This window comes from Psychrobacter proteolyticus (assembly GCF_038155145.1).
In the GTDB taxonomy this organism is placed as follows: Bacteria; Pseudomonadota; Gammaproteobacteria; order Pseudomonadales; family Moraxellaceae; genus Psychrobacter; species Psychrobacter proteolyticus_B.
Map to the genome: position 1 here is coordinate 57,672 of NZ_JBAKAY010000003.1, position 115,343 is coordinate 173,014.

General features: G+C 43.6%; 93 protein-coding genes and 2 riboswitches (2 of these 95 cut by a window edge). Of the genes, 49 read left to right on the forward strand and 44 right to left on the reverse strand.

Features of this window, described 5'->3' with window-relative positions; translation table 11 throughout:
- A protein-coding gene (locus tag V6252_RS04605) for an LD-carboxypeptidase (RefSeq protein WP_341609497.1) crosses the window boundary here: on the reverse strand, positions 1-1,266 show its 5' portion. It extends 12 nt beyond the left edge of the window; 1,266 of the gene's 1,278 nt are visible here — the first part of the coding sequence; its start codon is at positions 1,264-1,266; its stop codon lies off the left edge, out of view.
- Between the two features lie 203 nt (positions 1,267-1,469).
- Between V6252_RS04605 and V6252_RS04610 the strand changes: the two genes are divergently transcribed.
- Positions 1,470-1,949, forward strand: a complete 480-nt coding sequence (locus V6252_RS04610) for a YkvA family protein (RefSeq protein ID WP_341609498.1) — start codon at positions 1,470-1,472, stop codon at positions 1,947-1,949.
- 109 nt (positions 1,950-2,058) lie between these two features.
- Here the strand turns inward: V6252_RS04610 and V6252_RS04615 are convergent, their stop codons facing one another.
- Positions 2,059-2,364 (reverse strand): hypothetical protein, encoded by a 306-nt coding sequence (locus V6252_RS04615; RefSeq protein WP_341609500.1) that lies wholly within the window; start codon positions 2,362-2,364, stop codon positions 2,059-2,061.
- Between the two features lie 116 nt (positions 2,365-2,480).
- Positions 2,481-3,026, reverse strand: coding sequence for a hypothetical protein (locus tag V6252_RS04620; protein ID WP_341609502.1), 546 nt, complete (start codon positions 3,024-3,026; stop codon positions 2,481-2,483).
- Positions 3,027-3,376: 350 nt separating this feature from the next.
- Here V6252_RS04620 and dnaQ point away from each other — a divergent pair, with 350 nt between their 5' ends.
- The 8 genes from dnaQ to V6252_RS04660 all read left to right on the forward strand — a co-directional run bounded on the left by dnaQ (position 3,377) and on the right by V6252_RS04660 (position 12,613).
- The gene (dnaQ, locus tag V6252_RS04625) at positions 3,377-5,011 is read left to right on the forward strand and encodes a DNA polymerase III subunit epsilon (protein WP_341609504.1); all 1,635 of its coding nucleotides are present in this window, start codon (positions 3,377-3,379) and stop codon (positions 5,009-5,011) included.
- 147 nt (positions 5,012-5,158) lie between these two features.
- On the forward strand, positions 5,159-6,841 hold the full coding sequence (locus V6252_RS04630; RefSeq protein WP_341609506.1) for a hypothetical protein: 1,683 nt from the start codon (positions 5,159-5,161) through the stop codon (positions 6,839-6,841).
- 259 nt (positions 6,842-7,100) lie between these two features.
- Positions 7,101-8,045, forward strand: coding sequence for an NAD(+) diphosphatase (gene nudC, locus V6252_RS04635; protein WP_341609508.1), 945 nt, complete (start codon positions 7,101-7,103; stop codon positions 8,043-8,045).
- A 257-nt stretch (positions 8,046-8,302) separates the two neighbouring features.
- Complete coding sequence (locus V6252_RS04640) at positions 8,303-9,160, forward strand: RnfABCDGE type electron transport complex subunit B (RefSeq protein WP_341609510.1); 858 nt, start codon at positions 8,303-8,305, stop codon at positions 9,158-9,160.
- 79 nt (positions 9,161-9,239) lie between these two features.
- Positions 9,240-9,935 carry an endonuclease III gene (nth, locus tag V6252_RS04645; RefSeq protein WP_057760685.1) on the forward strand — a complete coding sequence of 232 codons (696 nt, stop codon included), beginning with the start codon at positions 9,240-9,242 and terminating at the stop codon, positions 9,933-9,935.
- 489 nt (positions 9,936-10,424) lie between these two features.
- Positions 10,425-11,591, forward strand: coding sequence for a methionine adenosyltransferase (gene metK, locus V6252_RS04650; RefSeq protein WP_057760687.1), 1,167 nt, complete (start codon positions 10,425-10,427; stop codon positions 11,589-11,591).
- A 76-nt stretch (positions 11,592-11,667) separates the two neighbouring features.
- Positions 11,668-12,024: a DUF3144 domain-containing protein gene (locus tag V6252_RS04655; RefSeq protein WP_102078350.1), complete on the forward strand. Its 357-nt coding sequence runs from the start codon at positions 11,668-11,670 to the stop codon at positions 12,022-12,024.
- 340 nt (positions 12,025-12,364) lie between these two features.
- Positions 12,365-12,613 (forward strand): hypothetical protein, encoded by a 249-nt coding sequence (locus V6252_RS04660; RefSeq protein ID WP_341609511.1) that lies wholly within the window; start codon positions 12,365-12,367, stop codon positions 12,611-12,613.
- A 143-nt stretch (positions 12,614-12,756) separates the two neighbouring features.
- Here the strand turns inward: V6252_RS04660 and V6252_RS04665 are convergent, their stop codons facing one another.
- The 13 genes from V6252_RS04665 to V6252_RS04725 all read right to left on the reverse strand — a co-directional run bounded on the left by V6252_RS04665 (position 12,757) and on the right by V6252_RS04725 (position 30,689).
- A complete protein-coding gene (locus V6252_RS04665; RefSeq protein ID WP_057760694.1) occupies positions 12,757-14,409 on the reverse strand; it encodes a BCCT family transporter in 1,653 nt (550 codons plus the stop codon).
- Between the two features lie 243 nt (positions 14,410-14,652).
- A complete protein-coding gene (locus V6252_RS04670; RefSeq protein WP_191113838.1) occupies positions 14,653-16,305 on the reverse strand; it encodes a BCCT family transporter in 1,653 nt (550 codons plus the stop codon).
- Positions 16,306-16,548: 243 nt separating this feature from the next.
- Positions 16,549-18,192: a BCCT family transporter gene (locus V6252_RS04675; protein WP_191113839.1), complete on the reverse strand. Its 1,644-nt coding sequence runs from the start codon at positions 18,190-18,192 to the stop codon at positions 16,549-16,551.
- Positions 18,193-18,403: 211 nt separating this feature from the next.
- Entirely contained in the window at positions 18,404-19,681 is a 1,278-nt protein-coding gene (locus V6252_RS04680) for a PQQ-dependent sugar dehydrogenase (RefSeq protein ID WP_341609513.1), read from the reverse strand.
- 207 nt (positions 19,682-19,888) lie between these two features.
- Entirely contained in the window at positions 19,889-22,486 is a 2,598-nt protein-coding gene (gene clpB / locus V6252_RS04685; protein WP_341609514.1) for an ATP-dependent chaperone ClpB, read from the reverse strand.
- 309 nt (positions 22,487-22,795) lie between these two features.
- Positions 22,796-23,377 carry a L,D-transpeptidase family protein gene (locus V6252_RS04690; RefSeq protein ID WP_341609515.1) on the reverse strand — a complete coding sequence of 194 codons (582 nt, stop codon included), beginning with the start codon at positions 23,375-23,377 and terminating at the stop codon, positions 22,796-22,798.
- Positions 23,378-23,488: 111 nt separating this feature from the next.
- Positions 23,489-24,280 (reverse strand): SDR family NAD(P)-dependent oxidoreductase, encoded by a 792-nt coding sequence (locus V6252_RS04695; protein ID WP_341609517.1) that lies wholly within the window; start codon positions 24,278-24,280, stop codon positions 23,489-23,491.
- Between the two features lie 72 nt (positions 24,281-24,352).
- Entirely contained in the window at positions 24,353-26,068 is a 1,716-nt protein-coding gene (locus V6252_RS04700) for an AMP-binding protein (protein ID WP_341609518.1), read from the reverse strand.
- Positions 26,069-26,376: 308 nt separating this feature from the next.
- A complete protein-coding gene (locus tag V6252_RS04705) occupies positions 26,377-27,507 on the reverse strand; it encodes a DNA topoisomerase IB (RefSeq protein WP_341609519.1) in 1,131 nt (376 codons plus the stop codon).
- Positions 27,508-27,717: 210 nt separating this feature from the next.
- Entirely contained in the window at positions 27,718-28,002 is a 285-nt protein-coding gene (locus tag V6252_RS04710; RefSeq protein WP_341609520.1) for a pyrimidine/purine nucleoside phosphorylase, read from the reverse strand.
- A 61-nt stretch (positions 28,003-28,063) separates the two neighbouring features.
- Positions 28,064-29,159 (reverse strand): peptide chain release factor 2 gene (gene prfB / locus V6252_RS04715; protein WP_102078362.1). Its coding sequence is split into 2 segments (ribosomal slippage): positions 28,064-29,086 and positions 29,088-29,159, totalling 1,095 coding nucleotides; the frame shifts between segments, so codons are not numbered across the junction.
- A gap of 124 nt (positions 29,160-29,283) precedes the next feature.
- A complete protein-coding gene (locus V6252_RS04720; protein WP_341609521.1) occupies positions 29,284-29,994 on the reverse strand; it encodes an HAD family hydrolase in 711 nt (236 codons plus the stop codon).
- Between the two features lie 158 nt (positions 29,995-30,152).
- The gene (locus V6252_RS04725) at positions 30,153-30,689 is read right to left on the reverse strand and encodes a gamma carbonic anhydrase family protein (protein WP_102091164.1); all 537 of its coding nucleotides are present in this window, start codon (positions 30,687-30,689) and stop codon (positions 30,153-30,155) included.
- A 502-nt stretch (positions 30,690-31,191) separates the two neighbouring features.
- Here V6252_RS04725 and carA point away from each other — a divergent pair.
- The 8 genes from carA (at position 31,192) to V6252_RS04765 (ending at position 42,657) form a co-directional block, all read left to right on the forward strand.
- Complete coding sequence (gene carA / locus V6252_RS04730) at positions 31,192-32,433, forward strand: glutamine-hydrolyzing carbamoyl-phosphate synthase small subunit (protein WP_341609523.1); 1,242 nt, start codon at positions 31,192-31,194, stop codon at positions 32,431-32,433.
- A 153-nt stretch (positions 32,434-32,586) separates the two neighbouring features.
- On the forward strand, positions 32,587-35,850 hold the full coding sequence (gene carB / locus V6252_RS04735; RefSeq protein WP_102091162.1) for a carbamoyl-phosphate synthase large subunit: 3,264 nt from the start codon (positions 32,587-32,589) through the stop codon (positions 35,848-35,850).
- Positions 35,851-36,180: 330 nt separating this feature from the next.
- The gene (gene greA / locus V6252_RS04740) at positions 36,181-36,657 is read left to right on the forward strand and encodes a transcription elongation factor GreA (protein WP_057760725.1); all 477 of its coding nucleotides are present in this window, start codon (positions 36,181-36,183) and stop codon (positions 36,655-36,657) included.
- Between the two features lie 471 nt (positions 36,658-37,128).
- Entirely contained in the window at positions 37,129-38,022 is an 894-nt protein-coding gene (locus V6252_RS04745; RefSeq protein ID WP_341609527.1) for a hypothetical protein, read from the forward strand.
- 210 nt (positions 38,023-38,232) lie between these two features.
- On the forward strand, positions 38,233-38,808 hold the full coding sequence (locus V6252_RS04750; RefSeq protein ID WP_341609528.1) for a hypothetical protein: 576 nt from the start codon (positions 38,233-38,235) through the stop codon (positions 38,806-38,808).
- 141 nt (positions 38,809-38,949) lie between these two features.
- Entirely contained in the window at positions 38,950-40,218 is a 1,269-nt protein-coding gene (locus V6252_RS04755; protein WP_341609529.1) for a putative DNA modification/repair radical SAM protein, read from the forward strand.
- Positions 40,219-40,293: 75 nt separating this feature from the next.
- A complete protein-coding gene (locus V6252_RS04760) occupies positions 40,294-41,166 on the forward strand; it encodes a TIGR03915 family putative DNA repair protein (RefSeq protein ID WP_341609531.1) in 873 nt (290 codons plus the stop codon).
- Between the two features lie 150 nt (positions 41,167-41,316).
- Positions 41,317-42,657, forward strand: a complete 1,341-nt coding sequence (locus V6252_RS04765) for a glycosyltransferase family 4 protein (RefSeq protein ID WP_341609532.1) — start codon at positions 41,317-41,319, stop codon at positions 42,655-42,657.
- Positions 42,658-42,779: 122 nt separating this feature from the next.
- On the opposite strand, the gene V6252_RS04770 is transcribed toward V6252_RS04765, so the two are convergent.
- Together V6252_RS04770 and V6252_RS04775 are read right to left on the reverse strand one after the other, a co-directional pair.
- On the reverse strand, positions 42,780-43,532 hold the full coding sequence (locus V6252_RS04770; RefSeq protein ID WP_341609534.1) for a cupin domain-containing protein: 753 nt from the start codon (positions 43,530-43,532) through the stop codon (positions 42,780-42,782).
- Positions 43,507-44,247: a gamma-glutamyl-gamma-aminobutyrate hydrolase family protein gene (locus V6252_RS04775; RefSeq protein ID WP_341609535.1), complete on the reverse strand. Its 741-nt coding sequence runs from the start codon at positions 44,245-44,247 to the stop codon at positions 43,507-43,509. Before V6252_RS04775 ends, V6252_RS04770 begins: the two co-directional genes overlap by 26 nt.
- Positions 44,248-44,713: 466 nt before the next feature.
- Between V6252_RS04775 and V6252_RS04780 the strand changes: the two genes are divergently transcribed.
- From V6252_RS04780 to V6252_RS04805, 6 genes are all read left to right on the forward strand, one after another.
- On the forward strand, positions 44,714-46,057 hold the full coding sequence (locus tag V6252_RS04780; protein WP_341609537.1) for a glutamine synthetase family protein: 1,344 nt from the start codon (positions 44,714-44,716) through the stop codon (positions 46,055-46,057).
- A 1-nt stretch (position 46,058) separates the two neighbouring features.
- Complete coding sequence (locus V6252_RS04785; RefSeq protein ID WP_341609538.1) at positions 46,059-47,423, forward strand: FAD-binding oxidoreductase; 1,365 nt, start codon at positions 46,059-46,061, stop codon at positions 47,421-47,423.
- A 198-nt stretch (positions 47,424-47,621) separates the two neighbouring features.
- Positions 47,622-49,115 (forward strand): Na+/H+ antiporter NhaC family protein, encoded by a 1,494-nt coding sequence (locus V6252_RS04790; RefSeq protein WP_341609539.1) that lies wholly within the window; start codon positions 47,622-47,624, stop codon positions 49,113-49,115.
- 135 nt (positions 49,116-49,250) lie between these two features.
- Positions 49,251-50,120 carry an N-carbamoylputrescine amidase gene (aguB, locus tag V6252_RS04795; RefSeq protein WP_425355852.1) on the forward strand — a complete coding sequence of 290 codons (870 nt, stop codon included), beginning with the start codon at positions 49,251-49,253 and terminating at the stop codon, positions 50,118-50,120.
- Positions 50,121-50,188: 68 nt separating this feature from the next.
- Positions 50,189-51,304 carry an agmatine deiminase gene (gene aguA / locus V6252_RS04800; protein ID WP_341609541.1) on the forward strand — a complete coding sequence of 372 codons (1,116 nt, stop codon included), beginning with the start codon at positions 50,189-50,191 and terminating at the stop codon, positions 51,302-51,304.
- 97 nt (positions 51,305-51,401) lie between these two features.
- On the forward strand, positions 51,402-52,775 hold the full coding sequence (locus V6252_RS04805; protein ID WP_341609542.1) for an NAD-dependent succinate-semialdehyde dehydrogenase: 1,374 nt from the start codon (positions 51,402-51,404) through the stop codon (positions 52,773-52,775).
- A gap of 79 nt (positions 52,776-52,854) precedes the next feature.
- On the opposite strand, the gene V6252_RS04810 is transcribed toward V6252_RS04805, so the two are convergent.
- From V6252_RS04810 to V6252_RS04825, 4 genes are all read right to left on the reverse strand, one after another.
- The gene (locus tag V6252_RS04810) at positions 52,855-54,297 is read right to left on the reverse strand and encodes an APC family permease (RefSeq protein ID WP_101205684.1); all 1,443 of its coding nucleotides are present in this window, start codon (positions 54,295-54,297) and stop codon (positions 52,855-52,857) included.
- Positions 54,298-54,357: 60 nt separating this feature from the next.
- Complete coding sequence (locus V6252_RS04815) at positions 54,358-54,507, reverse strand: hypothetical protein (RefSeq protein ID WP_166739214.1); 150 nt, start codon at positions 54,505-54,507, stop codon at positions 54,358-54,360.
- A gap of 114 nt (positions 54,508-54,621) precedes the next feature.
- Positions 54,622-55,881, reverse strand: coding sequence for a 4-aminobutyrate--2-oxoglutarate transaminase (gene gabT, locus V6252_RS04820; protein ID WP_341609545.1), 1,260 nt, complete (start codon positions 55,879-55,881; stop codon positions 54,622-54,624).
- A gap of 201 nt (positions 55,882-56,082) precedes the next feature.
- On the reverse strand, positions 56,083-57,546 hold the full coding sequence (locus tag V6252_RS04825; protein ID WP_156410706.1) for an NAD-dependent succinate-semialdehyde dehydrogenase: 1,464 nt from the start codon (positions 57,544-57,546) through the stop codon (positions 56,083-56,085).
- Positions 57,547-57,765: 219 nt separating this feature from the next.
- On the opposite strand from V6252_RS04825, the gene V6252_RS04830 reads away from it, so the two are divergent.
- Positions 57,766-58,530: an IclR family transcriptional regulator gene (locus tag V6252_RS04830; protein ID WP_341609547.1), complete on the forward strand. Its 765-nt coding sequence runs from the start codon at positions 57,766-57,768 to the stop codon at positions 58,528-58,530.
- Between the two features lie 85 nt (positions 58,531-58,615).
- On the opposite strand, the gene V6252_RS04835 is transcribed toward V6252_RS04830, so the two are convergent.
- The 3 genes from V6252_RS04835 to V6252_RS04845 all read right to left on the reverse strand — a co-directional run bounded on the left by V6252_RS04835 (position 58,616) and on the right by V6252_RS04845 (position 62,414).
- Positions 58,616-59,686 carry a histone deacetylase family protein gene (locus tag V6252_RS04835; protein ID WP_341609548.1) on the reverse strand — a complete coding sequence of 357 codons (1,071 nt, stop codon included), beginning with the start codon at positions 59,684-59,686 and terminating at the stop codon, positions 58,616-58,618.
- A gap of 147 nt (positions 59,687-59,833) precedes the next feature.
- Positions 59,834-61,033, reverse strand: coding sequence for a CaiB/BaiF CoA transferase family protein (locus V6252_RS04840; RefSeq protein ID WP_425355853.1), 1,200 nt, complete (start codon positions 61,031-61,033; stop codon positions 59,834-59,836).
- A 196-nt stretch (positions 61,034-61,229) separates the two neighbouring features.
- Positions 61,230-62,414: an acyl-CoA dehydrogenase gene (locus V6252_RS04845; protein ID WP_191113865.1), complete on the reverse strand. Its 1,185-nt coding sequence runs from the start codon at positions 62,412-62,414 to the stop codon at positions 61,230-61,232.
- 176 nt (positions 62,415-62,590) lie between these two features.
- On the opposite strand from V6252_RS04845, the gene V6252_RS04850 reads away from it, so the two are divergent.
- A complete protein-coding gene (locus V6252_RS04850; RefSeq protein WP_341609551.1) occupies positions 62,591-63,418 on the forward strand; it encodes an IclR family transcriptional regulator in 828 nt (275 codons plus the stop codon).
- A gap of 73 nt (positions 63,419-63,491) precedes the next feature.
- Here V6252_RS04850 and rtcR read toward each other — a convergent pair whose 3' ends face one another.
- Positions 63,492-65,174, reverse strand: a complete 1,683-nt coding sequence (gene rtcR, locus V6252_RS04855) for an RNA repair transcriptional activator RtcR (RefSeq protein WP_341609552.1) — start codon at positions 65,172-65,174, stop codon at positions 63,492-63,494.
- A gap of 254 nt (positions 65,175-65,428) precedes the next feature.
- On the opposite strand from rtcR, the gene V6252_RS04860 reads away from it, so the two are divergent.
- The 7 genes from V6252_RS04860 to V6252_RS04890 all read left to right on the forward strand — a co-directional run bounded on the left by V6252_RS04860 (position 65,429) and on the right by V6252_RS04890 (position 72,979).
- Complete coding sequence (locus V6252_RS04860) at positions 65,429-66,661, forward strand: RtcB family protein (RefSeq protein ID WP_341609554.1); 1,233 nt, start codon at positions 65,429-65,431, stop codon at positions 66,659-66,661.
- A gap of 64 nt (positions 66,662-66,725) precedes the next feature.
- Positions 66,726-67,967, forward strand: a complete 1,242-nt coding sequence (locus V6252_RS04865; RefSeq protein ID WP_341609555.1) for a hypothetical protein — start codon at positions 66,726-66,728, stop codon at positions 67,965-67,967.
- 218 nt (positions 67,968-68,185) lie between these two features.
- Positions 68,186-68,365, forward strand: coding sequence for a hypothetical protein (locus V6252_RS04870; RefSeq protein WP_425355854.1), 180 nt, complete (start codon positions 68,186-68,188; stop codon positions 68,363-68,365).
- 168 nt (positions 68,366-68,533) lie between these two features.
- The gene (locus V6252_RS04875; RefSeq protein WP_341609556.1) at positions 68,534-68,758 is read left to right on the forward strand and encodes a hypothetical protein; all 225 of its coding nucleotides are present in this window, start codon (positions 68,534-68,536) and stop codon (positions 68,756-68,758) included.
- 186 nt (positions 68,759-68,944) lie between these two features.
- Complete coding sequence (gene rtcA / locus V6252_RS04880) at positions 68,945-70,069, forward strand: RNA 3'-terminal phosphate cyclase (protein ID WP_341609558.1); 1,125 nt, start codon at positions 68,945-68,947, stop codon at positions 70,067-70,069.
- A gap of 177 nt (positions 70,070-70,246) precedes the next feature.
- Complete coding sequence (locus tag V6252_RS04885) at positions 70,247-72,061, forward strand: FMN-binding glutamate synthase family protein (RefSeq protein ID WP_341609560.1); 1,815 nt, start codon at positions 70,247-70,249, stop codon at positions 72,059-72,061.
- Between the two features lie 105 nt (positions 72,062-72,166).
- Complete coding sequence (locus V6252_RS04890; protein WP_341609561.1) at positions 72,167-72,979, forward strand: phosphodiester glycosidase family protein; 813 nt, start codon at positions 72,167-72,169, stop codon at positions 72,977-72,979.
- Between the two features lie 216 nt (positions 72,980-73,195).
- Here V6252_RS04890 and V6252_RS04895 read toward each other — a convergent pair whose 3' ends face one another.
- From V6252_RS04895 to V6252_RS04915, 5 genes are all read right to left on the reverse strand, one after another.
- Complete coding sequence (locus tag V6252_RS04895) at positions 73,196-74,413, reverse strand: globin domain-containing protein (protein ID WP_341609562.1); 1,218 nt, start codon at positions 74,411-74,413, stop codon at positions 73,196-73,198.
- Positions 74,414-74,724: 311 nt separating this feature from the next.
- On the reverse strand, positions 74,725-75,948 hold the full coding sequence (locus V6252_RS04900; protein ID WP_341609564.1) for a vWA domain-containing protein: 1,224 nt from the start codon (positions 75,946-75,948) through the stop codon (positions 74,725-74,727).
- 153 nt (positions 75,949-76,101) lie between these two features.
- Positions 76,102-76,965 (reverse strand): AAA family ATPase, encoded by an 864-nt coding sequence (locus V6252_RS04905; RefSeq protein ID WP_101205695.1) that lies wholly within the window; start codon positions 76,963-76,965, stop codon positions 76,102-76,104.
- A gap of 299 nt (positions 76,966-77,264) precedes the next feature.
- Positions 77,265-77,861 (reverse strand): hypothetical protein, encoded by a 597-nt coding sequence (locus tag V6252_RS04910; protein ID WP_201570019.1) that lies wholly within the window; start codon positions 77,859-77,861, stop codon positions 77,265-77,267.
- 261 nt (positions 77,862-78,122) lie between these two features.
- Positions 78,123-78,443, reverse strand: a complete 321-nt coding sequence (locus V6252_RS04915) for a YcgL domain-containing protein (RefSeq protein ID WP_057760762.1) — start codon at positions 78,441-78,443, stop codon at positions 78,123-78,125.
- A gap of 249 nt (positions 78,444-78,692) precedes the next feature.
- A riboswitch (glycine riboswitch) is annotated at positions 78,693-78,832 on the forward strand.
- Positions 78,833-78,901: 69 nt separating this feature from the next.
- Positions 78,902-79,050, forward strand: a riboswitch (glycine riboswitch).
- 168 nt (positions 79,051-79,218) lie between these two features.
- Here V6252_RS04915 and gcvT point away from each other — a divergent pair.
- From gcvT to V6252_RS04940, 5 genes are all read left to right on the forward strand, one after another.
- The gene (gene gcvT, locus V6252_RS04920) at positions 79,219-80,400 is read left to right on the forward strand and encodes a glycine cleavage system aminomethyltransferase GcvT (protein ID WP_341609568.1); all 1,182 of its coding nucleotides are present in this window, start codon (positions 79,219-79,221) and stop codon (positions 80,398-80,400) included.
- A gap of 117 nt (positions 80,401-80,517) precedes the next feature.
- The gene (gene gcvH, locus V6252_RS04925; protein ID WP_057760766.1) at positions 80,518-80,898 is read left to right on the forward strand and encodes a glycine cleavage system protein GcvH; all 381 of its coding nucleotides are present in this window, start codon (positions 80,518-80,520) and stop codon (positions 80,896-80,898) included.
- Between the two features lie 352 nt (positions 80,899-81,250).
- Positions 81,251-82,009: a nitroreductase family protein gene (locus tag V6252_RS04930; RefSeq protein ID WP_341609569.1), complete on the forward strand. Its 759-nt coding sequence runs from the start codon at positions 81,251-81,253 to the stop codon at positions 82,007-82,009.
- Between the two features lie 167 nt (positions 82,010-82,176).
- Positions 82,177-85,074 (forward strand): aminomethyl-transferring glycine dehydrogenase, encoded by a 2,898-nt coding sequence (gcvP, locus tag V6252_RS04935; RefSeq protein ID WP_341609571.1) that lies wholly within the window; start codon positions 82,177-82,179, stop codon positions 85,072-85,074.
- Between the two features lie 209 nt (positions 85,075-85,283).
- A complete protein-coding gene (locus V6252_RS04940; protein ID WP_341609572.1) occupies positions 85,284-85,973 on the forward strand; it encodes an esterase/lipase family protein in 690 nt (229 codons plus the stop codon).
- A 95-nt stretch (positions 85,974-86,068) separates the two neighbouring features.
- Here V6252_RS04940 and V6252_RS04945 read toward each other — a convergent pair whose 3' ends face one another.
- From V6252_RS04945 to V6252_RS04960, 4 genes are all read right to left on the reverse strand, one after another.
- A complete protein-coding gene (locus V6252_RS04945) occupies positions 86,069-87,409 on the reverse strand; it encodes a ribonuclease D (protein ID WP_341609573.1) in 1,341 nt (446 codons plus the stop codon).
- Positions 87,410-87,544: 135 nt separating this feature from the next.
- A complete protein-coding gene (gene recR, locus V6252_RS04950) occupies positions 87,545-88,138 on the reverse strand; it encodes a recombination mediator RecR (RefSeq protein ID WP_057760773.1) in 594 nt (197 codons plus the stop codon).
- A gap of 117 nt (positions 88,139-88,255) precedes the next feature.
- Entirely contained in the window at positions 88,256-88,585 is a 330-nt protein-coding gene (locus V6252_RS04955; RefSeq protein ID WP_045445429.1) for a YbaB/EbfC family nucleoid-associated protein, read from the reverse strand.
- 111 nt (positions 88,586-88,696) lie between these two features.
- The gene (locus V6252_RS04960) at positions 88,697-89,971 is read right to left on the reverse strand and encodes an O-succinylhomoserine sulfhydrylase (protein ID WP_296211627.1); all 1,275 of its coding nucleotides are present in this window, start codon (positions 89,969-89,971) and stop codon (positions 88,697-88,699) included.
- Positions 89,972-90,417: 446 nt separating this feature from the next.
- Between V6252_RS04960 and V6252_RS04965 the strand changes: the two genes are divergently transcribed.
- From V6252_RS04965 to dusA, 3 genes are all read left to right on the forward strand, one after another.
- Positions 90,418-92,052: a phospholipase D family protein gene (locus V6252_RS04965; protein WP_341609576.1), complete on the forward strand. Its 1,635-nt coding sequence runs from the start codon at positions 90,418-90,420 to the stop codon at positions 92,050-92,052.
- Between the two features lie 222 nt (positions 92,053-92,274).
- Positions 92,275-93,579, forward strand: coding sequence for an MFS transporter (locus V6252_RS04970; RefSeq protein WP_341609578.1), 1,305 nt, complete (start codon positions 92,275-92,277; stop codon positions 93,577-93,579).
- 131 nt (positions 93,580-93,710) lie between these two features.
- On the forward strand, positions 93,711-94,694 hold the full coding sequence (gene dusA, locus V6252_RS04975) for a tRNA dihydrouridine(20/20a) synthase DusA (protein ID WP_341609579.1): 984 nt from the start codon (positions 93,711-93,713) through the stop codon (positions 94,692-94,694).
- Positions 94,695-94,775: 81 nt separating this feature from the next.
- Here the strand turns inward: dusA and V6252_RS04980 are convergent, their stop codons facing one another.
- The 4 genes from V6252_RS04980 to V6252_RS04995 all read right to left on the reverse strand — a co-directional run bounded on the left by V6252_RS04980 (position 94,776) and on the right by V6252_RS04995 (position 101,036).
- Positions 94,776-95,564: a CPBP family intramembrane glutamic endopeptidase gene (locus V6252_RS04980; RefSeq protein ID WP_341609580.1), complete on the reverse strand. Its 789-nt coding sequence runs from the start codon at positions 95,562-95,564 to the stop codon at positions 94,776-94,778.
- A gap of 68 nt (positions 95,565-95,632) precedes the next feature.
- Positions 95,633-96,523 (reverse strand): alpha/beta hydrolase, encoded by an 891-nt coding sequence (locus V6252_RS04985; RefSeq protein WP_341609582.1) that lies wholly within the window; start codon positions 96,521-96,523, stop codon positions 95,633-95,635.
- A 280-nt stretch (positions 96,524-96,803) separates the two neighbouring features.
- A complete protein-coding gene (gene sppA, locus V6252_RS04990) occupies positions 96,804-97,856 on the reverse strand; it encodes a signal peptide peptidase SppA (RefSeq protein ID WP_201547820.1) in 1,053 nt (350 codons plus the stop codon).
- A 222-nt stretch (positions 97,857-98,078) separates the two neighbouring features.
- Complete coding sequence (locus tag V6252_RS04995) at positions 98,079-101,036, reverse strand: ComEC/Rec2 family competence protein (RefSeq protein WP_341609584.1); 2,958 nt, start codon at positions 101,034-101,036, stop codon at positions 98,079-98,081.
- Positions 101,037-101,281: 245 nt separating this feature from the next.
- Here V6252_RS04995 and V6252_RS05000 point away from each other — a divergent pair, with 245 nt between their 5' ends.
- Positions 101,282-101,857 carry a DUF2062 domain-containing protein gene (locus tag V6252_RS05000; protein ID WP_227526559.1) on the forward strand — a complete coding sequence of 192 codons (576 nt, stop codon included), beginning with the start codon at positions 101,282-101,284 and terminating at the stop codon, positions 101,855-101,857.
- Positions 101,858-101,920: 63 nt separating this feature from the next.
- Here the strand turns inward: V6252_RS05000 and V6252_RS05005 are convergent, their stop codons facing one another.
- From V6252_RS05005 to V6252_RS05015, 3 genes are all read right to left on the reverse strand, one after another.
- Complete coding sequence (locus tag V6252_RS05005; RefSeq protein WP_341609585.1) at positions 101,921-102,226, reverse strand: hypothetical protein; 306 nt, start codon at positions 102,224-102,226, stop codon at positions 101,921-101,923.
- A 177-nt stretch (positions 102,227-102,403) separates the two neighbouring features.
- Entirely contained in the window at positions 102,404-103,084 is a 681-nt protein-coding gene (gene lolD / locus V6252_RS05010; protein ID WP_341609587.1) for a lipoprotein-releasing ABC transporter ATP-binding protein LolD, read from the reverse strand.
- A 57-nt stretch (positions 103,085-103,141) separates the two neighbouring features.
- On the reverse strand, positions 103,142-104,377 hold the full coding sequence (locus V6252_RS05015; protein ID WP_191113884.1) for a lipoprotein-releasing ABC transporter permease subunit: 1,236 nt from the start codon (positions 104,375-104,377) through the stop codon (positions 103,142-103,144).
- 444 nt (positions 104,378-104,821) lie between these two features.
- Between V6252_RS05015 and V6252_RS05020 the strand changes: the two genes are divergently transcribed.
- Entirely contained in the window at positions 104,822-105,796 is a 975-nt protein-coding gene (locus V6252_RS05020; protein WP_191113885.1) for a hypothetical protein, read from the forward strand.
- Positions 105,797-105,941: 145 nt separating this feature from the next.
- Here V6252_RS05020 and V6252_RS05025 read toward each other — a convergent pair whose 3' ends face one another.
- On the reverse strand, positions 105,942-106,331 hold the full coding sequence (locus V6252_RS05025; RefSeq protein ID WP_057760797.1) for an SCP2 sterol-binding domain-containing protein: 390 nt from the start codon (positions 106,329-106,331) through the stop codon (positions 105,942-105,944).
- Between the two features lie 866 nt (positions 106,332-107,197).
- Here V6252_RS05025 and ccoN point away from each other — a divergent pair.
- From ccoN to V6252_RS05055, 6 genes are all read left to right on the forward strand, one after another.
- A complete protein-coding gene (gene ccoN, locus V6252_RS05030) occupies positions 107,198-108,679 on the forward strand; it encodes a cytochrome-c oxidase, cbb3-type subunit I (RefSeq protein ID WP_201567458.1) in 1,482 nt (493 codons plus the stop codon).
- Between the two features lie 9 nt (positions 108,680-108,688).
- Positions 108,689-109,327, forward strand: coding sequence for a cytochrome-c oxidase, cbb3-type subunit II (gene ccoO, locus V6252_RS05035; RefSeq protein ID WP_057760802.1), 639 nt, complete (start codon positions 108,689-108,691; stop codon positions 109,325-109,327).
- Positions 109,327-109,506 carry a CcoQ/FixQ family Cbb3-type cytochrome c oxidase assembly chaperone gene (locus tag V6252_RS05040; protein WP_057760804.1) on the forward strand — a complete coding sequence of 60 codons (180 nt, stop codon included), beginning with the start codon at positions 109,327-109,329 and terminating at the stop codon, positions 109,504-109,506. The genes ccoO and V6252_RS05040 overlap by 1 nt, the downstream gene beginning before the upstream one ends.
- Entirely contained in the window at positions 109,506-110,651 is a 1,146-nt protein-coding gene (locus tag V6252_RS05045; protein ID WP_341609593.1) for a c-type cytochrome, read from the forward strand. The genes V6252_RS05040 and V6252_RS05045 overlap by 1 nt, the downstream gene beginning before the upstream one ends.
- Before the next feature lie 517 nt (positions 110,652-111,168).
- Positions 111,169-112,578, forward strand: coding sequence for a cytochrome c oxidase accessory protein CcoG (gene ccoG, locus V6252_RS05050; RefSeq protein ID WP_341609595.1), 1,410 nt, complete (start codon positions 111,169-111,171; stop codon positions 112,576-112,578).
- A gap of 214 nt (positions 112,579-112,792) precedes the next feature.
- On the forward strand, positions 112,793-113,374 hold the full coding sequence (locus tag V6252_RS05055; RefSeq protein WP_057760810.1) for a FixH family protein: 582 nt from the start codon (positions 112,793-112,795) through the stop codon (positions 113,372-113,374).
- Positions 113,375-113,500: 126 nt separating this feature from the next.
- Here V6252_RS05055 and ttcA read toward each other — a convergent pair whose 3' ends face one another.
- Positions 113,501-114,523 carry a tRNA 2-thiocytidine(32) synthetase TtcA gene (ttcA, locus tag V6252_RS05060; protein ID WP_341609732.1) on the reverse strand — a complete coding sequence of 341 codons (1,023 nt, stop codon included), beginning with the start codon at positions 114,521-114,523 and terminating at the stop codon, positions 113,501-113,503.
- A 434-nt stretch (positions 114,524-114,957) separates the two neighbouring features.
- Between ttcA and queC the strand changes: the two genes are divergently transcribed.
- A protein-coding gene (gene queC / locus V6252_RS05065) for a 7-cyano-7-deazaguanine synthase QueC (protein ID WP_101205716.1) crosses the window boundary here: on the forward strand, positions 114,958-115,343 show its 5' end (the start). Its footprint extends 391 nt past the window's final position; 386 of the gene's 777 nt are visible here — the first part of the coding sequence; the start codon lies at positions 114,958-114,960; its stop codon lies beyond the right edge, outside the window.

Genomic DNA, 115,343 nt, shown 5'->3' on the forward strand with positions numbered 1-115,343 from the left:
CCACAAGCCTTCTACTTGGATAGCATCAGCCTTGATGGTTGGGTAATCGTTAAATAATAACTGATAGCCACCATCAGTATTAGGTATAAGCTGGCAAGTCGCTCCCAGCGGAAAGCTGTATTTTTTGCCGATATGACCAAAAGGCATACCACTATATATCGGCAATCCTGTTAGTTCATGTAGTTGGCGAATGACTGTGGCGACATCATAACGCTTGTCATAGCTGTCCTCACCTGCACCAGACAATGCCCCAAATACAATCGCTTGCTGCCCTCTGAACACACCTGCGAGATATAAGTCATATAACATGCGCTCAATACGATACGCCTGCTCGCCGACATCTTCTAAAAACACAATACCACCATCGATACGTGGTAAATACTCACTACCTGCCATCGCTGATACGACACTTAAGTTACCACCCCAAATCGTACCAGTTAACAGTTTTGGCTCACCCTTTGTCAGTATGGCAGGTAGCTGCTGACTGGTTAATGAAGCATTTTGTATGCTGATAGTTAGATTGGGATTGGTTAACACTTCAACAAACTGCTGACAGCTGACTTTATCAGGTGCGGTTTTACCAAACTCACTATAGAGCATTGGTGCGGCAAGCGAGCTCATTGACCCTTTTGCCAATAGCGCACACTGAATAGCCGTCACATCACTAAAGCCTGCGAGTATCGTGCCGCGCTCCTTCATAACCCGTCCTAGCGTCGCCCAGTCCACCATAGGCAATATACGCATGGCACCGTAACCACCGCGCACACCTAGCAGCAGCTTTGGCAAGGCTATTGCCCCAGTGGCAAGGTTTTGAAAATCGCTAGCACGCTGTGAGTCCGTTCCCGCAAAGCGTAAATACTGACGATTGGTAATAGCAGGATTTTCTATTTTAAACCCAGCACAAGCCACCCGATCTAATGCCAACTGATTACGCTCATCACTACCACCCACATTGGAGCTAGCAAAAAGTCGCGTCTCAATCGTAGGCGTGGTACAACCTGTCTGCGTCAGTGACTCCTGTGACGTTTGTGATGATGAGCTATCATTCAACAGCGAAGTTGGCAGATCATCTTTAGTCAGCTGCGTACTATGACCAGACTCGATAGGACTGGCTGCAAGCACTTGAGAAATACTTTGGCTCGCTAGTACTGCTGTGCCTGCACTCACACCGATTCGACGTAGAAACTGCCGACGGTTTAGCCCAGTTGTTGTTTCAGTTGCACGACTATTTTTATTATCTGTCCATGCCTGACGCTTAATCCCCATACCTTACTGTTACCTTATCGCTTTTATTTTTATGACTTGTGTTTTTAGACCTTGTGGCAGCATATTGTAGACGCTTTTCTGACACTGATGGTTGCCTAATCTTTACCGATATTTACTTTTTCGCTACTGAGACACACAATATAGGTCGACTAGATTTGTTACTGTAAATACAAATTCATCGCAAAAAACAAAAGGTAATAATTATGTTTAATAAAAAAACCGATAAGAACAAGTCACTTGACTCTAATTTAGAATACTTGCTAGGCAAAGAAGACAAGCTAAAAGAAAAGTTAGAGGACAGCGGCTATCTTGAGCCGTTTAGTGATGATTTAATGCTATTTATGAGTCTCGTCAAAGATTATTACAAAGGTGACTACCGTAAGATCCCTTTCAAAACAATTTCAGCTGGCGTTATTGGTGCGCTCTATGTGCTAAATCCAATTGACCTCATTCCTGATTCTATTCCGTTTATCGGCCATATCGATGATGCGCTAGTACTTAAATTCTGTTTAAAGCAGGCCAGAAAAGATCTGCAAAAATATAAAGAATGGAGGCAAGAACAATCAGCTACTAAGGATAAGTTAGAAGCTAAGAGCGACACGGATAAGACTAGTAACGACAAGACTAGTAGTGATGAGAAAGATAGCGACGAGACTGGTACTAATCTGAAGAAAGCCTCATAAATATTAACACTTTCAACTATTAAAAAACTGCACTATCGAAAAAGCCACGACCGCGAATTAATACTTCGGTCGTGGCTTTTGTTATTTACAATTCATTCAATACTATATTTTAATCAGGTACTTCATAATTAGCTTTTTCTGGATTAAGACCAAACGAGTAGACGAATGTTGCAACGAGGCTATTGACAATAATGAAAGGTAAATCAATCGCAGTATGACCAAGCGCATAGCGACCAAGCAGCCACGAGACGATCAACATGATAATAAAAAATGCACCCAAATATGCCAAAATCGTAGGGTGTTTTAAATTATAAGGCTGCTCAGGCGTCGGTTGTTTGTCTAATACATACGTCCTTACCGCCCAACCAGCTGCATAAGAGAACCCGCCTAACACCACGTAACTAAAAAAATTCATATCGCTTAACTCTAATGGTATGACTGTTTATAACAAAATACTGTCTATGCAAATATCATCGACCAACAATGATATTTATAGTCGATACTTATCTAAATACTATCATCAATGCTTATTTAAATACCGTCATCAACATTATCGATAATAAGATTGGCATGTGGATTGGCTAAAATATCGGTATTCACCTCATCGCACTCCACGCGGTAGATCGTATTGGCACCTCGGTAAATATACGACAAATACTCACTGTCTAAGAGCGGATCAATATTTGCGTAAGCTGGTTTGACATGAGCCAGTACAAGCACTCGATCAGGACGACCAATGACCGCATCGACATTGTCTGGATCAATAGAGAAAAACTGCGGTATGTCACTATTGTCTATTATTTCTAACGGCTCTGGAGTATCCCAGACGCGCTTAGCAGTGACGGGTTCTTTCATCTGCATTACCCAAGTGTTATTTTGCTGGCTGACCTTTATCTGTGCAGGCTCATCTTGACTCACCGTATAGCAACCTTCAAAGACAGACATATCTGCTGCAACTTCGGTATCTGCTTGAGGGCTAGTATCATTACAAGCGCTCAGAAAAATCGCGCTGCTGGCAGTTACACTGAGCATCAGATACGTCAGTCTCTTATTAAATAAATTCGAGCGTAAGGACATAATGGGGTTATCCTGCAATCATGCATTAAAAACTTTAATTAAGTGTACTATTGTCAAAAAACCATCAAATAGCAGATACAAAAAATGTGCTTGGGCATCTTTGTAGCAAAGACAGCTCTGTCATTAAAAAATCAGTGGCTTTCAGCGAGCTTCGCTATTTTAACAGAAAACCAAGACGTTACTATTATGTTATAAGTTACCGTAAGGGTTTTCTGACTTTGTGCGTCACGACTGCCCATATTTATGATAGATTTGCTATACTCACAACGTCATCATCATCGTTCGAATAACGTAAACGAGATGCTCTAGTACTACCCTATGCTTACCACTTATCAGGTCCATACTCTTTTATGTCAGACAACCGTAATTCAATGCCAAACACTCATAAAGACAACGCGATTGATCCATTGGCTGCTAAAACCAATACCACTGTGGCCTATACTGATGGTGCTTGCAAAGGCAATCCTGGCGCTGGCGGCTGGGGCGCACATCTTATATTTAGTGATGGCAGCACGCAAGATTTGTACGGTGGCGACAAAGAAACCACCAATAACCGTATGGAGCTAATGGGCGCGATACAAGCCCTGACCCATAGCCCGAATGAGCATACTCTTGAGATTTGGACTGACTCCAGTTATGTCCAAAAAGGCATCACTGAATGGATCGAGGGTTGGAAGAAAAAGGGCTGGAAAACTGCCAGTAAAAAGCCAGTCGCTAATCAAGACCTATGGCAACAATTGGATAAGCTCTGCCAACAGCGTGATGTCAGCTGGCATTGGGTCAAGGGTCACGCTGGACATGCTGGTAATGAAAAAGCAGACGAGCTGGCAAACTTAGGTGTCACATCCAACAGCGGGCATTCAGCTATAGTCAGTGAAGCAGATACGACTAAAAAAAAAGACCAAATAGTGACTGACATTAATACTGATACTGATACCTTGCAAAACACGTCTAGCGCTGATTGGCTAAGTTTTGACCCATTGGGTCTAGATATGATGGACGATGAGTTTTATGAAGAGCTCTTAGAAACTGAACCGCTAATAGAAGATAGTCAGAGTACTGCTGACAACCTTCAAACAAATGAAGACATTGCTGTAGAATCTAACAGCCATCAAGACAATACATACAACCCGACGAGTACCAAAGCTATGCCAGATATTCAAACGCACCTAGATGATACCGTCGACAATGATATGTTGCCAAGTGTAGAATCTGATGCCCCTAAGTTCGATGGGGATACTAGCCGTGCCAACCCACATTTTAAGCCGCTACTACCAAAGCCGATACACCGCCATGAAGCAGATCGTCAGCTTATCATGGATACAGAAACCACAGGGCTTGATGCTCTAAAAGGCGACCGTATTATCGAGGTCGGTATTGTGGAGCTGGTCGGACGTAAGTTTACTGGTGAAAAGCTGCACGTTTATATCAATCCGCAGCGTGGTATGGATGATGAAGTCATTCGTATTCATGGTATCTCTGAAGCATTTTTGACTGACAAGCCGACCTTTGACCAAGTGGCTCAGTCTTTGTATGACTTTATGGACGGCGCTGAGATTATCGCTCACAACGCTACTTTTGATATGAACTTCTTAAATATGGAGTTTGCAAAAGTTGGTCTGAATGACTTTGCTAATCGAGTGCAAGTAACCGATTCACTGGCGATGGCCAAGCAACAATACCCTGGGCAAAAAAACACGCTAGATGCCCTCGTGCGTCGCCTAGATGTTGGTAAGCAAGACCGTACTTTTCACGGGGCATTACTTGACTCAGAGATTTTAGCCGAAGTTTATCTGGCGATGACTGGTGGACAGGTCACGCTAGCCATTGAAGAGGATACAGATACCGATGGCGGACAAACCGCTCATGCAAGTTTCGCCAATTTAGCAAATTTATTACTGGCTTCAACGTCGGATGAAACTGCTGACCAAAGCTGGTATGCCGCTTTGGCAGAAGATTATCCTGCACTAAAAGCTAGCATATAATTATCGTTCGAATTTTTATTGAACCGACATTTGTATAATTTAGTCTTGATTATTATGATAGAAAGCGTTAAAACATCACTAGCTAATACTTTCTGAATCAAATTTACACTATTGCTATTCTCATCAGTACATTATGGAAAAATACTTATGGACCAGTCTGCGCAAATGAAGCTAACCGCCCCAACACTTAGTGTTACTGATTTTAACCTACCATCACTCCATTTACTGCATGATGAGGTTATAGCAACGCTTAAAGATACTGAAATTCATCTAGGTGAGTTCAATGATGATAGTAGTCAGGCGCCTTTGTTGTCAGATTCTATCGAAGTATTAAAGCAGCTGTCTTGTATTTTTAAACTGATTTCTTTGGTCGGTGCAGAAGCATTGAATGATGCTATTGTTGGTGGTCTACAGAGACTTTATGACAATGGTGATAATAACGATACTGATTTGATCATGGATCTATCAGAAGCCATCATGACCTTGGATCGTTATGTTGAGTTTGTCCTCTTGACTGAATCGGTAGAGCCTACTCTACTGATACCTGTCATCAACAAGCTTAATGCACATAGTCAAGAAGCTCCTATTACAGCAGACTATTTTGCAGCATTTGGTAGCAGTAGTGTCATCATCGCCAACCCTGAACAAAACTTTGAATCTCTAAGCACGCTTAATCTAGACACAGAGCTGCTGACCAACGCGTATCGTAGTGGCCTTGCGGTTGCATTACTCAATCAAGATGGCAACATTGACTCCGCGGATCAACAAAAACTTGATGCTATGAGTGCAGCCTGTGCTTTAATCGCTGCAAATACTGATAGTTTGTTTTGGCAAGCGGCGACTGCCGCCGTGACTGATATCGCAGCAATATTACCATTAAACCTAAGTCAAAAGCACACACTTATCTATTTAGAGCAGCAATTTCAAAGCTATTTACCAGTCATGGATACCCGCTTTGCAGATTTAGTGAGCTTTGCCTGTCAACGTGATAACGAGCAAGCGCAGCAATTACGTGAACAATATGCAAATAACCATTTAGAAGGTGCTCAGCTAGAACAGATGAAACGCTTTTTATTCGGTCCTAACCGCGAACTTACCGATACGTTAAACACAATTATTCAAAATCAGATCAATAACATTAAAGAACACGTCGATAGTTATGCACGTGGCGATTCAATCAATCCTATTGATATGCAGACAGCGCAGATTATTAAAGAGCTGACCGAACTGAGTTCGGCATTACGTCTGTTAGGTCTGTCCAACGCAGCCAATAGTCTTAGCGAAGCAGCAGAAGCTGTGAGCCATTGGCAAGCGCCTGCTCCTGAAGATTTCGATCATTTGCTACTAGCGTTAATGCATGCAGAGAACGCCACCATTGCTATGGCAGAGATGCATACACCAGGGGCAATCTATCTGCCACTGAATAACCCGCATATCTCATTGCATCAGCTTAATACGGCCAATGATACCTTGATACAAGAAAGCCGAACTGCGATTGCTAGTGCTGAGCAAGCCATCAATGATTATTTGGCGGAGCCTGAGCGCGACATGCTCAATATCCAAAATATCCCTGGGATGATGCGTCAAGTAGCAGGCGCAGTACGTTTCTTACAGTTGGCCACACCTGCCAGCATGCTGAGTCAGCTAGCCAACTATATCGAACAACGTATCGAAGGCGGACGACGTATCGAAGACAGTACGTTAGCCTGCATCGCTGATGTTATCATGGCGGTCGATCATCACTTAGATGGTTTTGAGAATAATCGCCCTGTCAGCAAGCAAGCGCTTGATGTTGGTCAACAGAGCTTAAGCCATCTACTTGCTGCTTAACTTTTCTTATTATCATGTCATGGTCATCATCTCTTAGCCATGACATCTCATTTACGTATAGATAATTCAAGATAATGTAGGTACAAGTCAGGCATGTGAAAGCGCTACAGTCATTAGGTTGAACTAGCCTGGTCATTAGGCTGAACCAGCCTGACAACATATCTGGATATCTGGTTTACATAGAATTGATGATACTTTACTCTAAAACAGTCTGTGTCTACCTCGATGCGGACTTACTTTATAATGTTTGGAATTTTATATGGCTCATGCTTTTGTATTAAGTGATGACAGTATCTTATGCCGTCAAATGCCAGATGGTTGGTGGCCTTTGCAAGTTCAGCTATCGCCCGAGAGTAATGACTTAAGCGAGCAAGCTTATCAGGTTGGTCATGTAACGCTGCACGAGAGCCTAGCACCAAATCATTGGTTATCAGATGACAACAATAGCGCTGGCAACTGTGCAGATGATACGGTTGATGCCAGTATGGCTCATAGCTTTACCGCTCAAGCTACGAGTGCCATGACTTATGACTATGCAGTTACTCATAACGTAACGCTACCAATTATCGCTGAAAGTAGTGGTAACACTTTTGTTCCTTATCGAAAACTGATGACTCATTTGCCAGTCGCTTTGTCAGATCAGATTAGCCAAGCAATACAACTATTAAGCTGGCAAGCAGATACACAGTTTTGTAGTCGCTGTGCTAGCCCTACCGTACATGCTGACCAAGGCGAACGTGCCATGGTTTGTCCAGTATGTCGATTGCGCCAATACCCTCGCGTACAACCGTGCGTCATTACTGCTATTACTCGTCCAAATCCAGTAACAGGTGAGATGCAAATCTTACTGGCTCACCATCATCGTCATGGACAGCAAAATCTGCCGCCAATGTATGGTTTGATCGCAGGGTTTGTAGAAGTTGGAGAGAGTTTGGAGCATGCCGTAGTACGTGAAGTCGCAGAAGAGGTCAATATCAGCGTATCAGATATCCGCTATGTCAGTAGTCAGCCATGGCCATTCCCCTCTAACTTGATGCTCGGTTTTCGAGCCTCGTATGCCAGTGGCGATATTATCTTGCAAGAAGATGAGTTAGCACATGCTGATTTCTTTGATCTCTCAAACCTACCCAGAATTCCGCCGAAGGGTAGTATCGCTCGTGATTTGATTGATCAAGTGGCTAAAGAACAAAATATAGATTTATAATCAGTACTTATCTATAAATACCACATTACGCTACAGTATTGTATTTTCAATCTCATCTCTTTAAAATCGCTGCTCCTGTGACAAGCGTTTTACTTCGAACTTCATTTTTAGTAAGTAACATGCCAAAATGAGCAGTAACACGCTAACATGAGCAGATGCTCTTATAGATACTGTTTTACAAAGACCGCTTTCTCAACCTTTTATCTCTATTTATACTAATACCAATTCTAACGACTGGTATTAAGGTCCTTAATTAAATGCAAAGTAGCACCAATATACGCTTAGTTAATCTACCTATCTTATTCGATGCATTACACATTGATACCTTGCCCGCTGACATACAGGCGAAAATTGCACGTGTGGATGCTTGTTTGCCACAGACGCAATGCGGGCTATGTGAGCATCCAGATGGTTGCCTGCCATATGCCGCTGCAATTGTATTAAATGGCGAGCCGTATAATAAATGTGTGCCCGGTGGTCAGCCAGTCACCAATGCGATTGCTCAGACTCTCGATATAGACACTTCTGACACTACGCTGACGGCAGTACCTTCACAGTGGCCAATAGATGCCACCTCTAAACGTCCGACCGAGGTTCGTGCGGTGATCCGTGAAGATGACTGTATCGGCTGCACCAAATGCATTCCTGCTTGCCCAGTCGATGCTATCGTTGGTACTGGCAAGCATATGCATACGATTTTTACAGATTTGTGCACGGGCTGTGAGCTATGCATTGCGCCCTGCCCTGTTGATTGCATTGACTTAGTTACGATTGAGCGAGAAATATCTGAGCCTGAGCGAATAGCAGAGCAAGAAGATTTGAGACAACGCTACCACACCCATTTGAAACGTGTCACAGAACAGCTTGCCGATACGAGCAATAGTAGACCTGTCGTTAGCATGGTTGAGGCTAAGCTCAATAATGCAGCAAGTCAGTCTCTAAACATCAGTGAGTCGCAAGCGAAAAACACCATTGCGGCTGCCAAGCTCCGTACCAAAATCAAAAAACTGGAAAAGCAGCTGAGTGTGCGTGCAAACGATAAGAAACAAGCAGAGCTCGAATCCTTACAAGCCGAGCTTGAGTCATTACAAGTAGAGCTTGCGTTAATAAATTGATACTTTAATCATTAACATGAATGCTAACGCTAGCATATAATTTGGCACCACCATTCACTAAAATAATAGTCAAAATGCCATGAGTAAAACGGTCAAACATAAAACAGCTGACACACCGCCCTCTAGACGAATGCCCAATCGTGACGTGCGTCCGTTCTTTGAAAAGCTGGCAGCGACTATTGATGAGCCTGTCACCGAACTTAATTATGACAGTAATTTTGAGTTACTTATCGCGGTAATTCTGTCCGCACAAGCGACTGATGTCAGTGTCAATATTGCTACCAAGCAGTTGTACCCTGTGGCCAATACACCTGAGGCAATACTGGCACTAGGCGAAGACGGTCTCAAATCCTATATCAAAAACATTGGTCTCTATAATGCCAAAGCAAAAAACGTCATCAAAACCTGTCGTGATTTGATTGAGAAATTTGATAGCACTGTTCCTGATAACCGCAAAGACTTAGAATCACTGGCAGGTGTCGGCCGCAAAACTGCCAACGTTGTATTAAATACGGCCTTTGGCCAGCCTACCATGGCCGTTGACACGCATATCTTTCGTGTGGGCAATCGTACTGGGCTTGCTACTGGCAAAACCGTACTCATCGTCGAAAAAAAGCTGGTCGAGCGTATTCCAGAAGACTTCATCGTAGACGCCCATCATTATCTTATCTTACACGGCCGCTATACTTGCCAGGCACGTACACCCAAATGCGGCGCTTGCCCTGTCTATGAAGAATGTATGTTCAAAGATAAAGCTGCATTTTTAGAGTTGTAACGTATTGTTCATTTTAAGCAGATGCTACTGCTAGCTAATCACTCAGCTAGATAAACCGCTATCCAGTAACCACCTTTGATTGCAGTGAACTGCTTGTTGAGCATTTCTTATAGTAGAGCAAGTGTTGCTCACTAGAGTTTTATAACGTTTCAAGGTAGAATAACCCTATTTTGCGTTAAGAGATTTTGGCCATTACCCTGCTTCTGATAAGGCAATCTGCACATTAGCGTTGTCTATTAGGGCAAGTACTGACTCAAATCATTACCGCCAAGACCATATCAGAGCGAGGCAGTATCATTTTATATATTGATTGAATGATAGTCCGCTCACCCTTTGGTCAAATTTATTAGCAAAGATTTTAGTCAAAACCGATTTTAAATTGAGAAATACCGATTATCTGCCGCGTAAATGCGTGGTCAAAATTAATTAGAGCAGCACCCAGATGTGCTGCTTTTCCTACCCTTATTGATTCAATTAAGCGATCCCATTATGCGTGAATACAACTTATTTACCTCAGAATCTGTGAGCGAAGGCCATCCTGACAAAATGGCTGACCAAATATCAGACGCTATCCTTGACGCTATCTTACGTGAAGATCTGCACGCACGTGTGGCATGCGAAACCTTAGTAAAAACAGGCGCAGTCATACTTGCAGGTGAAATCACTACAACGGCAAATATCGATTTAGAGCGTCTGGTCCGTGACACCGTAAATGGCATTGGCTATCACCATTCAGACCTAGGCTTTGATGGCGAGACTTGTGCAGTCATCAACATGCTAGGCAAACAATCTCCTGAAATTGCGCAAGGCGTCGATCGTAGCGACCCTGAAGAGCAAGGTGCAGGCGATCAAGGCTTAATGTTTGGTTATGCTAGCAATGAGACCGAAGTATTGATGCCAGCGCCTATCGAGTATGCCCATCGTTTGATGGAGCGTCAGTCGGAGCTGCGCCGCGCAGGTGAGTTGCCATGGTTGCGTCCAGATGCCAAAGCGCAGGTAACTTTGAAGTATGATGGCAATCGCCCTGTCGCCATCGATGCTGTTGTATTATCAACACAGCATGATCCAAGCATCTCGCAGTCAGATCTACAAGAAGCCGTGATGGAATCTATCATCAAGCAAGTGCTACCAGCTGACTTATTGCACGCTGGCACACGCTATCATATCAACCCAACTGGTAAGTTTGTGATCGGTGGTCCTGTTGGTGATGCTGGTTTGACTGGTCGTAAAATTATCGTTGATACTTACGGCGGCATGGCACGTCATGGTGGCGGTGCATTCAGTGGTAAAGATCCTTCAAAAGTGGATCGCAGTGCTGCTTATGCGGTACGTTATGTTGCCAAAAACATCGTAGCAGCAGGTCTTGCTGAGCGCTGTGAAGTACAGGTCAGCTACGCGATTGGTGTCGCTGAGCCTACTTCTATCTCTGTTAATACCTTTGGTACTAGCAAAATCAGTAACGATGAGATCATTCGCTTGATTCGTACGCACTTTGACCTACGTCCTTACGGCATTACCCGTATGTTGAACTTACTACAACCAATGTATCAGCAGACTGCTACCTTTGGACACTTTGGTCGTCCAGGTTCAGAGACTGCCTTTACGTGGGAAAAAACAGACAAAGCTGATATCTTAAAAGCAGACGCTGGTTTATAAGAGTCACTACTTTAAAACGTTTACCAACCATTTTTATATACTAAAAACTACTGACACTTATTATTAGGAGTTGCTTATGTCTCAAGACAATATTCAAGATCAAAACGCTGATGCTAACATCGAAATCACCCCTGAAATGCAGGCATTCTATCAACGTGCTGATGCTATCATTGGTATCGCCAACAGCCAGCTAGGCCCTGAAGCGCACTCAGGTCAAGTAGGTGCTTCTTTATTGTATGCTGCAGCACGTTATAGCGCATCAGTTGCCTCTATCGGCTTCGTCAAAGGTGATGATTTCGCCAAAGAAAAAGACGATATCGTCGAGTTTTATGTCAAACAGTATCGCCAGATGCTAAGCGATAACTTAACTGATTATGCTCAAAACTTTGACAAGTACGTGCAGCTAAATCAAGACGACAAACCAGCTGAATAAGCGAATGTCGTCAGTCTAGATGTCTTTGATTTAGACATGCTGTTGTAAAATCAGTATTTGATGGCAGAAAACAAAACCCCAAACTCAATTGAGCTTGGGGTTTTTGTATGGTGTTTAAGTAGATAGCTACTGACAAATGAGCTACCATAAATGCTTAAGCGTTTAGCCTCAGTAGGTAAATCCATCATCGATAACAGGACGCTATCGAATATTATGAATAAGGACATTTCTTATGAAACAAACTATATCTACTCGTCGATTTTCCACAATTTATCAATCTCCGTTCAAACCATCATCACTTATATTGATATTAGTTCTAGCTTTAACTGGCTGTAGTTCTATGTCTGATGTAGGCACGTCTGGTCAAACACCTACCCCATCCAGTCCTGATATCAGTCAGCAATTTGAAGGGGCTCTTACTCAATGTCCACTCGCTAACCCTGCCAATAATATCTGTACGGCACAATATGAACCCGTCTGTGTAAAAACGAAAGTTGGATCAGTGATCAGCTACCGAACGGCTAGTAATGCCTGCTCAGCCTGTAATATTCCTGAAGCCGTTGGTTATACAAAAGGCGAATGTAGCTAATCCATAAAGTGGTTGTATCGAGATCTGCTGTATTGGAAGCTGCTGTATTGGAAGCTTTTTTATTAAAAATATTGAACATCCATAAAAATACCCAGCTTATGACAAGCTGGGTATTTTTGTAGCTAAGAAATAAACTCTAAAGCTTAAGCATCTTTCTCAAGTGCTGGTGGGCCTTTTAGTAACTCTTCATCACGGAATTCATTGGCCGAGTTGTGCTCTGCTGACTCTTCTGTGGTAAACCATTGCTGATTACGATAGAGTATCAAACGATCTCGACTGAGACCACGCAATAGAGAATACATCATCACGACGATCACAATAGCAAAAGGAAATCCTGAGACAATCGATGCCGCTTGTAGTGCACTTAAGCCACCTGCTGCCAATAATACAGCTGCGATAACACCTTCAGAACCTGCCCAAAATAAGCGCTGAATCTTTGGCGGATTGGTATCACCACCTGAAGTCAGCATATCAATGACAAAACTGGCTGAATCTGACGAGGTAACAAACCATAATACAATCATCACCACAATGAGCAAGTTAACCGCACCCGTTAATGGATAAGATTCCATCAACTTAAAGATAGCGCTACCTGTATCGGCTTTGACCGCTTCGATCAGACCTGGACTAACTATGTTAGGGTCTGCTGCTGCCACCAGCTCCATATTTACCGCAGAACCACCAAAAGCGGTAAACCACAGGAACAATATCGTGATGGGAATTAATAATACGCCTAATATAAACTCACGGATGGTACGACCACGAGAGATACGTGCAACGAATACCCCAACGAATGGTGACCAACTAATCCACCATGCCCAATAGAAAATCGTCCAAGAGGCTTGCCAATTTTCTTCGCCTCTATAAGACTCTGTCCACAAACCTAATGGCACGATTTGATGCAAATAGTTGCCGATGTTTTCTACGAAGCTGTTAAAGATAAACTGCGTAGGCCCAAAGATAATCACAAAACTTAGCAATATCACAGTGAACAATATATTGGTATCACTTAGACGCTTGATGCCTTTATCCAATCCCATAAACAGAGATAACCCTGCTAGCATGGTGATAAGGCCAATCAAAATAATCTGCACCGTAATATTATTGGGTATACCAAATAACGTCTCAAGGCCTGAGTTAATCTGCAAGACGCCAAGACCTAACGTGGTCACTACCCCAAACATCGTACCAAATACGGCGAGCGTATCTACCGTATGTCCCCAACCGCCGTAGATCTTTTTACCCAATATTGGATAAAGTGTCGAACGGATAGCCAGTGGTAAACCTACTCGATAATGAAAATAAGCAAGCGATAGCGCAACCATGCCATATAGCGCCCATACATGTAGACCATAATGTAGGAACGAGATATTCATCGCTTGTTTGGCAGCGGCAACTGTCTCCGCTTCGCCTAATGGTGGTGCCATGAAGTGATACAGCGGCTCAGCGGTACCCCAGTAAAGCAGCCCAATACCGATACCTGCTGAAAACAACATGCCAATCCAAGAAACCATATTGTACTCTGGTCTCTCATTCTGATGACCGAGTCTGATATCGCCGTAGCGGCTAAATATCATATAAATACTCATGACCAATGTTAAATTGACCACGACAATAAAGAACCAGCCAAAGCGTAAAGAGACAAATGCTTTTGCTTGGTTAAATACTACTTCTGCTTGTTCATTGAATAAAGCGCCAAAAATAATGAACGCCAGTATCAAGATTGCTGAAGTCAAAAATACAGGTTTGCTTACCCGCGGAAAAGGGCCTAATCGGCCAACTTTTACATGATCCATAGGTATATCCCCAAAAAAGTGCGTAACCATACCAAGGTATGAACGAATTATCAAATATAACACCTTGTAAATACTGCCGAATGTATAGAAATGGTAGTAACATTTCGGTAATAATTTTCAGCAATCCGAATTTGTCCTGAATAAATATAAGTATCTTCACCCAATAAAAAAGCCCCAATTTAAAAATAAATCAGGGCTTCTTCTATCAAAATCTTAAATAGCTGTCTTGATGCTATCTACTTCTTAGTCACCTTTAACAATCTTAGGTGGCCCTTTTAATAGATGCTCGTCAGCAAATTCATCTGCCGAGTTATGATCTGCTGACTCTTCAGTAATATAATGCTGCTGCGCTCTATATAGTATCAGTCGATCGCGGCTCAAACCACGCAGTAGCGCATACATCATGGCAAATATAACCAAGGCAAATGGCAATCCTGCTACGATAGCGGCTGCTTGTAACGCGCTCAATCCACCAGCAGCTAACAAAACAGCAGCAATAACGCCTTCAGTGCTTGCCCAAAATAAACGTTGAATCTTTGGCGGATTGGTATCACCACCTGCGGTCAGCATATCAATGACAAAACTTGCTGAATCTGATGAGGTCACAAACCACAATACAATCATAATCACAATCATAAATGTGATGGGTTGCGCCAATGGATAGTACTCAACCAACTTAAAGATGGCACTACCAAAATCTGTTTGTACCGCCTCGACCAGTCCAGGACTAACCAATGCTGGATCAATAGCAGCGAGCAGCTCCATATGAATAGCAACACCGCCGAAAGTTGAAAACCAAAAGAACAATATGGTCATAGGGATAAGCAATACCCCAAGTACGAACTCTCTAATCGTACGACCACGGCTGATACGAGCAATAAACACGCCGACAAATGGTGCCCAACTTACCCACCATGCCCAATAAAATATCGTCCATGCTGACTGCCAGTTTGCCTCACCTTCATAAGACTCCCCCCACAGACCTAATGGCACAACCACTGAAAGATAGTTGCCGATATTTTCTAGGAAGCTATCAAAAATGAAAAGCGTCGGCCCTAAGACGACCATAAAACCAAGCAGAATAGCCGTTAGACCAATGTTCACATCGCTTAGACGCTTGATACCCTTATCCAAGCCCATCATGACAGAACAGGCGGCTAAAGCAGTAACGAAAGCAATTAGAGCGATTTGTATTGTGAGATTATTAGGAATACCAAATAATTTCTCAAGCCCTGAGTTAATTTGCATCACTCCAAGACCGAGTGACGTCACCACACCAAACATCGTACCGAATACGGCTAAGATATCAACGGCATGACCCCACGAGCCATATATTTTTTTACCCAATATAGGATAAAGGGTTGAGCGAATCGATAGTGGTAAGCCACGGCGAAAATGGAAATAGGCTAAAGATAGCGCTACAATCGCGTACAATGCCCAAGCATGTAAGCCCCAATGTAAGAAGGTAATATTCATCGCCTGCTTGGCGGCTTCTATTGTTTCCTTTTCACCAAGTGGCGGTGCCATAAAGTGATATAAGGGCTCTGCTGTACCCCAGTAGACAAGTCCAATACCGATACCAGCAGAGAACAGCATACCGATCCACGAAAATAGACTGTACTGTGGTGTCTCAGTTTGAGCACCAAGGCGAATATCGCCATAACGGCTCATAGATAAATAAACACAAAGTCCTAAAGCCACATTAACGAGAATAATGAAAAACCAACCAAATTTATCGGTAATAAAGCCTTGTAAAAAACTGAACAACGTACCGGCAGATTCAGTAAAAAAAACGCCAAGAATAATAAATGTAATAATAAGTAATGCTGAAGTCAAAAAAACAGGTTTACTTACCCGCGGGAAAGGGCCTAACCTGCCAACTTTTACATGATCCATAGGTATATCCCCAAAAAAGAGCGTAATCATACTAAGGTATGAACGAATCACTAAATATAACACCATGTAAATACTGCCGAATGTATAGAAATCGTAGTAACATTGCAGCAATAATATTTCAACAATCTGAATTTTTCCTGAATAAATTTAAATATCTTTACCCAATAAAAAGCCCCAATTTAAAAATAAATTGGGGCTTCTTCTATTAAAAGCTTAAGTAGCTGTCTTAATGCTATCTACTTCTTAGTCACCTTTAACAATCTTAGGCGGCCCTTTTAGTAGATGCTCATCGACGAACTCATTCGCTGAGTTATGGTCTGCTGATTCATCCGTAATAAAGCCTTGCTGCGCTCTGTATAGAATCAGACGATCACGACTCAAACCACGCAGTAGCGCATACATCATGACAAAGACTACTAAGGCAAACGGTAGTCCTGCTACGATAGCTGCCGCCTGCAGAGCAGACAGTCCACCAGCCGCTAGCAAGATAGCAGCGATAACACCTTCTGTCGTTGCCCAAAATAAGCGCTGGATTTTCGGTGGGTTGGTATCGCCACCAGCAGTCAACATATCGATGACAAAGCTAGCAGAATCTGACGAGGTCACAAACCATAGCATAATCATGACGACAATCAGTAGCGTAATCGGTTTTGCCAATGGGTAGTACTCAACCAACTTAAAGATCGCACTACCAGAATCCGCTTGTACTGCTTCAACCAATCCTGGGCTAACACCTGACACAGCAGAAGCAAGTTCCATATGAACAGCAACGCCGCCAAAGGTGGTAAACCAGAAGAACAAAATCAGCATTGGAATCAGTAGTACACCAAGCGTAAACTCACGAATAGTACGGCCACGAGAGATACGAGCGATAAAGATACCAACGAATGGTGCCCAGCTAACCCACCATGCCCAATAAAATATCGTCCAGCTACTTTGCCAATCTGTACCGCTATAAGACTCACCCCATGTACCTAAAGGTACAATCACAGTCAGATAGTTGCCGATGTTTTCGATAAAACTATCAAAGATAAATAGCGTTGGTCCTAAGATGACCATAAACGCTAATAAGACGATAGTGAAACCAATATTGATATCACTTAAACGCTTAATACCTTTATCCAAACCCATCAAGACTGAAGCTGCCGCTAGCGCTGTAATGAAAGCGATCAAGCCAAACTGTACGGTAAGACTGTTAGGCGTACCAAACAGCTTTTCGAGTCCAGAGTTGATCTGCATAACCCCAAGCCCGAGTGAGGTAACCACACCAAACATCGTACCAAACACAGCTAAGATATCGACCGTGTGTCCCCAACGACCATAGATCTTTTTACCAAGTAAAGGATACAAAGTAGATCGAATCGATAGTGGTAGGCCGCGACGGAAATGGAAATACGCTAAAGATAGCGCTACAATCGTATAAATCGCCCAAGCATGTAGACCCCAATGCATAAATGAGATATTCATTGCTTGCTTGGCGGCTTCTACTGTCTCGGCATCGCCCATTGGTGGTGCCATAAAGTGATACAGCGGCTCGGCTGTACCCCAATAAACCAGACCAATACCAATACCTGCAGAGAATAGCATGCCAATCCAAGAGAACAGATTGTACTGCGGTCGCTCTGTTTGGTTACCTAGTCGAATGTCACCATAGCGACTCATTGCCAAGTAAATACAAAGCGCGAGCGCGGTATTAACTAGAATAATGAATAGCCAACCAAACTTATCGGTAATAAAATTTTGTAAAAAACTAAAAACAGCCCCTGCTGTTTCGGTGAAAAACGCACCGAAAATAATAAAGCCAACAATCAGCAGTGATGATGTAATAAACACAGGTTTACTTACCCGCGGAAAAGGTCCTAATCTGCCTACTTTTACTTCTTCCATGTGCAAGTCTCAAATTTCAAGGAACGTTACCTTAACAAAATAGGTCTTAACTATCAATCTATTACAAAATAAAACTTGATAAAACTATTAATTTATTCTAAAAGATTTGAATAGTTTTATTAAAATAATTAAATATACAGGCAGGTAAATACGTCCTTAATTCGATGTTAATTCGAAGTTGTTTCAATGTTCTTTCAATATTGTTTCGATGTTATTTGGGCAATAATCTGAGTAATTGTGCATCATTACCGTCTTCAAGTGTCCACACTTGCCCGTCTACTGCTAGCACACTGCGTACACGCTCTCCCATGTCATAACGGTAACGCTCAGCCGCGGTATTGCCTTCACTTATGCCCACTACGATAAGCGCTTTAGACGATAAGCCACTGATAAGTGCATTGCCCTGCCAGCTAGGAAAGTCATTATGAGTACCAGCCGCATAGATGCTCATAGCAGATGGTGATATGACAGGTGTCCAAGTAATTTTGGGTGCCGCAAAATCTGGCTTTGTATCATGATCAGGAATATCTAAACCTGAATAATTGCGTCCATTAGATACCACTGGCCAGCCATAATTATTACCCTTCTCAATAATATTAAATTCATCCCCGCCCTTTGGTCCCATCTCGTGCGCCCAAAGCTGTCCGCTATCGTCAAATGCCATACCAAGCACATTGCGATGTCCGATGGTCCAAAACTGTTTGGCCAACTCATTATCAGTAAACGGATTGTCTGTCGGGGTATTACCATCAGGACTTAACCGTATTATCTTACCCAAATTACCACTCATGTCTTGTGCTGGGTCTTTGTCTTGACGCTCGCCTGAGCTGATATATAAATAGCGTCCATCGGGTGAAAACAGCAGGCGATGACTATAATGTCCCTGCCCTGTGACTTTCGGAGACTGTTGCCAGATAGGCGTGATATCTTGCAACGTAGGTGTGGCTGTCTCTAATCCTGAGAGTGTCGCCTTGATCACTTTGGCACCAAATTTATTGCTATCAGCTCCTGCCCCTGCTTCCGCGTAGCTAAGATAGACGGTATTGGACGTCGCAAAATCTGGAGCCACAATAATATCTCCTAAGCCACCTTGACCACCGTAAGCGACTGTAGGAACGCCTTCGATTTTGGACTTATTACCCGTCGCGGTATCTACGATAAATAGCTCACCTGTTTTTTGTGTCACCAGTAATTTTGGTGCTTCGTTATCTGCAATGGGTAACGCTGCCATAGCCCAAGGCTCATCAAAGGTAGCGATTGCTTTGGTGGTAAAGTCAGGCTTGCTAGTCTCTTTTTGTATGGTGGTTTGTGTGGCGGTTTGAGCATTGCTATCTGAAGTGGAAACCTCTTTAGACTCTGTTGCAGTGCTTTTGTTATTGCTAGGACTTACTGCTGAAGGGTTGGAGCACGCAGCGGTGCTAAACAGCAATGCTGCAATGATTAGTGGCGAGGTTAAAGGTATATTTATACGTTCAATATGGGCTGTCATCGTTCTGTTTCTCCGTTCAGTTGATATTGATACTATTAGTCTTTGATTTAGTTATAGCATAGTCCTGAGACTTCAGAGATATTAAAATGGTAAAAAAACAGTAACGTAAAATGCTCCTTATAAATAAAAACCCCTTACCTACAATTGTAGATAAGGGGTTTATTTTAAACATACAGTTGGGTTATAAAGACGTCAAAGCCAATACGATTAGCTCATTCTAAGCTTATCAAAAGTTAGCTTGTCGTCGGCACCTACATCGACTTTGATAATATCACCAGCGACAAAGTCACCTGCTAATAGCTTCAATGATAATGGGTTTTCAATCTCTTGTTGAATGGCACGCTTCAAAGGACGAGCGCCATAAACAGGGTCATAACCTACGGCAACCAATTTATTCATCGCGTCGGCTGACAGCTCAATATCCATCTCACGCTCTTGGATACGCTGACGTAATCGATCCAGTTGAATATCCGCAATACCTGCCATCTGCGACATACCAAGCGGATGGAAAACTACGATTTCGTCAATACGGTTGACGAACTCTGGACGGAAATGCTGCCCAACAGAATCCATTACTTCTGCTTTGATATCCTCGTAGCTTTCGCCAACCATTTCTTGAATCTTATGCGAACCCAAGTTACTGGTCATGATGATCACGGTATTTTTGAAATCTACCACCCGACCTTGCGAATCGGTTAAGCGACCATCATCCAATACTTGCAATAAGATATTGAACACATCAGGATGCGCCTTCTCTACTTCATCGAACAATATGACACTATATGGCTTATGGCGTACCGCTTCTGTCAATGTACCGCCTTCTTCATAACCGACATAGCCTGGAGGCGCGCCAACTAGGCGGCTGACACTATGTTTTTCCATATACTCACTCATGTCGATACGTACAATCGCATCTTCAGAGTCAAACAAGAAGTTTGCTAGTGATTTGGTCAGCTCGGTCTTACCAACACCAGTAGGTCCCAGAAATAAGAACGAACCAGAAGGACGATTGGGATCAGACAAGCCTGCACGGCTACGACGTACCGCATTGGCCACCGATTCGACTGCTTCGTTTTGACCAATGACACGCTCATGGAGCTTTTCTTCCATTGCGATCATCTTGTCACGCTCGCCTTGCATCATTTTGCTGACTGGAATACCAGTCGCGGCTGCCACCACTTCGGCGATTTCATTGTCGGTGACTTTATTACGTAGCAATTTGACACCGCTACCTTCACCTGTCTGCTCTTTTTGCTCAGCCAAATCAGACTCATGAATACGACGTTCTAACTGTGGAATGGTTTCGTATTGCAGCTTACTCATTGTCTCATAATCGCCTTCGCGGCTGGCTTTGTCATAGGCGATACGGGCTTTATCTAGCTCGTCTTTTAGCTGTTGACTGCCTTTGACCAGTGCCTTCTCTGCCTGCCAAACCTCATTGAGATCAGCATACTCTTTTTCCAATTCTGCTATTTGGGCATCGAGCACTTTACGCTCGGCTTGCGCGCCAGCATCTTCTTCATTTTTGAGTACTTCACGCTGCATTTTCAGCTGAATCAAACGGCTATCAAGCTTACCTAATGATTCAGGCTTACTGTCCATCTCCATCCGCAGACGACTGGCCGCTTCATCAATTAAATCAATTGCCTTATCTGGTAGCTTACGATCGGTGATATAGCGGTGACTCATGCGCGCAGCAGCGATAATGGCACTGTCTTGAATATCGACGCCGTGATGCAGCTCGTAACGCTCTTTTAGACCCCGTAATATCGCAATGGTATCTTCGACCGTTGGCTCATCGACCAGCACTTTTTGGAAACGACGCTCAAGTGCGGCATCTTTTTCGATGTACTTGCGGTATTCATCAAGCGTCGTCGCTCCGACACAATGCAGTTCACCGCGTGCCAATGCAGGTTTTAGCATATTACCCGCATCCATTGCACCTTCAGATTTACCCGCACCAACCATTGTATGCAGCTCATCGATGAATAGGATGACATTGCCTTCTTGCTTGGCCAAGTCGCTCAATACGCTTTTGAGGCGCTCTTCGAACTCACCGCGAAATTTCGCTCCCGCAATAAGCGCACCTAAATCCAATGACAACACTTCTTTACGGCGTAGCCCTTCTGGTACGTCACCATTGATAATTTTTTGTGCCAAACCTTCGACGATAGCCGTTTTACCAACGCCCGGCTCACCGATGAGTACAGGATTATTTTTAGTACGGCGTGATAGCACCTGAATAGTACGGCGGATCTCTTCGTCACGGCCAATCACTGGGTCTAGCTTGCCAAGTTCTGCTTGTTCAGTCAGGTTGATCGTGTACTTATTGAGCGCATCACGCTGATCTTCTGCGTTTTGGTTATTCACCGTATCATCACCGCGCAATTGCTCAATCACCACTTTTAACTTGCTTGCCGTTACGCCAGCACTTTCAAATATCTTTTTGGTTTCGCCTTGCTCAGCGAGTGCCAACATCACCCACTCTGTTGCGATAAAATCATCGCCTTCTTTTTGAGCCTGACGATCTGCCAAATTCAAGATTTTGACCGAGTTTGGGTTTAGGTTAACGTCACCTGTCGGCTCCGAAATGGTCGCCTGGTTATCTAGAGCTTTAGCAACGCCATTTTTTAGCGCTGGAATAGAAGCACCTGCTTGTTGGCATATCGATAAATTAGACTCATCTTGTAACAACACGGCAAGCAAATGCACAGGATCGATACCTGTATGATCGCGACCTAACGCTAGGCTTTGTGCTTCTTGAATGGCGGACTGCAATTTTTGAGTAAACTTCTCAAATCTCATGTCTATATCCTTTTATAATTGGTATTTTCAGTAGCACCTCTAAGGATTATCTTAGTCTAGTGCCTACTGTTATCTGTCACTTATATAAGGTATATATACATCTATTTCAAGACGATTGCTAAATAAAACCTTACTTAAAACAATGATATTGATTATTAATAATATTTAAATTAGCTATTAATATCAGTTAAATGTAGTTAGTAGATAAGTTATGCCATTTTATCAATGAAAATTAAAAATAAATTTCCATTGAATAAGGTAATAAATAATGCACCTACTTAGTATAAATTAGATAACAATCCGACTATTCTACTCCACGATTTCGATAGGAATACCAAGTGTCACCGCTGCCATAATTTCATCCATCTCGTCATTGGTAACCGCGATACAACCGTCTGTCCAATCACGTCGTTGATTAAACAATGCCAAATATCCAAAGCCATTCATTTGCCCATGAATCATGATATTACCACCCGGATTAACCCCTAATGACTGCGCTCGCGCCTTGTCCTCATCATTGGGGTAGCTAATATGGATAGAGCGATGGGCAATAGAGTTCTCGTTTTTATAATCTAAGGTATAAACCCCAACTGGCGTACGCTGGTCGCCTTCTTGTTGCTTATGACCTGTTGGATTGCCCCCTAGCGCAATACGATACGACCTAATAACTTTACTATTGCTCATCAGTTTTAAGATACGGTCTGATTTGTCGACAAAGACTTTATCAATGACTGTAGAAGGAGGAATGGGATTCTTAGGTTTTGAGGTGCTTTTGACATAAGCAATAGCGCTGGTGCTGACAATGGCAGCAAGACTAAGACCAAGGATGATAGGCAGCCAAGGCGTACGCTGCTCATTTGATGAATAATGTTTTTTATAAAAAAATGGCATAGACTTTGATTCCCATAATTAATTTTTTGTCATTAATCATATGTATCAAAGCACTATGCCAGATTCTGTAGATACGTTTTGTGCAAAAGTGATGAATCACTCACTAGACTGCTACACCATACGAATAGCACCATCTAAGCGAATAACTTCACCATTTAGATAAGCATTATCGATGATGTGAGTGACCAATTTGGCAAATTCATTGGGAGCGCCTAAACGTTTAGGATATGGCACACCTGCTTCTAGCTGCTCGCGTGCCTTTTCAGGAATACTGTCCATCATCGGCGTAGCAAAGACACCTGGTGCGATGGTCATAACACGAATACCATGACGTGCCAGCTCGCGAGCAAGTGGCAAGGTTAGACCAACCACGCCTGCCTTGGACGAAGAATAGCTGGCTTGACCTACTTGTCCGTCAAAGGCGGCGATAGAGGCTGTATTAATAATAATACCTTGATCTATGTTCTTCTCTACATGGTCGCCTGCATTGCTATCATTCGCTATACGTTTAGCAATGCTAGCAGCGACCAAACGGGCGACGTTAAATGAACCGACCAGATTGATATTGACTCCGCGGCTAAATGCCTCAAGGTCTGCCGGATTATTATCACGATCTAGCAGTTTTTGTACCACTACAACACCCGCACAATTGATTGAACCTTGTAGGCCACCGAAAGCTGACTCTGCCATCTCAACCGCTGATTGTACTTCATCACCGTTAGTGATATCACAGCGTACAAAGCGCGCACTATCACCTAACTCAGCGACCAATGCTTGCCCAGCAGATTCATTCAGATCAGCGATGACGACGTTGCCACCTTGACCTACAATCGCCCGAGCCACTGACTCACCTAATCCTGATGCCCCGCCTGTGACTAAAAAGCTGTTTTCTTTAACTTGCATGATTATTCCTTTAAATTTTTGCTTCTTATTAGATATTTTTCTATTAAATTTATAGACGCTTTACCAACTCATTTATGCAGCAGACAGACTACGCAGCAAAAAACGTTGAATCTTGCCACTTGGCGTTTTCGGCAGTTCTGTCACAAACTCGACCTCACGTGGATAAGCATGAGTGGATAGACGTTTACGTACCAGCTCTTGGATTTCTTTGGCGATTTGCTCACTGCCTTCGATGCCATCTTTTAGCACCACATAAGACTTGATGGTATGACCGCGCACTTCATCTGGCACGCCTACCGCCGCAGATTCTGCTACTGCTTCATGCTCTAATACAGTGTTTTCGACATCAGTAGGCCCTACACGGTAACCTGCGGTAATAATGATGTCATCATCACGGCCTGAGAACCAGTAACTACCATCACTATGACGCTCGACTACGTCGCCTGTCAGATAGTAATCATCTACAAAGGCTTGTTTTTCATTCCAGCTATAACCACGGAAATAGAACGCAGGTGACTGACTGACGACGACTGCCAGTTGCCCTTGCTCACCATCGGGCAGTACATTCATATCATCATCTAATACGACTAGCGTATGACCTGGGAGCGCCATACCCATCGAACCAACAGGACAATCATGTGCCAGTGCATGATGTGCACAGCAAGTCATGCCAGTCTCTGTTTGCCCATATTGGTCTTTGACTTGGCACGCCAGATAGGTTTCAACCCAGTTGACCACTTCGGTATTCAGCGTCTCTCCTGCCGAGTTGGCACAGCGTAAAGACAGCTTAGCATTAGTATCGTTATGAGCGCCTTCATTAACACTATCAAACACGCCACTAGATTTCATCATTCGAAATGCAGTTGGTGAAGAGGCTAAATTGGTAATCTTATGACGTACCATAAAGTCACGGGTATTGGTCGCGTCGAATCCTGCTTCATTAAAATAAGTGGTGATGCCCAGTAGCAAAGGCCCTGTGATGGCATAGTACAAGCCATATGCCCAGCCAGGATCGGCCATGTTCCAATACTGATCATCTTCGCGTAGATCGATGGCATAACGCATATATAGGTAAAAAGCAGGTAATGCAGCCAATGGAACGCTGACCCCTTTTGATTTACCAACCGTACCAGAGGTAAACATTTGCAAAAATGGTGCATCCGTATCGAGCAATACTGGTTCCATCGTTTGCGATTGGGCTGCCATAGACTGGCCATAGTGATCGTCACCCCATGTCTGGGCATCTTCCATACTGCCGACCAATACCATTTTGGTTTGCTCAGCCAAATCTTCAAACTTGCTGCGATTTTCTAAGTTAGTAAAAACGACTTTGGTGTCGGCTTTATCCATCCGATACTTGATTGAATCATAGCCAAAAGCAGTAAATAGCGGCTGATATACGGCTCCGATACGCCATGTTGCCAATACAACAGTAAGTAGCTCAGGCGTGCGCGGTAGCATGGTCGCTACCTTATCTCCCGCTTTTACCCCATACGACTGTAGCAAGTTAGCGATTTGAGCACTCGCTTTATCAAGCTCACCAAAACTCATGCGTGTTATGTTGCCTGCCGTGTCTTCGTGTACTAGCGCAGCATTGTCAGCGCGGCCATCGCGTACATGGCGACCACAGCAAGCCATATAAGCATTTAAACGATCATCTATGTGCTCGCCAAATATTTCTGACAGCAGTGTATCCATATCAAAATTATTATAGTAATCGGTATAGTTTTTTGGCGTGATGGTAGTATCTGTATCTATATTCGTCGGAGTTTGAGAGGCAGTGTTCATAAGCTAATCCTTTAGCAATAGCAGGTAACTGGTAAAATGGCATTTATGATTGAAAAACGGCCACATCCTATAGACCGTTTCATAGGTTTGTATTTATCATGCTCTATTAGTAACGCATTTTTACGTTTATTTCAATACATAACGTATCATTTTTATTTTATAGAAATAGAGGTAATCTATAACTAATTATCATTAATTCGCTATAAGTCCGCGAAGACACCTACAATCAATAGCCAAAGTACTGCCACATATTTTCAATTTCCTATTAAAGAATTAACACCTCAATATTATTATCTACAACCTCACACTTAAACATCAGCTCTTAAAAACCCTAACAATGCTTTTTCTTCACAACTTTGGTATTTTTTGGTTCGACCACGGCGTGCTTGTTTGTAAATCTCAAAGAACTGCCCTGCCAAAAAACGCTCAATGACAATGGGATGAATATAAGAGGCACGGCAGACGGTTGGTGTGTTGCCTAGCTCTGCTGCCACACTTTTTACCATATCAGTAACTAATTGCTGTCGCTCAGCACTTTCTGGCGCACTGGCTAGTATGTTAGCGCCTGCAGTCGTTTGTAGTTCGTCATATAGGTAGCTTGCTGCGAGCACACTTGCCATCCATGTACGAAAATCTTTTGCGCTGTACAGCTTGCTTTCGCAGTCCATGCCGCACGTATGCATCCGTAAGTAATCATTGATATCGCTACTGTCGACGACTTGCTTATGTCCGTCGTCATCTAGATATTTGAATATCTGATAGCCTGGCAGCTCAGAACAGGCTTGCACGATATCTATTAAACGTTCATCTTGCAGCTCGATATGATGCTCTTTTGCACTTTTTCCGACGAAATCAAATGCCAGTCCATTGTCGGTTTCACTGACATGCTTGCTGCGTAGCGTACTCAGACCATAGCTTTTATTTTGCTTGGCGTAGCGGCTATTACCAATACGAATCAATGTTGTTTCTAGCAATTTAACAACGGCAGCAAGCACATTGGTGCGTGACAATGACTCTGCTTCCAAATCTATCTCCACCTGCGCGCGTAGATTGGGCAGCGCCTCTGCAAATCCTATCATCGCATCAAACTTTGCTTGGTCACGGATGTTGTTCCATGAGGGATGATACAGATACTGTTTGCGCGATTTTTCGTCTCGGCCTGTTGATTGCAGATGGCCTCTTTCATCTTGACATATCCAGACCTCTGACCACATGGGCGGTATCACCAATGCATCAAAACGCTGACGCAATGCTTTGTCTTTGACGGTGTTGCCCGTTGCATCACGATAAGTAAAGCCGCGACCCCAACGTCTACGCTCGTAGCCTGGTTCGTCGTCACTCACATAACGCAAATTAGCGCGGCGTGCGAGATGCTCGTAATCATGACGCACGTCTTTGGTCATTGTCTGCTGGCTAGTCTGTAATTTTGCCTTTGTCATAAACCTATATACCTTTAAGAATTCATGGTTTTAGCATAATTAATGACGGTAGTTTTTGCTGTTTATTTGGCACAGACAAAGTGTAATCCTGTGTAAAACATAGTTTTCAGGATAATAGCTTACAATTCATTTGAAATATGACGCACAAAAAACGCCAAGCATAAAATACTTGGCGTTTTTCGTTTTGATACTGCTATAACTTAGAAGTCGTTATTTGCCGTATATACATAAATAAGCCGTTTCGACATCAACTTTTACTTGAAATTTTTGATTGGCCTCAACGGTAAACTGCTCACCAGCGTTAAACGTTTGCCACTCATCACTCTCTGGCAGCTTAACAGTCAATGCACCGCTCACCACACTCATGGTTTCGAATTCACTGGTACCAAACTCATATTCACCAATTTCCATGACGCCGACAGTCGCAGGCTTGGTCGCCGTCTGAAAGGCGATAGAAGTCACTTTGTCATCAAAATAATTATTAACGCTTGGCATAATTTTCCTTAATTAAATATTGGTTACTATTTTAAAACGGCTGCTTATTTAAAACGGCCTTTTACAATCCTGCTTTTAGACTCGCTTCAATAAACTGATCGAGGTCACCATCTAGCACCGCACCGGTGTTAAAGGTTTCAACACCCGTACGCAAATCCTTGATACGAGAGTCATCAAGCACGTATGAGCGAATTTGACTGCCCCAGCCAACATCAGACTTACCGTCTTCGACCGCTTGCTGTGATTCCATACGTTTTTGCATCTCTAGCTCATAAAGCTTAGCACGTAGCATCTTCATCGCCGTGGCTTTGTTACCATGTTGACTACGCTCATTCTGACAGGTCACCACTACGCCCGATGGCTCATGGGTAATACGTACCGCAGAATCTGTCGTGTTTACGTGCTGACCACCCGCCCCAGATGAACGATAGGTATCGATACGCAAATCCGCTGGATTGATATCAATCTCGACGTTGTCGTCAATCTCAGGCGAGACAAACACCGCAGCAAACGACGTATGACGACCATTATTACTATCAAATGGTGACTTACGTACCAAACGGTGAACGCCAATTTCGGTACGTAACCAACCAAACGCATAATCGCCTTTAATCTCGATGGTTGCCGACTTAATACCAGCTACGCTACCAGATGACACTTCAATCACATCTACTTTGAAGCCATGAGCTTCTGCCCAGCGCGTGTACATGCGTAGTAGCATCTCTGCCCAATCTTGCGCTTCAGTACCGCCACTGCCTGACTGAATATCCAAGTAGCAGTTATTTGGATCCATCTCACCGCTAAACATTCGGCGGAATTCTAAATCAGCAACACGTTTCTCAGCACTATCTAGCTCGCTCTGCACGTCAGCTAGCAATGACTCATCTTCTGCTTCGACTGCCAACTCTAGCATGGCAGACGCGTCTTCTAGTGTGGTTTCAAGAGAGACCACCACATCAATGACACCGTCAAGGTGACTTTTTTCTTTATTAATTTTGGTCGCGCGCTCTGGATCGTTCCATAGCTCAGGGTTTTCTAACTCTAAATTGACTTCTTCTAAGCGTTCTTGCTTACCATCGAAGTCAAAGATACCTCCGCAAATCCTGCCCACGCTCTGATAAGTCTTTGATTTGCTCTTGATACGGATTGATTTCCATAAATATTCCTGTTTTTCTAATAAAATAAATAACGCATGTGGCGCTATTTTAAATGAGATTGATACTAAATGGTTCGCTAATTATCACTATTGATAATGTTGCTACTATTACTAGATTAAATAATCTAGATCGACCAATCTTCTACTGCCCAGCGATGTGCCAAAGCATGCGCATGTAACGCATCATCAGGTGATACGCAAACAGCTACGTCAGCCCATTCAAGTAACGGAATATCATTTTTGGAATCTGAATACGCGTATGTTTTTTCAAACGTGATGCCAGAGGCTTGCTGTTTATTCAGCCATTTATCCAAATGGTATATTTTGCCCGCTTGGAAGTTTGGTCTGTCAATTAGCTTACCTGTATAGCGATTGTCTTTGATCTCTAGCGGCGTCGCCAATACATTGGCAGCTTCAATACCAAATCGCTTGGCAATGGCGGATACCACAAAATCATTGGTCGCGGAAATAATCACCACATCGTGCCCTTGCTCAATGTGCTGGCACAATGCTTCCATTGCTTTTGGGCGAATATGTGGCTCGATTTCGCTTTTGATATAGTCTTCTCTTAGCTCATCCAGTCTATCAAGCGGCAGACTGCTTAAAAACTGCGCGACGAATTCATTGTACTCTGTCGCGTCTAGCGTGCCTTCGATATAGTCATTATAGAATTTCTGATTGGCAGTGCGGTACTGCGCTTCATCGACAAGGTCATGCTTTACGATATACTCGCCCCAGAGATAATCGCTATCGACATCAAGTAATGTATGATCTAAATCAAATAATGCCAGTTGTTTTTGTTGTTTTTGTTGTTTTTGTGCTTGATTTGCCTGCATGGTGAGACCTTATCGTTGGTTGCGAAAAAATATGAATCGTTTAGTAAAATTGGGTACGGTTATCTACTAAGGATGATCACGTCACATAAATAGTATGTAAATGAAATAAGCTTATACCTTGTTATCTATCCCTTTAGAATTGCTTAGACTATTTGCTTTTAGTCAGGCATTGCTATTTCTGTTAAGCCTGTTTTAAATTTCTGGCAACGCTCAGCATAATGTAGCGCTGACATTTTTAGCATCGCTGCTTGCTCATCTGTCAGCGTCTTGACTACTTTTGCAGGCGCGCCCATCACTAGCGAGTTATCAGGAATAACCTGACCTTCAGTAATCAAGGCTTTCGCCCCTATCAGACAGTTTTTACCGATTTTGACATTGTTAAGTACCACAGCGCCAATACCTATTAGGCTGTTATCACCGACTTCACAGCCATGTAGCATAGCCAGATGACCGATAGTCACGTAATTACCGATTTTCACCTCAATACCTGCATCAGTATGAATCACACTGTTTTCTTGCACATTACTATAGTCACCGATATGGATACGATCGTTGTCACCGCGAATCACTGCACCGAACCAAATATTGGCTTGATGGCCTAAATATACATCGCCCATCACTTGCGCTGAATCTGCTACCCAACCGTTAAATGGTGCGGCAAACTCTGGGGTTTTGTCTAAATACTGATAAATCATAACGACTCCTTGTCATCTTCATTATTGTTATAACAAACGATCATAAAAATTTGGTCTAGCGCTTCGCTGTCCATTGTGGCAAAGCCAACTGCGAAAATCCAGCGCTATTAATACACGCTAGATGTTGATTTTGATAAAAGAGAAAGGAGTCAGTGTCTGCTTAGGCTATTTTATAAAGTCAATATCTTTATAAAGTCCTTATTATTAGCTATGAAATGACTATTAATCCAGTAAATCGGCTAGCTATAACCGTCTATTTTGTATATAATACGCAAAATCTGTGCCTAAGCGAGCGGACATGATGCAAGTTACCTATTCACTATCTAGTGGGTTTTGTAGTTTTCATCAATAATGTCTTCTCGCTTTTTTGTGGAAAATTTTTGTGTATCGCCCTTTTTTTACTTTTATATGACAACAGTCAAATGCCGTAAATAAAAGGATACGGAGCAGTTTTAGACCAACAAAACATGATGGCACTCACCAATAACAGCGGAGGCAATCCTTGAATTCATCGGCAGAAATACAAGCAATTTTGGCACTAGCAGACGGTACAATCTTTCGCGGTGTCAGTATCGGCAGCCTAGGTCATCGTATTGGTGAAGTGGTATTTAACACAGCCATGACAGGGTATCAAGAAATCCTAACCGATCCAAGTTATGCCCGCCAGCTGGTGACTTTGACTTACCCTCACATCGGTAATACAGGCACCAATAGCGAGGACACAGAATCTGGCAATGGCCACAAAGTATGGGCAGACGGTCTTATCATCCGTGATGCCACCATGGCAACTTCTAACTTCCGCAACTCAGAGTCACTTAGCGACTATTTACAGCGTAACGAAACCGTAGCTATCGCTGAAATTGATACGCGTCAGCTAACACGTCTATTACGTGATAAAGGTGCACAGAACGGCTGTATCATGACTGCCTCAAACGGCGAGACGATCAGTAGCGACGATGAGCAAAAAGCGATTGAGTTAGCAAAAGGCTTTGCAGGTCTAAAAGGCATGGACTTGGCAAAAGAATGCTGCACTAAAGAGAACTTCGAGTGGACAGCAGGTACCTGGGATTTATCAGACACCCTACTCAACCGTGATATCCCTGGCAGTCATGATAGCGGTACTGGCGGCTTCTTTAAGCAACTCGGCACTCACATCAATTCTAAATACAACGTCGTCGCTTATGACTTCGGTAGCAAAACCAACATCTTACGCATGCTCGTCGACCGCGGTTGTCACGTGACGGTTGTACCAGCACAGACCCCTATCGCTGATGTGCTAGCGATGAATCCAGATGGAATTTTCTTATCAAACGGCCCTGGTGACCCTGCAGCTTGTGATTACGCTATCGATGCGGTACGCCACATCATTGAGCAAACTGACGTGCCAACGTTTGGCATCTGCTTAGGCCATCAGCTGATTGGTCTGGCTAGCGGTGCAAATACTATCAAGATGAAAACTGGCCATCATGGTGCCAACCATCCAGTACAAGACTTAGCGACCGGTACGGTTATGATTACCAGTCAGAACCATGGCTTTGCGGTTGATGAAGACACGCTACCTGACAACGTTAAGTCTACCCATCGTTCATTATTCGATGGTACCAACCAAGGTATCGAGCTGACCGATAAGCCAGTCTTTAGCTTCCAAGGTCACCCAGAAGCCAGCCCTGGTCCACATGACTGCGCGCCATTGTTTGATAAGTTTGCAGATATGATGGAAGCGTCTAAAACTGCCCAAGCGTAAACGGTTGATTATAACTACATAATAAGTAAACGCTTGAATTGTCCATAGCAGTTCAAGCGGCACTAAATAAAGCACTGCAAGCATAAAACGCCTTGAGCGTTATCAAAAATAAAGATTACTCAAATTATCACCCAAACGAAGGTAGCTCTAACTATGCCAAAACGTACCGACATAAAAAGCATTCTTATCATTGGCGCAGGCCCTATCGTCATCGGCCAAGCATGTGAGTTTGACTATTCAGGCGCACAGGCGTGTAAAGCACTAAAAGAAGAAGGCTACCGCGTCATCTTGGTCAACTCAAACCCTGCGACCATCATGACTGACCCTGTCATGGCTGACGCGACCTATATCGAGCCGATTACTTGGCAAACCGTTGAGCAAATCATTGCCAAAGAACGTCCAGATGCAATCTTGCCAACGATGGGCGGACAGACAGCTCTAAACTGTGCGCTAGAGCTGGACAAGCACGGTGTATTGACCAAGTATAACTGTGAATTGATTGGCGCGACCAAAGACTCAATCGAGATGGCAGAAGACCGCAACTTGTTTGATAAAGCCATGAAGCGTATTGGCCTTGAGTGCCCTCGCGCTGAAACGGCTGAAACCATGGAAGAGGCCTTTGCGACTCAAGAAAAAATGGGCTATCCATGTATCATTCGTCCATCATTCACGATGGGTGGTTCAGGCGGCGGTATCGCTTATAACCGCGATGAGTTCATTGAAATCTGCGAGCGCGGTTTTGACTTGTCTCCAAACCATCAACTGCTTATCGATGAGTCATTGATTGGTTGGAAAGAATACGAGATGGAAGTTGTTCGTGACAAAAACGACAACTGCATCATCATCTGTGCCATCGAAAACTTTGACCCAATGGGTGTGCATACAGGCGACTCAATCACCGTCGCGCCAGCACAAACCTTGACCGACAAAGAATACCAAATCATGCGTAATGCATCATTAGCAGTACTGCGTGAGATCGGTGTTGAAACAGGCGGCTCAAACGTCCAGTTCGGTATCAACCCTGATACTGGTCGTATGGTCGTCATCGAGATGAACCCACGCGTATCACGCTCGTCTGCCCTAGCCTCAAAAGCCACTGGCTTCCCGATTGCCAAAATCGCAGCAAAACTGGCCATTGGTTACACGCTAGACGAATTACAAAATGACATCACTGGTGGCAAAACGCCAGCCAGCTTTGAGCCTGCGCTTGATTATGTCGTGACTAAGATACCTCGTTTTAACTTTGAAAAATTCCCACAAGCAGACAACATCCTATCGACTCAGATGAAATCGGTCGGTGAAGTGATGGCGATTGGTCGTAACTTCCAAGAGTCTATGCAAAAAGCACTGCGCGGTATGGAAACAGGTGCGGATGGTTTTGATGAGCAAATTGACTTATCAAAAGTAAGCGCCGAAAAAGCACGTAGCGAGATCATCAACCGCCTAACCATTCCAACACCTGAGCGTATTTACTACGTTGCTGATGCATTCCGCGTCGGTATGAGTGTCGATGAAGTGTTTAACTTTACCAAGATTGACCCATGGTTTTTGGTACAGATAGAAGACATCGTTAAAACAGAAGCTACCGTAAAATCACTTGGTTTTGGCGGATTGAACGAGAAAAATCTACGTAGCTTTAAACGTAAAGGTTTGTCAGATTTGCGTTTGGCTAAACTGCTTGGTATTTCACAAAAGCAACTTCGCAAAAAGCGTTGGGATCTAAACGTCTATCCAGTCTATAAGCGTGTCGATACCTGTGCAGCAGAGTTTGCTACTAGCACGGCCTATATGTACTCGACATACGATAGCGAATGTGAAGCGAACCCAACAGACAAAAAGAAAATCATGGTTATCGGCGGTGGTCCTAACCGTATCGGCCAAGGTATTGAGTTTGATTACTGCTGTGTGCATGCAGCGCTTGCCATGCGTGAAGATGGTTACGAAACCATCATGGTCAACTGTAACCCTGAAACGGTTTCCACCGATTATGACACTTCTGACCGTCTATACTTTGAGCCAATCACGTTAGAAGACGTGCTAGAGATTGTTCGTATCGAAAACCCTGATGGCGTGATCGTCCAGTTCGGTGGACAAACACCATTGAAACTTGCTCGTGCACTAGAGTCAGCAGGCGTTAAAATCATCGGTACTAGCCCAGATGCAATTGACCGTGCCGAAGATCGTGAACGCTTCCAGCACATGATTCAGCAGCTAAACCTAGTACAGCCATCAAACGCACTAGCAACCAGCTTAGAAGACGGCTTGGTTAAAGCAAAAGACGTAGGCTATCCATTGGTTGTACGTCCATCTTATGTATTAGGTGGCCGCGCGATGGAAATCGTCTACAACGAAGACGAGCTAAGACATTACCTACGTACTGCGGTACAAGCATCGAACGAGGCACCTGTCCTGCTAGATCGCTTCTTAGATGATGCTATCGAAGTTGACGTAGACTGTGTCTGTGATGGTACTGATGTCGTCATCGGCGGTATCATGCAACATATTGAACAGGCTGGCGTCCACTCAGGTGACTCAGCATGCTCACTGCCGCCATACTCACTGTCTAAAGAGCTATGTGACGTGATGCGAGCACAGACGGTCGCTATGGCAAAAGAGCTAGGCGTTATTGGTCTGATGAACGTACAGTTCGCAGTAAAAGGCGAAACCGTATATATCCTAGAAGTGAACCCACGTGCTGCACGTACAGTACCATTTGTTTCTAAGTGTATCGGTACTTCGTTAGCACAGGTTGCTGCTCGCTGTATGGCTGGTACTTCGCTTAAAGACCAAGGCTTTACCACTGAAATTGTCCCTGCATTCTATGCGGTCAAAGAAGCGGTCTTCCCATTCGCTAAGTTCCCAGGTGTTGACCCAATCTTGAGTCCTGAGATGAAATCAACGGGCGAAGTTATGGGCGTGGGCAAAACCTTTGGCGAAGCATTCTACAAGGCCATTATCGGTAGTAACGAGCGTCTGCCAGGTCTACCGACTGAAGGCGAGACAAAAACGGTCTTTATCTCAGTTCGTGACAGTGATAAAGCCCAAATTGCTCCGATTGCTCGTCAGCTTGCAGACTTTGGCTTTAAGATTGTCTCGACCACTGGCACGCAAAAAGTACTGAGCGACGCTGGTATCGAAAGTCAACAAATCAACAAGGTCACTGAAGGTCGCCCGCATATCGTTGATGCCTTGAAAAACGGCAAAATCGACCTTATCATCAATACCACTGAAGGTAAGCAAGCTCAAGAGGATTCGTTCTCTATTCGCCGCAGTGCGCTACAGGGCAAAGTATTCTACGTCACCACGTTAGGTGCCGCTGATGCCGTCTGCAAATCTTACGCGATTGACTTACCGTTTGATGTCTATAAGTTACAAGATTTGCATGAGCAAGCAAAGTCTATTGACGTGGCTGAATAATTTCAGTAGATTAAGCATAACCGTTAGGCTTGCCTAAAAGCTCACTCAAGTATCGTTGTTTGCTTTAAATATAGCCAACCATGCTTGAGGAACGATACCTTTACCGTGATAGACCTAAAAAGCATAGTGGCTAAATTGCGACTATGCTTTTTATTACGTAAGCTTAAGTGCGCCTATGCTTGAATTGAGGTGAGATACACTCATAAATGATAGCCAACTTATTCATTACATCGTCTTAATTATCACTCTTTTATATTTTATATCCATTGCAACAACACTGACACCATCTCATTATGAGGTGGTGTGGTGTTATTGGTTTAAGGAAAAAACATGCAACGTTACCCAATGACTCCGCAAGGACACGCGGCTTTAGAAGCCGAATTAAAACAGCTAAAAAGTGTCGACCGTCCACGTATCACAGCATCGATTGCTGAAGCACGCGAACACGGCGATTTGAAAGAAAATGCTGAATACCATGCTGCCCGTGAGCAACAAGGTTTTTGTGAAGCACGTATTCGTGATATCGAAGCCAAACTTGGCGGCGCTCAAGTCATCGATCCTTCGACACTGCCAAAAGAAGGCCGTATCGTATTTGGCGTCAGCGTCGTGATTGAAAACATGGACACCGAAGAAGAGAAACAGTACAAAATCGTTGGCGACGATGAAGCTGACTTTAAAGCTGGTAAAATCTCAGTCAACTCACCAATCGCTCGTGGTTTGATTGGTAAATTCGAAGGCGACGAAGTGCGCATCGAAACGCCAAAGGGCGTCGTTGAATATGAAGTCATGAAAGTTATATATGACTAATAGCTACACTGCATTCTAATTTATAAATTTGATGTTCTCAATTGTAGACAGTTTGAGAAATGACTTTTAGATAGCAGCTTCGATGACAATGATTGTGACTAGCGACTTAGTTATGCCATTCCATAGATGAAAGCCTTACTACACATAAATAGCATTTATACCATTTCGGTTACACAATGCTGCTTTTATCCATGATTTGTTTTGGCGCATAATTATTTGAGTTTGAGTGCACAACAGCTTTAGTATTAAGTCTATTCAGTAAGAAACAGTTAAGATTGAATAACTTCTATGCAAGTTAACACTGCTGCGCGCTTACTAAAAATAATGATGGTCTGATCGCATACATAGGCTAATATCAGCACTACTACCCTCGTTATTTGGCATATTTTTCGGTGTCATTTAGCGGGGGTTTTGTTTATCTAAGCATTATCTATTGTTGTATTACTTACTATTATTTTTGAGGAGTCTTTTATGATTATGAACAATGATTTTCAAGCATCAACTGCTAAAACGACTATGGCAAAAAATTCAGCTATGTCTGCAATGCTAGCAGGTATCCTGTTGGCCGCATCATCGGCCAATGCTGCCCCTGAGATTGCCATTAGCTCCTCTGCGAACGGTAGCACCACGGTGGTCGAGCAATACTCTGATGGTAAAACTGCTACGATTACGGCTACGCCAAACGGTATCACTATGCAAGATGGTATGCCATACGCGGTAACTCAGGTGACCACTTTGCCACGCTATGTCGTGCGTCAGTCTCCTGTTGTCCAAGGTACGACGACCATTACTAGCGTACCAGTGACTAACTCTATTACCAATAAAGTCACTAAAGTAGATGTGATTACCACGCCTGCCAGCAGCGTGACGCAAGTACTTCCTGTCGCAACCAACGTCACCCCGCCAGTGATTATGCAGCAGCCAGTGACCAATCAAATAACGACCACGACGACAACTTTGGATACGTTGCAACTGACTCCTACCTTTAGTACGCCTGGCGTGGTCAATGCCAACACCAAAGTCATGAAAATTCTAAAAAATGCTGATGGACGTGAAGTTGCCGTTCCTGCCAACCATATTGCCCCTGGCGATGTGATCGAGTATCACACCACGTATACCAACACCACAGCACAGCCGGTCAATGACATCAACGCCATGATCTCACTACCAAGCGGCGTCCAGTTAGTCTCGTTGAATAGTCCTCTGCCGACGCTTGCCACTACTGGCGGAGACAGCTATCAAACCATTCAGCAAGTTGGCAATACGGTGGTTGTCCAAGAAAACTACTCTGGTCTGAAATGGAACTTGGTGAACTTTGATGCTAATGCAGCCAAAACCGTGGTCATACGTGCCAAGGTTCAATAAACATTAAACTGTCGCGCATTATTATTTGACAGCTATTCTCCAAAAAAAGGTCTTGTGAACTAGCTATCTAGTCAGCAAGACCTTTTTTTTGGAAAATAGCCAACTTATTATGATATAAATAAACGTTTGTTAATCCGAAAAACGAGCCTTATAGTTGTATCGGCTATACCACTTTATTATGTATGTCTATATCACTAAGGAAGATGAATAATGAGCATCCTGTCCATTAGAATACTTCTATTCATCCTTATTCTTATCGGCATATTTATTGTCTTTAAAGCGATAAAACTGTTTAGCAATGCATTCAATGTCGTCATATTATTGACGCTACCATATAACGATAATGCAGGTAGTTTCACTGTCTCAAAACCAGGCGTTTATGCAATCTGGCACAAAGGCCCTCTTTTCGAAAAAACGCCGCTGACCTATTTTAAACCACACATTCTCAATACCGCTACTAACAAAGAAATTAAGCTTAATCGCTCGATACTCTCTCCGCGCTCAAATAGTCTCAATACTGGAAGAATGGAGCTTTTTACTTTTAAGGCGGAAGCGGGTCATTACGAATTAAAGCTAGTACCAGGTTCAAGTACCTCAAGATTTCAAGCAATGATAGGAAGCGCTATACCGTTAGCAGATATTGATTTAAACCACTACTCTATTGAGATTCAAAAAAGCCAAGCACAGGTATTCACGATATTAGCCATTCCTCTCCTACTACTCGGTATTGCAGGTATTATTGGCGGATTGGTCATTGGATTATTAGCTGAAAAAATCTTTATATAAATTCAAATCATAGCCAAAAATTCATATTTTTGTGACGACAACCGTTGTCGCATATCATTCTAACTTCACCTATAAATACAATGACTTAGCGATAATTTTGGTAAAATAGTCTTTCATCAATTAATTGGTAAAACGCGACTTATGGCAAACATCAATTATGAAAGATTACAGGGAAAACTCAATATTTTGGCTGATGCTGCCAAGTATGATGTCTCTTGCTCATCCTCCGCTGGTACTCGCAAAAACCAAGGCGGTGGTCTAGGCGATGCCTCAGCAACGGGTATTTGTCACAGCTATACCGAAGATGGTCGCTGCGTCAGCCTATTAAAGATTCTTTTGACCAATCACTGCATTTACGACTGTGCTTATTGCACCTCGCGTAAGAGCAATGACACGCCGCGTGCTGCGTTTAGTGTCGAAGAAGTTGTCGACTTGACCATGCAGTTTTACCGCCGTAATTATATCGAAGGGCTATTTCTTAGCTCTGGTATCTTTAAAAGTGGCGACTATACGATGGAGCGACTGGTCGAAGTCGCTAAGCTTTTACGTACGCGTGAGTGCTTTAATGGTTACATTCACCTAAAGACCATTCCAGGTGCGTCAAAAGAACTGCTGCTAGAAGCAGGATTATATGCGGATCGTTTGAGCGTCAATATCGAGATTCCGACCAAATCAGGATTGGCTTTGCTTGCGCCAGAGAAATCACATGACCAATTAAAAGCACCGATGGAAACGGTAAAAGAAGAAATCATTACTATTCGTGAAAGCCGTAAGACTCATAAAAAAGCGCCTAAGTTCACGCCAGCAGGTCAGACCAGCCAAATGATCGTTGGTGCGAGTAACGAAACTGACTTGCAGGTGATTCAACTATCGAGTCACTTCTACAAAACGTATGATCTCAAGCGGGTCTATTACTCAGGTTATGTACCTATGCTCTCTGACAATCGTTTGCCTGCGATTGGAACGCCTGTGCCGATGGTGCGGGAGAATCGTCTGTATCAAGCAGATTGGTTAATGCGTTTTTATGGTTTTGGCGCGCATGAGATTGTGGAGCCAGAGTCACCGTTTTTAGATTTAGACTGCGATCCAAAGCTTGCTTGGGCGATACGCCATCGCGAGCATTTCCCAGTCAATATCCAGACAGCGACTTATGAGATGATTGTGCGTATCCCAGGTATCGGTACAAAGACTGCTAAAAAAATCGTCAAAGCACGTAAGTTCAATCAATTGACGCTATACCATTTAAAAAAGATGGGCGCTGCGGTCAACCGTGCTAAATACTTCATCGCGACCACTGGCAAAAACGAACACCTTGCTCACTTAACGCGCGATAATTTCCGTCAGTATGTATTGGCTCAAACGCAGACCAAGTTTAATGATCAGCGTACTGGGCAGTTGGCTTTATTTTAGAACGGCTCTAGATAGCATGTGTTAAAAAACCTGCTATCACACTACTGTATTTATGATAGAAATGTAGGATAAAACATGTCAGCACTTATGCAAAACGACTCTTACGCTGTCGGTCAATTGACGCCTAGCATTGTACTGTATGAGCCTAGCTTTGAAGGTTGGCTGAGTGCTGTGTTTTATGTCTATGCCAATCGTCTACAAAACGATATATCACTAAAGCTAACTGCTCAAGATTGCTATGTGCCATCACTCATCGCTCAGGCGACTAGCGTGGCAACTGATGAGGATAGAGCCGAGCGTGTGTTGGTCAAATTAAATACCTTATTAGGTCGATCAGGTATGCGAAATATCTTATGGGGTTTTTTATCAGAAAAGGATGATATCGGCACGACATTGTTTCGCGTGGTCAAATACGCCATCGACTACCCTAGCCGTCAGATCATGCAGGATTTGGGTAATTTGGACGTGCTTGAACTAGTGCAGACTGTCAAATCAGTTGGGCGCGAAAAACACCGTATGGAGGCATTTGTACGTTTTGAGCATACAACTGATGATATTTATTTTGCACGTGTAGAGCCTGATTTTAATGTACTGCCACTCATCGGAGAGCACTTTCGTCAGCGCTATCAGGATCAGCACTGGGCGATCTATGATCTAACTCGAGGCTATGGCATCTATTACGATAAAAGTAATAGCACACCATCACGTCCGGCAAAGCTGCAAACCATCACTGATCTCGATGATGCGGTATTACGCAATTCTGCCAGCATCCATAGTCCTGATGAGCAGCGCTATCAGAAATTTTGGCAAGGTTACTTTACCAACGTCAATATCAAAGAGCGTAAAAACCCTAAGCTGCATAAGCAATATCTCCCGCAGCGTTACTGGAAATACTTGAGTGAAAAACAAGTACTGCCCAATGCTGAGCATCTACAAAAACGACGCTAATAGCTTTTGGTATTTATTAATCCACATCTTACGCTCATATAGTCTAAAAACTACCTATCTGAACTTATCTTTTTATCTTGATGGTTGAGTTTTAATCGCTTTTAACTGACAATAGCAAATTGATATTACTAACTGGTGACCAACGCTATTATGAAAGTTATGCGCTTACTGTCGTCTCTAAAGCATGATGAATCCGAGCGCGGCATTTTTCATCTTGGGCGGGCATTGGTCAAAAATGAGCATACCTCTATCATTGTCTCTAGTGCCGATGAAGACAATGACTTGGTTAGACGTCTCAAACGTGATGGCAATATATACCATCAGCTACACGTGAATAAAAAGTCCTGGCTATCGCTATTGCAAGTCTCTGCACTGCGGCATTTGATAGAAAAGTACGAACCCGATGTCATTCATGTACATTCGCGTACCCCTGCATGGATATTGCATTTGGCATTGCGCCGCGCACGCGTCAGGCGTTTTCCCAAACTGGTCTCGACCATGTATGGGTTTTATCCTATTAATAAGTACTCTCAGGCTCTACTCAATGTTGATACGATAATCACCGTATCTGATAGTGTCACGCAATACTTAAAAAAAGGACTGCGCATCGAAGACGTAGATCCTAAAGTCATCACGCGTATCTATCGTGGTATCGATACTCGGCGCTACCCTTATCGTCATAACCCTTCGGTTTATTGGTTACGTCATACCTTTGCCGAGTACCCTGAGCTTGAGCACAAAAAATGGCTCGTATTCCCAACCGTCATCGGTAACGAGTATGGGCAAGAATGGCTGATAGATATCTTAGGTAACCTGCAAGAGCAGTTCCCAAATCTTCACGTCATTATTATGGATGAAGACTATAAAGACGGCGATGTCGCTCATGAAGATTTTCGCCAACGTACCAATAGCTTGGGACTGGCTGAGCGCATTACCTATGTGGGTAGCAAGCGTAATGATATGCGGGAATGGCTATCGGCGGCCAATATTGTCATGGCACTTGCTAATGAACCCGAGTCAATCGGTATCAATGCCCTACAAGCCATACATCTAGGTACGCCAGTCATTGGTTGGGATCAAGCTGCCTTTAGCGAGATTTTACAACCGCTCTACCCGCAAGGCTTGGTTAAAAAATACAATGCCAATGCGCTTTGCAAAGCGGTTAGAAACCAGCTAGAAAGTGTCACGCGTCCTGAAATGACCAACAAATTCACCATGCGTGAGATGATTGAAAAGACGCTTGAAGTCTATCAAAGCTTACATGATGCGGCGCTTGCCGAAGAACAAGCCGAAGCAGATGCTATCGCAGTTCGACGCATCAAACGCAGTCTGAAAAAAGCATCTAAACCTGCCCTAAATGTCGCTGTAAAAAATATCGAACCTGTTGCTAAAAATCCAAAAATAAAGCTAACCAAAGAAAAATCGAAGGCAACGGATAATGTCGATACGGTAGATACGACAGAAACAGCAGAAAACAATCAACAGCTATAAGCTAAGCGTTTCATTCGTTACGTAATTTTATAATCAAAAAAAGGCTACTTCTAAAATGGAAGTAGCCTTTTTTGTTCAATCATCACTGGGCAATATCAAACCTAACGAAATTTAGCTTAGGTTTAATAAGTCGTCGGTGTATGGGCACTTATAATACGGGTGATGCTATCGGTAGGATTAATAAAAGTATGCGGCTGAATGGTATCAATCACATAGCTATCGCCTTGATTTAGTAAATAGGTACTGTCTTCGATACGGATAATAATCTTACCCTCGATGACCGTACCAATCTCTTCACCTTCGTGAGCGATTTTTTCCTCTGTTGAACTATTTGGCTGATAGGTCTCGATTAAGAACCCCAAGTTTCTTGTCCTGCTACAGTTATAGACCTGCTTTAGCGACACTTTACTATTGGGTTCATTAAGCTCTAATAGATCTTTTGGCGTTACGATTACTCTAGCCTTTGGCTCTTTCCACTCGTCACTAAAGAAAGTGGTCAGATCAGAACCCAACACTGTCAAAATCGCCTTTAACGTATTGACCGCTGGACTGACCTTATTGCGCTCAATCGAGCTGATAGACGTGTTTGTCAACCCTGACAGTTTTGCCAATTTACGTTGCGAGTAACCTTTTGCTAGACGCAGCTGGTTAATCTTTTTACCAATGTCTTCTTTCAACGACTCATCTGCTTCAGAAGTCGACGCTGCTTCAGAATCATTCAGTTCATCATCGTCGATATCATCTATTTCAATATTAATATCAGCTACATCTTTGTCATCGACACTATCAACATCGTTTTCAATGTTATCACTATCAGTGACAGCAGTTTCTGCCTTACTTTTAGTCGTGCTACTCGGTTTGTGGTTCTCTGGCATGGTGAATAAATTCCGTGAATAGAAATTTGGACAAGCTATCTTGCGCATAATTTAACTCAGGATGCCATTGTACACCAATCATAAATGGATGTTGTAACAAGCTGATAGCCTCTACCAGACCATCAGGCGCTAACGCTTCGACGAATAAACGCTCGCCTACTTTATTGATGGCTTGCTTGTGCAATGAGTTGACGTGCCACTTTTCACCAAATGCTGCCAGCCTTCCTTGAGGTTGAATGATGACGTCATGTATGGGCTGATACTGCACCTCAAGCGGCTGGGTATTGTCTTCTAAATGCTGCTCATAAAACTCACCAATATCACGCCAATCAGGATATAGCGTGCCCCCAAAATGAACATTCATCTCTTGCAAACCTCGGCAAACTGCAAACAGCGGAATGTTTTTTTCGTCTGCATAAGCCAATAATTTGAAGCTCAGCTCATCACGGCCTAGATCTTGTTTGGCTTCGGTATGTGTCGCGCCATAACGAGTTGGGGCGACATTGCTATAACTACCAGTCAATAAGATTCCATCTGCTATTTCGAGCAGCGCATCGAAGTTTTCGCTGTCAGCAGCTGTGTTTGGCAGCAGTATAGGATTCCCACCATAAAAACTTACTGCATCGATATATTTTTGATATACCGCCTGTGCTGGCTGTCCGTCAACCATCTTATGACAAGACACAATAGCAATAATAGGTCTGGAATTTTTCATCTCATTTTCCCTCGTTATAACAACTAGACCTAGGCTGTCTATGTTGTCTAATCCCTTATTTAGCTAAAATTTAACACAACGCCTCGTAAAATGTAAACTATAAACTTCATTAATATCGATATTTATACTAAAAACCCGAATTCGAGTTATTTTAAGATAATTTTAAATAAAAATTGACAATTATAGTTTTCATCCATATATTAAAAGTCAGCAGCAATGATAACCAACATAGTTTAACTTTTAGACTGAATAAAAACGCCTAAGAGCACAGCCTATAAGTCACTAATATCATTGATAAAAAATTTAGCAGTAGTACAAACACCTCATATTCAACCCGTCATTTATCAAATACTCATTTATTAAGTGTTCGTTATAAATGCCACTAGCAGAGAATTTAGACACCACAGCCAAAACGTAGTAGCAGTAACAAACCCAGTAATTCTACAAATTCATAGGAAGAACAGACATGATGACAACCAATGGAATGGTCAAATCTGCAAACAGCACAGAGTACGTCTATGTTGCCGCAGGAGATATCAATGGCTTACTTCGTGGTAAGCGCATCCCTTTTGATCAAATGGAAAAAGCAGAAAACGGTGCAATCCGATTACCTCTGTCAATCTTAGGTGTCGATATATGGGGCGCTGATGTCATCGAGTCTTCGCAGTGCAATGGTGATATCGATGCCATTGCCCGTCCAACTGGTCGTGCTGCTTATCCGCTTCTCAATACCAGTGCCCCTTCATCGCTACTACCTATTTGGTTATATACCGAAGACAATGAACCTTACTACGGTGATGCCCGCCACGTTTTGGACTACATTAGCAAAAAGTTCAAAGCACTGGGACTGACGCCAGTGATGGCAACCGAACTAGAGTTTTATTTAGTTGACTATACCGAGGGAGAGACACCCAAGCCACCTATCCGCCCCAAGAGCGGTCTAAGACTAAATAAAACATCCATCTTAAGTATCAATGACCTATTACAATTCGATGAATTTTTAGACGAAGTGTACGCGCAGTGTGAAAAGCTCGATATCCCTGTGGATGCGGCACTGGCTGAAAATGGTTGTGGTCAGTTTGAGATCAACTTATTACACGTCGATGACCCATTAAAAGCCGCTGACGACGCGATTTTGTTTAAACAAGTGGTCAAAGCCGTGGCAGCTCGTCGCAAGCTTACCGCCACCTTTATGGCAAAACCTTTTGGCCTACAGTCTGGTAATGGCTTTCATGTGCATTGCAGCTTATTAGATAAAGATGGCAACAACGTATTCGATGATGGATCAGATGAAGGCTCAGATATGTTGCGTCATGCCGTTGCTGGCCTGCTTAAGACCATGTCAGATTGCACCTTATTGTTTGCACCGCATGTCAACTCTTATCGCCGCTTTACCCCTGGTACATTGGCGCCAAACAACGTGTCATGGGGTTATGAAAACCGCACCGCAGCTGTACGTATCCCTGGCGGTGACACCAAAGCACGCCGTATCGAACACCGTGTATCTGGCGCAGATGCCAATCCTTATCTCGTTTGTAGCGCAGTATTGGCCGGTATGCTGTATGGTATCGAAAACAAGCTTGAAGCACCTGAGCCGATTAATAGCATTACTTATGATGCAGCAGAACTAAAAACCTTACCGTTGGACTGGCTCTCAGCCATTCGTCAATTTGAGAGCAGCGATGTGGTTGACTCACTATTTCCAAGCGAGATGATTGAGCTATTGATTGCGGTCAAAAAGCAAGAGGCCAAACGTTTTGCTCAGCAAGTGACCAACCTTGAATACCTCACCTATTTACAGGATGTTTGATATGTCAAATGGCAACCAAAGTAGCAATATGGCAACGAACCAAAACCCACCTTCTAACAACACGCGCAATATCCCGCATTACTCAGATAAGGGTCAATACCCTGATAGCTATTATGCAGCCAGCCGCAACCCTAAGCCTGACAGACCAACGCTTAAAAACGATATTCAAGTAGAAATCTGCGTGGTCGGTGGTGGTTATAGCGGCTTATCAACTGCCCTACATCTTGTCGAAACAGATCATGAAGTCGTTGTGCTTGAAGGCGCACAGATTGGTTGGGGCGCATCAGGTCGTAACGGCGGTCAAATCGTCAATGGACTAAATGCCAGCCTGCAAAAAATCAAAAAATCTTACGGGCAACAAAGCGCAGATTTCGTCGGTCAATTAGTGACTCGCGGTGGCAAAATCATTCGCCGGTTTGTCAGTGACTACGATATCAGCTGCGATCTGAAAGAAAAAAATATCTTTGCAGCATTGAATAACGGACAGCTGAAAGACTTACAAGAGACGCATGCACTGTGGGAAAGCCACGGTATGCACGACCGAGAAATGCTAGACAAAAATGGCATTCAAGAGCATATCAAGTCAGATGCTTATGTGGGCGGTGTTATTGACCACTCTGGTGGACATTTCCACCCATTGAACCTTGCATTGGGTGAAGCGGCGGCTATCGAAAAAAATGGCGGTACGATTTATGAAAACACCTTAGTGGTAGATATTGAATACGCTGACGATTCTATCAAAGTCATTACTGAGTTTGGCACGGTGACCTGTAAGCAAGCCGTTCTATGCGGTAACGCTTATCTCAATAAAGTCATTCCTAAGCTGACTGATCGCGTGATGCCAGTGTCGACGCAGATTATCGCGACCGAACCATTGGGTGATTTGGCCGACCAACTGCTCCCTACTGATGTCTGTGTCGAAGATGTGCGCTACATTCTTGACTACTATCGCCTTTCAGCAGACAAACGCATGTTGTTTGGCGGCGGTACGGTGTATGGCGGTCAAGATCCTGCTGATATCACCGCCAAAATCAGACCCAATATGAATAAGATTTTCCCAGAGTTGCGCGATGTGAAAATCGACTACGCGTGGAGTGGTAATTTTGCCCTGTCTTTCTCTCGTGTACCGCAAATGGGCAAACTGCATGAGCGCGTATATTTCGCCCACGGCTATAGTGGACACGGTGTAACAGGCTCTCATCTGTTCGGACAAATCTTGGCTGATGCCATCAATGGCAAAACCAAAGAGTTTGACACCTTTGCACATATACCTTGGATTCCATTCCCAGGTGGCAGGGCTCTACGCGTGCCTTACTCTGTCATGGGCTCATGGTGGTATGCACTAAAAGACACCACCGGCATGTAAATACATGACCAACCGTGCATAAAAGCGGTCGACATAGACAACGCTTTTATCATAAAAACTACTGTTGCCTTGACCTATCACAGTAATGGATTGCTGTGATAGGAAGCTCGATAGAAAGTTGATTCGCTACTGGCTATCGAGCATCAACCACCGAATAGAGTTTGTTTTAAAAAATGAGGTTCTACAGGGAGCGTAAGTATGAACATGAAACTCAATGATGCTGTCGAAGGGCACTATCATAACAAGCGAGTCTTTCTCACCGTAATAGTAGCCGTCGTCATCTATCTGGCCTTTGCTTGGCTATCCATGAGCCGTGGACCAGATGAATCTTGGGGTGCTTTATCTTTATTACCCACATTATTAGTATTAGTCACCGCCATTGTCTCTAGGCGACCGTTTGAATCTATGATTGCAGGCTGCGTCGCTGGCCTTGTGATGCTCAACCCCTTTGATTTGGTTTCCCCCTTTGCAGACAATATGTCGATGGTCTTGGGCAACGAGACCATCATTTGGATTGTCCTCGTCTGTGGTCTGATGGGCGGGTTAATTCAGCTCCTTGAAATCAGTGGCTGCCTAGATGGTTTTAGTGAATGGCTACAGAAAATCATCAAGTCGCGTCGTCAGTCATTGTTGGCCACTTTTGCTTTGGGCGTTGTGGTCTTTATCGATGATTATTTAAACTGTCTTGCCGTATCAACTTCCGTTAAAAAACTCACTGACGTCTATAACGTCTCTCGTGAAAAGCTCGCCTATATCGTCGATTCGACCGCTGCCCCTATGTGTATCATCGTGCCTATCTCTACGTGGGCCGTTTACTTTGCAGGTCTACTAGAAGAAAACGGCGTAGCAGCAGACGGCGAAGGCATTGGACTTTATATCAGCGCTATCCCTTATATGGTCTATGCTTGGTTTGCCTTACTTATTGTATTCTTGGTTGCTTATGGCATATTGGGCGATTGGGGTCCGATGAAAAAAGCAGAGAAACGCGCCAAGGCTGGTAACCCTGTTCCTGAAGCGTTTGTCGAAGAACAACTAATTTCAAACGTCAAAGCCAAACGCAAGCTGTCATTCAAAGCCAACATCGCTAACTTTGCTTTTCCGATGATTCTATTGATTGTCTCAACCGTTTACTTTGAAATCGACCTGTTACGCGGGGCCCTATTGACCTGTTTTGTGACTGTCGTTGTCTACTGGATGCAAGGTATCCTAAGCTTTGAGACACAAGTTGAAGCTATCTTTAAAGGCTTTAAAGTCATGCTCTATCCACTCTCAACCGTTATTGGTGGCTTTTTCTTAAAAGCAATCAACGATGAGCTTGGTATGACTATGTATGTGATTGAAGCTATCACGCCTTATATGACCATTATTATCTTCCCTGCGGTTATCTTTGCGGTCATGGCCTTCTTGACCTTTGCCACTTCATCAAGCTGGGGTCTATACGTGTTGGCGATGCCTATCGTGTTCCCAATATCGCTCGCCCTTGGCGTGAGCACACCACTTATGATTGGCGCCTTGTTATCAGCCTCATCATTCGGTAGTCATGCGTGTTTCTTTAGTGATTCATCATTACTTGCCGCGCAAGGTGCTGGCTGCTCACCCATGCAGCATGCCTTTACCCAGTTCCCGTATGCGATGTTAGGTGCAGGACTGTCCGTCGTGACCTTCTTAGGATTGGGCTATATGATGGCTTAAGCCGATAAAACTTAACCAATATGAGCTTAACTATTGTCGCTATACACTAACGAATGATAAGAAATTGTTCGTTAGCAAATACGAGTCATCATTTACCTATAGTATTACTTATCTATCAATAAAAGGATTGAGATCATGCGAAACGTTACTGTGGCGACCACGCAAATGACATGCGGCTGGGACATCCAGCAAAACATCGCGACCGCGACTGACTTGGTCAGAAAAGCGGCCAACGATGGTGCCAATATTATCTTGCTACAAGAATTGTTTGAGACGCCCTACTTCTGCCAAGTTCATGACTTCGATTATTTTAAACTGGCAACTTCAGTCGAAGATAATGCAGCTATCAATCACTTCAAACAACTAGCGAAAGAGTTAGAAGTGGTACTACCGATTAGTTTTTATGAGAAATCAGGCAATACATTCTTTAATAGCATCACTGTGATTGATGCCGATGGCGAGATACTGGGTACTTATCGCAAAACGCACATACCAGATGGTATTCCTTATGCCGAGAAGTTCTACTTTACCCCTGGTGATACAGGATTTAAGGTTTGGCAAACCAAGTACGCTAAGATTGGTGTCGGTATCTGCTGGGATCAATGGTTCCCTGAATGCGCTCGTAGCATGGCATTGATGGGTGCCGAGTTGCTGTTTTACCCGACTGCCATTGGTGATGAGCCAACACTCGGTATCGACTCAAAAGGCCATTGGCAGCGCTGTATGCAAGGCCATTCCGCCGCCAACCTGATGCCAGTTATTGCAGCCAATCGCATTGGCACAGAAACCATCAGCCAAAATGGCAATGACAGCACGATGCAGTTTTATGGTAGCTCATTCATTACCGACGGCCGCGGCGACATCATAAAAGAAGCCTCAACAGATACTAGCGAAGTGATTAGCACTACCTTTGACTTAGATCAACTGGCTATCGATCGCCAGCAATGGGGTGTGTTCCGTGACCGTCGTCCCTCGATGTATGGCACGCTGCTGACTCACGGTTAATTTGATTTCCGTTTCTTTAGTTTACTCTCACTATTTTTATGGTCGCTCGTGTACGATAAGGTGATTTTATGTCTATATTACTGACAGACTCAACCCCGCAGCAAGATGGCTTTTATATGCCAGCAGAGTTTGAGCCAATACAAAAGGTATGGATGGTCTGGCCATACCGTGCTGATAACTGGCGACAACAAGCGGTCCCTGCCAAGAAAGCTTATGCTGATGTTGCATTGGCAATTAACGAGTTTTGTGAAGTTGGCGTACTGGTCAATCCTGACGATTATCAACAGTGCCGCGATAGCTTACCTGATGATATCGATGTTACCTCTATGCCTAGCAACGATGCATGGGCGCGTGATACCGTGCCGACATTTTTAATCAATGACGCAGGCGAGCTACGCGCTTGTGATTGGACATTCAATGCGTGGGGCGGAGACTATGATGGCCTCTATTCGCCATGGGATGACGATGATAAACTTGCAGAACGCTTGTGTGAGCAGCTAGATATTCCGCGTTATCGAACGGATGACTTTGTCATGGAAGGCGGCGCGTTTCATGTCGATGGTGAAGGCACGGTTCTGACCACGCGTATGTGCCTGCTAAGCCCGGGGCGCAATCCTCATCTGAGCGAGCAGCAAATCGAGGACAAGCTAAAAGCCTATCTCAATGTCCAAAAAGTGCTTTGGATTGATGATGGTATCGATCCTGATGAGACTACAGGTCATATCGATGATATCGCTTGCTTTGCGCGCCCTGGTGAAGTGGTTTGCTTATTCACTGATGATCCTGAAAATCCATTCTATGAAGCAACGCAAAAAGCCTATAAGCAGCTCTCAAATATGATTGACGCAAAAGGCAGACGTCTAACAGTCCATAAGCTGTGCTGTACCCAGCAGCCAGTGACCTTGCCTGATGATTATGACATTGTACAGTCTGATGACGCCAAACCCCGCGTAACGGGTGATGTCTGTATCGCCTCATATGCTAATTTTTTGATTTGTAATGACGCGGTCATCGTACCGCAATATGATGATATAAATGATGTACTCGCCATCGAGCAGCTTGAAAAAGTCTTTCCTCAGCATCAGGTAGTGGGAGTACAAACAAGAGAGATTGTTTTTGGTGGCGGTAATATTCACTGTATTACGCAGCAACAACCAAAACCATCGATCAAAGGCAATAACTAAAAGCATTAATCAAAAGCTTTAATTAAAAGCACCCGAATAAAAATATAGACCCAAATGGATTTTGAATCCAATAATATTTTAAAATAAAGGACATAATATGAGCGATTATCAAGTTAATAACCCAGCCACTGGTGAAGTAGAAGCCACTTACCCTACCGCCACTGAACAAGATATCCAACAAGTCATTGAGCAAGCCGACACTGCTTATCAAGATTGGCGTAAAGTGCCATTAAATGAGCGCAGTGCACTACTGCATAAAATCGCTGATATCTATCTTGAGCGTCAAGACGAGCTATCACGCATCGTCGCCAACGAGATGGGCAAACCTGTTGCCCAAGCAAAAGGCGAAATTGGTCTGGTGGCTGATATCTATCGCTACTATGCAGACAACGCTGAGCAGCTACTAGCGCCAAGCACCATTGATGTAGACTCAGGGTCAGCGTCGGTAGAAAAACACCCTGTAGGCGCGCTACTAGGTATCATGCCGTGGAACTATCCACATTACCAAGTAGCCCGTTTTGTCGCGCCAAACTTTATGGCAGGTAACACAATTATTCTAAAACACGCACCGCAGTGTCCAAACACCGCAGAAGTTATCGTCGATATTTTTAAAGATGCAGGCGTACCTGAGGGCGTTTATAACAATATCTTTGCAACCAATGAGCAATCAGCGACCATCATCAATGACACACGCGTACAAGGTATCTCGCTAACAGGTTCTGAACGCGCGGGACAAGCGGTAGCAAAAGAAGCTGGCGGTGCACTCAAAAAGGTCGTTTTAGAATTAGGCGGTTCAGATGCCTTTATCGTCGCAGCCGATGCCGATATCGAGCAAGCGATACAAGGCGCTATCTCTGGTCGTTTTGGTAATACTGGACAAGCCTGTAACGCAGCCAAGCGTTTGATCGTCATCGAATCAGTCTATGACAAATTCGTCGAAGGCTTTACCAATGCGGTCAGTAACATGACTTTGGCCGACCCGCTTAAAGAAGATACGTTCATTGGTCCAATGTCATCAAAAGCTGCTGCGGTCAACTTGCAAGCGCAGTTAGACAGTGCTATCCAAGCAGGGGCGACAGTATTGGTAGAAGGCGGCATGGACAAAGACAAGCCTGGTGCTTGGTTTAAGCCTGCGGTACTGACAGATGTGACTGAATCCATGGATGTGTATCGTGAGGAGCTGTTTGGCCCTGTGGCGGTCGTCTACAAAGCAAATGACATCGACCATGCTATCAAGATTGCCAACGACGTGCCTTTCGGTCTGGGTGCATCTATTCAAACGCAAGATGCGGCACTGGCTGCTGAAATCGCTGACAAATTAGAAGTGGGTATGGTCACTATCAATGCGCCTTCTGGTTCTGAGGCCAATACGCCATTTGGCGGTGTTAAACGTTCAGGCTTTGGCCGTGAGCTTGGCACTCTTGGCATCACCGAGTTCTTAAATTATAAACTTATCCGTGATAAGTCTTAATAGATTAAAACCTTAGTTAAATAAAAAAAGCCTAACGTTTGACGTTAGGCTTTTTTATGCAAAGGTAATTTAAGTAAGTCTACTTTTTATATGGATTTTCTTTTAACCATTGCTGGTTAGCCGTTTTTAGCTCACGCAGCTCATGATCCATAATATCTTTACTCTTACCAGGATTCTTCATCGTAGCATAACCGTACAATACCCCACCAAGTACGATCCAGCCAAGGAAAATCCACCACTCAATAGCGACAAGTGCTGATGGCATACCTGGTAGATATAGTGCTAACATACCAAGACTGAGGATAATAGTGATAATACCAACCAATTTACCTGCTGGTACTCTAAACGGACGTACCATATCAGGCTCACGGTAACGCAGCACTAAGAATGAAAGAGCCACACAAGTATAAGCAATAACAATACCGAACCCGCCAGCATCTACAATCCATACCAGCATTTTGCGACCAAATAATGGCGCAAGTGTCGCGAGACCACCGATTAATAAAATCGCATTGACGGGCGTATTATATTTCGGATGCAGTTTGCACAAAAACTGCGGCAACATGTGCGTTTTGCCCATAGCATATAGCAGACGACTACCACCGATAAGAAACGCATTCCAGCTTGATAAAATACCTAGCACACCGCCAATAACCAGTAACGTACCAGCCCATTTACCATTCCAAGCATTAGTCATCGCATCAGCCGTTGCCAATGTTGAGTCTTGCGCTTGTAATAGCGGTAAAGTCTTGCCCACACTCCAAGCGACTGCTACATACCAAAGCACCGCAATAATAATAGAGACAATCAAAAACTTACCAATGTTCGGACGAGATAGATTGATTTCTTCTGCAGCTTGGGGAATGACATCGAAGCCAACGAACAAGAACGGTACCATTACCATCACCGTCATGATGCCACCCATACCACCAATAAAGTTAGGCGCTTGTACGGTATTAGAGGTTTCAGGACTGAACAGTAACGCCCCCACGAATAGTAATATACCAACTAGAAAGATACCGACGACTGCTGTTTTTTGGAACCACGCACTGACTTCCATACCGCGTATGTTCAGCCAAGTAACAATCACTGAACCGAGCATCCCGACGCCTACCCAAGTGGCGTAAACATCCCAGCCAGCAACATTCCAAAGATACCCTTGGCTATAATTGGGAATAATATATTCGACGACGGTGGGCAGCGCCACGGCCTCGAACGCGACGACTGAGAAGTAACCGAACAAAATACTCCATGAGCAAATAAATGAGACATTGACCCCTAGTGCTCGGTGGGTATAGGTATGCTCACCGCCAGTAATTGGCATAGAAGCCGCAAGTTCAGCATACGTCACACCAATCAATACAACTACCAGACCACCTATCAAAAAGGCGCTAATTGCGCCCCATATACCTGCCGAGATGATCCAACTACCTGCCAGTACAACCCAGCCCCAACCGACCATTGCACCGAATGCCAGTGCAATGATATCGAACACCCCTAGCGACTTTTTTAATTCAGACATAACCTACTCCTTGTCTGTGTTTCATCCGTGTGAGCCTGTTACAGCTACACTATTTTTGTTTCATGGGATCATACCCATCATGTTTGTTGTGTCTGTCGCGTCGCCGAAAAACTTGTATTTGCCGTCGGTATAGTATTCAAACAGCAAAAACAAAAACGGCGTCTTGACTTGCAAGGCGCCGTTAAAAAACTCACTCAAAGCGAGCGTCATAAGGGCAACCTTGCCGTTATCTTTCATACAATCTTCTAACCAATATCGGTACTTAAACTAGCTGTACTTGGTTAAAAGCGATCCATCGCTAAAGTAAATGACACTCAGTATTGCTTATGCCGTTAGAATACCTTTGATGATATCAAGGCCTTCTTGTAGCACTTCATCTTCAACCGTCAATGGCACCATCACACGAATGGCATTGCCATACATACCACAAGACGCTAGTAGCAAGCCTTGCTCAAATGATTTTGCTTTTAGATTGGCGGCGGCGGGGGCATCAGGTTTGCCTTCGCTATCAATCAGTTCAAACGCTAGCATCGCGCCTTTATAACGGATATGACCGATACTGCTTAGGTTCAAGCCTTTTAAGAACGCGGCGATGGTATCACCAATCACAACACTACGCTCAAGTAAGTTCTCTTCTTCGATCACTTCCATGACTGCAAGCGCCGCCACACAAGCAAGTGGGTTACCAGAGTAAGTACCGCCCAAGCCACCGACTTGCGGCGCATCCATAATGTCAGCACGGCCAATGACCGCAGAGATAGGATAACCACCCGCCAAACTCTTTGCAGCAGTCATTAGATCAGGCTCAACGCCTAGCTGTTCAGTGGCGAACAACGTACCGGTTCTCGCAAAACCACACTGTACTTCGTCAAAAATAAGCACGATGCCATGCTCATCACAAATCTCACGCAACGCTTTAGCAAATGAAGGCGTTACTTGATGGAAACCACCCTCGCCTTGGACTGGCTCAACGATCATTGCTGCCACTTCACTAGGATCGATGTCTGCTTGGAAGATCATATCAAGGCTGTGTAGCGCTTGCGCTTCTGTAACGTTCAACTCTTCTGCAGGGAACAACGCATGGAACACAGGTCCTGGCATCGGGCCAAAGTTCTTTTTGTATGGTAGTACTTTGCCTGTCAGGCTCATACACATCATGGTACGACCATGCCAGCCACCAACAAAAGAAATTACGCCTGGACGACGGGTCTTAGCACGAGCAATCTTGATGCAGTTTTCAACGGCTTCTGCGCCAGTGGTCAAAAAGAACGCTTTAGTATCGCCGCTGATAGGCGCTTTTTCGCATAGCTTTTCAGCCAGATCCACATAGCATTCGTAGTTAATCATTTGCGCCGCAGTGTGCGTAAATTTGTCTAGCTGCTCATGGACACGTTGGGTGATTTTTGGATGGCTATGACCCGTGTTCAATACTGAGATACCACCGACAAAGTCGATATAACGCTTGCCTTCGATGTCCCAGATTTCTGAATTCTTTGCTTTTTCTGCAAAGATAGGAAAGGCAACCCCAAGTCCTGTTGGTAAAACAGCTTTGCGGCGCTCAAGTAATGATTGATTGGTAGTCATGGGAATGTCCTTTTCTTTGTTCGTAACATAAGTGCCATCTAGTGAATGGCGGTTTATTTGATGTTTGTCTTTGTACTTAGTAGATATCACATGGTGCTTGGTTGACCCAAAACACCATAGATATCTAAAAATTTACGCTAGTTTTTTCTTTTTTAATTGTTACTGTGCTAACCATTAATCCAACTCATTAGGTTATAGCTCTTAGGTGATATCAGAGCACCAGTATTTGGTCGTGATATAGTCTTCGATACCGTATTTTGAACCTTCACGGCCAAAGCCAGACTGCTTCACACCACCAAATGGGGCAACTTCTGTAGAAATTAGACCAGTGTTATGACCGATGATGCCGTACTCAAGACCTTCGGTAACGCGCCATGAACGTGCATAGTCACTACTATAGAAGTAAGCGGCCAAGCCATAGATAGTATCGTTAGCAGCACGGATAACTTCTGCTTCGTCTTTGAAGGTAAAGATGGTCGCAATTGGTCCAAAGATTTCTTCAGAAGCGATGTCCATATCACTACTAATATCTGTGATAACCGTTGGGTTATAAGTCAGTTCTGAAGCATCATTGACACTACCACCAGTGACCAGTTTTGCGCCTTTATCTAGCGCATCTTTTAGCAAGGCTTGCACTTTATCTAACGCTTTTTTGTTGATAAGAGGACCAATATCGACGCCCTCTTCTAGGCCGTTACCTACTTTTAATTCAGCGACTTTTTTGACAAATACGTCTAAGAATTTATCTTTGATGCTGTCTTGCACGTATACGCGGTTGGCACAGACACAAGTCTGACCAGCATTACGATATTTAGAAGCGATTAAACCGGCAGCGGCTTTTTCTAGATCGGCATCATCAAAGACGATAAATGGCGCATTGCCACCCAACTCTAACGATAGCTTCTTGATAGTCGGCGCGCATTGTGCCATCAGCGTACGGCCTACTTCTGTAGAGCCTGTGAATGACAGCTTATGAATGCGTGCATCACCTGTTAGGATGTCGCCGATGACAGAAGACTTACCAGTGACGACCTGAATAACGCCAGCTGGAATACCCGCTTGTTCTGCCAATACACCCAGTGCCAATGCCGAATACGGTGTCTCGGTGGCTGGTTTGACAATAATCGTACAGCCTGCTGCGAGCGCAGGAGCAACTTTGCGCGTGATCATCGCAGCTGGAAAGTTCCAAGGCGTAATAGCGGCACAAACACCAACCGGCTGCTTAAGAACGACATGACGTAGCTGTGTGCTATTGGCAGGAATCACATCACCATAGACGCGTTTGCCTTCTTCGGCGAACCAACGGATAAAGCTGTTGGCATAACCTACCTCACCACGTGATTCAGTCAGCGGCTTACCTTGCTCAGCGGTCATGATAATAGCCAAGTCTTCTTTATTGGCATCGATCAAATCAGCCCATTTTTGCAATAACTCTGCACGCTCTTTAGCTGTTTTTGCTGCCCAGTCTGCTTGGACGTCATGAGCATAAGCAACGGCTTCGTTGACATCTTCTGTGGTCAGACTTGGTACAGTACCAATGAGCTCGCCATTAAAAGGATTGTTGACATCAAGCACAGCTTCATCACTAGCGGCATGCCAGCCGTCTTTAATGAAGCAAGATTGTTTGAGTAAATCTGGATTTGATAACTGCAGCGCATGTGACATGTTGACGCTCCTTGTCATATAGGTGTATTTATAAGAATGGATATAATAGTAAGTCGTAAATAATTATTGATAATTTATTTTTTGTTCAATATACTGAACAGGTATTCTATATACGAGACATCATTATAAGAACGATATGATGGGATTTGCAACCCTTAATCTCATTATTTTAAAAATTATCTTGTACTTCTTTCTTTTATTTCACTTTATAGGTTATTTATGAGCTCGACTGCCGTGCCTGCGCTAGACAAAACGTTTCAGATTTTGGACTTGATTACTGATAGCTCACAGCCTTTAACAGCGGCTCATATCGCTAAGGAACTGGGGCTACCTCGTAGCTCTACTCACAACATATTGCAAAGTCTATTGACCAAACATGTCATTTATAAAGACCCTGAAAGTCGCTTTTATTTGGGTTCATATTTGATGTATTGGGCTGGGAAATATGAGCAACAACAAGGCGTCACCCAGTTGTTTAAAGATTTGATTGTGCAGTATCCGGTGCTCCTTCAGCACACGGTTACCTTGTCAAAACTTGATTTGGGCGAAGTGGTGTTTTTGGCTTGTCATGAGTCGCCTGCGCCGCTTGGCTTTACTTTTCGTGCAGGCGTTCGCGTACCTGCCGTATTTTCGGCGACAGGCAAAGCCATGCTATCGACGTTGTCAATGGACAGTATAAAATCATTATACAAAGACACGTTTCCAACGCCGATGACCCAGCATGGGGTCAAGAATTTTACCGATTTGGCAACTGAGCTTGCAGCGATACAAGAAAGCCGAGTATCTCTCGATGATGGACAGTTGCGCGATGGGATGTACTGCTTGGGGACTTATATTCGTAACGCATCAGGAAATGCGGTCGCTGGTATGGCGGTGAGTTTTTTGCAAGGAGAGTATGAGTCTAAACGGGCTGAGGTCAGTGCGGTATTGGTTGAATTGGCCGAGCAAATTGAGCAGCATTTAGGTTTTACTGAGAATTCATAATTGATAACTGACATGAATCTATAAAACATAGTTCGCAAAGTGTAGTGGTAAACTCTGCGACCTATTTTATTACTTTTAATTTGGTTTAAATACTACTGCCGTTATTGCTGTTCTCGTCCATCAGTCCTAATAGGAATGCTTGTAGATTATCATTGAGCTTTTGAATGTAATAACCACCTTCCAATAAGACGATCAATGGCTTGTTTAGCGCTTTCATTTTTTGTGCCAATATTTTAAACCCTTCTGTACTAACAGCACATCTTGCTTCTGGATCGTTTTCGTAGACATCAAAGCCCAGTACGTGAACTATCACATCAGGATCAAATAACGCCACCGCCTCAATAGATTTATCAATATATTCAAAGAAACCTGCTTCATCAGTACCATGTGGCATCGGGAAATTGATGTTGTAGCCCTCACCTTCGCCTATGCCTTTTTCAAACGCATGCCCTGTCACTGCTGGATAAAAATTAACGGGGTCACCATGTACTGAAGTATAAAGCACGTCTTTGCGGGCGTAGAATATTTCTTGGATACCCTGTCCGTGATGCATGTCCGTATCTATAATGGCGATTTTTGCGTATTTCTGCCGTAGATGTTCGGCGATGATGGCAGCATTATTAAGATAGCAAAACCCACCCGCAGCGCTCTTACGCGCGTGATGACCAGGCGGCCGTGAAAAGCAAAGCTGTATATGACTGTCAGCACGCTCAGCGTCTGTTACTTTATCATTTAGCAATGCTTCGGCTGCGTTAAGTGCTGTTTGCGCTGACCAATAGATAGATGTCCAAGAATGCTCACTAATGGGCGCACTGTCATCTGCTTGATACTTAGCTGCTTTTGCCATGATGCCAATACCAGGATTATCATACGGTACAAAAATCCCTGTCTGCACCTGCGCACCCAAGTCTTCCCCTACTGCCATCCATTCATCATAGCCATGCTTAAGAAACTCAACATAACCAAAATCATGTACCGCTAATATAGGCCCGGTGCCAACATCGATAGCATTCGTCACCTCTAAGCCCAATGCAGCTGGCGCTTTCAAAAACTCGACCATACGTTCTGGTATCTCTAACGGCTCATGTATCTTTCCATAAGAAAAATATGGCAGCGGTCTATGCAGGCTTAAATTTTCATGGCTGTATATTTTCATGCTCAACATTCCTTGTTTGACACTACTTGGTTTTGCATTATTTGTTGTGATACTGCTGTATTTAACACTGCTTTATTTAAGAAGTTCCATTTTCTAGCTGTTATTTTGAGCATCTATTCCTGCAAGTATACTACTGCAAACGACGCACTAAACAATACCATCAGCTTTTAGCTTAGCGATCATCTCACTGTCATAACCCAAATCAGCAAGTGTACTATCAGTATGTTCGCTTAACTGCGGTGGCGGCGTACGATAGCTGACTGGTGATGCGGATAATTTGATAGGATTGCCAAGTGCACGTACTGGACTGCCTTGCTCGGTGAAATTAACGATCATCTCACGTGCTTGCGCTTGCGGCATGGCCAAGGCTTCAGCCACGTTATGAATCGCGCCGCATGGAATACCTGCCTGATCTAGCACTTCTAGCCAATAGGCGCGTGGCTGCTTGGCAAAATACTTAGTCAGCTCCCCGCACAGCAGTTCGCGATTGGCAACGCGTTGTGGATTGGTCGCAAAGCGCTCTTTGGTATGCCAATCAACTGCGAGCACCTCACACAGTTTGGCAAACTGACTGTCGTTACCACAGGCTAAAATAAAGTGCTGCTCGCCCTCGCCCGCAAATACTTGATACGGCACGATATTAGGATGCTGATTACCCAACCTTGGCGGTATCTTATCGGATGCCAAATGATTCATGCCGACATTGGCCAGCATAGCCAGTGCACTGTCGAGCAATGCCACATCGACATGTTGACCAACACCCGTATTTTGACGCGCCAATAGTGCCGCCTGAATACCAATCGTCAACTGCAAACCTGCAAACAAATCGACGACTGCCACGCCAACTTTGTGCGGCTCGCCATCGCTTGGACCCGTGATACTCATCAGCCCTGATAATCCTTGGATAATATAATCATAGCCGGGGCGTTTGGCATCGGGACCTGTCTGCCCAAAGCCTGTCAATGACGCATAAATCAGCCGCGGATTAGACTGTTTTAGACTGTCATAATCCAAGCCGTATTTTTTCAGACCACCAACTTTAAAGTTCTCAACCAAAATATCACTCTCAGCGATTAGCTGCTTAATGATTGTTTGCCCTGTCGGCGTAGTGATATCTACCGTCAGTGATTTTTTATTGCGGTTAATCGTAGCGTAATAAGCAGAGGTGTTATCGCTGAATGTTGGCGGTGCCCAATGACGCGTCTCATCACCGATATGCGGACGCTCAACCTTGATAACTTCGGCACCAAGGTCAGCAAGTACTTGTGTACAAGAAGGGCCCGCTAGCACTCTCGATAAATCAAGCACCTTGATACCATGCAATGCGCCCTCTGTCATATCAGTCATGAGATTCCCTTACTCTGTCGCGTGTTTTTTGACTTTTTAATCATAAAATTGTTCTTCAGGATGTAATTGCTAAGTAGTTACATCCTGAATAACAACTGAAAAACGTACGCTACTGCTTATATATGCTTCGTAAAAAGCCAAACAATAACGTACGTCAGGGCATGTTCCAAATCTGAACATTTAACTTAAATTCAGTTTAGAAGAATGCTTGAATACCTGTCTGTGCACGGCCTAGGATAAGCGCATGAATATCATGTGTACCCTCGTAAGTATTGACGGCTTCCAAGTTCATCACGTGACGGATGATATGGAATTCATCAGAGATACCGTTACCGCCATGCATATCACGAGCGATACGAGCGATATCAAGTGCCTTGCCGCAGTTATTACGTTTAATGAGTGAAATCATTTCAGGTGCTGCATTGTCTTCATCCATCAGACGACCCACGCGTAGCGCTGCTTGTAGACCTAAGGTGATTTCTGTCTGCATATTGGCAAGCTTCAACTGTACCAACTGTGTTGCCGCTAGCGGACGACCAAACTGCTTACGATCGAGCGTATACTGACGGGCGGCTTTCCAGCAGAATTCAGCCGCACCCATCGAACCCCAAGCGATACCATAACGGGCTTTATTCAAGCAGCCAAATGGCCCTTTTAGACCACGGATATCTGGGAAAGCATTGGCTTCAGGGACGAATACTTTGTCCATGACAATCTCACCCGTGACTGATGCACGTAGTGAGAATTTGCCTTCGATTTTCGGCGCAGATAAGCCTTTCATGCCTTTGTCTAAAACAAAACCGCGAATCTCACCCGCATCATCTTTTGCCCACACGACAAATACGTCAGCGATAGGACTGTTGGTGATCCACATTTTATTACCCGTCAACTCATAGCCACCGTCCACTGCGCGCGCACGAGTAGACATTGATGAAGGATCTGACCCTGAGTCTGGCTCAGTCAAACCAAAGCAGCCAACGTACTCACCCGAAGCAAGTTTAGGCAAATAACGCTCTCTCTGCTCTTCAGTACCGTACGCCCAAATAGGATGCATAACCAAGCTTGACTGTACGCTCATCGCTGAACGGTAGCCCGAATCAACCGCTTCCACTTCCTTGGCAATCAGACCATAGGCGACACTCGATAAGCCAGCACAGCCATAACCTTCAATCGTGACACCAAGCAGACCCATTTCACCCATTTGACGCATGATATTACGGTCAAAATTCTCGTTGCGATTGGCCTCGATAATGCCAGGCATCAGCTCTTTTTGAAAAAACTGACGCGCGCTGTCGGTGACCATACGCTCTTCTTCAGTGAGCTGGTCACGTAGTAAAAAAGGATCTTCCCAATCAAAGCGTGGGCTAGTAGATGTTGCCATGTGGATCTCCTTGGTATCAGTCATCCTGACTGACGAATAGTGATTGATACAACATTTGGCCTAACAAGTCATTGACTTCGTTATTCCGCTGTGCGAAACTTAGTTTCATAATTTAAAACCATTTAACCAAACTTTCGCTGCGCTGTAAACCTTTATCAAAAAAATATGAGTATAAAATGACGAAACCCTTATCAACAGCTACTCCGCTACTCGAACGCATGCATGCAACAATGAGTCAAAATAAGGAAGAGAATGACCGACAGTTTGTAACTGCATTGGGACGGGGACTGATCATACTGGCGGCTTTTGAGCATAATGAGCGGCTCACCCATCAACAGCTATGTCAAATGACCGAACTACCGAAAGCAACCATTACTCGCCTTATCCATACTTTGACTACGCTTGGTTTTTTACGCGTAACTGAGCATGGACAGTATCAATTGGGCAGTAGTGCGGTACGCCTAAGCGCGACCGCATGGAGTCGTCATGATATGGTTGCAGCAGCTGAACCACTATTACGACAGTTCGCTAGTGAAAATGAAGTATCGGTGAATTTGGCAACCGAAGTCGAAGGAGAAATGCGCTATCACGCCTGCTGCCGTAGTCCTGCACGCCTATCGGTCAACTTGCAAGTTGGCTCAGCGGTACCGGTCGCACGTACTGCCATTGGCCGGGCTTTTTATGCGGTAAGCTCGCAAGCAAGACAGGCTGTCATCATTAGTAATCTACAAGAGCATTTATCTACCGAGGATTATAACCACGCGCAAACTGCCCTAGCCAGCGCGGCAGAGCATTATGAAAAGTATGGCTATACTGTGTCTGATGGAGAGTTTTCTACTGACATATTAGCAGTCGCAGTTGGCGTATATGATGTCGCAACAGGACAATACGCGTATTCGCTGAATGCCAGTGTGCCAAGTGCCAACTGGAAAGCAGGCGACTATGCGGCAATGATAGTGCCGAAATTGCAGGCGTTGGCGGAGCGGATTGGTTCGGGCGTTTAAAAGAGAATAAACCATAAAGCTATAGTATAAGTATCTTGACTTAGTTGATGGGTTTTATCTTATGAAAGATGCTTCATTTTAACCCATCAAATCTCAGCCCAAATTTCATTAGATACTTACGCAATCTATCACTATCGTTCGGGCTTTTTAGCTTATCGCGTGAGTTGGCATACAGATAGCGCCCAGCCGCCGCTTGATTTTTATGGTTAATACAAATCTCAATCACATACGCCAATTGCACCGCATCAAACGGATCAATAGTCGCAAGAGTTTCCTCATCTAGATATTTTATTAAAATATTATGGCTACCCTGCTCGATGGTTTCGCTATCTAAAGTAGCACTTTTCTTACTTAAACTATTCGAACCATTTAAACGATCAGGCAGCTCCCAAAGATGCGTTAAGCGCTCAATCTCCGCTTGCACATCATCATTACGAATCACTTTACTCTCAGCCAGCGTGGTCAGGCGTATCATACTGGCGGTCAAATCACGGAAGTTCCCTTGCCATGTCGCATCCTGACTCATTGCAAAGCTTTCATACAGCTGCCTTGATTCTGGGGTGAATCGATATTGCTGCTGCTGCTCGCTACCGAGGCGTGCTAGCTCATAGTCGATATTGGCAGGTAAGTCCTCTAGCCTATCTTTCAGCGATGGCAAAAAGAACGTCCATGTATTAAGACGCGCAAATAAATCTGCCCGAAACTCGCCATTAGCGACCGCTTGCCGCAAGTTTTTATTGGTGCCTGCCATTAGCTGAAACGACACGCTAATCGGCGTATCACTACCGAGCGGATAAAAGCGCTGCTCCTCCAGTGCGGTTAATAGCATCGCTTGCTCATCAAGCCCTAACTCACCGATTTCATCTAAGAATAACAAACCACCATCAGCTGATTTTAGCAGTCCATCACGGCTCGACGCAGCTCCCGTGAAGGCACCTTTGACATGACCGAATAACACACTCATGGCGGTGTCACCACGCAGCGTGGCGCAGTTGATCTCGACGAATTGTTCAAGCGTGTTTTTGCCTTGCGTGCTGTTAACTTTGGCTTTTTTGAGCGCGTAAATTTGGCCTGCCAGTTGCGACTTGCCCGCTCCTGTTGCGCCCATCAATAATATGGGTGCGGTTGAGCGGGTCGCGACCTTTTCGATATCAGAGATGAGTTTTTGATAAGCGGCGTTTTGGGTGACTAGATCGGCTTGCAAGGTTTGCCAATGTTGGGCTTTTTCTGCTTCAAAGCGTTCACGTAATCCATCATATCGTGAGACATCCAAATCAATCACTTGATAGCGCCCTTGCGGATCGGCTTGCTCAGGTCTTGGGCAAGGAGAGGTCTGAATCAAATCAGCGGGAATAAAGCCCGCCTCTACCAATAAGAACCAGCAAATCTGCGCCACATGCGTACCTGTGGTCAGATGCAGCAAGTAATCGGTACTGTCCTGAAAATCGAACCCTGCGGCAAAATCATACAACTCAGCATAAACGTCGGCAAAATCCCACGGACTAATCAATGCCACATGATGGCCAATCACTTGTGTCTGCGGACTAACCTGCGCCACGTCATCGACAATTATTTTAAACAGGCGCTTATCGCGCTTGCTATATAAGATATGCAGCTCATCGACCAGTAGCTCGTCATGCAGACCTAGACTCACTGTTGGACGCCAACGTTGCCAACGCTTATCATTAAAGCCATTATCTAAGGTAGTACCGAGGAAGCCGATGACGGCGGTTTTGTTGTTCGAAACACTATTCATAATATTACTTATCACTGATTATCATTAGTAAATAATATATTATTTTCTATTTAGTTAGATTTATTTCTATATATTTTTAGACCATGGTTAAGTAAATTTATCTATTTGAAAAACATGTAATAATTAAACCATTTACTATCAATCACTTACAAATAAATTGCAAATATCATAAAAACTTGGCACGCCCTTAGCATTATATAAAGTAAGAATTACCTTTAATAATAAACAAACTTTGCACTGCTAAGGAATACAACATGCAACCAACCACTCATAACATCATTCAAGACGGTGGAACGCCTATCAGACTTTGGACTAAGGGCGTCCCTGTCGATCCAAAAGCACACGATCAATTGATCAAAGCATCAAAAATGCCATTTGTATATAAATGGCTTGCGGTAATGCCCGATGTACATGTCGGTATCGGCGCGACTATCGGTACGGTATTGCCAACCAAAGAAGCGATTATTCCAGCGGCAGTTGGCGTCGATATCGGCTGCGGAATGATGGCCGTACAAACCACCCTAACCGCAAACGATTTGCCAGATAGCTTGCTTGGTCTGCGTACCGAACTAGAAAAAGCCATTCCACATGGTCGTAGTAAAACGCGTGGTCGCGGGTCACGCCGCGATGTCGGCGCATGGGCAAACCCTGATGATACCGTAATGAACGGTTGGGGAACGCTGGTTGATGACTTTAACTATATAACCCAAAAGCACCCTCGCCTAAAAAATACCAATAACCTTAATCATTTGGGTACGTTGGGTACGGGGAACCATTTCGTCGAGGTGTGCCTTGATGAGACCAACCAAGTTTGGATCATGCTGCACTCAGGCTCACGCGGTGTGGGTAATGCCATCGGTCGTTATTTTATTGAGCTGGCACGTGAGGACATGCGCAAGTGGTTTATCAACTTGCCTGATAAAGATTTGGCCTACTTTGCCGAGGGTACAGAGCATTTCGATGACTATTGGTTTGCGGTGGGTTGGGCGCAGCGTTTTGCCTTTAAAAACCGTGAAATCATGATGGGAAAAGCCATCAAAGCGCTACACCACATCATACCTAAACCATTTGATGCAGCCGTAAAAGCAGTGAACTGTCATCATAACTATGTAGAAAAAGAACAGCATTATGGCGAGGAAGTATTTGTGACCCGCAAAGGCGCTGTCCGTGCACGCGTTGGTGAATATGGAATTATTCCGGGGTCAATGGGTGCCAAATCATTCATCGTACGCGGTAAAGGGAACGAAGAATCGTTTTGCTCTTGCTCGCATGGCGCAGGTCGTATCATGTCACGTACCGAAGCGAAAAAGGTATTTACGGTCGCCGATCAAATTGCACAGACCGAGGGCGTAGAATGCCGAAAGGACGCGGATGTGATTGATGAGATTCCAGCGGCTTATAAAAATATTGATGACGTGATGCAAGCACAAAGTGATTTGGTAGAAGTAATACATACACTGCGTCAGGTGGTTTGTGTTAAGGGGTGATTCCACCTTATCCAATTTATTATAGTAAAAATAATCTTAAATAAAATTTAAAAGGGCTAGTATCATGATTGTAAGATCTTATTTCAAATGTCTAACGTGTGATCAAATTAATGTTTTCAGAGTTCAAATTGGTCACTCAAATATTCAAAAGCACGAAATAGCTTGTATTGAATGCTATGAAAACTTAGCTTTTAATCTACACCTAAATCAAAGTTTAGGTGATATTGAAGGATTTGAAACTATTGAAAACTGTGAGTTGATAAAACGTAAAAATGTCAACAACTATGATGAGCTGCCTGTCAGATACTTATCTGATGAGATATTAGCATCTAAATCTGAAATCAGTAGTGAGTTGTCTTTCCCTTCAGGAAGAGTGGTACATAATATTATGGAAATGATAAAGTCAGGAAATTTATCAAACTTTGAAATTCAATCACAACCTCATGTGAGTATTGTCGATGATTGGGAAATCTTACGTAAAGCTTGGAACTTAGAAAACAACAATAAAAAAGACTTATCTATAGAAAAGTTGGCTTCCTTAAGTTTTAAGGATGGACTCTTAGACTTGGACGTTGAAAGTGCTTTGTATGAGTTTATATATAAGTTTTTATCTGTAAGTGATAACTCATTATCTTTATTTGAAAATGCACTTAATTTTACACAGACTATTGCTAGGACAGAGTTAAACGAACTTAAAGAGCATTATAAAAGTGTAAAATCTGATCGTATGAGAAGAGCTTTGGATATTTTCCTTCAATTTTTTAATAATTTTAGTCAATTTTCACAAGTAAAATTTTCCGAGTACCTTCCGGAAGATTTGGTTGTAACATCAAAATCCTTTGAAAAAGTAAAGATGTTTTATGGTAATTGCTTTGAACATATAACTAGTAATATTGAAACTCTTGCTTGCTTAAATAATATTGTTGAGGGTAGAAATTTTGATCAGTTTGAATCTATGAATTTAAAAAAATACAACAAAATAGATAAATCAAATAAAGCTAACCCCTTAAAGAACAACTCTAACTATTACAACCTCTTCAAAGATATTGATAGTCAGTTAAGAAATGCATCTCACCACGGACATATTTTCTGTGAAGAAGATACGGTCAAATATAGATTGAACAATGGTCAAGATTATAAAGAAATATCTTATACAGACTATCTAAAGAAATGTACATCAATCTTTCACTCATTCTGTATTTTGACTGCCATAGAAATTTATTTGGATAAAATTGCTTTTATTGAAACTAAGAAAGCTAATGGATTAAATCCTTTAGCGCAGGCAATAAAGCAAGCCAATCTTTAGAAGAAGATTCGCTTTAAGATTTTATAGGTTGTTGATTACTAAAAATTCTAATATATAAGTTTATAAAGAGCCTACCATTGTATCAGTCGCCAATGCCCTTCTCGGCTGAAAATGATAGTTATCAAATTGATACGGGTTGGACTCCTGTCATGCCCAACATATATGAAGTGTTTAAAGTAAATAAGGTTAAGCATTTTAACCTCTTAAGGAAAACCAAAATGAAACTCGCAGAAGCCCTACTTATCCGTAGCGATATGCAAAAAAAGCTGGCTCAACTGAAGGGTCGTATCAACGCCAACATTAAAGTCCAAGAAGGCGATACGCCATCTGAGGACCCAAACGCATTGATGATTGATGCCAGCCAAATCATCGCTGAGCTGTGTAACAGTTTTGGCTAAAACCCATCTTCCCGACGCATAATCATTATCTAAAAAGGGCGACTTTAATACCCCCAAACGAATATAGATGCGGTAAACTAAAGTGTGTGTGGTATGTGACCACAGCGCAGATTTATAATGATTTTCACATTGAAAATTTGATAATGACTTTTATATGAGGAAATACCCATGATGAACATGAACGATATGTTAGGCGCTGTAACTGGTGGTGATAACGATAACAATGGCCTATCAGGCTTGATCGACAGCGCAAAAAACATCAGTAGCGAAGACATACAAAGATACCAAAGCATGTCAAAAGCTGAGCTATTAGATGAAATCAAAAACTCTGAGCACAGCGCAGCTGTCGTGACATTTATCAAAGAGTTATTAGCGAAAAAATTCAACAGCTAATCGTTGATATCTAAAGCTAAACGTTGATAGATTGATAGATGAACAGGGCCTAAAAAATATGCGTTATAACGTATTTTTTAGGCTCTTTTATTTGATAGTAATTGATAGTGAATTAAGCACGCACGATAAAACAATCACATCCCGCTTTACGAAAAATTAAACTTTGAGAGTGTACCAATGAGCTTTATGTCCAACCAAAGCGCCAATAATGCCAGTGCCCATACTGCGAGCACCAAGAGCGTGACCCTAAAAATAGATGGCAGCACTGGCGAAGGTGGCGGACAAATCATTCGTACCGCTCTCTCATTATCGATGCTGACAGGCATACCCATTGAAATGTTTAATATCCGCGCTGGGCGAGCCAAACCTGGGTTGATGCGTCAACACCTGATGTGCGTACAAGCCTCGCAGCAAATATCGAACGCTAGCGTATCAGGTGCAACGTTGGGCAGCACATCGTTTCGCTTTGCGCCGAATGCTATCAAATCAGGTGATTACCATTTTGATATTGGCTCGGCTGGCAGTACCAGTTTGGTGCTACAAACGCTACTTCCTGCTCTGCTTTTTGCTAATACAGATCCAAACATCAACTCAACAGTGAGTATAAAAGGCGGTACGCACAACCCTCTAGCGCCAACCACGGACTTTTTGCAGCAGGCATTTGTCCCTGCATTAGCGAAATTAGGCATGCACGTTGATATTGAATGCGTACAAGCAGGCTTTGCGCCCATCGGTGGCGGTGTGATAAAAGCAACCATTACACCTTTTATGCGCCGTGCTGATTCCAAGCCATTGACGCTAACCAAACGTGGAGCGCTGACAAATATCACATTAGTAGCCAGTGTCCTAAATTTAGAATATGACATTGGCAAACGTGAACTTGCCAGCGCTAAATCCGTACTGCTTGAAAGCGGAGTAGATGACTCACTTATTACTACCAAAGCCAATAAGCTAGACGGTATCGGTGAAGGCAATACTTGCTATGCACAGGTTACTCATGAATGTGGCGATCATCTGCATCACGAAATATTTACGCTACTGGGTGAAAAGCGTACGTCGGCGGAAAAGATGGGCAATCGCTTAGCAGGTTTAGTCAAACGCTATCTATTCAAAACCGATGCGCTGGCCGATGAATATCTAACCGATCAATTGTTGTTACCATTAGCTTTATCTGGTGGTGGCCAATTCACTGCACGAGTTATCAGCGAACACACTAAAACCCAATCATGGCTAATTGAGCAGTTTTTGCCGGTTAAGATTGCTTTTGACACTATTAATGATAGTCAAACTTTAGTACAAATTGTTTGTTAAAGTTTATGAAAGGGCATCCTCATTTCATAAATAGTGATTAATAGGACTAGGAACACACCCTAGTAGTATTACTACCCTGTTACCCATTGATACCGACGTAACGACGTCATGCGTGTATGATGTACGCGACAAATGTAAGCATCTTATTTATATCAATCATTACTATTGAGCCTCGCTATGCCTGAATCTCGTACCAATCTAAACCCTGAACCAAAAACCAGCTCGCCATATTTTATCGGATTATTACTTCGCTATAGCACGTTTGGCGCGGCGATTTTAATTCTGTTAGCGGGTTTATTGTTGGTAAGTTGGTGGCTGATTGTTATCGGTGGTTTGGCTGTGGCACTTGGTATCTATGACTTGATTCAGTCCAAGCACGCGATATTGAGCAACTACCCTGTCGCTGGACATATTCGCTATGTATTAGAGGATTTTCGCCCTGAGATTCGCCAGTACTTGCTTGAGGACGATAAAGAACAAGTGCCGTTTTCACGCCAGCAGCGCGCACTAGTCTATCAACGTGCTAAGAACGTTAGTGATACTAATGCCTTTGGTACATTGGACAATCTATATACCCATGGTAAAGAGTGGTTTTTGCAATCCACCATCAGTGCACCACTAGAGAACAAAGACTTTCGTATCATGGTCGGCGGTGAGCGTTGTCAGCAGCCGCATGACATGTCGGTATTCAATATCTCAGCAATGAGCTTTGGCAGTCTGTCAGCGAACGCTATCATGGCACTCAATCAAGGCGCAAAACTCGGCGGATTTACTCATGACACGGGCGAAGGCGCGATCAGCCCTTATCATCGCAAGTTCGGTGGTGATTTGATTTGGGAATTGGGTACAGGCTACTTTGGTTGCCGTGATGACGCGGGTAACTTTGATCCACAGTCTTTCGCTGAAAAAGCCGTCGATCCACAAGTTAAAATGATTGAAATCAAGCTTTCACAAGGTGCCAAGCCTGGTAAAGGTGGTGTCCTACCCTCTAGTAAAATCACCCAAGAGATTGCCGACACGCGCCAAGTGCCTACGGGTCAAGACTGTATCTCGCCCTCTTCGCATACCGCATTTAGCACCCCGCGCGAGCTGGTTGCCTTTTGGCAGCAGCTACGTGATTTATCAGGCGGCAAGCCAGTTGGATTTAAGCTATGTATTGGTCAGCCATGGCAGTTTATGGCGATTGTCAAAGCGATGATAGAGACGGATAACTATCCTGATTTTATCGTTATCGATGGTGCAGAAGGCGGCACAGGTGCAGCGCCCGTCGAGTTTATGGACAATGTCGGCATGCCAATGGTTGAAGGGTTTTTGCTCGTACATAATACCTTAGTTGGTGCAGGCATCCGTGACAAAATTAAGCTTGGCGTCAGTGGCAAGATCGTATCAGGCTTTGATATCGCGCGCATGATTGCGCTAGGTGCCGATTGGTGTAACTCGGCACGTGGCTTTATGTTTGCAGTCGGCTGCATTCAGTCGCGCTCTTGTCATACCAACACTTGCCCGACGGGTGTGGCAACTCAAGATCCATATCGTCAAAAGGCGCTCGACGTCCCTAGTAAGGCTGAGCGTGTTGCAAGTTTCCACAAAAACACGCTAAAATCGCTTGCCAGTATCGTAGGCGCGGTCGGTTTACAGCATCCTAGCCAATTGCAGCCGTACCATATCGCACGCCGCTTAGACGATGGGCAGATTAAGCTGTTATCCAAATTTTTCTATTTTGCTGATAAAGGCGCACTACTCGATCATAGTGCCCGTGCCGACGTATTTAACCAGATGTGGGTCATGGCAAACCCTGATAGCTTTTTAGCCAATAATGATGCGCTCATTGCTTATAACAAGGACTCACGCGATAAGGGCAAAGAAACTGGCGCGCCAACAGAACAAAGCGCTGGATATAGTTCTGAACATTTGACCAATCTCACCGATGGTGGGCGATTAATTGGTAATGTGAATAATACAATCCGCGACTTCCCGCCTGCTAGCGACTGAATAAGCGCCTGAATTGTTGTACTTAAAAAATAGTAATGAAAGTGTAATTAAGCAGTAGATAGCAGCCAAACTTAAATAATTTGTACATTAAAAGACGCGTGATTGATGCCAAGTTCTATTTTTACCTTATCCCTATCAACGATAGTGCTCGCGCTAGGCCTGAGCGCCTGCCAGCAGACAAATACCAATGCGGCTAGTAGCGACACCGATAGCTGGTCGTGTCAGACTGAAGACACACCTTTTACTTATAGTGTTTGCCGTGTCGATGCTACTGCGTTAGCGAGCGAGCGGTATTCATTACAACTGTTTTGGCAATCCTCTGATAACAATAAGCCTTTGCTAACCTTTGATACGTTATTGGCCACATTACCAAACAATGAGACCCTCAACTTTGCAATGAATGCAGGCATGTATAATGAAAACTATGCGCCGATTGGCTATACCGTCATCGAAGGCAAAGAACTCAAATCGCTAAATACAAAAGAAGGTGGCGGTAATTTTCATCTATTACCTAATGGGGTTATGTGGTGGGACAAAGCTGGCACAGTGCAAATCACCGAAAGTAATGCGTTAAATGAGCAGCTAAACAGTGGTGATGTGCAGCCTTGGTATGCGACGCAATCGGGTCCTATGCTGGTCATCAATAACGAGATACACCCACAGTTCAACCCTGATAGCAGCTCAATCAAACTGCGTAATGGTGCAGGTGTTTGCCGTGATGGCAGTATAAAACTCGTTAATAGCGATGAGCCTGTGACTTTTTATCAGTTTGCAGAGCTATTTAAGGATGAGCTGGGTTGTTCAAACGCGCTGTTTTTAGATGGTGGTATTGCCTCAGCGTTGTATGCGCCTAGTATCGATAAGCAAGACAAGAAAGAGATGGGTGTGATGATTGGATTGGTTGAAAATAAAGAGTAATGTTCCCTGATACTCTTTATTTTCAAATAAGATTAAAAAAGCAGTTAGCGTGATTATTTCATGCTAAGTGCTTTTTTATAAACGTTTATTTTGAATATTGTAGTCAAAGAACTCTAAAATGGGTACAAGGCAGCCGACTGCAGATTGTACAAACAGTACATCTAAGGAGGATAACACCGTAGCGGTTTAGTAGTTCACCGACTATATGTTAAAAACTTAACCACCCAAACTCATCTTAGGGCCAAACGGTTCGTAATGAACGCTATCGGTACCATGATCTAAGGCTACTAACCCGTCAATCATGCTCTCCATAAATGGCATCGAGCCGCACACATAGATATCGGCAGGTTTAGGCAAGGTAGCAAGCCATGTCTCATCTAATATCTGCCCAGACTCAAAGTAAAAGATATGTTTTTCTACGCTCTCAGCCTGTTCGAGTAATACTTCTACCTGATCAGAGAAAGCATGATGGGCGATATTTTGACATGCATAAACCCATATAATAGGTCGTTTAGGATTGGCTAATACTTGCGCCTCTAGCATAGACAGTACAGGCGTAACCCCGACCCCTGCACTCATTAATACCAATGGAATATCATTTTGCTGTACCAAATCTTGATTGAGCGCAAAGTCACCAGCTGGTGCCGATAATAAAACCGTATCACCGACTTCTAGTTGATCATGCATATAGTTAGAAACCAACCCATGATGCTCATTACGGTTATCACGTCGAACAGCAAACTGAATGCCTGCATCAGTACTGGCAGAGTATAAAGAATAATGACGTAAAGCTATATGGTCGCTGTCTTTTGGGTCTGTTTTCACCGTGATATATTGACCAGCGGTTAAGATCAACTTGCTCAAATCAATCTCTAAAGCGTTTGCTGAATCATTGCCCGAATTGTTCTCACTCTTATCGACTGGTACCACGGTAAAGGCTGCGATATCTGTAGCAACTGCTTCTTTTTTAGTGACCTTAAACAGTGCAAACCCCTGCCACATCGCCTGCTCATACATGCCATGTTCAATCTGAATAAATACTGAGGCGATCTCATCATAAGCTTCCGTCCAAGCGTCAATAATGTCATCGGTAGCCGCCTCACCTAGTACTTCTTTTATCGCCCCGATCAGATGCTTACCAACGATCGGATAATGCTCAGGCAAAATCTGTAAGGCTCTATGTTTATGGCTAATCTGGGTCACTTGTGGCAATAGCGTAGCCAGTTTGTCCAAGTGCTTGGCAGCGGCCAATACTGTCATTGCTAGCGCCGTCTGCTGTCTTCCCAATTTTTGATTGGTCTCATTAAAAATATCTAACAGCTCAGGATGCTCATTAAACATATTTTTGTAAAACACAGTGGTAATCGCAACGCCATGCTCTTCGAGTACAGGAACAGTTGCGGTGACGATTTCTAACGTTTTTGGTGAGGCCATGTTGTTTCTCTTAGTCATTAACTTCATTGGTAAATTGAGATGTTAAAAATAATCCGTCTAAACTGGCAATAATGAGTAGACCTTTTTACAGTGGTTATCAAAATTTTTAGCCGACTAATTCAGAAATACTTATAACATTCATTTTAAATGAATGTTAACACACTTTATTAGACATACCAATATAGGATGACTATAGAACCTATTTGCATCGACAAAAAACAGCCGCTATGTCGTCATAACGGCTGTTGTTATAAGGATTTAAGCTGTGTTAACAGACTTTATTTATTTATCAATCAGGCTGAATATCAAAATTACCGTGCCATATATTGAGTCATTTCTTCAACACCATGTAGCGTCATCGGATACATCTTATTTTCGAACAGCTTTTTAATTTCAACGATGGTCTGCGTATATTGCCAGTAGCTGGGGTTTTCAGGATTGAGCCAAGTTACTTTATCAAAATGCTCAAGTACGCGCTTCAACCATACGATGCCCGCTTCATTATTCATATACTCTACGCTACCACCGACTGTCATCAGTTCATAAGGTGACATAGACGCATCACCGACGAAGATAACACGATACTCTCGGCTATATTTATTGAGCAGCTCAAACGTTGGCATCGGTGCACTATGGCGACGATTGTTGTCCTTCCACACATAGTCATACAGGCAGTTATGAAAATAAAAGAACTCTAATGTTTTAAATTCATTTTTTGCCGCAGAAAACAGTTTTTCGAGCGCTTCGACATGGATATCCATACTGCCACCCACATCAAACAACATCAGCACTTTGACACGGTTACGGCGCTCCGCTTGCATATGTATATCGAGCACACCCTTTTTTGCTGTGCGCTTAATCGTCTCATGAATATCTAGCTCGTCAGCACTGCCTGTCCGCGCAAACTGACGCAGATTGCGTAGCGCCATTTGAATTTGACGAGTACCCAGCTGATTATCATCATCGAGATTGCGATATTTACGTTGCTCCCAGACTTTTGCTGCGCTACGTTTGCGAGACTCACCGCCGACACGTACGCCTTCTGGATGATCGCCATAGGCACCAAATGGCGAAGTGCCGCCCGTCCCTACCCATTTACTACCACCTTGGTGACGCTCTTTTTGCTCTTTTAACCGTTCTTCTAACGCCTTCATCAGCTCTTCAAGCGAGCCGTACTTTTTCAGTAGGCGTCTTTGCTCTTCGGTTAGATTCTTTGGGTCGAGCTTTAGATCCAGCCACTCTTTGGGCACATCTGTCAGCTTGGCCAACAGCTCATCCATATCGAGGCTATCAACACCTTCAAAATAATCCGCCATGGCCCGATCGAACTTATCAAAATGGCGCTCGTCTTTGACCATGCACAGTCGAATCAGCCGATACATATCTTCGCGGCTGGCAAAAGTAGTCAGTGTTGGATCTTCAGGATGCGACTGCATCATCAGCCCTTTATCTAATGCGGCATTGAGATCAAGCAGCTCGCGCGTACTGACTGGCACGCCATAAGTACGCAAGGTATAGAATAGTTTGATAAACATAAGAGTCGTATCACTTATTGGCTGATATTATTATCTGGTGATATTGCTGATATCATTAATTGGTACAGTTACAGATTGAGCGTTTGCATTGACTTTCACATCAGACATCCGATATCGGACATAAGACGTTAAAATCAACGCAAGCGGCAAACATTAGCGACGCATCATATTGGCAAAACGCTGTAATAAACTCACATCTGCTTCATTTTTGAGCAATGCGCCATATAACGGTGGGATAGATTTCTCGCCGCGCAGATTTTCTTCTAGCTCGTCCTGAGCCATATCATCAGCAAGTAACAAGGTTAACCAGTCGACCAACTCAGACGTTGATGGCGGCTTTTTAAGACCTTGAATACCACGCAACTTATAAAAGATATCCAATGCATCATTGACCAGTTTTTCTTGAATATCTGGAAAATGCACTTCGATGATTTGGCGCATGGTTTCTTCTTCTGGGAAATCAATATAATGGAAGAAGCAACGACGTAAAAACGCATCTGGTAGCTCTTTTTCATTGTTTGAGGTAATAATAACTACTGGACGCTGCGCAGCTGTAATAGTCTCGCCTGTCTCATAAACATAAAAAGACATCTTATCAAGCTCATGTAGCAAGTCATTTGGGAACTCGATATCGGCTTTATCAATCTCATCAATCAGCAGTACGCTACGCTCTGTACTGGTAAAAGCATCCCACAGCTTGCCCGGCTTGATATAGTTGGCAATGTCATAGACCTTATCATCACCCAACTGTGAATCCCGCAGGCGTGATACTGCATCGTATTCGTACAGTCCTTGCTCAGCCTTAGTCGTCGATTTGACGTGCCAAGTAATCAATGGCATGCCCAAACTTTCAGCGACTTCTTCGGCAAGCAACGTCTTACCTGTGCCAGGCTCACCTTTGATCAGCAATGGCTTTTGTAAGGTCATAGCGGCATTTACGGCCAGTTGCAAATCATCGGTAGCAATATAACTACTGGTACCAGTAAAGTTTTTCTTAGTATTGTCAGCTGTGGTCATAATCAGATCTCGATTGTTGTTATAGATAAGTTGTTATAAATGGATAGGTCTAAAACATAAATGACTAATAAAGGATAAATTAGTAAAGAATAAATTAGATTAGCACAGCCTGATGTATTGCCAAAATACTCATGCGTTCGCATTTATTAACAATTGTTATGTGCAATGTATAGTGAGCAATTATTTATATGTCTAATAAACAGTCGAGCATAAAAAAAGACACGCAGCGGTGTCTTTTTATTCGGGTATCAAATAAATTCTAAAACAATAGTACTATCTTAGTGCCTAGCCTATTTTTATCACTTATCAGACGTATCGCTATCTGTTTTTTTAGCCAATGTACTGTCTTTTTTTAAGTTTACATTGGTGTCAGGCTGTTCGGTTACGGTAGCGCCTTCTGGCAAATAACTGCCTGTGGTCATTTGCAACGTGGCCTGCGTATCTTCTGCGCTGCGGCTACGGGCTTTGTCCAAGCTAGATGCAAATGCGCTGCGTATCAACTGCCATACAAAACCAACAAACAACCCTGCGACCAGTATCACCAATATCGGCAACATATTGGCAACTGCACCTGCGTAATCTTTCATCATCACAGCATAGACGACGCTAATACTGGCTGGTGCAAGCTCGCTCGGATCGCCAAGCGCTGTACCTGGTGCTAGTAATACCGCGAACAGAACCATCCAGCTCATACCGCCCAATGGTTTTGGCAGTACACGAGCAACGAGTATCCATAGCACTAGTACCAAAACAGCACCGCCCAGATAAGCATACATCGGCAAATCAGCGGGCGGGACATCCTTTACCATTTGGCCCCACCAAATGGCAATCTCACCGAGAATGTCACTAATAGACTCTAGCGGTAAGCTATGTAAGATATTTTTTAACCAGTCCATGCGTGTTTATTTACCTGCGTTTATCGCCGGTGACACAATCTGTGTCTAGCGGTATATGTGCGTTCTGTAGAACCAGAATGAGGCCAACTACATAACAAACTTGTGCATTATGTAGGCTTATATATGCATTGCGTAGGGTGTCAGTTTATCACGACTCTCTACTCAAATGCATGTGAGCAAATGTGTCGTAGGTTTTTATCAACGCTGTTTTCAAGGTAGCGTACTGATATGTCCTACCACACTTACTTGCTGACAAATTTATTAATTGTAGATGCTGTCCTGCGATTCACGAGCACGCAGCTCTGCTTGGCGGCGCATCACGTCTTGCGGCGGCAACTGCACAAAGTAGCCTTGAGACTGTAATTTTGCCAGTACTTCTTCTTTATCGACACGAGCGAGCTTATCTTTAGTTGATAAGTCCAAATGCATGACGAACTTACTACGGCCTAAACCTGCACGGAAATCTTTTGGTAATACACCAAGCCAGTCTTTGATTTCATCAGTATCATCAGGATAATCAGGACGCGCAATGTAGATATACATGTCGTCGTGTTTGGGAAATTTATAAATATCGCAATGCATAAAAACCACCTATCAGAAACTATGGGCGTAGGTTAGCATATTTCAGGCAAATACCAGTAGTCGCTTTGCGTTTTGCTATCGTAATTTTTGTCAAAACACACAGATAAAACGCTGATATGAGAGATAAAAATATCATTGTAAAACATAACCTATTTGACAGACTTCCCTATCAAAATATTATTTTTGCCAAATTTATTTATTTTAATGGCTTTGATGACTTGTAAAAGCGCTTTGAACCTTTCATAATAAAAGCGTTTTTCAGGAGAGAGTTTATCAGCATCGTTTTTGTATTAAACCCTATTGGTTATACAACTATCGCAATTGTTAGATAACCACCGAAGGCGCATCCACCCTGCCAATCGCTCAGGTAAAAGGACTGAAAAACGCATGTCACTGTTGTTTGATAGTGTTTAGTAGTATGACGCTCATAGCGCACTACTTTTTTATCAAACATAAGGCATAACAAATCTGGAGAGTGGTAAGAACGGACGACGTCTTACCCACCGAAGGGGAGAAAATACGCTATCATCGATGATAGGGCTCATATAACTGCCCAAGAATGATGATTCGTGTTGAAAATCTCAGGTCACAGGACAGATAGGGCTTTAGCTTAAACTGACGTATAGCGTCTGTTTGGCTTACGTCTTCATCTTTGCTTTCTGTGTCACCCTTTGATGTGATATTTGCGCCTTGCAATATTGCTTCTCGCTACTTTTACGTTGCGCATCACTCCTTACTCTGCCGAGTACGACTGATGTACACATAAGGATTTGTTATGACTGATACCCATTCTCAAGACTCTAACAGCAACCAAGCTCCTCAGCGCACCCCTTTTTACCAGTCTCATATTGATAGTGAGGGCAAACTGGTCGATTTTTCTGGTTGGGAATTACCCATTCATTACGGTTCACAAATCGAAGAGCACGAAGCGGTACGTACAGATGCAGGTATGTTTGATGTCTCACATATGGTTGTGACTGATATCAAAGGCGCTGACACCAAAGCTTGGCTACAAAAGCTGCTCGCAAACGATGTCAACAAACTCACTACCGCTGGTAAAGCGCTGTACTCTGGTATGCTCAATGAGCAAGGCGGCGTCATCGATGATTTGATCGTCTATCTGATGAATGCAGAGGAAACTGAGTACCGTATCGTCTCTAACGCGGCCACTCGTGACAAAGACTTGGCACAATTTGATAAAGTCGCTGAAGGTTTCGATATTGCGATTACCGAGCGTCCTGAGCTTGCTATGCTCGCCGTCCAAGGTCCAAATGCTATTGCAAAACTGGCTCAAGCCAAACCAAGTTGGGCAGATACCTTAGCAGCACTAAAACCTTTCGTTGGTGCTGACTTGACCGATATCGAAGGCACCGATTGGTTTGTGGCTCGTACTGGCTATACTGGTGAAGATGGCGTCGAAGTCATTATGCATGCTGATGATGCCCCTGATTTCTTTGAACAACTAAAAGCAAATGGCATCAAACCTGCTGGTCTTGGCGCACGCGATACCTTACGTATGGAAGCGGGCATGAACCTTTATGGTCATGATATGGACGAGAATGTTAGCCCTTATGAATGCAACATGGGCTGGACGCTTGCACTAAAAGACGATCGCGCCTTTGTCGGCCGTGAAGCATTGGTCAGCAAACGTAAGCAGTCAAAAGAAGACAACACCGCTATGAAGCAAGTGGGTCTGCTATTGACCACGCGTGGCGTATTGCGTGAAGGCATGACAGTGACTATCAATCAAGGCACTGATAACGAGCAAACTGGCATTATCACCAGTGGCACATTCTCCCCTAGCCTAAAAAATTCAATCGCGATTGCCCGTGTGCCTGCCAGCTTATCAGAAGATGACAGTGTACAAGTCGACCTACGCGGCAAAGGTAAGTTCGTCGATGTACGCGTATTGAAGCTACCTTTTGTCCGTAACGGCAAGCAACAGTTTGACTCTTAGGTCTTATAAATTCTATCATTAGAGCGCGTTGTCATTTTACACATAATTATACAAATGACGACACGCCCAGCCTCCATTATTTTTGTTAATTAACCTCTATCACTTAGGAGAGAGACCATGAGCAACATCCCAGCAGAGCTAAAATATATTGCGAGTCACGAGTGGCTACGCCTAGAAGACGACGGTACGATCACTGTTGGTATCACTGACCATGCTCAAGATCTATTGGGTGATGTGGTATTCGTTGAGCTACCAGATGTGGGCGATATCATCGCTGTTGATGACGAAATCTCAGTTGTTGAATCAGTAAAAGCCGCTTCTGACGTTTATGCACCTATTTCAGGTGAAGTCATCGCTATCAACGAAGCACTAGAAGATGATCCTGAAATCATTAACTCTGACCCATACGGCGAAGGTTGGTTCTTCAGAATGAAGCCTGACAACATCGCTGACTACGAAGCACTAATGACTGCTGACGAGTACGAAAGCGACTTATAAGCTAAGCACGTAAGCTAAGCATGCTCTCACAAGACATTAGCATTTGTAAGACGTTAGCTTATACAAAGCACTAGCCCCGACTAAACATCATAGATACTGGCAGCAGCTGGTATCTATACTCTCTATTTAAATGATTTAAAAACCTTTCTCATTAAAAGTATTGGCTCATTGACCATGCTTATTATTTGAAAGTAGCTTTATATGTAGATCTCCAACAATCATTATCGTCCGATGTTATTGCTACCAAGCGTTATCTCATTGACTCGTATTGATCACTTATTCGAATCCCAATGAATACGTGCTATCAATAACGACGCAAACTGATAACCCAATTCTCAGCATGGATCCTAATATGAATGCCAACACCGATAATAAAGACCCCATTGCCACGCCAAACCATACGACACAGCTACAAGCGTTTCGCGATATCGTAGAATCACGCCGTTCCGTGCGCCGTTTTACTGACACACCTATCCCTGACGACGTATTGGCAGACTGTCTGCGTTTGGCCATGCTAGCGCCAAACTCTAGCAACCTACAGCCGTGGGAATTTTATGTTATCGATGATGCTGACAATCGCAAACGTGCTGTCAAAAACTGCATGAATCAAAATGCCGCAAAAACATCAGCTCGTTTGATTGCTATCGTTGCTCGTACTGATGTTTGGCACGATCACGCTAAGCAAGTATTGCGCGAATACCCTGATCAGCCAGTTCCTAAAAAAGTGAAAGACTACTACAACAAAGTCGTCACGATGGACTTCTTGCGCGGCCCAGCCAACGTGGTTTCGGCTGCGAAATGGGGTGCTACGCAAGTGGTCAGACGCGTAAAGGGCCCGATCAAATCGCCTTACTATACGTTTGAAGACACTAAAAACTGGGCAACCAATAACACCGCACTTGCCGCCGAAAACCTCATGCTAGCATTACGTGCTCATGGATTTGATAGCTGTGCTATGGGCGGCTTCGATGAGCCTGCTATGAAGCGATTACTAGGCCTAGGCGACGATCAGCATATCATTATGATGATTGGCGCAGGTGAACGTGCTGACAATGGCGTTTACAACACCCAGTTCCGTTTTGATCAAAAACAGTTTGTGCATTACGTATAACTCACAACTCAAACTATGATTTTATAGTCGGTTCAATATGATTTAGATACAAGGAAGCCGAGTGAAAGTACTACAAGTAGTAGACTAAACGAGACTGACACCGTATCTAATTCATAGAGGCTGGGCTATAGCTATTTTCTTTATTACTCCCTTAACCAAGGATTGTCATGACTATCTCTCAAAACCCATCGTTTGATACCTTTCAAGGATTGTTCAACGAAGCTGAATTTGTCTATCGCCACTTAGGTTCAAATGAGACCAAGCAAGCTGACCTACTCAGCGCTGTTGGTTATAAAGATATGCAAAGCTTTATCAATGACACTGTGCCTGAGCCAGTACGTTTGCACAAAGAGTTGGATTTGCCAGTAGCGATGAGTGAGCATGCTGCACTTGCCAAACTGCGCACGATGGCAGACGACATCACTGTTAACAAAAGCTATATCGGTCAAGGCTACTCTCCAGTTCGTATGCCTGCGGTCATTCAGCGCAACGTTCTTGAAAATCCAGGCTGGTATACCGCTTATACGCCTTACCAAGCGGAAATCGCTCAAGGTCGTCTAGAAGCACTGCTGAACTTCCAACAAGTATGTATCGATTTGACTGGTCTTGAGTTAGCTGGTGCATCATTGCTTGATGAAGCAACAGCAGCGGCAGAAGCGATGGCGATGTCAAAGCGTGTGAGTAAAAGCAAATCAACACAGTATTTCGTCGATGAGCGTGTCTATCCACAAACGCTAGATGTTATTAATACTCGTGCGAAATACTTCGGTTGGGAAGTGGTCGTTGGTGATTTTGAAACCGCTAAATCTGGCGACTATTTCGGTGCGCTATTTCAGTATGTTGGTGCTGAAGGCGACGTTAAAGACTTAACAGACGTCATCAGTGCCGTGAAAGAAAACAAGACCTATGTGAGTGTCGTCAGTGACATCATGAGCTTGGTGTTATTAAAATCACCAGCCGATATGGGTGCCGACGTAGCGCTAGGTAGTACTCAGCGTTTTGGTATCCCAATGGGCTTCGGTGGTCCACATGCCGCTTATTTTGCGTTCTCTGACAAAGCCAAGCGTTCAGCACCTGGTCGTATTATTGGTGTCTCAAAAGACGCACAAGGCAATACAGCTCTGCGTATGGCTCTACAAACGCGTGAGCAGCATATCCGCCGTGAAAAAGCCAACTCAAACATCTGTACGTCGCAAGTATTGCTGGCCAACCTCGCTGGTATGTACGCGGTATATCATGGTCCAGGCGGCGTGAAGCGTATTGCCACTCGTATTCATGCGTTTGCCACTGCGTTTGCTGATGCTATCACAGAATCTAACGACAGCAGCTTGAGCGTGGTACATGATCAATTCTTCGATACAGTCGTGGTTGATTGTGGTTCAGAGAAGCTTGCTACTCAAATCTTTAAAAATGCAGACAACGTTGGCTATAACTTATGGCGTCTAAGCGACACCAAATTGAGCGTTGCCTTTAGTGAAACCAGCGATCAGCAAGATTTCAACACCTTGACTCAGCTATTCGTCAACAAGTCACACGACCTACCTGAAACAGCTCGCGTCTCACTTGACAGCGCACACCTGCGTACGGATGAGATCTTGACTCATCCAGTATTTAACTCGCATCACACCGAACATGAAATGCTACGCTACCTAAAGTCGCTTGAAGATAAAGATTTGGCGATGAACCGGAGTATGATTTCACTGGGTAGCTGTACCATGAAGCTAAACGCCACCAGTGAGATGCTACCGATTACTTGGCCTGAGTTTGCCAACGTGCATCCTTTTGCACCGCGTGACCAAGTCACTGGCTATATTGCGATGATTGATAGTTTGCAAGATCAATTAAAAGCCATTACTGGTTTTGATGATGTCTCTATGCAGCCAAACTCTGGTGCCTCTGGTGAATATGCTGGTCTGTTAGCGATTCGCCGTTATCATGAGTCATTGGGCGAAACCAATCGCGATGTTTGCTTGATTCCGATGTCAGCGCACGGTACCAACCCTGCTACCGCTATGATGATGGGTATGCAAGTGGTCGTGGTCAAAACTGATGAAAACGGCAACGTTGATATCGATGATCTAACGGCAAAATGTGAAGAATACAGCGATCGCCTAGGTGCGCTAATGATCACTTATCCATCGACGCATGGTGTGTTCGAAGAAGGCATCCGTCATATCTGTGATTTGACTCACAAGCATGGCGGTCAGGTCTATATGGATGGCGCGAACATGAACGCTCAGGTAGGCATGATGCAGCCTGCAGACGTTGGTGCTGATGTATTGCACATGAACCTGCACAAAACCTTCTGTATCCCGCATGGCGGCGGTGGTCCAGGCATGGGCCCTATCGGTATGAAAGCGCATTTGGCAACGTTTATGGCCAACCATACCTTGAGCCCTGTACACAATGCACAAAAAGACTGCTCAGCAGTATCAGCAGCACCTTATGGTTCAGCAAGCATCTTGCCTATTTCGTGGATGTATATTGCTATGATGGGCCGTGATGGCTTACTAAAAGCAACGGAGTTGGCATTACTGAATGCCAACTATGTGGCAGCTGAACTAAAAGGTCACTACCCTGTCTTGTATGCAGGCAAAAACGGCCGTGTGGCTCACGAATGTATCATCGATATTCGTCCGTTAAAAGAAGAAACTGGTATCACAGAAAGCGATATCGCTAAGCGCTTGATGGATTATGGTTTCCATTCGCCAACGATGAGCTTCCCAGTCGCAGGCACGCTTATGATTGAGCCAACAGAGTCCGAATCAAAAGAAGAGTTGGATCGCTTTATCAGTGCGCTAAAATCTATCAAAGCTGAAGCCATGAAAGCCAAAGCTGGTGAAGATAACTGGACACTAGAAGACAACCCATTGGTCAATGCACCGCATACGGCTGCTATGATTACTAGTGAAGAGTGGACGCATCCTTACAGCCGTGAGACGGCTGCATTCCCACTGCCGTACATTCGTGCAAACAAGTTCTGGCCAAGTGTCGCGCGTGTCGATGATGCGTATGGTGATAAGAACCTAATGTGCTCTTGCCCAAGTATCGAAAACTATATGTAATTATCATTTTTGATAACAGCTCATTTATTGTCAAAAAACCTCCAAGTCAGCAGCTGACTTGGAGGTTTTTATTTTGCTGACTTTTTATCTATTATATTAGCAGGTAATATTATCAATAAAATAAACGATAAGAACTCAGTGTAATAAAAGCTTATATCAACAATAAGCTATTTATATTAAATTTCTTACGCAATCATTTGGACACTATTATGCAACATAAAGCGCCTAAACAAAAAACTCGCGTCATTCTAATACATGGGCTACACCAAACTCCATGGATCATGCGACCATTAGCCAAGCGCCTGCAAGCAGTAGGATTTGATACCCATCAATATGGCTACCGTAGTATGCGTGATGGCATCAAAACCAATAGCGCTCGCCTAAATAGCTGGCTAGAAACAAACCATCACCCAGATCATCCTATAGATTTGGTCGGGCATAGTTTAGGTGGCTTAATCATTCGTGATTTTGTCGCTCAGTATCCAAAATGGAAAATTGGACGTTGTGTGACTCTAGGGACACCGCATATAGGCAGTGTTTGTGCAGATTATATCTGGCGACTGACTCCTGTTGTCGTAGGTCGCTCGTATGTCGACGCACTCGACGGTACAATCGCACCATTGCCCAAACATGTGACGCTAGGCGTCATCGCTGGCAACCGACCTTATGGTCTAGGTCAGCTATTTTTGCAATATCACAATCGCAAACTGCGCAAATCTGACAAGCCACTTCTTAACGAGCAACTTGCACATGACGGGACAGTATATATAGAAGAGACGAAAATAGAGGCGGCAGCTGATCATATCGTCTTGCCAGTCTCGCACACTGGCATGCTAGTGAACCCAGATGTCGCCGAGCAGACTCGATACTTTTTAGAGCATGGACGATTTAAACGCTAAGAGCTGTATGAATACTTGAAGGTCAGTTCTTAGTCTTGTCGAACGACTTCTTGTTAAACGGTGCCTTATCGAACGCTGCTTTATCGAACGATTCCTTATTGAACACGAATACCCATACCCTGCTGCAGTTCAGTTTTATGCTTTTTGATGACTGGAATTAAGGTTTTAACAACCCAATCGTTACGCCAACCTTTTAGCCCTTGTGGCAGTTCGCTCACGTCTTTATCAAGAGCAACCACTTCATATAATTGCCCTAGCCATTTTTTACGCATCAATACGCTAGCAGGTATACCGATCTCGCGCGCATGCTCATCAATCGCTTGCTGTACTGCTTTTGATAATACTTTGTTTTTTGAGCGATATGGTGGCACTAGACAGTCTGGATGCTCTGTAGGCAGTAGACTCTTGGCATCTCTGATTACTTTCAGCAGCTCTTCGCCATATAGTCGCAGCATACTACGGTGCATGGTTGTTTTATGTGCCAGCTCTCGCATGCTGTTTGGCTTTTCAGTGACAATCTCTCGTACTGCTTGTTTTTTTATCACAAAGGTACGGGGTTGATTGGTCGCACGAGCCAGCTCTTCTCGCCATGTAGCAACCCCTTTGAGTATCGCCATTTGCTGTGAGTTATAGCGATAATCTGCCATCGTTAGATACATCGCTTCATCTTCGACGTGCTGCGTGTCATACAAATCACTGGCATATAGCTGACAGTCAGCCCAGACATAATCATATAACCCTTGCGCCTTAAGCGCATGTTCGATACTGAGATACAGTGCTGGCAAATAACGCACATCATCGATGGCATACTGCTCTTGCTCATCTGTCAACGGGCGCTGGAGCCAATCAGACTGACTATGTTCTTTATCGATATGCATATCTAGCTGATCAGCCAGTGCCTGCTGATACCCCATTTGCAATTGACCCGTTAGATAAGACAACGCAATTTGCGTATCAAAAATATTGGTCAACGGTGGACAGCCAGACAACAGATAAAAAATGCCCAAATCTTCGCCGCAAGCATGCCAGATAGCCACATCTACTTTGCGTAACGCTTCCCACAGTTCAGTCAGTTGTAGCTGCGGTGCATCTAGCAAATAAACATGATCGCCAGTATTTAATTGTACCAGTGCCAAGCGTGGATAATAAGTGTCTCGCTTGATAAACTCAGTATCTAAGGCCACGCGTCCGCAAGTCGCTAAGGCATCGATGACCTCATCTAAATCGCCTTGCTTACGTACCCATGTAATAGCAACGTCATCAGCAATATCCAATAGTGCATCAATATCTAGCACCTCAGCATCTGGAGTATTAGATACTGACTCAGATGAAGTGGCTGCTGACATTGGCTCAGTATTAGCGGCTTCTTGTAATGAGCCATCATTGATATCAGAAGCATTTGTTTGAGATAAGGCGTTTGAAACGTTATTGGACACGGGCAGATACCTGCATTAATAGGAGAAAATAAAACGCTAAACCGCGCCTTAATAAAATTAAAAGATAAACAATAATAAAGTAATTATAACAATTCCAAGAAATGAATTGGGTAAGACTTTGACGCAATCAAAACATTATAAAAAAGAACGATTTTGCATGGCTTGACCGAGCGTCATACTATCCAAATACTCAAGCTCGCCGCCCATCGGGACGCCTTGTGCTAAACGCGTCACTTTATTAACATGACGACTGACAGCTTCACTGATAAAGTGCGCCGTAGTCTGACCTTCGACAGTCGTACCTGTTGCCAGTATTAGCTCTTCGACAGGCTCTTGCTTCACTCGCCATACGAGCTGATCAATATTTAAGTCATCAGCGCTGACACCATCAATTGGCGATAAATGCCCGCCCAACACAAAATAACGACCACGGTAACCAGCTGTCTGTTCAATCGCCATCACATCTGCTGCTGTCTCGACCACGCATAGCAGACTGTCATCACGTCTAACATCTTGGCAAAGCGGACATACAGCCTCATCACTAAAGCTATGGCAACGTTGACATTCAACAATATCACGCATGGCTTCATCTAGTGCTTGGGCGAGTGCCATGCCTTGTGGGCGTTTTTTACTGAGCAGATGTAGCGCCATTCGTTGGGCACTTTTTTGACCGACGCCTGGCAATATACGCAGCTGTTTGACCAGCTGATCAAATTTGGCTGTAAGCAAAGTAGCTTCCTTTAGTTGACTTTATCTAACTGAATTTATAAATCGTAGCTATAAAAATGGGGTCGTATCGTGTCGATAACAACCCCATTTTTGTCTTCAGTATGAAGTATTTAATGCTTAAAACATGCCTTGCATACCTGGTGGCAGACCCATACCTGAAGTCGCGCCAGCCATCGTTTCTTCGTAGAGTGCATCTGCTTGACGAACCGCATCATTGATAGCAGCAGCGATAAGATCTTCGATCATATCTGGCTCATCTTCTAGCAGACTTGGATCAATAGTCAAACGCTTAACCACATGACGACCAGTCATCGTGACTTTAACTAGGCCACTGCCCGCTTCTGCTTGTACTTCTTTGTTAGCAAGCTCTTTTTTAGCGTTTTCAACGTTTGCTTCTACTTTCTTTTGCATCGTTTGTGCTTGTTGCATCAATGCTTGAATGTTCATAGTTGCCTCTTTTGTTATTTATGGTTTGTATTTTATGCTAGTGCGTATAGTAATGAATAATTAATAACGTAAAGTTAATGCAATGCGTTAGTGCAGATTATACCGTTATCTTTACAAACTGTCTAAACCACGTGCCAAGTCTTTGATAATATCTTCCACATCTTCCAGACCTACCGATAGACGAATCAGACCGTCTTTAACGCCAGCTTCGGCACGAGCTTCAGCAGTTAGACGGAAATGCGTGGTGGTTGCAGGATGAGTAATCGTGGTTTTGGCATCGCCCAAGTTATTGGTGATAGAGACCATTTGTGTTGAATCAATCACATGCCACGCCGCTTCTTTGGTATCACGGCTATCAGATGCCTTGACTTCAAAACCCATGATAGCACCGTAGCCATCTTTCATATGATGCTGACGTGTAGCAAGCTCGTGCGCAGGATGGTCACTCAAGCCTGAAAAGTGTACGGTACTGACATTAGGATGATTGACCAAAAATTCTGCCACTTGATTGGCATTTTGGCAATGCGCTTGCATACGTAACTTGAGCGTTTCGAGCCCCTTGGTAAATACCCAAGCATTAAATGGACTCATGCTGATACCGCCTGAGCGCACCACGGTAAACGCTTCTTGCATCAGTTTATCACTACCGACCAGCGCGCCGCCCAATACACGACCCTGACCATCCAAATATTTGGTCGCAGAGTGAATGACCACATCCGCACCCAAGTCTAGCGGGCGCTGCAATGCTGGCGTTGCAAAGCAGTTGTCAACGACGAGTAATATGTCATTGGCTTTACATAGCTGACTGAGATAACCAAGGTCGCAGATCTGCGCTAGTGGATTGCTTGGGCTTTCGCAATAGATCACCTTGGTGTTTGGTTGAATAGCATTTGCCCATGCCTCATTATCGAAGCAATCAACATAGCTGACTTCAACACCGAATTTGGCCATATAGTTGTTAAACAGACCGATAGATGAGCCGAATAATTGGTTAGCCGCGAGCAGATGGTCGCCCGCTTTTAGGTATGCCAAGCACATGGTCAAAATAGCGCCCATACCAGAGGCCGTCGCAACCGCGCGTTCTCCGTTTTCTAAGGCAGCTAAACGACGCTCAAAAGTACGTACGCTTGGATTGGTATGACGAGAGTAAACATTGCCTGTTTTTGTACCGTCAAAATGAGCAGCGGCATCAGCGGCTGAACGATAAACGTAAGAGCTGGTGGTAAAAATAGGCTCTGAATGCTCGCCTTCGTCCGTACGGTGTTGACCTGCCCGCACTGCGATGGTCTGCATGCCATAATCAAGCCCTAAATCTAAGGCATCATTGCGCCAGTTTGGATCTAACTTGTTCAAACTGCTCTCATCATGGTTTTGCGACTGACTCATAAACGTTCCGTTACTTTGGTTGGTATTTTATTGATTAGTATTTTATTGGTTGATCTTTTAATTTAAATAAAATGACTGCTTATTCTTCTGATTATCGACCGAATTCATCAGCGTTATCATATCATGTCGACTTATTCCACACAGCTGGTTTCAAATGGCCACTAAATATTATTTTCGAATACCAAAGATGTATCAATTCTACTACTTAAAATCTGCCACATATATAGTTAAACACTACTTAAAAAACGATGATTTCGTGCGCTAAATCTAACAAAAATAACGTATTTATAATAGGCAGATATCGCAACAGCTGCTAAGCTTAGCGACGATTTAGATTTTGCCACGCGTAATACAACAACAGTTTGGTAATTCATCTAACAAGAGTGTTTCAAGCACTCAGAATCATTATTTATCAGTACATTTAGGCTCATTAAGGTAAATTCGTTATGTCGATGTTCAGTATAGAACCAAGCAGCTTATCGTTGAGTCTAACCCTAGGACTGACTTTAGGTCTTAGTGCTTGCCAGAGTTTGCCCAAGCAGCCACATTTACCGGAAAGCCAAGCACTATCAGCGCGTGTAGAGGCGCTATATTCAGATAATCAAACGACACAAGGTGAGCCGAACAAGGCTAGCAGCACTGATTTGGTCTCGGCTATTAGTGCGCAGAACGATATTCACCCTGATTTGTCTGGTTACCATCCAATCGTGACCGGAGCGAATGCTTTTGCTGCTCGTAGCATCTTGACAGATATGGCCACGCGTAATATTGATGCGCAGTATTATATTTGGCATAACGATCAGGCTGGCCAGCTTCTGTTAAAAGACTTATGGGACGCAGCTGAGCGCGGTGTGATTGTGCGTTTGTTACTAGATGATTTTAATAATAGTGCCAAGTTCGATCAGCATTTATTACGCTTTGCCAGTCATCCCAATATCGCGGTGCGCATTATCAATCCTTTGATGCATCGTAAGTTTCCAACACTGAACTACGTGACTGGTCTGCCGCGTATCAATCGCCGTATGCACAATAAAAGCATGACCTTTGATAAGCAGATTACTATCATTGGTGGGCGTAATATCGGCAACGAATACCTTAGTAATGATCAAAGCAGCCAATTTGCAGATTTGGATGTCTTACTGATTGGTAAAGTCGTCGCAGATATTGATAACAGCTTTTATGACTATTGGTCATCGCCTTTATCATTTGATATCGAGACCTTAGCGGAATTTGATGATGACGTCACGCCTGATTTTTTAAAGGCCTTAGATAAGCTCGGTCTGGATGAAGAAAACAACGAAGGCAGCAGCTTAACGGTTTATAAAGCTGCGATCAAAGACTCTACGATTGATAGTGACTTGATTAATAAGCGTGTGCCTTTCCGTTGGACCGACATGCAGTTCTTAAGTGATGATGTTGGCAAACTAAGTAAAACAGTTCCTGCCGATACCAACCTGGTTCATCAGTTGCGTAACTTGCTTGGTAGCCCAACCAAGAAATTGACGATTATTTCTTCTTATTTTGTACCGACCAAAGATGGCGTCGATACGTTGGTTAAACTGGCTGAAGCTGGTGTCGATATTAAGATATTAACCAACTCATTTGATGCGACCGATGTGACTGCCGTTCATTCTGGTTATAGCCAGTGGCGACCTCGCCTGCTTCGTTCAGGTGTCAAAATATATGAGCTTAAATCGACCGCTGCTGAAGAAAAACGTGATAACAAACTGTGGCGAGCCCGTAGCCAATCATCGACCAGCTTGCACGCAAAAACGTTTGCAGTAGATGACTATCAAGTCTTTATTGGTTCATACAACGTTGACCCGCGCTCTGCCAATATCAATACCGAAATGGGTGTAATCATTAATGATGACGAGCTAGCAAGGCAGCTGCATGGTGCTTTGAGCGACGATCTATTAAATCAAGCATATGAAGTCAAGCTACTGGAAAATGGCAATCTGCAGTGGCACACCATGGAAAAAGGCGAAAAAGTAGTCTATGACTCCGAGCCACGAGTGGACATGGGTGACCATGTTTGGCTAACCATTATGTCTTGGTTGCCCATTGACTGGCTGCTGTAGATACATAACTTATTAATTTCGACAGTTCTAGAATATTTAGTTTTGCGACTCAGTTGTATTAAGTAAACAAAATACCATTCAAACACTTTTATTTTAAACACCCAACTTATTGTTTCGGCAAATCATCTTTTATATATCTTGATTTGCCGTTTTTACCATGGCCGGTTATCCAAACGATGATCGTCTTAATGACCACTTTACTCTGTGGATATGTGATCTATTATGCCGTCTCGTTCTCAATACGCCCTAATGTCTACTAAAGACAAAAACATAGTGATGTTCATTAGCTTCATCAGCGCTGTGATATTTTTTGATTTTTTGATTTACTTGTATATCTCAGATATTGTTTCAGCTGCGATTTTTCCTGCTAATGCTGACCCTAGAGTTGCTAAACTGCAAGGAATGGGGCTTTTTGTTATCGGTTATTTAGCACGTCCAATCGGAGGTGTTCTCATCGGTCGTTATGGTGATATAAAAGGTAGAAAGCCCGTTTTATTGCTAAGTATCATAGTCACCGCATGTAGTCTTCTAGCAATGGCATTTTTGCCCACTTATGCACAATGGGGCATCTTTGCACCTGCTTTATTTATTTTGTTAAGAATCATACAGGGTATGGCATACGGACTCTATGTTCCCTTATCTTGGGTATTTGTGGCAGAACATGTACCCAGACAGTATTTGTCAGTAGCTTGTAGCTACGTGACTGCCAGCTTCTTTGTGGGTGTGTTATTCTCAAATGCATTTTTTATGTGGCTCTCTAGCTTTATGACCACAGCTGAGTTAACTGAGTACGGATGGCGCTTGCCATTTTTAGTGGCTGCTGTACTAAGTGCTTTGCCGTTATTGGTATGGCGAATGGTTGGAGAGACGCCTTTCTTTTTAGCGCTCGTAAAGCCGAAGGCAAGTAAAAATGCAGGTAAGCCACTGACGTTACTTTTTAAACACTGCAAGCATTCTATTTTTATCGGTATGGTACTGACGTTAGTAATCTCTAGCATTTCTACTGTTATCGTTTTGCTCTTACCAGACTTGATAGAGATAAACTTTTCGTTGGACAGTGATTTATTCGGGTTCTCCCATAGCCTGGGCATCATATTTATCATTTTTGGCTGTATATTCTATGGGATGATTTCTAATCATGAGAATTTTGGTAAAGTGTTGGTAATCGGTTCGATTTTACTGATTGCCCAAATGCTGGCGTTCTTTTACCATTTGCAGGCGGGCGGTGATTATATACTAATCATGTATGCGATTTTGGGCTTCTGTGCTGGCGTGATTGGTATGGTCCCTGCTATCCTTGTAGAGCTGTTTCCGACCAATGTACGTCTGACTGGCGTTGCTTTTTGCAACAATGTCACACAGGGCATTACTGGTGTGCTAATACCTTTTGGTCTTGGATACGCCACGACTCTAGTAAGCTTTTCACCAGCACTGTACATTGCCTTTATTGGCTTTATCGGTATTATCATGGGGCTTTATTTTTATAATTTGCCCGAGTTGAAAAAGATTGACCACGTTATTGTATAAGTAAACAGTCAATCGCCGCTTCGCATAACACTTGAAGCTCTATAAAATCTTGAAAATAAGGTGCAGTGGGTTGTCTCATCCATTGCACCTTCTCCATTTATTTAAGACACAAATATTAAGGCTTGATGACCATGGTTGATATGACCAACAAACGCCTCTCAGTTGCGCCAATGATCGACTGGACTACGACAGATTATCGTTATTTTGCGCGACTGTTTAACCCACATACCTATCTATATACCGAGATGATCAGTACTGGTGCATTGATACATGGCAATCGAACACGGCATTTGCGCTTTGATACGCTTGAGCATCCTCTTGTATTGCAGCTCGGCGGTGCAGATATCAATGAGATGACACAATGCGCAGAGTTTGCTCAGCAGTATGGCTATGACGAGGTCAATATCAATGTTGGCTGCCCCTCAGATCGCGTACAGCACAATAAGATAGGTGCCTGTCTGATGGCAGAACCTCAGACCGTCGCTGATTTGGTCAAGCATATGCAAGCCGCAGTCGATATTCCTGTGACGGTCAAACATCGTATTGGCATCGATGACTTTGATAGTTATGAGTTTATGGTGGACTTTGTACAGACAGTTGCAGCGGCAGGTTGTACTCGATTTATCGTACATGCGCGTACGGCATGGTTGCAGGGGCTCAGCCCTAAGCAAAACCGCGAGATACCACCGCTGCGTTACGATGATGTGTATCGTCTAAAGCAGGACTTTCCTGAGCTAGAGATCGAAATCAATGGCGGTATCGATACAATTGAAGATATAAAAATGCATCTACAGCATATCGATGGCGTGATGATTGGTCGGGCGTTTTATCACAATCCTTATCTATTAGCAGAGGCCAATAGCTTATGGAACGAGGCAACGTCCGAGACAATACCTAAGCGCTCAGAGATTTTAGCGCAGCTTTATCCTTACCTAGAAGAACAACTTGCAAAAGGAGAAGCGCTGCCAACGATGACAAGACATTATTTAGGACTCTTCCAAGGTCTGATGGGCGCGCGTAAATGGCGCCAAGCATTGAGCGGCAAACCTCAGCTGACGATTGATGATATCAAGCGAGCTGCCGATGAAGTGATATCGTTAAATCCTGATGCATAATCCTAACACGTCGCCAAATTTTCATATCTAACTGTCTCGATAGAATTCACATGCCAGCCGTCGTGGTGGTCAGTATTTCATCTACGCCGCTTGCGCGATATACTGCCACATCGCTGCACCATTATTGACAATGTGCAGTACGATTGGCAGTAATAGCGAGCCTGACTTAATCCGTGCATAGCAAAATAACAATGCCAACACTACGATGGTACTGATTTCATAGATACCATACTGCACATGGATCACAGCAAATATCAAACTTGTTACAATGCTGGCGACAATCGCCCCATGATTCGCTGAATATGATGGAGCTGTGAACTGTTCTGCGATGGCTGACCACAATATACCCCGAAATATAACCTCTTCATAAATTGGTGCGACGACCACCATGGCAAAGACCAACAGCCAAACCGAACTTACTGACTGGTAGAGAGGATCGACAAACACCAACGGCGCCATATCGAGTACATACGTCAGTGCCTGACTGGCAATCATAAATATCAGTAGTAGCCCAAGCATGCCTATACCTACCGACAGTGAGAACGGTTTTAAGGCTAAATATTGACGCAGACTGCCACCTTTTAAACGAATGATAAGCACGCTAATTGTCACTAGCAATACACAGCCGATGAGTATAGACAGGCTCACAACCGTTCCATCATTACTACCAAAATAGAATATCCGCCCTATCGATGTCCTTTCATCGGCAGGTAATATAAGCTTGCCAGCGACATAAACACCTACCAACTGACTGATAAAAAACGCAAGCACCATTCCTACTGTTAGCACGAATGTAGCCACGCGCGAAAATAGCGGCAGAGACTTAGGTGAGACAGTCTTACTAGATGGCGCAGTTAGGTTTTTTGGCATAAAGGTATCACTTAAAAATACTCTGGCAGCTCATATCCATTACAAGCATGACTGATAATATGTTGCGTTTATTTGGACAATTGCTGCTTGATCAATCCTAGCACCTGCTTTGAGACAGACTCTGGATGCTCAAGTGGGAACATATGGCCCCCTTCATGAGTCTCATAAGGAATGCCCAAGCGCGATTTTATCTGCTGCGGAAAGCGACGTTTCAAAAAGATACTGTCTTGACCAATGATTAAAGTCACAGGCACTTTAGGGCCACGATTCGGTGCCAGCCAATACCAAGATGGATTGGTACGGAACACAGCAACTTCGCTTGCTTTAGGGATAGCCAATGTCACTTTGCCATCAGCACGCTCATGTAATCCGTGATCAATATATCCTTGAAAGCTACGCTCATCAAAATTCTTGAAAAACCCTTTATGTCGCATTTTCTCATATGCTTCATCCCGGCTATCCCACACATCACGGCGATGCTTAGACACGCCAGATGGTGATAGTTTGTCCATCAGACGATTATTCATAAGCGGTAATCTATCTGCTGTCTTTGCCAAATGCCATAACAAGCTGACTTTGCCATAAATCCAAGGCGGATCCATAAGTACCGCTTGTGCAAACAGTTCAGGCTGACGATACGTGGCCTGCAGCGTACACATCGCCCCAAGCGAATGCCCTATTGCTACTACCTGTGCAACGCTATGCTTTTTGCAGGCACTGTTTACGCTATCAATAATTTGCTGCGTCAGACTACGCCAATGGTCATCCACTGGATAATCGGGCGTATCACCCAACATCGCAATATATTCAATCGTAAAAAATTCTGATAAACCTTTAAAAAATGGCTCATATACCGCGCTTGGCATTCCATTAGCATGGGCAAAATGCAGCACAGGTTTATTGGTTATTTTAGAGACAGGCAGTTTAGCAAAGGACTGCAAATTTATTTCATCACTCATGACAGACTCTCGTGGGATCGTTTATGTTATATATTATTTTAATGATTGAACCTTGTACTATTGTCAAAATTAACAACATCAAAAATAATCCCTTCAAAACCAACCATGTTTATATGGCAAGTTTGACGACTGTGTTTGATGGTTATAGTTGTATAGCTAATTTAATCAGGCTATCACTTAGGCCAAGGTTTTTTATTTGGTATTGCATACAATTAAGGCTGAGCACAAATATATGCTCAGCCTTAACAATCATACACATTATATCTAAAACATAAAACGCTTAACGCATCTGCCCAGTGTTGCTTTCTTGTGGCAATACGTCGAGACTAACGCTAGAGCCAATACCTGCACCTAACTTCACTGCAAAACGGTCCATAAACATTTGGAACGGATCGGTTGGGCTATAGCTAATGATCGTATCAAGGTCAAGTTGCTTACTTAGACTTGTGATACTACCTGTTTTGTCTGCCAAACCTAGCTCAATAGACTGCTCACCTGTCCAGAATAACCCCGAGAACAGTTTGTTTTGCTCAGGATTCTTCAGACGGTCGCCGCGACCTTCTTTGACAGCGTTGATGAAATGCTTATGCGTGTTTGCTAGTACTTTTTCGACATGATTTTCTTCATAATCAGTCAACGGACGAGATAAACTTAAGATATCTTTATACTCACCAGCCGTAATCGTACGATCTTCTACGCCAACTTTGTCCATCAAACCTTTAACATTGTAGCTTGGCATGATGACGCCGATAGAGCCGACCAAACTTGATGGATTAACATAAATCTCATCTGCAGCAGACGCAATATAATAAGCACCTGACGCACCGATATCACCAATCACCGCATAAAGCTTTTTGTCTGGGTATTCTTGGCGTAAGTCCATCATGGTCTGCCAAATCTCATCAGACTGTACTGGTGAACCGCCAGGTGAGTTGATATCTAAGGCCACTGCTTTTGAGTTACTGTTTGCAAAAGCGTCTCTCAATGCTTCATTGACATCATACGCATTGGCCACATCATCATTACTGATAACACCTTGCAGCTCAACCACTGCCAAATGTGGATCGCTAGTATCGACTGCGTCCATACCTGTTGGCGCACTACTGCAACCACGACCAAGGGTCAAAAATATCAATAAGATATAACCAAAGGTCAGTAGTTTAAAAAAGATACTCCAGCGACGAGCGCGGCGCTGCTCAACCACACTCGCTAATAACGTGTTTTCCAGCACCTTCCATTCTTGTCCACTTGGCGGGCTTGGTTGCTGCAGTTGCGTTGGCTGATTTGCCGAGTTATCAGGACGTTTGTTAGGGTCTGGTGGCCAGTTGGGCATATAACTTCCTAAGTTAGAAACAATCTAAAACAATAAAATGAGGTTGTCGAGAAATACAGCTAAAGCGGTGATGTATACCTGATACTGTCTCACCATATCTGTGACCTATATTAATAGTCAGTTACCTGTATTAATAGGCTGCTAAGTATGGTGGTATTTCGATAATGGTTCAATAGTATAACTGTGAAATATCACTATATTGTAACGCTGATAATATAAGCCTTATTTTTGAGGGCTAGTAGTTTCGGCATTGGGAAAGCTATCAATGTTATTTAGCGATAATGCAGCTTCTAAGGTCTTATTATTATAGGTTATAACTTCATCAACTCTCTGACGACTTATGATATCGCCTGTAATTTGCGAGGCACTATGACCAAGCCACCGTGTATTTCTGAATAGCATGTCATCATTATTCGATTCAACTGAACATAGTAATGACCACAGTTGCCAAACGCGTTGATGAGTATCAGCATTTAAAATCAGACGTGACTGGGACTCTGACTGTTTGCCAGTTAACTTGTTAGATGCTACTTGTACTTGAGGGCTAACAGGTGAATTGACAGGTAACGAATTGAGTGGGTCTGCCGCATTGTATCTCAGAACGCGTATAGGCAGATTAGTATCAAGAGCAATCGTACAATCCCAAACGCTAGTGTCACCTATCTTGGTCCAACCAGTGATGGCCTGTACTGACAACTCATCGTTGGCCGACTGCCATATTCTGCCTTGCTCACAACGTTGGGCACTGATAGTGGGCGTATCTTCAGATTGCCTAATTGTTTTATAGTCTTGCTGAAATGCAGACCAACGATCAGAGCGCCCTGCTTGCCAATATTGGCTAATGGACAACTGCTCGTTTAATTGCGCAACGGTCATCGGCAGTAATTCATAATTTTTGGTATTAGCAATATTCTTATTGTCAGGAATTAACGTATCAGTCAGGCTAATACTGCTGCTCTGTACGACAATACTCTCTAACTTATCGACAGATAAATTGCCCAATTGCTGCTTTAAATTTTCAGATAACTTGTCTGCTGTCAGGCTGCTCGGCATCGTTCGTGTAGAGGCTGGTCTATGGTCAGCTAAGAACAACCAATTGGTACTGTCTTCATTGACAGTAGGATATTGTAGCAATGCTGCCGTTATATACGAATCACCCGTTGGTAGAATATATAGGGTAGGTACAGTTACCAGTGACTGCTGATTGGCATACACCGTCATCATCAGCAACGTTAATGGTGGTAACATCAACCAACGGCTGAGTAAACCTCGTGGCAACAGCCAAGGCAATGCACTTAGCAAAGCCATCGATAGTATCGCGATATTAACTGGTGTATAGAGCCACGCATCCGATAGCGCTGGCCATGACGTCAGCCAAATCATTAAATCATGTAGATGACCGACTATCGTACTAATAATTACCCAAAGAATATCAGCAATACTTGGCACTAAAAGGTAACACAGCCCTGCTAATAAATTGAGCGGTACAATCACCCAACCAAATAGCCCAATGGCAAATAAGTTGATAAAGAGCCCCCATAACGACACCTTACCAAATAAAAGCAACGTAACGGGTAATAAAGTAAGAAACAGCCAAAACTGTAATTTAAACACACGCTTGACCATTCGCCAAACACGGTTAGATAGCGCGTTATTGATATGAGTATGTGGCTTATCATCGTATAAATTCGTTACAGCAGTAGTCTGATGCTGATACGACTTATCGTCATACTTGAGTAATAACGCCACTGCGATAAAAGATAGCCAGTATCCCGCCTGCCATAATACGTAAGGGTCACGCCAAGCCATCAATATAGCCAATGCCAATAGCACGCGCATCGTACTGATAGGAAGCAATATCAATCTGACGAATCCAATCGCTAATAACATCCAAGCCGTACGAGCAGCAGGCACGTCAAAACCAGTAAATAGCGCATAAATAAAAGCGGCACCAATCATTACCCACCAGCGCACTTGCCAACGCGGAATACGACGATAAATCGCTGAATAATTACGATCAAACAGCAGTACAACTATACCTGCCAATACAATAGCTAAAAACAGTACGTGCGTGCCTGAAATAGCGAGCAGATGTGAGATACCCGCCAGTTGATATAAGTCCTTAGTATCACGATTAATCAAGCTACGATCACCCGTGAGCAGACTTAATGTCACGGCTTTTGCTTGTTGCTCTGCTGTCGTTTGTGCTGACCAGTCTTGATAGAAATGCTGTCGTAATCGCCAACGCCCTTGATCAATACGAGTACGAAAGCGCTGAAGATATGAATCAAATTCTAGCGACTGCTTGAGACGTTTTCTATCGCTGATTTCATTGCTAATTTCGTTACTGTTTACCAATGTAGGGCTAACGGCCAAAATATTTGCAACGCCATCAATATGCCGACCTCGTAACCAGCGATAACTGTCAAAGCCAGTAGGGTTATTGACTGCTTGTTCAGAAGTAGCCAGCGGCGCCAGTGCTAGGCTCATGAATATCTCATCACCGGGCTGCAAATCGTTTAAGGCTGCAAACTGGCTATCATTTGCAGCCTTTTTTGGATAGGCGTTAAGTAGGACTCGGTGTTCGCTAACTTTGAGACTAACTTCATTAGAATTAACATAGTAACTGCTACTTAGGCTATTTTTATCAACCTTTAAATAATTAGATGTTTTAGTTGCTAACTCTTGGGGCGTTAGCTCAGCGACTAACGGAGTGATGTTCGTTATCACCGCTACTTGGCGATAACCGCTGTCTGTATCGGCATCATAAACACTGTCGCTCAACCCTTCGATACGCACGAATGCTTGTACTCGTATCGGAGCAGTTATTTCAGTGGTTTCTGCTTGTTGATGAGTAACCAAAGCTTGCAGTGCACTGCCTATCACTAATGCAGTCGCTAACAAAGCTAAGACTAAGTATCTAATAATTCGGAAAGGAAGTTTAGTATGACAAGATACGTTGTTAGAGGTGTTGTTATCAGCGCTGTGGCTGTCTATCGAGGGTATGTTGAATTGAGCAAATGCCAGCAGAATCGTGGCAAATATAGTCAGCGCCAAAGACAGATTGGATGGATCAATCATATCTAGCAAAGACAAGTCAGTTGGCAATATCACATTATCTGCGACTGCCAAGACGCCCATCATAACTATAGTTATGAGGCTACCAATCAACCAGTACACCAGCACTCCTTGCTTGATGACTTAAATATTATTCGGCCAAATATAGTTGTTTACTATAGCAAATGATACGCGATGCAATAGCATTTATATTTATATTACCCTATACTGAGGCAACGTATTAGGTGGTAACTATCTGACACCACCATTCTGTGTGTTCTAACCTTTATCCTACTCACCATATATTACTTTATACCAGCTTCTCAATACCATTGAGTAGACTGTAGTTAATGATTAAAGGCGATCCTGTGCCCCAAAAACGTCTAAAAGACCTACTTCCTACACCAGAGAAAATCTTAGAAAGTCGCACTTTAAAGCTGTTTGCACCGCACTTGGCTGATCCAAGGTTATGGCATTTTAATCGACACAGCCTAAATAAGGCCGTATATATCGGTGTACTAAGTGCATTTTTTCCACTGCCAGGACAGATGTTGCTGGCACTTATTGGCTCGCTTATTTTTCGTGCCAATGTCCCTATGGCGCTTGGTTTGACGTGGATTACCAACCCAGTCACTAGCTTGCCCATCTTTTATGCTGGATACTATATCGGTGCAAAAATCATTGATGCACCTGTAATTAGCTTGCGATTCATCGGTAGAATGATTGCTGATTTTAGCTTATGGGCATTATCAAACGGTGCCAATCCATTCATTACTTATCGCGGTACAGTATCGCTTGCTGCATTTTGTATCGGGCTAACGATTTTAGCTGTGGTCACCAGTCTTATTTGCGGATTGGCATTTAAGGCCATTTGGCGTTATAAAACCGTGGCTAGTTGGCAGAAACGTCAGCAAAAACCTTCTGACGAATCTGATAAACGATAAGGCAATTTATCTTTGTTATATGGCTATAACGCTTACGCCCTAGCTAAACTAAGCTAGCAAAGCTTATTCTTCTTTACTGTTCTCTATAGCATCCAAAACTTTGTCAGTGAAATTGCTATCCATCGGCACGATCTCAATGACTTCATCATTTTTACAGAGCGTATAACGCTTACCTGTCGCGCTATCTTGGACTTTCAGGTCGTAATCAACCCCAGCCAAAGTAATGGCATCAAATACAGGTGTCAGTAGCTCGGTTTGCGCCTGTCTATCGAGCGTTTCAAATAAAGTTGGATCGATATAAGGCTTTAACGGCTCATCACCTTCTTCTGCACTGCCAAAAGCCGCAATTGGATTATCATCTTCACGCATTTTACGCATCCTTATAAAATAGATAAGGCGGCTGGCTCACAACCGCTTAATCGCTAGTTTCTATGATATATTTTCTTAATAATACAACAATAACTTTTCAATATGATAGCCAGCACATCCATGACAGACGCCAATAAATGGCGTTTCGGTCAGTTTTTCGACCTAATATAAAAATTATTAATACTGTTCCCAATGCCCATTGCGTAGCAACAACTGACGGTCAGCAAGCGCCGCCAAATTGCGATCATGCGTCACCATAAGTAACGCGGTTTGCATAGTGCTTTGTAGCTCTGACAATAGACCAAAAACGCTTTGTGCATTGTCATAGTCCAAGTTACCTGTTGGCTCGTCCGCCAAAATAAGCGATGGCTTAGTCACTAGCGCGCGTGCAATCGCTACACGTTGACGCTCGCCACCTGATAGCTCACCTGGTCTATGCATCAAACGATGCTCAAGACCGACACTTTCTAGAATCTCAACTGCCTGCTTACGAGCATCAGTCGTTGATACTTCTGGACGCATCAGCAATGGCATGGCTACGTTTTCGATTGCTGTAAACTCTGCCAATAGATGGTGAAACTGATAAATAAAGCCCAAATGCTTATTTCGCATTGCACCGCGCTCAGTTTCATTCATGCTATTTAATAACTGACCATGCAACCAAACCTCACCACTGGTTGGCGTATCTAGACCACCAAGCAAATGTAGCAACGTACTTTTACCTGAACCACTGGTTCCAACGATAGCGATGCGCTCACCCGCATGAACAGTCAGATCAAGACCAGTCAATACTTGCGTACTAACCGCGCCTTCATCATATATCTTATTGATATTGGTCGCCTCTAAAATGGCAGACATAGCGCTTCCTTTATTTTATTTATTTCGGTATTTATTTCAACACTTAGGCGTTTGCGATTACTCATAGCGTAGCGTTTGAGCAGGCTGAATCTTGGCCGCTCGGCGCGCTGGATAAATCGTAGCCAAAAAGCTCAGTACAAACGATGCACCTGTGATTAATACCACATCTAACAAGCGCAACTGCGATGGCAAATAATTGACAAAATACGCATCAAATAGATTCAGACCAAAGGCTTGGTTAATAAAGCCTAAAATATCGCTGACCGTAAGCGCAAATATCACACCCAGTATCGTACCAGCGATAGTACCGATAACCCCGATAACCACACCTTGGACCATAAAGACTTGCGTAATCAAACGAGGAGACGCACCAAAGGTTTTTAAGATTGCAATATCTGCTTTTTTATCGGTCACTAGCATGACCAGACTTGAGACAATGTTAAAAGCGGCAACTAAGATGATCAAAAATAGTAATAGGCCGACCATGGCTTTTTCCATTTGAATTGCCCCAAACAGATTGCCATGAGTTTGTGTCCAGTCGTTTGGATATAGCTTCTCAGGTGCGATAGCAGCCGCTTTTTCCGCAGCTATCGGCGCAGTAAAGATATCGTTAAGCTTCATGCGTACGCCCTGCGCGCCTTCTGGCAAACGCAGTAACTTTGCCGCATCTCCCATCGGGATAAACGCCATGAGACTGTCTACTTCTGGGCTGATCGTAAAGATGCCTGTCAGAGTAAATCGCTTAAATCGTGGTATCACGCCTGCTGGTGATGGCGACGCTTCTGGTAATACTAGCGTGACTTTATCCCCTATTTGCAGACCCAAGGACTGCACCATCTCCTCGCCCAACACGATACTGAAGTCACCGCTTTTCAGGGTGTCAATACTACCTTCAATCATGTGCTCATTGATGATAGAGACGTTTTTTTCGTATTCAGGTTCGACGCCTGTCACCATGATACCTGCGACCTGACCATTTGATGTCAGCATCCCTTGCAGTTGAATAAATGGTGCCACAGCTGCCACTTCTGGGTCTTCTTTGATTTTATCGGCCAGCTGTTCCCAGTCGCCAATAATTTCTGATGAGACCACAGTAGCCTGCGGTACCATTCCCAAAATACGGGTTTTCAGTTCACGGTCAAAGCCGTTCATCACTGATAGCACCGTAATCAATACGGCAACCCCAAGCGTCAGACCAATCATCGAGATGAGTGATATAAAGGAGATAAAGCCATTACTACGTTCTGCTCGGGTATATCGTAAGCCGATAAATAACGCTAAAGGACGAAACATATTCAAACTCTTTATCTTATCTACGTGCGACTTTATATAGGTTGCATAACGAGCAGTAGTAAATGCATCATACAGTTGCTACTACTCACATATAAATCAAACACAAAAACAGGGTGTCAGACGAGCCAATAACAGCTGTCAAAAGGGAGCTAGTTTGACACAAACTAGCTGATATGTGCCAGTCATTAGCAACAACTGAGAGTATTTTTTACCAAAAAACTGGGTTTTGTTATTATTTTTTATAGGGGGCTTGCTATTAGCTGTACCAATACCTATATATTATATGCTAAAGACAATTGTCATTAACCCCTCATTGAGGTTTACTCGCTATTTACTGATAATATCGCTGATCATCATAAACCAATCATTTAAAATGTTGGATGGTACACAAGCAAACACAGTATTAGATACAAACCTCACGCTGACTTAATTTTGAGTATTTTCATGACCATAAATTATCAATACAAAAACATTCAATCTCCTACCAAGATCACGTTGACCGATGAGCAGTCTGCAGGTCATGCCGATCACTGGCGTATTCTGACCGATGATATGAGTCATGATGTGCCTGAATGGCTACAAAAAATGATCGAAGTCGCCGCGATGCCTAAAGGCCTGAACAACAACGTTAGTGCAAAAGACAGCTGCCTGCTTTTATCAGAAGATCAGCCATGCCATATTAATCAAGTGCTCGCGATGAAAGATGGTAAGCCAGAATGCTTTATCAATGCCTATCCTTGTGTCGATAGTCCTTACGGATTGAACTGCAAAATTGAGCGTGTCATCGCCAATGACAACTCGCACGATGCAGTGTTGCGCTTACGTACTGCTGATGGCAGTATCATTTATGCGTTTGATCAACTCTATACGACCAATCGCCATCTCTATCAACGCGACACCTCTTACTATGTCAACTTTAGTGCTTGGGCGCATGAAATTAAGCTAAGCGAGCAAAACGAAGTCATCATGGTCGAAGACCAAGAGTCTATCCGTTATCACCGTGCATTTAACGACATCGTGGCAGCAAATGATGGAAAAATCCCTGATGACCTACAAGAGCAAATCAGCGAATGGAAACCTGAAACCAAAGAACAAATGGCACCTGTCGAGATCAATTTAGGCCATATGTGTGCTTACTTGTTTGGCGATACGCTAGGACAAGAAGATGAAGCTTGGTGTCAGGGTCAAGTACTTGGCAAGCAAGAAACCGTATTTAATGGTAAATCTATCATATTGTTTGACGTGGTGACGCTACGTGAGCAGGATGCAGATCCTTTTGTAGTGCGTATTGGTGCGCTCAACACTGCTGAAATCAATAGCATCAAAGTACATGACTACGTCCAAGCAAACGTATGGCTGCAAGCAGCAATATACAAAGAAAACCAATCAAATGCGACGCAGCAATCAAAAGCTAGCTAGGCTGTTTGAAAGACTTTCTACAGCTTTCATGCTGTTACTTATGTAATTACCCAATAAAAAAGCCCCTAATATGAATTAGGGGCTTTTTTGTGTCTTACTGATTTACAACGCAAAAACGTAGCGTAAAATTCGTATCAATATGCGATTAAGCCATTGTCGTCATTGATTTGATGCGAGTGTATAGCTCTTTTTGCTCTGCACTTGGACGTGCAGTCTGTACTGCCATTAGCTGTGACATATCGCCTTCGACGCGGATTTTACCGCTCATAAATGCACCCATGATTTGATTGGTATCAAAATCAGTGATGATAGACTGTAGGATATCGCGATCTAATAGCAGCGTCGTCGTTGCATTATCGTTTAAGCCGCGATGCAACAAACCATTTGCAAAATTGGCTTCGATAGTTTTATCAGCTTCAGCCACTTTTAGATTGACGACCATATTGGCAAGTACTGGCGGTAAGTTTAACTCACCTGCTTCGTTGCCCATTTTTTCTACTTGCTCAAACCATTCATCTGTCAAAAAAACTGCCATATTATATTATCCTTAATTGATATTCTGTCAGGCTAATACTACTCAAGGCACTATCGGCCTAACTATTAGAATTATTAAAATGATTGCTATCAATAGACCTATGCAATACATAGCCATTAATGACGTTCAGCCTCATTATAAAGGGCGACTTGATAAGAAGTAAAACCTATTTATCGGCTCAGCAATGTTATTGTTACAAAACTTCTTTCCAAGCCTACGCTTATATCTAGCGAGCGCTTCCCCTATTCAATCAAAATGAGCATCTAGAATAGTGACAAAATTGTGTATAAAATAGAGGAGTAGCACAGCAATAATAAGTTGCTCGCTAACATTTATACCAAAGAGTTTGTATTTTGGCGCATAGTTCTGATGATATTTAATTAGGATTGCGTTACAATACCCTTAAACAGAGTCGGGAGTTTTAACCAAACATTACATAATCGTGTTTTTTGTCAGCCGCCGCTAGCATACATCTATGGTCAATGCGTTTTAATAGCCCTATAGATATGGGTATCTATCTTCATTAGTACAGATTTTTTCGTAATAATTAAGATACATATTTAGCCTTATGAGATGTTTGATGCTCAAAACGGCGCGTCTTCTTATTTACCTTGATGATCTATTAACAATCCTACTATCGATTGACCTTGAGTAAGGTGCATGAAGTGCCTATTTCTATTTATTAGTATTAACTGATAGACAGCAAGGGCCTGAATCGATAGTTAATGACGTCATAGCGCTAAATAAGTCAAAAAACAACATGTGTTGGCACCAGTATAAATATGAATTTGAGAGTATTTATAGTGCAGACAGCATAGATTGTTGGTTAATTCTGTTGATAATTCGGGCTGTAAAGGAATCATCCAATGAGTTTACAAAACACAGCAGTCGCCCCAGTTGACCGTGAGTATGAAATTACTGTCGTAAGATTTTTTACGATCATGGCTGTCGTTTGGGGCATCGTCGGCATGAGTCTTGGTGTGTTCATTGCTTCACAGTTAGCATGGCCAGCACTCAACTTTGACATTCCATGGCTGACCTTTAGTCATTTAAGACCACTGCATACCAATGCGGTGATTTTTGCGTTCGGTGGCTCTGCCCTGTTCGCAACGTCTTACTACATCGTTCAGCGTACCTGTAAAACGCGCTTATTTGCGCCGTACTTAGCTTGGTTCACCTTTTGGGGTTGGCAGGCAGTCATTGTTGCTGCCGTCATCACGCTTCCTCTAGGTTTGACTTCAAGTAAAGAATACGCTGAGCTTGAGTGGCCTATCGATATCTTAATTGCCTTGGTATGGATTTCTTATGCCATCGTATTTTTCGGTACACTCATCAAACGTAAAACCTCACATATTTATGTGGCTAACTGGTTCTTTGCCGCCTTCATCATTACGATTGCACTACTACACATCGTAAACAGCATGGCGATTCCTGTTAGTGCGTTCAAATCTTACTCGCTATTTGGCGGTGCAACTGATGCGATGGTGCAGTGGTGGTACGGGCATAACGCGGTAGGCTTTTACTTAACGGCAGCCTTCCTTGGAATGATGTATTATTTCGTTCCTGTACAGATTGGCCGTCCTATCTATTCTTATCGTTTGTCTATCGTTCACTTTTGGGCATTGATTGCTTCATATATGTGGGCTGGTGGTCACCATTTGCATTATTCAGCGCTTCCTGATTGGACGCAGTCTCTTGCTATGGTCTTCTCAATCATCCTATTCGCACCATCTTGGGGTGGTATGATTAACGGTGTACTAACGCTATCAGGTAGTTGGGATAAGCTGCGTACCGATCCGATCATTCGCTTTATGATTGTTGCATTGTCGTTCTACGCGATGTCGACGTTCGAAGGCCCAATGATGTCTATCAAAACAGTGAATGCGCTATCGCATAACACTGACTGGACAGTTGGTCACGTACACTCAGGCGCACTTGGCTGGGTTGGTATGATTACTATTGGTTCGCTATACGTACTGTTACCACGTATTTATAACAAACCGAAGATGTACTCTATCAGCTTAATCACCACGCATTTCTGGCTAGCGACTGCAGGAACGATCTTCTATATCGTGTCTATGTGGATCTCAGGTATTGGCCAAGGCATGATGTGGCTTGCTACTAACCCAGACGGTACTTTGGTATATAGCTTCGTTGATACTGTTGAATTCTCGCATTTCCCATATATTGGCCGTGCATTTGGTGGCTTCTTATATGTATCGGGTATGTTTGTAATGGCTTATAACTGCTATAAAACACTCAAAATGCCAGAAGGTAAGCCTGTAGATGTCGCTGATCCAACGGATCATGAACCTAGTGTCGAAAAACCTTCGACAGCTAACGTATAAGGAGCGATCATGGCTGGTACACCGCATGAAATTATTGAAAAAAATACAGGCTTGTTAGTCATTGGTATCGTGATTGCTATTAGTTTTGCAACGCTAGTTGAAATCGTGCCATTGATCTATGACAACAAGGGTCCTGAAGAAGGTGGGGTGAACGCTCCCCTTCCCGCTATGGAGCCTTGGACAGCGCTTGAATTTGAAGGTCGTGATATTTATATCCGTGAAGGATGTCACGTTTGTCATACTCAAATGGTTCGCCCATTACGTGCAGAAGTTGAACGTTATGGACCATATTCACGTGCCGCTGAGTCGACGTGGGATCATCCATTCTTATGGGGATCGAAACGTACTGGACCAGATTTAGCACGTGTTGGTGGCCGTTATTCTGAAGATTGGCAAAAGCAACATTTGATCAATCCACGTTCGCTAGTGCCTGAATCAGTTATGCCAGGTTTCCCTTGGTTGGCGACTAACGAAGTAGATGGCGAAAACATTCAAGCTAAAATGCGTCTATTCCGCGATCGCTTCGGTGTTCCTTATACTGAAGAAGACATTGAAGGCGCTCCAGATGCAGTGCTTGGCGCTACTGAGCTTGACGCTTTGGTCGCCTATCTACAGCAGTTAGGTACCGCAATGGAAGGACAGCGCTAATGGGTATTGGTGAATTACAAACAATTGCGACCGTTTCTGCCTTTATTGCCTTCGTAGGCGTTGCATGGTGGGCGTATTCGCCAAAAAACAAAAAACGCTTCGAAGAAGATGCACAACTTGCGCTTGATGACGAGGATATAAAATCTCTGTCTGAAGAGCAGCGCAATAAGGATAAATGATGACATTTTTTTGGAGTTCTTGGATCACGCTAATCAGTTTCGGTTGCTGGCTTTTTATTCTTGGCGTTCTGCTGTTTGTACTAAAATACAAACCAGACGTTGAGGAAGACGGTACCACTGGTCATGAATACGATGGTATCCGAGAATACGACAAAGCACTTCCTAAATGGTGGTTGGTGATATTTTTTGGTTCAATCGTTTGGGGTGTGGCGTACTGGGTATTCTTTCCAGCTATGTTCCCAGCACATTGGAAAGGTATCGCCACCGTAGAAGTTGACGGTGAGACTGTACCGTGGACCTCTAAAAACGAGTTGTTCAGTGAGCTTGAAAGCAACAACAAAGTATTTACTGATAACTTTGAAAAAAGCATTTTGGTAAAAGCAGACGCTGCAGGTGCGACTGCGACACTTGGTACGCTAAACGAGTTACAAGCGACCATGCGTCGTAGCGAAAACCCGCCAGCAGATCTACAGACTAAAATTGACGAAAAAGTTGCAGAACTTGCTCCTTATGTCGAAAAACTGTCTGAAAATCCAAATGCTTTAAAAGTTGGTAGCCGCTTGTTCTTACAGAACTGTTCTGTATGTCATGGCTCTAACGCTAAAGGTGCGACAGGCTACCCTAACCTAACCGATAATGATTGGTTATACGGCGGCGAAGCTAGCAACATTCTGACTACGCTACACAATGGTCGTATCGGCGGCATGCCTGCTTGGCGCGATCAGATCGGCGAAGACGGTGTTCGTGCAGCTTCTGAGTATGTATTGTCACTATCTCCAAATAACGGTAGTAAGAGTAACGGTGAACTTGATCAAACTTTGGTTAATCAAGGCGAAGCTATCTTTAAGCAGCAGTGTGCACTATGTCACTCTGAAAGCGGTAAAGGTATGATTTCAGCAGGTGCACCGAACTTGACTGACAATATCTGGTTATATGGCGGTGAGCGTGAGACTGTACGTAATACATTACGTTATGGCCGTGCTGGCGTTATGCCTCAGTGGGAAACCAAGCTAGGTAATGAGCGTATCATGCTACTTGCTGCTTATATCTACTCACTATCAGATAAAACAGGCAAATCACCTGAAGCAGCACCAGTTACTGCTGCTACTCAGCCTATAGCAACTGAAGAAGCAACTGCTAACTAAGACGTTGTTACTGTACTAAATATGGACAAGATTTAATGAAGGGAGAACTGTTATTGCAGTTCTCCCTTTTGCGTATAGCGGTATTGATTTTCATTTAGAAATGACAATGATGAGCGGCTATAAATACTAGAAACCGTTCTCATATACTCATTGCTTTTTACGATTATTACCCCATTATTAGTAGGGAGAATGTTAGAATAGCTATTTTTTAAAATAGTCTATTGGTCACGGCTTTATATCGCTCTGACTCAATCACATAACACGATAGTCAATTTCGCATAAATCAGATACAGGCTTGTTTAGCCTACTACTTGTAGTACCTTTGCTTGTATCAAGATTATGTTGGACCAACTATATTTATAATCGATCATTTGGTAAGCAGATTAGAAAGTTTTTTATCGAATTTTTTATTCGCTATTTACTGACATTGATAACATCATACACTCATATACCTCGACGCTAGAGGTGTTTGTTCATCATGCCAGCAGACTGATTCTTTTTTTAAAGAGGCACGTTTATGTCAGCACAACAATCCAATAAAATTCCTGTACAGCAAGTCGATCTTGATGCAACCAAGCATCGTGTGCATCCGAGGTTTGTCACAGGTTTTTATCAAAATATTCGTGTCATCACGATGTATGCTCTTTTGGCGGCTTTTTTACTTTTGCCATGGCTGCGCTATAATGATAGACAAGCAATATGGTTTGATGTGCCATCGCAGCATTACTATATTTTTGGCATGACGTTTTTGACGCAAGATTTTTACTTTATTGCTGCATTTGCCATTATCGCCGCGTTTACGCTGTTTATGGTGACGGTATATGCAGGGCGCGTTTGGTGTGGTTATGCTTGTCCTCAAACGATATGGACGCATCTATACCAATATGTTGAAAAATGGGTGATTGGCGATCGTAATAAACGCATCAAGTTTGATAAAGCACCGTTAAGTGCGAGCAAAGTGTTCAAGCGCACGGTGGTATATTCAATTTGGTTTTTGCTTTCTGTGATTACAGCAGCGACCTTTGTTAGTTATGTAGCAGGTACAGATTCTCTATATCACAGCTGGCAGTCCATAGGAGTAATTCCATTCCCTGACTGGCCAACGTGGGTATGGGTCTCAATGTTTATCTTTACCTTTGCTACTTATGCCAATGCAGGCTACATGCGTGAGCAGATGTGTGTACAGATTTGCCCCTATGGCCGCTTTCAAAGTGTGATGTTTGATAAAGACACATTAATCGTATCTTATGATTATGAACGCGGTGAGCCGCGCGGTGCCCGTAAAAAAGGCACAAACCCAGAGCACTTAGGCGACTGCATTGAATGCACCATGTGTGTGCAGGTCTGCCCTACTGGTATAGATATTCGTGATGGTCTGCAAGTTGCTTGTATTCAGTGTGCGGCTTGTATCGATGCCTGTAACGAAGTGATGGACAAGGTCGGCTATCCGCGTGGCCTGATTCGTTATACGACCGAACGTCAGCTAGCAGAAAAAGAGCCAAGCCGCGTACTGCGCCCACGACTATTTGCTTATTTGACATTATTAGCCGTACTATGTGGCGGTGTGATATATGCGTTAACCGATCGCGTGCCCTTGGAAATTGATATCCGCCGTGACCGCAATCAGTTATCGTCTATCAACAATCAAGGCATGATCGAAAACAGCTATATCGTCAAGCTAACCAATAAGACACAGGATGCTCATACCTACACGATAACGCTTGCACCGCAAGAGGGACTGAGCTTAGAGCTGCGTTTTAACGATGTGCCACTAGAAGCAGGCGAAAGCTTTGATATGCCAGTGAGTATTTATGGCGATCCTGATGTGATCGAGTTTGGCCAAACACCTGTCACGCTAAATGTGAGCAGCGAAAATGGTAAGTACAAGGTAAGTAAGCAAAATATCTTTACAACCCAAGGTCAGTAAACAATTAATATACCCGTTATTTAATTTCATGTATGTCATTCGGTCGTCTGTAGTTAGGGCAAGTAGTTAAATAACTATTCTAGCTAAAGACTATCGAATAAATGTTTTACCATTAAACTGGTAGCGCTTAGCCGCCAAATTATCCGTTGATACCATTTTTAGATGTCTAATGAACAGCTATCTATTGATTGCGTATCTGATGCATAGGTATTTTATGTCTACTCCAGCACCGAACTTTAAACATCAAGACAAGCAGCCATGGTATAAAAATTACATGGTCGTTATCTTTGTGATTGGCATGCCTGCTGCGGTCGTGATCGCTTGTATTTGGTTTGTTTATTACTCTTACCAGATCCGTGATAGCGTGGTACGTGACGACTGGTATATGGATGGCAAAACGCTCTATCACGATGTGTCTCGTGACAAGCTCACGTATGACTTAGACTTGCATGGACAGATGCAGTTTGCAGAAAATGGTGATATTGTGTTTTATCTCAACTACCCTGAGCAAAGCGTCCAGTCAGGCAAGCTGCTAAACGGCACACCACTTACCTATCCTGATACGTTAGAACTTTCTATTTCTCATGCAACGGATATCAAAAAAGACCGCGATGTTGTCCTTAAGCATGTTGAGGGCAATAAATACAGCGCACAAGTCGATATTGATCCTGTGAAAGCCAAGTATTACCTACAGGTTAGCAACGACGGTAAAGATGATTGGCGTATGCAAGATGTCGCAAAACTGCCTCGCTCAAAGGTCAGCTTTGACCCACTACCAGTTTTTGCTAAGAGTTAGTGCTGTTAGTAGCATCCAGACATAAAAAAACCAGCCGCTCGTCAGAGATCGGCTGGTTTTTTTTGAGCTATTTAATATATCACTAATTAATAGGTACTATCTAATATAGCCTTAATCCATAAACCACTAAATCACTGGGTTGATAGTTGGAATTTTCTGTGCTTTACGCTCATTTTGCGCGGCTTTATCCGTCTCTGTTGAATAAGGCTTGTCACTAGCGAACTTAGGATTGAACGTTTGCGTCCTTGGCGATATAGGTAAACCAATCTCAGCCAAACTATCCGTCTGCCCAGCTTGAATATTGTCGCCTTCAAATAAACGCTCATCATTATCACGATCAAGAGTGAGTGTTTCAAAATCAAACAATTCACGATCTGCTAATTGTGATGGCGCGACGTTTTGCATGGCCTTAAAGATCGAAGCCAAACGCTGCGGGTGAGCGTCATCCCATTCACGCAGCATATCGTTGATGATGGCGCGTTGTAGATTGGTCTGGCTACCACATAGGTTACAAGGAATGATTGGGAATTCTTTTAATTTGGCATATTCAATGATGTCTTTTTCTTCGACATAGGCCAATGGACGAATCAGCATATTTTGCTTGTCATCACTCAGCAGTTTGGGCGGCATGGATTTGAGCGCACCACCATGGAATAAGTTCAAAAAGAAGGTCGCCAGCATATCGTCACGGTGATGGCCAAGGGCAATCTTAGTCGCGCCAATTTGTTTAGCAAAGCCATATAATGAGCCGCGGCGCAGACGTGAGCACGCCGAGCAGTAAGTCTTTCCTTCTGGCACCACGCTTTTGACGATGCTATATGTGTCTTTTTCTAAAATATAGTGGGCGATGCCCTGCTCGTTTAGATACGCAGGTAAGATGTCTTCCGGATAGCCTGGCTGCTTTTGATCAAGATTCACCGCGACGATATCAAAATGAATCGGTGCAATGCGTTTTAGTAGCAATAAAATATCGAGTAAGGTATAGCTGTCTTTACCACCCGAAACACAGACCATTACCACATCACCATCTTCGATCATATTAAAATCGCGGATTGCCCAAGAGACTTGGCGACGCAGCTTCTTTTGTAGTTTACGAAAGTACGCTGATTCGGTAGGTGCTTGCGCATCGGCACACTGCTCGTCAATCATGTCCTCATCACTGCCATCTTCAGAGACGTCATCGTACTCTCTACTATCAGTATCGGTGTCCAAAGCCTGACTATCAAAGCTCGTTGCATCCGATACGTCATCAGCTTGAGAAGGAATATTTGGCGTAAATAAGGTTGCTGCGGTCATAGGTTACTCAATATCTTTATAAGGGTGATTTTACTATAAAGCGATTTGCGATAAGGCTTTTAAAGCATTATCACCGGCGTCATGTGACTGATACTTTAAAAGCTGCGATTATAACAAATATTGCTAACAGATTGAAAAGATGACAGTAATACCGACTTTATTTTATTACGATGCTGTTTAAATTGGCTTTGGTAGCTTAGTGACGGGTGATTGGTCGCTTCGTGGTTCTGTAGTAGACGTATTTTTGCTAAAATAGCCGTTTTCGTAAACCAATAATAGATATCACTATGACTAACGTTACTTTGCAAAACACCCCCAATCAAGTATCAGATGCTGACTTAGCTGCTCTTACCAAAAGCCAAAATGCGGTTGTCCTTTTATCTGGCGGTCTCGATTCGGTGACTTGCTTATATTGGGCAAAAGCGCGCTATGCATCAGTGACAGCAGTCAGCTTTAACTATGGTCAGCGTCATAATAGTGAACTTGTGGCCGCAAAGACCATCGCTGAGACAGCAGGCGTCAATCATAGAATCATCGATATTGATATCGCACAACTGGGTGGTTCATCATTAACAGACCACAGTATGATCGTGCCAGATGGTGATTCGGACAAATTCCCTAGCAAAAAACGCGACGAAATCGATAACGACGCTATCCCTAATACCTACGTGCC

Bases quoted from the DNA above. Each gene is read 5' to 3' on its own strand.
- V6252_RS04610 (WP_341609498.1), top strand. From the start codon at position 1,470: ATGTTTAATAAAAAAACCGATAAGAACAAGTCACTTGACTCTAATTTA.
- V6252_RS04615 (WP_341609500.1), bottom strand. From the start codon at position 2,364: ATGAATTTTTTTAGTTACGTGGTGTTAGGCGGGTTCTCTTATGCAGCT.
- V6252_RS04620 (WP_341609502.1), bottom strand. From the start codon at position 3,026: ATGTCCTTACGCTCGAATTTATTTAATAAGAGACTGACGTATCTGATG.
- dnaQ (WP_341609504.1), top strand. From the start codon at position 3,377: ATGTCAGACAACCGTAATTCAATGCCAAACACTCATAAAGACAACGCG.
- V6252_RS04630 (WP_341609506.1), top strand. From the start codon at position 5,159: ATGGACCAGTCTGCGCAAATGAAGCTAACCGCCCCAACACTTAGTGTT.
- nudC (WP_341609508.1), top strand. From the start codon at position 7,101: ATGGCTCATGCTTTTGTATTAAGTGATGACAGTATCTTATGCCGTCAA.
- V6252_RS04640 (WP_341609510.1), top strand. From the start codon at position 8,303: ATGCAAAGTAGCACCAATATACGCTTAGTTAATCTACCTATCTTATTC.
- nth (WP_057760685.1), top strand. From the start codon at position 9,240: ATGAGTAAAACGGTCAAACATAAAACAGCTGACACACCGCCCTCTAGA.
- metK (WP_057760687.1), top strand. From the start codon at position 10,425: ATGCGTGAATACAACTTATTTACCTCAGAATCTGTGAGCGAAGGCCAT.
- V6252_RS04655 (WP_102078350.1), top strand. From the start codon at position 11,668: ATGTCTCAAGACAATATTCAAGATCAAAACGCTGATGCTAACATCGAA.
- V6252_RS04660 (WP_341609511.1), top strand. From the start codon at position 12,365: ATGTCTGATGTAGGCACGTCTGGTCAAACACCTACCCCATCCAGTCCT.
- V6252_RS04665 (WP_057760694.1), bottom strand. From the start codon at position 14,409: ATGGATCATGTAAAAGTTGGCCGATTAGGCCCTTTTCCGCGGGTAAGC.
- V6252_RS04670 (WP_191113838.1), bottom strand. From the start codon at position 16,305: ATGGATCATGTAAAAGTTGGCAGGTTAGGCCCTTTCCCGCGGGTAAGT.
- V6252_RS04675 (WP_191113839.1), bottom strand. From the start codon at position 18,192: ATGGAAGAAGTAAAAGTAGGCAGATTAGGACCTTTTCCGCGGGTAAGT.
- V6252_RS04680 (WP_341609513.1), bottom strand. From the start codon at position 19,681: ATGACAGCCCATATTGAACGTATAAATATACCTTTAACCTCGCCACTA.
- clpB (WP_341609514.1), bottom strand. From the start codon at position 22,486: ATGAGATTTGAGAAGTTTACTCAAAAATTGCAGTCCGCCATTCAAGAA.
- V6252_RS04690 (WP_341609515.1), bottom strand. From the start codon at position 23,377: ATGCCATTTTTTTATAAAAAACATTATTCATCAAATGAGCAGCGTACG.
- V6252_RS04695 (WP_341609517.1), bottom strand. From the start codon at position 24,280: ATGCAAGTTAAAGAAAACAGCTTTTTAGTCACAGGCGGGGCATCAGGA.
- V6252_RS04700 (WP_341609518.1), bottom strand. From the start codon at position 26,068: ATGAACACTGCCTCTCAAACTCCGACGAATATAGATACAGATACTACC.
- V6252_RS04705 (WP_341609519.1), bottom strand. From the start codon at position 27,507: ATGACAAAGGCAAAATTACAGACTAGCCAGCAGACAATGACCAAAGAC.
- V6252_RS04710 (WP_341609520.1), bottom strand. From the start codon at position 28,002: ATGCCAAGCGTTAATAATTATTTTGATGACAAAGTGACTTCTATCGCC.
- V6252_RS04720 (WP_341609521.1), bottom strand. From the start codon at position 29,994: ATGCAGGCAAATCAAGCACAAAAACAACAAAAACAACAAAAACAACTG.
- V6252_RS04725 (WP_102091164.1), bottom strand. From the start codon at position 30,689: ATGATTTATCAGTATTTAGACAAAACCCCAGAGTTTGCCGCACCATTT.
- carB (WP_102091162.1), top strand. From the start codon at position 32,587: ATGCCAAAACGTACCGACATAAAAAGCATTCTTATCATTGGCGCAGGC.
- greA (WP_057760725.1), top strand. From the start codon at position 36,181: ATGCAACGTTACCCAATGACTCCGCAAGGACACGCGGCTTTAGAAGCC.
- V6252_RS04745 (WP_341609527.1), top strand. From the start codon at position 37,129: ATGATTATGAACAATGATTTTCAAGCATCAACTGCTAAAACGACTATG.
- V6252_RS04750 (WP_341609528.1), top strand. From the start codon at position 38,233: ATGAGCATCCTGTCCATTAGAATACTTCTATTCATCCTTATTCTTATC.
- V6252_RS04755 (WP_341609529.1), top strand. From the start codon at position 38,950: ATGGCAAACATCAATTATGAAAGATTACAGGGAAAACTCAATATTTTG.
- V6252_RS04760 (WP_341609531.1), top strand. From the start codon at position 40,294: ATGTCAGCACTTATGCAAAACGACTCTTACGCTGTCGGTCAATTGACG.
- V6252_RS04765 (WP_341609532.1), top strand. From the start codon at position 41,317: ATGAAAGTTATGCGCTTACTGTCGTCTCTAAAGCATGATGAATCCGAG.
- V6252_RS04770 (WP_341609534.1), bottom strand. From the start codon at position 43,532: ATGCCAGAGAACCACAAACCGAGTAGCACGACTAAAAGTAAGGCAGAA.
- V6252_RS04775 (WP_341609535.1), bottom strand. From the start codon at position 44,247: ATGAAAAATTCCAGACCTATTATTGCTATTGTGTCTTGTCATAAGATG.
- V6252_RS04780 (WP_341609537.1), top strand. From the start codon at position 44,714: ATGATGACAACCAATGGAATGGTCAAATCTGCAAACAGCACAGAGTAC.
- V6252_RS04785 (WP_341609538.1), top strand. From the start codon at position 46,059: ATGTCAAATGGCAACCAAAGTAGCAATATGGCAACGAACCAAAACCCA.
- V6252_RS04790 (WP_341609539.1), top strand. From the start codon at position 47,622: ATGAACATGAAACTCAATGATGCTGTCGAAGGGCACTATCATAACAAG.
- aguB (WP_425355852.1), top strand. From the start codon at position 49,251: ATGCGAAACGTTACTGTGGCGACCACGCAAATGACATGCGGCTGGGAC.
- aguA (WP_341609541.1), top strand. From the start codon at position 50,189: ATGTCTATATTACTGACAGACTCAACCCCGCAGCAAGATGGCTTTTAT.
- V6252_RS04805 (WP_341609542.1), top strand. From the start codon at position 51,402: ATGAGCGATTATCAAGTTAATAACCCAGCCACTGGTGAAGTAGAAGCC.
- V6252_RS04810 (WP_101205684.1), bottom strand. From the start codon at position 54,297: ATGTCTGAATTAAAAAAGTCGCTAGGGGTGTTCGATATCATTGCACTG.
- V6252_RS04815 (WP_166739214.1), bottom strand. From the start codon at position 54,507: ATGACGCTCGCTTTGAGTGAGTTTTTTAACGGCGCCTTGCAAGTCAAG.
- gabT (WP_341609545.1), bottom strand. From the start codon at position 55,881: ATGACTACCAATCAATCATTACTTGAGCGCCGCAAAGCTGTTTTACCA.
- V6252_RS04825 (WP_156410706.1), bottom strand. From the start codon at position 57,546: ATGTCACATGCGCTGCAGTTATCAAATCCAGATTTACTCAAACAATCT.
- V6252_RS04830 (WP_341609547.1), top strand. From the start codon at position 57,766: ATGAGCTCGACTGCCGTGCCTGCGCTAGACAAAACGTTTCAGATTTTG.
- V6252_RS04835 (WP_341609548.1), bottom strand. From the start codon at position 59,686: ATGAAAATATACAGCCATGAAAATTTAAGCCTGCATAGACCGCTGCCA.
- V6252_RS04840 (WP_425355853.1), bottom strand. From the start codon at position 61,033: ATGACTGATATGACAGAGGGCGCATTGCATGGTATCAAGGTGCTTGAT.
- V6252_RS04845 (WP_191113865.1), bottom strand. From the start codon at position 62,414: ATGGCAACATCTACTAGCCCACGCTTTGATTGGGAAGATCCTTTTTTA.
- V6252_RS04850 (WP_341609551.1), top strand. From the start codon at position 62,591: ATGACGAAACCCTTATCAACAGCTACTCCGCTACTCGAACGCATGCAT.
- rtcR (WP_341609552.1), bottom strand. From the start codon at position 65,174: ATGAATAGTGTTTCGAACAACAAAACCGCCGTCATCGGCTTCCTCGGT.
- V6252_RS04860 (WP_341609554.1), top strand. From the start codon at position 65,429: ATGCAACCAACCACTCATAACATCATTCAAGACGGTGGAACGCCTATC.
- V6252_RS04865 (WP_341609555.1), top strand. From the start codon at position 66,726: ATGATTGTAAGATCTTATTTCAAATGTCTAACGTGTGATCAAATTAAT.
- V6252_RS04870 (WP_425355854.1), top strand. From the start codon at position 68,186: ATGAAACTCGCAGAAGCCCTACTTATCCGTAGCGATATGCAAAAAAAG.
- V6252_RS04875 (WP_341609556.1), top strand. From the start codon at position 68,534: ATGATGAACATGAACGATATGTTAGGCGCTGTAACTGGTGGTGATAAC.
- rtcA (WP_341609558.1), top strand. From the start codon at position 68,945: ATGTCCAACCAAAGCGCCAATAATGCCAGTGCCCATACTGCGAGCACC.
- V6252_RS04885 (WP_341609560.1), top strand. From the start codon at position 70,247: ATGCCTGAATCTCGTACCAATCTAAACCCTGAACCAAAAACCAGCTCG.
- V6252_RS04890 (WP_341609561.1), top strand. From the start codon at position 72,167: ATGCCAAGTTCTATTTTTACCTTATCCCTATCAACGATAGTGCTCGCG.
- V6252_RS04895 (WP_341609562.1), bottom strand. From the start codon at position 74,413: ATGGCCTCACCAAAAACGTTAGAAATCGTCACCGCAACTGTTCCTGTA.
- V6252_RS04900 (WP_341609564.1), bottom strand. From the start codon at position 75,948: ATGTTTATCAAACTATTCTATACCTTGCGTACTTATGGCGTGCCAGTC.
- V6252_RS04905 (WP_101205695.1), bottom strand. From the start codon at position 76,965: ATGACCACAGCTGACAATACTAAGAAAAACTTTACTGGTACCAGTAGT.
- V6252_RS04910 (WP_201570019.1), bottom strand. From the start codon at position 77,861: ATGGACTGGTTAAAAAATATCTTACATAGCTTACCGCTAGAGTCTATT.
- V6252_RS04915 (WP_057760762.1), bottom strand. From the start codon at position 78,443: ATGCATTGCGATATTTATAAATTTCCCAAACACGACGACATGTATATC.
- gcvT (WP_341609568.1), top strand. From the start codon at position 79,219: ATGACTGATACCCATTCTCAAGACTCTAACAGCAACCAAGCTCCTCAG.
- gcvH (WP_057760766.1), top strand. From the start codon at position 80,518: ATGAGCAACATCCCAGCAGAGCTAAAATATATTGCGAGTCACGAGTGG.
- V6252_RS04930 (WP_341609569.1), top strand. From the start codon at position 81,251: ATGAATGCCAACACCGATAATAAAGACCCCATTGCCACGCCAAACCAT.
- gcvP (WP_341609571.1), top strand. From the start codon at position 82,177: ATGACTATCTCTCAAAACCCATCGTTTGATACCTTTCAAGGATTGTTC.
- V6252_RS04940 (WP_341609572.1), top strand. From the start codon at position 85,284: ATGCAACATAAAGCGCCTAAACAAAAAACTCGCGTCATTCTAATACAT.
- V6252_RS04955 (WP_045445429.1), bottom strand. From the start codon at position 88,585: ATGAACATTCAAGCATTGATGCAACAAGCACAAACGATGCAAAAGAAA.
- V6252_RS04960 (WP_296211627.1), bottom strand. From the start codon at position 89,971: ATGAGTCAGTCGCAAAACCATGATGAGAGCAGTTTGAACAAGTTAGAT.
- V6252_RS04965 (WP_341609576.1), top strand. From the start codon at position 90,418: ATGTCGATGTTCAGTATAGAACCAAGCAGCTTATCGTTGAGTCTAACC.
- V6252_RS04970 (WP_341609578.1), top strand. From the start codon at position 92,275: ATGCCGTCTCGTTCTCAATACGCCCTAATGTCTACTAAAGACAAAAAC.
- dusA (WP_341609579.1), top strand. From the start codon at position 93,711: ATGGTTGATATGACCAACAAACGCCTCTCAGTTGCGCCAATGATCGAC.
- V6252_RS04980 (WP_341609580.1), bottom strand. From the start codon at position 95,564: ATGCCAAAAAACCTAACTGCGCCATCTAGTAAGACTGTCTCACCTAAG.
- V6252_RS04985 (WP_341609582.1), bottom strand. From the start codon at position 96,523: ATGAGTGATGAAATAAATTTGCAGTCCTTTGCTAAACTGCCTGTCTCT.
- sppA (WP_201547820.1), bottom strand. From the start codon at position 97,856: ATGCCCAACTGGCCACCAGACCCTAACAAACGTCCTGATAACTCGGCA.
- V6252_RS05005 (WP_341609585.1), bottom strand. From the start codon at position 102,226: ATGCGTGAAGATGATAATCCAATTGCGGCTTTTGGCAGTGCAGAAGAA.
- lolD (WP_341609587.1), bottom strand. From the start codon at position 103,084: ATGTCTGCCATTTTAGAGGCGACCAATATCAATAAGATATATGATGAA.
- V6252_RS05015 (WP_191113884.1), bottom strand. From the start codon at position 104,377: ATGTTTCGTCCTTTAGCGTTATTTATCGGCTTACGATATACCCGAGCA.
- V6252_RS05020 (WP_191113885.1), top strand. From the start codon at position 104,822: ATGACCATAAATTATCAATACAAAAACATTCAATCTCCTACCAAGATC.
- V6252_RS05025 (WP_057760797.1), bottom strand. From the start codon at position 106,331: ATGGCAGTTTTTTTGACAGATGAATGGTTTGAGCAAGTAGAAAAAATG.
- ccoN (WP_201567458.1), top strand. From the start codon at position 107,198: ATGAGTTTACAAAACACAGCAGTCGCCCCAGTTGACCGTGAGTATGAA.
- ccoO (WP_057760802.1), top strand. From the start codon at position 108,689: ATGGCTGGTACACCGCATGAAATTATTGAAAAAAATACAGGCTTGTTA.
- V6252_RS05040 (WP_057760804.1), top strand. From the start codon at position 109,327: ATGGGTATTGGTGAATTACAAACAATTGCGACCGTTTCTGCCTTTATT.
- V6252_RS05045 (WP_341609593.1), top strand. From the start codon at position 109,506: ATGACATTTTTTTGGAGTTCTTGGATCACGCTAATCAGTTTCGGTTGC.
- ccoG (WP_341609595.1), top strand. From the start codon at position 111,169: ATGTCAGCACAACAATCCAATAAAATTCCTGTACAGCAAGTCGATCTT.
- V6252_RS05055 (WP_057760810.1), top strand. From the start codon at position 112,793: ATGTCTACTCCAGCACCGAACTTTAAACATCAAGACAAGCAGCCATGG.
- ttcA (WP_341609732.1), bottom strand. From the start codon at position 114,523: ATGATTGACGAGCAGTGTGCCGATGCGCAAGCACCTACCGAATCAGCG.